Source organism: Ruegeria sp. BG5 (genome assembly GCF_056538425.1).
On record NZ_JBQFTC010000001.1, the window covers coordinates 172791 to 284077 of the forward strand.

The window sequence follows — 111287 nt, forward strand, 5'->3', positions numbered from 1 at the left end:
CAGTTTGCCGAACAGCAATTCCTCGGCCAAAGGTTTCTTGATGTGCTCCTGAATGACACGGCCCAGCGGACGCGCGCCCATCTTGTCGTCATAGCCCTTGTCGGCCAGCCACGCGGCGGCTTTGGGGGTCAGGTCGATGGTCACGCCGCGATCCAGCAATTGCGCCTCAAGCTGCAGGACGAATTTCTCGACCACTTGCAGGATGACCTCTTTCGGCAACGGCGCGAAGGAAATCACGGCGTCCAGACGGTTGCGGAATTCCGGCGTGAACATGCGTTCGATTGCGGCGGTATCCTCGCCCTCGCGGCGGTCGCGGGCAAAGCCGATGGCGGCCTTGGCCTGTTCCTGCGCGCCCGCGTTCGAGGTCATGATCAGCACCACGTTGCGGAAATTCACCGTACGACCGTTATGGTCGGTCAACTCGCCATGGTCCATCACCTGCAACAAGATGTTGAACACATCCGGGTGGGCCTTTTCGATCTCGTCCAGCAGCAGCACGCAATGCGGATGCTGATCGACACCGTCGGTAAGCAGACCGCCCTGATCGAACCCGACATAGCCCGGAGGGGCACCGATCAGACGGGAAACCGCGTGTTTCTCCATGTATTCCGACATGTCAAAGCGCAGCAATTCCACGCCCAGATTGTCGGCCAGCTGTTTCGCCACCTCGGTCTTGCCCACACCGGTCGGACCGGCGAACAGGTAGTTGCCGATTGGCTTTTCAGGTTCACGCAGACCGGCACGGGCCAGTTTGATGGCGCTGGCAAGCGCCTCGATGGCTAGGTCCTGTCCGAACACCACGCGTTTCAACGAGGCTTCGAGGTCTTTCAGAACCGCCGCATCATCCTTGGTGACGTTTTTCGGCGGGATGCGGGCGATCTTGGCGACGACCGCTTCGATCTCTTTCACACCGATGGTCTTGCGACGCTTGCTTTCGGCGACCAGATGCTGCGCGGCACCGGCTTCGTCGATCACGTCGATGGCCTTGTCCGGCAACTTGCGGTCGTTGATATAGCGCGCCGACAGTTCGACGGCTGTCTTGATGGCATCTGCGGTATATTTGATCTCGTGATGTTCTTCGAAATAGGGTTTCAGACCGCGCAGAATCTTCACGCTGTCCTCTACCGAAGGCTCATTCACGTCGATCTTCTGGAACCGGCGGCTCAGCGCGCGGTCCTTTTCGAAATGTTGACGGAATTCCTTGTAAGTGGTCGAGCCCATGGTGCGCAGCTTGCCGCCCTGCAAGGCAGGTTTCAGCAGGTTCGAGGCATCCATCGCCCCGCCTGATGTGGCACCGGCACCGATTACGGTGTGAATCTCGTCGATGAACAGAACCGCGTCGGGGTGATCTTCCAATTCGGTCACAACCGCCTTGAGCCGTTCTTCAAAGTCCCCACGATAGCGGGTTCCGGCCAGCAACGCGCCCATATCCAGCGAGTAGATGGTGGTGTTAGACAACACATCCGGGGCCTCGCCGCCCACAATCTTATGGGCCAGACCCTCGGCAATGGCGGTTTTACCCACGCCCGGATCCCCCACCAACAGCGGGTTGTTCTTGCGGCGACGGCACAGCACCTGAATGCAGCGTTCGACCTCATCCGCGCGACCAATCAGCGGGTCCACGTCTCCGGCCCGCGACTTGGCGTTCAGATCGACGCAGTATTTGCCCAGAGCGCTTTCTTTCTGCTCACCATCGCCAGCGCTGGACTGCACCTCTTCCTCGACCTGATCCGCGCCCGAGACCGAGCGGCTTTCGCCATAGGCCGGGTCCTTGGCAACGCCATGAGCGATGAAATTCACCGCGTCATAACGGGTCATGTCCTGTTCCTGCAGGAAATAGGCCGCGTTGCTTTCGCGTTCGGCAAAAATGGCGACCAGCACATTGGCCCCGGTCACTTCGGTCCGTCCCGAGCTTTGAACATGGATCGCGGCGCGCTGGATAACACGTTGGAAGGCTGCAGTGGGCACTGCTTCGGACCCATCTATGTCAGTGACCAGATTAGACAGGTCTTCGTCGATAAATTCGACCAAGGTGCTGCGCAATTCGTCCAGATCGACGCTGCAGGCCTTCATGACCCGAATGGCATCGGGTTCTTCCAGCAGCGCCAGCAGCAGATGCTCCAACGTTGCAAATTCGTGTCGCCGTTCATTCGCAGCTGCAAGGGCCGCGTGGATGGCTTGTTCCAATGTGCTCGAGAATGAAGGCACGCGGGTGCTCCTCTGTCTTGGGTCAGAAGGGGGCGGGCTTTCGGCCGGAACCCCATCCCAACCATGTCCTCATACTATTAGAGTTTGGTTGATCGACGCCCGGCTTCAAGGGTTTTCTTTCACTTGACAGTCACATTTGTTGTGACCGTGTCCGTGAAGAGGGGCAAATAGGCATCAAAACCGGTCTTTTCTACCCCTGATCTCGGCAAAAACAGCGGCTGGGTCGGCCCCCACCATGCCAAGATGCGCTTGAATCGCCGGATCAGCGGCCCGCAGGAACGGATTTGTTGCTTTCTCAAGGGCCAAAGTTGACGGAACTGTCGGTTCTCCGGCTGTGCGGGCGCGTTTGGTCTCCGCAACGCGTTGTTGCAAGGCGGCGTTATCGGGATCGACCGTGACGGCAAACTTGGCGTTCGACAGGGTATATTCATGGCCCGAACACACCAGAGTATCGTCGGGCAGCGCCGCCAGCTTGCTGAGCGAGGTCCACATCTGATCTGGCGTACCTTCGAAAAGGCGACCGCAGCCCAGGGCCATCAGGCTGTCTGCGGTAAAGACAACGGCGCTTTGGGGCAGGTAAAACGCGATATGGCCGACCGTATGGCCCGAAACATCCAGCACCTCGACCGGCTCTCCTCCGATCTCAAAGCTGTCGCTTTCGGACACTTGCAGGTCCAGTGGTGGCAGGCGATGGGCGTCTGCGGCGGCCCCGATCACCTTGGCCGGGTGCTTTTCCAGAATGCCCGGCAGGCCATCGACGTGATCCCAGTGATGGTGGGTCAGCAACACGTGGCTCAGGCTCCAGCCGCGGCGGTCCAGTTCGGCCAGAATCGGGCCGGGCTCGGGCGCATCGACCAGGGCCGTCTGGCCGGTTGCGGCATCATGCGCCAGAAATGCGTAATTATCGCTGAGACATGGGATGGTTACGATCTCAAGAGGCATGGCCTTTTGCCCTTTCATTGCTAGACTGCGCCCAGCTAAGCCGATTGACCGGGTATCCGCAATGCATCTTGATGTGCAGGATCTGAGGAACTTTTACTACCGCAGTACGCTGGGCCGTGCGGCGCAGGCGGCGATCCGTGGGCGGCTTGTCGATCTGTGGCCCGAAGCCAAGGGCCAGACGGTTGCGGGCTTTGGGTTCGCGGTGCCTTTGCTGCGCCCCTATCTGGCCGATGCGCGCCGCGTGATCGGCCTTATGCCCGGTCCGCAGGGCGTGATGCCATGGCCTGCGGGTATGCCCAATGTTTCGGTCCTGACCGAAGAGACGCTGTGGCCCATCGAAACCGGTCATGTCGACAAGCTGGTGGTCATGCACGGGCTGGAAACCTCGGAACGCCCAAGCCAGTTGCTGGACGAATGCTGGAGGGTTCTGGGGCCGGGTGGCAAGGCCCTGTTCGTCGTACCGAACCGGGCAGGGCTTTGGTCCCGGACGGATCGCACGCCTTTTGGCTTTGGGCGCCCGTATTCGGCGACGCAGTTGGAAAACCAGTTGAAGGCGCATCATTTCAAGCGTGAAAACCATTGCTCGGCGCTTTATCTGCCGCCGTCATTCCGGCGCTTCTGGCTGAAATCCGGCAGTCTGATCGAAAAGACGGGCCAGCGGATCCCGACAGTCATGGCCGGTGGCGTTTTGATGGTCGAGGTCAGCAAACATATCCGCCCACCCAGCGGCAGTGTGACGAAAGATACCGCAAAACGGCCGATCAAGGCACTGGACGGGCTGCTCAAGCCCGCGTAACCGCGAAACCTGCGGGGCGTTTTTACCGCCCGAAATTGATGAAAATCGGCCACAGGAATCGCAAAAACCTACAGTTTGGTAACATTTTTATCTCAAGCCAGCCGGTCAAAAGGGTCGCACTTTGCGTAAGTGTATGAAATTCAACGTTTTGTGGATAAGGCGCTGGCCGTGATAATATATTGCTAGCTTGGTTCGGCTCTGCTACATCCCCGGTGATTTTGATCCCCGCCCTTTATGGACGGGGTTTCTTCACGCCCCCGGGGTAGCTGCCGCAACGCGAATTCGGGGCCCAAAATATCGGAAGGGTGGACGTGTCCGAACCAGCTTCGATTTCCACAGGCATCGCTGAGCGCTATGCCACCGCGATTTTCGAGATCGCGAAAGAGAATAATGACCTCGCAGGTCTGGAAACCGGCATCAATGATCTGGCAGCAGCACTGGGCGACAGCGCCGAATTGCGCGACCTGATTGCCTCGCCTCTGGTTTCCCGCGCTGAACAAGAAGGCGCAATCACCGCAATCGCCGCGAAAATGGGTCTGAACACCATTCTGGGCAACACGCTGGGCCTGATGGCGCAGAAACGCCGCCTGTTCGTGGTGCCGCAGCTGGTGCAGGTTCTGCGCGACATGCTGGCGGACGAGCGTGGCGAAGTGACCGCCGATGTCGCCTCGGCCAAGGCGTTGACCAAGACACAACTGGAAAAACTGTCCAAGACGCTGTCCGAGCGTGTGGGCAAGACCGTGACAATCAATGCGACCGTGGATGAAAGCCTCATCGGCGGTCTTGTCGTTAAAGTGGGCTCGAAAATGATCGATAGCTCGATCCGTTCGAAGCTGAACTCCCTACAGAATGCAATGAAAGAGGTCGGATAAATGGGAATCCAAGCTGCAGAGATTTCTGCAATCCTGAAGGACCAGATCAAGAATTTTGGTCAGGAAGCCGAAGTGGCCGAGATCGGCCGCGTGCTGAGCGTCGGTGACGGGATTGCCCGTGTATACGGCCTGGACAATGTGCAAGCGGGTGAAATGGTCGAGTTTCCCGGCGGCATCATGGGCATGGCGCTGAACCTGGAAAGCGACAACGTTGGTGTTGTTATCTTCGGCTCTGACCGTGACATCAAAGAAGGTGACACCGTCAAGCGCACCAACTCGATCGTGGACGTTCCGATCGGTGACGAACTGCTGGGCCGCGTTGTTGACGGTCTGGGCAACCCGCTGGACGGCAAAGGCCCGATCAACGCGACCAAGCGTGGCGTTGCAGACGTTAAAGCCCCCGGTATCATCCCGCGTAAATCGGTGCATGAGCCGATGGCAACCGGCCTGAAATCGGTTGACGCGATGATCCCGATTGGCCGTGGCCAGCGTGAGCTGATCATTGGTGACCGTCAGACCGGTAAAACCGCCGTTGCTCTGGACGCGATCCTGAACCAGAAAACCTACAACGACGCAGCAGGCGACGACGAGTCGAAGAAACTGTACTGTGTCTACGTTGCCATCGGTCAAAAGCGTTCGACCGTTGCGCAGCTGGTGAAGAAACTGGAAGAATCCGGCGCGATTGAATACTCGATCGTTGTGGCCGCAACCGCGTCCGACCCGGCGCCGATGCAGTTCCTGGCACCTTATGCCGCGACCGCGATGGCCGAATACTTCCGTGACAATGGCCGCCACGCGCTGATCATCTATGATGACCTGTCGAAACAGGCTGTGTCCTATCGTCAGATGTCGCTGCTGCTGCGCCGCCCGCCGGGCCGTGAAGCCTATCCTGGTGACGTTTTCTACCTCCACTCGCGCCTGCTGGAGCGTTCGGCGAAGCTGAACGAAGATTTTGGCGCAGGCTCGCTGACCGCTCTGCCGGTTATCGAAACTCAGGGTGGTGACGTTTCGGCGTTTATTCCGACCAACGTGATCTCGATCACCGACGGTCAGATCTTCCTGGAAACCGAGCTGTTCTACCAAGGCATCCGTCCTGCTGTGAACACCGGTCTGTCGGTTTCGCGTGTGGGCTCGTCGGCTCAGACCAACTCGATGAAGTCGGTTGCCGGTCCGGTTAAGCTGGAACTGGCTCAGTACCGTGAAATGGCTGCGTTTGCGCAGTTTGGCTCCGACCTTGACGCCGCGACCCAGCAGCTGCTGAACCGTGGTGCGCGTCTGACCGAGCTGATGAAACAGCCGCAGTACTCGCCGCTGACCAACGCTGAAATCGTCTGCGTGATCTTCGCCGGTACCAACGGTTACCTCGACAAGATCGACGTGTCCGATGTTGGCCGTTACGAAGCTGGCCTGCTGGCGCATCTGCGTGGCAAGCACGCGGATCTGCTTCAGTGGATCACGGATGAAGATCCCAAGATCAAGGGTGACGCTTCCGACAAGATCAAGGCTGCGCTGGACGAATACGCCGCAACCTTCGCTTAAGGGAGAGGCGGGCATATGCCAAATCTTAAGGACCTTAAAAACAGGATCGAGTCGGTCAAATCGACCCGCAAGATCACCAAGGCCATGCAGATGGTCGCGGCTGCAAAACTGCGCCGCGCCCAGGAATCTGCCGAAGCCTCGCGCCCCTATGCCGAGCGGTTCAATGCCGTGATGGCGGGGCTGGCGGCGTCGGTCGGGGGCAGCGACAGCGCCCCCAAGCTGCTCCGGGGTACGGGCAGCGATGATGTCCATCTGCTGGTTGTCATGACAGCTGAACGCGGCCTGTGCGGCGGCTTCAACTCGAACATCGCCAAGCTGGCCCGCCAAAAGGCGGACGAGCTGCGGGCTAATGGCAAGACGGTCAAGGTTCTGACCGTCGGCAAGAAAGGCCGCGACGCGCTCAAGCGTGATTTTGGCGATCTGTTCGTTGGACATATCGACCTGAGCGAGGTCAAGCGTCTGGGTTACACCAATGCGCAGGACATCGCCAAGGACATCCTGTCCCGCTTTGACGGGGGTGAGTTCGATGTTGCCACGATCTTCTACTCGAAGTTCGTCAACGTTGTGACCCAGATCCCGACGGCGCAGCAGGTCATCCCCGCCTCGTTCGAGGACGAAGCGGCAGGTGACGACAGCGGTGCCATTTTCGATTACGAGCCCAGCGAAGAGGCCATTCTGGCCGACCTGCTGCCCAAGGGGGTTGCCACCGCGATCTTCTCGGCCTTGCTCGAAAACGGGGCCTCTGAACAGGGTGCACGGATGTCCGCGATGGACAACGCGACACGCAACGCGGGTGAGATGATCGACAAGCTGACGATCCAGTTCAACCGCTCGCGTCAGGCCGTGATCACCAACGAGCTGATTGAAATTATTTCCGGCGCCGAAGCGCTGTAAGAAAACCGGAGACGAAACATGGCGAATGCAAAAGGCAAAGTCACACAGATCATCGGGGCCGTCGTTGACGTGCAGTTCGATGATCAGCTGCCTGAAATTCTGAACGCGCTGGAAACCACCAACAACGGCAAGCGCCTGGTGTTGGAAGTTGCTCAGCACCTGGGTGAAAACACCGTCCGTACCATCGCGATGGACGCGACCGAAGGTCTGGTCCGCGGCGAAGCGGTTACCGACACCGGCGCACCGATCTCGGTTCCGGTTGGTAACGCCACCCTGGGCCGCATCCTGAACGTTGTCGGCGAGCCGATCGACGAAAAGGGCGAGGTTGTCGCAACCGAGACCCGCGCGATCCACCAGCCCGCACCCGAATTCGACGAACAGTCGACCGAGTCGGAAATCCTGGTCACCGGCATCAAGGTTGTTGACCTGCTGGCCCCCTACGCCAAAGGCGGTAAAATTGGCCTCTTCGGCGGCGCGGGCGTTGGCAAAACCGTTCTGATCATGGAACTGATCAACAACATCGCAAAAGTGCACTCGGGCTTTTCCGTGTTCGCGGGTGTTGGTGAACGGACCCGTGAAGGCAACGACCTGTACCACGAGATGATCGAATCGAACGTGATCAAGCCCGACAACCTGTCGGAATCGCAGGTTGCGCTGGTTTACGGTCAGATGAACGAACCTCCGGGTGCGCGTGCGCGTGTTGCTCTGACCGGTCTGACCCTGGCCGAGCAGTTCCGCGACCAGTCCGGTACCGACGTTCTGTTCTTCGTCGACAACATCTTCCGCTTCACACAGGCGGGTTCCGAGGTTTCGGCTCTGCTGGGTCGTATTCCTTCGGCGGTGGGCTACCAGCCGACACTGGCCACCGACATGGGCGCCCTGCAGGAACGCATCACCTCGACCAAGTCGGGCTCGATCACCTCGGTGCAGGCGATCTACGTGCCTGCGGACGACCTTACCGACCCTGCGCCGGCGACCTCGTTTGCGCACCTCGACGCGACAACCGTTCTGAACCGTGCGATCTCGGAAAAGGGTATCTACCCTGCGGTTGACCCGCTCGACTCGACCTCGCGTCTGCTCGACCCGGCGATTGTTGGTGAAGAGCACTACAAGGTTGCGACCGACGTTCAGCAGATCCTTCAGCGCTACAAGTCGCTGCAGGACATCATCGCCATCCTCGGCATGGACGAACTGTCGGAAGAAGACAAACTGACCGTGGCCCGTGCCCGTAAGATCGAACGCTTCCTGTCGCAGCCGTTCGACGTGGCCGAGGTTTTCACCGGTTCGCCCGGCGTTCAGGTTCCTCTGGATGTCACCATCTCGTCGTTCAAGGCCGTTGTGGCTGGCGAATACGATCACCTGCCCGAAGCGGCCTTCCTGATGGTTGGCGGTATCGAAGAAGTGATCGCCAAAGCCGAGAAGATGGCCGCAGAAGCCGCCTAAGGAGTATCCCTGATGGCAAACACGATGCAATTCGACCTCGTCAGCCCCGAGCGGAGCCTTGCTTCGCTCAGCGCTACCGCGGTCCAGATTCCCGGCGCGGACGGGGACATGACGGCGATGCCCGACCATGCCCCCAACATCACCACGCTGCGCCCCGGTCTGCTGAAGGTTGAGGCGCCCGAAGGGTCCAGTGAATACCTGGTCACCGGCGGGTTTGCCCAGATCAACGGCGACAGCCTTTCGGTTCTGGCCGAAAAGGCGATCCCGGTGGCCGAAGTGACCCGTGCACATCTGGACGAACTGATCGAAGACGCCCGCGCCTCGCACGAGGCGGCCAAAGGTGGCGACGATCAGACCATCGTCGATGATGCCGCCAAGCTGCTGGCCGACATGGAAGCGCTTGGGACGCATATGAGCCTGTAACAGGCATCACAGCTGAAATTTTGAACGGCCTCGCACCTGCGGGGCCGTTTTTTTGTCGTGCTTTTGCCGAAAAGCCGGGATAAGTTGCGGGAATTCAAGAATAATGATGACAGAATGAAGAAATTTCTTACTCATCCCATCGGCATCGATCAGGGCGAAGAGGTGCTGTTTTCCGAGTTCGCCGAGGGCGGCGATATGTGGACCGGAGAGGGCCCGCGCGAACGTCGGGCTCAGATTCGATTCAGCGAAGCCTTTCGGTCGATCCCGGTTGTGCAGGTGGGCATTTCGCTGTGGGACGTGGACACGTCTTCGGCATTACGGGCAGAGGTGAAGGCGCAGGATGTGACGCCCCAGGGGTTCACGGCTGTATTCCGCACCTGGTCGGACACCCGTATCGCCCGCATCCGGGTTGCATGGACGGCAATTGGTGAAGTCGCCCATGCAGATGATTGGAATATCTCCTGATCGGAGCAGGGCGCGGATTAGCTGTCCTGCGCCTCAATCATGTCCACCCGTGTCGCGTGGCGGCCGCCTTCGAACTCGGCGGATAGAAACGCATCCACGATGTCCATCGCCTGACCTTCACCAACGACGCGCGCGCCGATGGACAGCATGTTGGCGTCGTTGTGTTGGCGGATCATCCGGGCCGAGAAGGCGTCAGAGCACACACCGCAGCGGATGCCGGGCACCTTGTTCGCCGCCATCATGATCCCTTGCCCGGTGCCGCAAAGGATGATGCCCAGCTGACAGTCACCCGACGCCACCGCCTGCGCTGCGGCTTTGCCGTGTTTGGGGTAATGCGTGCTTTCCGGGGTCGTCGGGCCAATATCGACCACCTCCCAGCCTTGCTGGGCGATGTGGTTGGCCACAGCCTGACGCAGATCGATCGCTGCGTGGTCGCTGGACAGGACGATACGTTTGTTGGCAGTCATCACATTCAGTCCATCTGGTACATGGATTCGTAGATCGGCGTCAGCGTTTTGTCTTCGAACAGAGATGACACGCTGGTTCCGTTCCAGATGTTCAGGATGGCCTGAGTGAAGATCGGTGCGGTCGGAACGATGCGGATATTCTTGGCCTTCAGGATCTCCTTGGTTGGCTGGATCGTATCCGTCAGGACCAGAGATTTCATGACCGAATTGGTCACACGCTCGACCGCGGGGCCGCTCATGACGCCATGGGTGATGTAGGAATGAACCTCTTTCGCGCCGTTATCCAGCAGGACCTGAGCCGCCTTGCACAGCGTTCCGGCGGTGTCGCACATATCGTCCACGATAAGGCAGATTTTGTCTTTGACGTCACCGATCACCGTCATTTCAGCCACTTCACCCGCTTTTTCGCGGCGTTTGTCGACAATCGACAGCGGGGCGTTGATGCGCTTGGCCAACTCGCGGGCACGGGCCACGCCGCCGACATCGGGCGAGACCACCATGATCTCGTCCAGATTGTCCTTGAACTGATGCTTCACATCCAGCGCAAAAATCGGCGAGGCATAGAGGTTGTCCACCGGGATATCAAAGAACCCCTGAATCTGGGCTGCGTGCAGGTCCATGGTCAGAACCCGCTCGATCCCTGCACCGGTCAGCATGTTGGCCACCAGCTTGGCGCTGATCGGCGTACGGGCCTTGGTGCGGCGGTCCTGACGGGCATAGCCAAAATATGGGATCACGGCGGTGATCCGCTGGGCCGACGACCGGCGCAGCGCGTCGGCGATGATCAGCAGTTCCATCAGATTGTCATTGGCCGGGTTCGAGGTTGGCTGGATGATGAACATATCCTCGCCGCGTACGTTCTCGAAGACTTCGACGAAGATCTCGCCGTCATTGAACCGCTCGACCCGCGCATCGACCAGACCCTGGTCAACGCCGCGATACAGGCTCATGCGGCGAGCGATGGTTTCGGCAAGCGGAAGGTTTGCGTTCCCAGCAATAAGCTTGGGTTCGTGGAGTGTCGGCATTGGCTGAGATCCCCGGGCAGCGTTGGCAATGTGACAGATTCGTGATGTTGACACCGCTTAGCATGGCCTTACCGTCCCGCAAAGATAACGCTGCGGAGAAAGTGCACATGACCCAGATTGACTACTTTTTTGCGACAATTTCGCCCTACACCTATCTGGCCGGTTCCCGGCTGGAAGAGATCGCGGCGAAGCACGGCGCGACGATCAATTACAAACCGCTGGATATCATGGCCTTGTTCGCGCGCACCGGGGGAACGCCGCCAAAAGACCGCCATATCTCGCGCACCGAATACCGCGCGCAGGAGTTGCTGCGGCAATCCAGGGATCTGGGGATGGAGTTCAATCTGCAGCCCGCACACTGGCCGACCAATATGGCCCCGTCGTCCTATGCGGTGATCGCCGCGATCAAGGATGGCTCGGGCGATGTGGGCAAGCTGTGCCAGTCCATCCTGCGCGCCTGCTGGGCCGAGGAAAAGGATGTGGCACAGGATGATGTGATCCGCGACTGTCTGTCGAATGCCGGGTTTGACCCCGATCTGGCCAATAGTGGCTTGCTGGTCGGGGCCGAGACCTATGCCGCCAATCTGGAAGAGGCCGTGGATCGCGGCGTGTTTGGCGCGCCGTTCTACCTCACGCCCGATGGCCAGCGGTTCTGGGGTCAGGACCGGCTGGACGATCTGGATCGGCATCTGGCAGGGATGAACGGGTGACAGCCTTGGCTGCAGCGTCACACGCGGCCTTCGTCCGGCATTTGGGGAAGGGGGAGCGCAAATTGCTCGCCCTTCACTGCACCATTGCGCATTCCGGCGCGTGGTCCGGTTTGGCCAAGGTTCTGGAGGGCAGCGCGTCTCTGATCGCCCCAGATATGCCGTCGCACGGGCGCAGTCCGGATTGGGACGGGCAGAGCGATTTCTTCGATGCGGTGACTGGGCAGGCGACGCAGGAGTTGACCGAACCCATGGATCTGATCGGTCATTCCTTTGGGGCGATCGCCGCGCTGCGGCTGGCAATGGTAAACCCGCAATACGTGCGCAGCCTGACCCTGATCGAACCCGTATTCTTTGCCGTGGCAAAACAGGATGCGCCCCAATTGTTCGACCAGCACATCCACGCGTCCCAACCGATCAATGCAGCCTTCGCGGCGGGCGATGCGGCATTGGCCGCGCGGCTGTTCAACCGGATGTGGAGCAACGGCATCAGCCCGAAATGGCCTGACCTGCCCGAACGAACGCGGGCCAGCATGGTGCGGGGGATACATGTTGTTCCTGCGTCCCATCCTGTGCTGTACGAGGACAGCGCCGGACTTCTGGACCCGGAGAACTGCAAGCGCGTCACGATGCCGACCCTGTTGCTAAGCGGGTCTGAAACCGACCCGACACTGCCCGTGATCTGCACAGGTTTGCAGCAGCGCCTGCCAAATGCGCGGCACGAGGTGGTGCGCGGCGCGGGGCATATGCTGCCCATATCACACCCCCATGAGACCGGCGCGCTGCTTCAGGAGTTCTGGAAAGCCAACCCCGCGACAGGCGTTACAGCAGGCTGAGGAACCGGTCGATTTCAGCCGCCCCAATCGACCAGTCGCAAACCAGCCTGCAGGCGAGGTTTTCGTCGTCATCGTCCCCCTCAAGCTCGGCACCCCAGAGGTGATAGACCGCCCCGGCCTCGTGCAATTGCTTGTGCTTGGCGCGCGGGAATGAGGCGAAGATCATATTGGCCTGCGGCTCGTGCAGGAACGTGGCCCCTTTGGCGCGTAATCCATCGGCCAGCAGGGTGCAGTTGTCGTTGGCCAGACGGGCCATTTTCAACCACAGATCATCTTCCAGATACGCCGCCATCTGGGCGGACAGGTAGCGATGTTTGGAAAACAGATGCGCCCCGCGTTTGCGGCGCAACTCGAATTCCCACGCTTTGCTTTCGTCAAAGAACACCACGGCCTCGACGCCCATCAGGCCGTTCTTTGTGCCGCCAAAGCTGACCGCATCGACACCCGATTTCCACGTCATATCCGCCGGGGAACAATTCAGGGCAACAAGCGCGTTTGTGAACCGCGCCCCGTCCAGATGGACGGGTAGGCCGTATTCCTTGGCCACACCGCACAGGGCCTGCAACTCTTCCAGCGAATAAACCGACCCGCGCTCGGTGACCTGAGTGATCGATACAGGCCCGCGCTGTGGCCCGTGCACCCCACGGGTTTCTTCGCCCAGGATCGAGCCGCGCAATGCATCCGGGGTCATCTTGTCGCCACCGGGAACCAAGGTCAGCTTCGCCCCGCTGTAGAATTCAGGCGCGTTGCACTCATCCTCATGGATATGCGCGACCGGAGAACAGAAGACCGTTTCCCAGGGGTTGGACAGCGTCGCAAGGGCCAGCGAATTTGCCGCCGTCCCCGTCGCCACCAGATAAACCGCCGCGCCCGGCGCCTCGAAAATGCTGCGAATGCGGTCGCGCACCTCGTTCATCATCGTGTCCGCGCCATAGGCCATCTGGTACCCCTGATTGGCCTCGGCCAGCTTGGCCATGACCTGCGGGTGAACCGGGCCGGAATTGTCAGACGCGAAATACATCAGGTTGGCTCCTCGATAATGTAATCTTCCCACTCTTCCATGGGGGTTTCGAACTCGGACACCGTGCGGCCCTGAACCGAGACGCCCGCCGCGTGCACGCTGTCCGGCGTACCAGATATCAAAGGATGCCAGTCGTAAAGAGGTTTGCCTTCCCACAGCAATCGATACGCACAGGTTTGCGGCAACCAATAGGCGTGGTCGTCGATATTGTCGGGGGTCATGACGATGCATTCGGGTACGAATTGGTGCCGGATGTCATATTGTGTGCAGCGGCAGCTTTCATCGTCCAGCAGGCGGCAGGCAACGCAGGTCAGGGCCACCTCGCCCGTGTCCTCATCCTCAAGCTTGTTCAGGCAACATTTGCCGCAGCCGTCGCACAGGGCCTCCCACTCGCGCTGGTTCATCTTGCGCAAGGGCTTGCGTTCCCAGAACCGGGCAGGCAGGCCCGTGCGTTCAATCGGATCGGTGGTCATAGGGCGGCCAGAATGCCACGGGCCTTTTCGCAATCGGCATCCATCTGCGCGATCAGGCCGTCCAGCCCATCGAATGTCAGCTCTGGTCGCAGGAAGTCGATCAGACCGACGGACAGGGTCGAGCCGTAAAGATCACCGGAAAAATCGAACAGGAAGGTTTCGATGTTGGGGGCTTCGCCATGGAACATGGGGCGCACACCGATCGAGGCCGCCCCGTGATAGCTGCCCTGTTGCGGGCCGTCCAACACATCGACCAGCACGGCATACACCCCAAATTTGGGCGGGTGCAGCCCTTCGATGGACATGTTCGCGGTAGGAAAGCCCAACTCGCGCCCGCGCTGCTCGCCCCCGATCACGACACCTTCGATCCGGTGCCAATGGCCCAGCATGGCGGCCGCATCACGCGGACGCCCGTCGCTGAGCGCGGTGCGAATGGCGGTCGAGGAAACAACGTTTTCTGATCGCTCCATCAGTGGTGCAATGGTGACGCCAAATCCCATCTGCTTGCCAAAGCGGACCATATCCTGCGCGGTGCCGACACGACCTTTGCCAAAACAGAAATCGGCCCCCACAACGATATGGGACAGGCCCAGCCCATCGCAAATGACGTTTCTGGCGAACTCTTCGGGGGACAACCCGGCAAGCGCCGCATTGAACGGCAGTTCGTACAGCATCTGCACGCCCAGCTTTTCAAGCCGGTGCGCCCGCGCAGTGCCCCGCATCAACCGGAAGGGCGGCGCGTCCGGCGCGAAATACTCGCGCGGATGCGGCTCGAACGTCAGAACGCCCAGCGGCGCGTCCGGGGCAGCGCTGCGCGCCAGTTCGATCACCGACTGGTGCCCCAAATGAACGCCATCAAAGTTCCCGATCGCCACACTGGCGCCGCGGTCCTGAGGCTCGATGAACTGAAAATCCCGGATGATGTGCATATGGCTTGCCTAGCTGGACTGTCAGGCGGGTTCAAGCACCTGATTGGTCTTGCGTGCGCTGCGTCTCAGCCCCGTATTGCTGAACCCAGTCGCTGTTCGTGGCATCCGAGAGTTTGGCCGTCGGCGTTTCGACACCCTGCGCCAGATCCGGATCAAGACCCAGGGTTTGTAGCACCTCGACCAATCCGACATGGATGGCGCGTGAAAATAAGAGTCAGGCCAACCTGCACAACCGGTTTCACGTAACAATCGACATAGCAGGGAACTGCCACTGCGGGGGCTGGCGCAGATAAAATAAGAATTGAAGTGGGGCGTTAATCGACCCATCGGCCTGATGAAAAACTATCCCGCCATGGTCCCGTGATCTTGCATGGTGACAACAAAAAAGGCGCCGGTTTGGGCGCCTTTGCTGTGACGTGATGTGATCAAGACTCAGTCGAACTTGCGCGACGGGGCCAGAACCATAGCCTCACCAATCAGGACCTTCTTGCCGTCGACCGAGCAATGGCAATCCAGCTTGACGCGGCGCTTGGCAAAGTCGATGTCGATGACTTTCACCTCGGCATAGACCATGTCGCCGGGGCGCACGGGGGCCAGGAATTTCAGCGACTGACCCATGTATACGGTGCCATGGCCAGGCAGCTGCTCTCCGATCACGGCCGAGATCAGGCCCGCCGTCAGCATCCCGTGGGCGATGCGCCCTTCAAAGATCGTGTCACGCGCATAATCGTCATCCAGATGCACCGGATTCCGGTCGGTCGAAACCTGCGCGAACATCTCGATATCCTCATCCGTCACCACTTTGCGCAGGTGGCGGGACATGCCCATCTCGATGTCTTCGATACAGATCGTTCCGCGTGGAAGATTGTCCAACATGTTGCCCTCACTCGAAGTCGGCCGTGAAAGAAAAATCCACCATCAGGCCTAGGTTGGCAACTTTATTACTTCGCAACTGCAGAAAATCAAGTCAAAAATGACTATCGCAAGCGACCGATTGTATATGTCGGGTTGATCTTTTCCCTTTGGATATAGTCAGTTAGAGAATCAGCGTGCGGATGGTGCGACGTTTTTGTTTCCGCTGCCGCCAATCCGCCCGAGATGAACAGGGTATCGATTCCCTCTCCCATCCCGCCAAGGATGTCGGTGTGGGGGCCATCTCCAATGGCAAGGATGTCAGAGTCGGCAACATCCGCGCCCAATTCCTGAAGGCGGCGGCGGGCCAGATCGTAGATGGGCGGGTGGGGCTTGCCGAAATACAGGCTCTCGCCACCCATCTCGGTGTAAAGCTTTGCCAGAGCCCCCGCGCACCACTCACGCACCTCGCCCCGGTCAACAACGATGTCGGGATTCGCACAGAGCAGCTTCATGCCCATCTGCTTGGCGTACAGGAAATCGGGCCGGTTCACATCGGGGTCCGCCATCGGATCGAAGGGGCCGCAGCAGACGATGCCCTCAGCCTCTTTCAGCGGAACACGTTCGATGTGGATGGGGTGGTGCAGCAGCTTCAGCGGCTCAAAGAACCCCGCATCGCGCTGCCATTCTCCCATGAAATACACTTTGTGCCCGACCGCGCCGCGGAACATGGCGGACCGCGCGGAATCTCCGCTGGTTGCGATCGTGTCATAGGCATCAGCAGGCACGTTGAACTGGGTCAGCTGCGATGCAACCCCGGCGCGCGGTTTGGGAGAGTTTGTTACTAGCACGACCACCCCGCCAGCGGCGCGGTAGGCCTGCAACGCTGCCACCGCTTCGGGATAGGCGGTGATACCGTTGTGAACGCAGCCCCAGAGATCGACAAAAAGCGCCTTATACCGGTCGGAAATCTCGGTCAGAGAGGAGATAATCTGGGTCATTGGGTCTCTTTCGGCGATAAACTGCGTCTGCCAAGCCTATGGCAGAGCTTGACGGGTTTTGCCAGAGGGGGCTCTGCCCCCGCCGCCCGTGCCGGGCGTCTCCCCCGGGATATTTCGGGCCAGATGAAGCAAGGAATCCGTTCTTCATCTGGCCAAAAATATCCCGGAGCGCGAGGCAGAGCCTTGCAAAAAGAAAAAGGCGCCCGGTTCGGACGCCTTTCACACGGGAATGACAGAAGATCAGACCTTCAGGTTCGGGATGATCTGTTTCTTGCGGCTCATGATGCCGGGCAGGACAACGGCGTCGCCCTCGACCGATGCGCCAAAGCTTTTCTCGGCAACGGTTTTGACCAGATCGTTCGGGACCAGCAGGGTGGCTTCTTCGTTCAGGATGTCCACGACGAACAGCAGAACCTGATCAACGCTGTCTTCCTTTGCCACATCGACCATGGATGCAGCCAAGCTGTCTTTTCGGTCCAGCACAACGCCCGGCGCGGTGGTTTCCAGAACAGAAACGCGGAACTTGGTGCCGTCGACCTCGTATTCCTTGCTGTCCATGCGGATCAGTTCGGCGTCCGAGAACGAGGACACATCCGACTTCGCTGCAAACATGTCAGCCGCATAGGCCGAGACGTCCAGACCCAGTTCAGCCGCCAGCTTCTCGGCCACGGCGCGGTCATGCGCGGTGGTGGTGGGCGAGCGGAATTCCAGCGTGTCCGACAAGATGCAGGTCAGCGCCGCGCCTTTGACGGCTTCGGGCATCTTGGCGGCATAGTCGCCCATCAGGTCAACCATGATGGTTGCCGTGCAGGCCAGCGGGCGCACGGTGATGTCGATCGGGCCCTTGGTTTCCAGCCCGCCGACCAGCTTGTGGTGGTCGATGATCGCGCGGATATCGGCGCTGTTGACACTCGCGGGCAGTTCCGCCGGGTTGTTGGTGTCCACGATTACAACCGGCGCGTCGGCCTCGACATCGTCGATGATGCGCGGCTTGGGCAGGTCCCAGCGTTGCAGCATAAAGGCCGCTTCGGTGTTGGGTTCGCCCAGCAGAACGGGCTCGGCCTGTTCGCCTTTCACTTCGTTCAGGTACCACGACCACAGGATCGGAGAACCGGTCGAGTCTGTGTCGGGAGATTTGTGGCCAAATACGAGGGTTGTCATGTCAGCTATCCTGAGGATTGGAAATTTGCGCGCCTTATAGGGTGCAAGGCACCGCTTGTCACCCGGTTGCGGCCTGCTGCGACTGTTGGTCTGCTATGCGCCTGGGTCAGAACGGCGCGCGGGTCAGCGTATACCCTTCCTGTTCCAGCAAGGCGAGAAGACCGAAATCATGGCTGAGATGCCCGGCACCCACGGCGATGACGGCGGTTTGATTCTGAATGGCGAGAATATGCCTCATCCAATTCGCGTTGCGGGTCACCAGCAGTTTCTGTTCGAACTGGTCCCATTCCGCGTTGTATTCGGTTTCGGACAGGCCCGAGGCCTCAAGCCCCTGCAACCGCGCCAGTTGCAGGATCTGGGCGTGCTGTTCCTCCAGATAGGCATTGGCCATGGTGGTCAGATGATTGGCGTCGCTTTGCATCGCCCCGGCCAGTCGCACCAACGAGTCCACCTGCTGATCCAGCGGCAGATCGTCGAACATGGTCATCAGGTCTTCGATCCGTTCCAGCGAGTGCTGGGGGATGCCGTTGGCCTCGGCCAGATCTGTCAGACGCGCGTCCATGCCGTATTTCGCGTCGGGGTTCTGCATCAGGCAGGGCGGAATGCCCAGCATCATGCTCAGAAACCAGGGCCGCATCTTGGCGGCCATCCAGCTTGGAATGCCCCGTTCCGTCAGCGACCCTGACAGGGCGGCCCAATCCTCGGCACTCATCAGCTCAATCAATGTGGGCCCCGAAGTGATCATTACCGGGCTCAGGTCCTTGGCCAAGCCCTGCTCAAACGTGTTCATCTCGGCCTGAGTGACCTCGAAATAAAAGGCGTCGGCCCGGCTCAAGGTTGGCGCCAACCGTTCGACCACCGCATCCATGCGCGCGTCGTTTGTGTGCAATGTGCCGATCAGATGCAGCGTGGTGTCGCCCTTGCGGGCGATCCAGTGGTTTCCTTCCGGATAGGGGATGTCAGCCAGTGCCTGATGCAGTTCCGAGCGGTCCGCTTCGGACATAAGCGGGCGCAGATCATGCCCCTCACACGCGGCGTTGGCCGTCATGGGGAGTAGCAGAAAACCGAACAGGGCCAACAGACGCATGGATGAACCTCAGAGATTTGTCAGGCGGGACGACCAAGGATGTAGTCATGCAAATGCAGCATATTCAAGGCAACCCGTCTGGCATTTCAGCCCAAAACGCATAGCATGGGCGCATGGAGCGCGAGCAGGATCTTTACCCCCCGATCAAGGCATTGTTGGAGGGGCAGGGCTATACCGTCAAAGGTGAGGTCGGCGCAGCCGATATTGTCGCCATGCGCGACGGGTCCGAGCCGGTGATCGTCGAGTTGAAACTGCGGTTCTCACTGGCCTTGTTCCATCAGGCTGTCGCGCGGCTGCGGATTAGCGATCAGGTGTATCTGGGGGTCAGCAAACCGACCGGACGCACGGCCCGGCGTGCCTTGCGGGACAATCTGGCCCTGTGCCGCAGATTGGGGCTGGGCCTGATCACTGTTCGCAAGGATGGGGTTGTCGAGGTTCAGTGCGATCCCGGCCCGTATGCGCCGCGCAAGAACAAAGCCAAGGCCGCGCGGATGTTGCGCGAATTTGACCGGTTGGAAGGGGACCCAAACGCGGGCGGCGCAACCCGCCACGGGATCGTTACGGCCTATCGGCAGGATGCGCTGAAATGCGCCACCCACCTGGCGGAACATGGTGCCACCAAGGGGGCCGAGGTCGCATCGGCCACTGGCGTGCCCGCCGCCACCCGTTTGATGCGGGAAAACCATTACGGCTGGTTCGACAAGGTCGAAAAAGGCATCTATGCATTGTCGGATGCAGGGTCCGAGGGCCTGAAACACTGGGCTTACAGTTGGGAACAGGCTGACTGATCCTTTGTGGCAAAAAAATCCGTATCGGCTTGTTGACTCAAGGTTTCAGACCCCCTAGCTATGCGTCGTTATCACTCACACACCCCGAGTGCTAACGCCTCACCAGCCGGTGAGGGGAGGATAGATAAACTTTGAGCCCAAGGAGCTGCAAAGATGGCATTGAAACCGCTTCATGACCGTGTGCTGGTTCGCCGTACAGAAAGCGAAGAGAAAACCGCAGGCGGCCTGATCATTCCTGACAGCGCAAAAGAAAAGCCCAGCGAAGGCGAAGTCGTCGCAACCGGCGAAGGCGCGCGTAAGGACAGCGGCGAGCTGATCGCAATGGCTGTGAAAGCTGGCGACAAGATCCTGTTCGGCAAATGGTCGGGCACCGAGGTTCAGGTCGACGGCGAAGAGCTGCTGATGATGAAAGAAAGCGACATCATGGGGATCATCGAGTAAGCCCAAACGCTTTCTCTGATCTTCATTTCCAACTTATTTCTCAAGGAGAAACGACATGGCTGCAAAGGACGTCAAGTTCGACACCGATGCCCGTAACCGCATGCTGGCAGGCGTGAACATCCTGGCCGACGCTGTCAAAGTGACCCTGGGCCCCAAAGGCCGCAACGTGGTTCTGGACAAATCCTTCGGCGCACCGCGCATCACCAAAGACGGTGTTTCGGTTGCCAAGGAAATCGAACTGGAAGACAAGTTCGAAAACATGGGCGCGCAGATGGTGAAAGAAGTCGCCAGCCGCACCAATGACGAAGCCGGCGACGGCACCACCACCGCAACTGTTCTGGCACAGGCCATCGTTCGCGAAGGTCTCAAGCAGGTTGCAGCTGGCCTGAACCCGATGGACCTGAAGCGCGGCATCGACCTGGCAACTGCCAAGGTTGTTGCGGGCATCAAAGACGCATCGCGTGAAGTCAAAGACTCGGCCGAAGTTGCTCAGGTTGGCACCATCTCGGCCAACGGCGAAGCCGAGATTGGCCAGCAGATCGCGGATGCGATGCAGAAGGTTGGCAACGAAGGCGTTATCACCGTCGAAGAAAACAAAGGTCTGGAAACCGAGACCGATGTTGTCGAAGGTATGCAGTTCGACCGTGGCTACCTGTCGCCCTACTTCGTCACCAACGCAGACAAGATGATCGCAGAGCTCGACGACTGCATGATCCTGCTGCACGAAAAGAAACTGTCCTCGCTGCAGCCGATGGTTCCGTTGCTGGAGCAGGTAATCCAGTCGCAGAAGCCGCTGCTGATCATCGCAGAAGACGTTGAAGGCGAAGCGCTGGCAACTCTGGTTGTCAACAAACTGCGCGGCGGCCTGAAAATTGCTGCTGTCAAGGCACCGGGCTTCGGCGATCGCCGCAAAGCCATGCTGCAGGACATCGCGATCCTGACCGGCGGTCAGGTCATCAGCGAAGATCTGGGCATGAAGCTCGAGTCCGTCACCATGGACATGCTGGGCACCGCCAAGAAAATCGAAATCACCAAAGACGAAACCACCATCGTCGACGGTGCAGGCGAGAAAGCCGAGATCGAAGCCCGCGTTGGCCAGATCCGCACTCAGATCGAAGAAACCACCAGCGACTACGACCGTGAGAAGCTGCAAGAGCGTGTTGCCAAACTGGCAGGCGGTGTTGCCGTGATCCGCGTCGGCGGCATGACCGAAGTCGAAGTGAAAGAGCGTAAGGACCGTGTGGACGATGCTCTGAACGCGACCCGCGCTGCTGTGCAGGAAGGCGTTGTCGTGGGCGGTGGTGTTGCGCTGGTTCAGGCCGGTAAAGCACTGGAAGCTTTGGAAGGTGCAAACGCTGACCAGAACGCGGGTATCAACATCGTTCGCAAGGCCATCGAAGCGCCGCTGCGCCAGATTGCTGAAAACGCAGGTGTTGACGGTGCGGTTGTTGCTGGCAAGGTCCGTGAATCGTCGGACGCTGCATTTGGCTTCAACGCTCAGACCGAAGAATATGGCGACATGTTCTCGTTCGGCGTGATCGACCCGGCCAAAGTTGTCCGCACCGCTCTGGAAGATGCGGCATCGGTTGCTGGCCTGCTGGTCACCACCGAAGCAATGGTTGCCGACAAGCCTGCCAAAGAAGGCGCAGCACCCGGTGGCGGCATGCCCGACATGGGCGGCATGGGCGGCATGATGTAAGACGTCGTCTTTTTGGAAGACTGAGTTATGGGGTCGCCTTCGGGCGGCCCCGTTTCGTTTTGAATAGCCGCTGCGCGGCTATGCCTCCGGCGGAGGTATTTTTGAACAGAAGAAGATTTGGGTCGGCTGAGGCAATGTGAGTGTGCAAACCCAGCGGAACCGGCTATGCGGTTGGAATGAGATTGCTTCTGCTGACCGCCCTGACCATGTGCGCCTTTGCGGCGAACTCGATCCTGAACCGGCTGGCGATTGACAGCGGCGCCAGTGACCCGGCCAGCTTCGCAGTGTTTCGGGTGATGTCCGGTGCGGCGGTTCTGTGGGCGTTGGTACTGCTGCGCGGCGTCGCACTACCGCTGCGTTCGCGCAGGCGGATTGTGGGGGCTGGATCGTTGTCCCTCTATATGATCGGGTTTTCGCTGGCCTATTTGACCCTCGACGCGGGTCTGGGCGCGTTGATCCTGTTTGCGGTTGTGCAGATTACCATGTTTGCCGTCGGCGCAATCATGGGGGCGACGCCGACCATGCGGCAGGTCGCAGGGGCCGGGATTGCGTTGGCGGGTCTGACCTATGTGCTGTGGCCCAGCGGTTCGGTTCGCGTCGATGCGCTGGGCGCGGGGCTGATGGTTGCGGCCGGGTTGGGCTGGGCGGTGTATTCCTTGGCAGGACGGTCCGAACCGGACGCGCTGGCAGGCACGGCTGCGAACTTTGTGGTTGCCTTGCCGATCACAGGGCTGGTGCTGGTCGGTATGGGTGGCAATTGGCAAATGACCGGTTTGGGGTATCTGCTGGCCGCGTTGTCTGGGGGCGTGACATCGGGCCTGGGCTATGCGCTTTGGTACCGTGTGCTGCCGCAGCTTTCCCCGTCGGTTGCGGCGGTGGTTCAACTCAGCGTGCCGGTGATCGCCATCGTCGGAGGTGTTGTCTTGTTGGGCGAGGTTGCTGGCCCGCGCCTGGTGGCAGGGACAGCTTTGGTTCTGGGCGGAATCGCCCTGGCCGTTCTGCGCCGGACCCGAGGGTAGGTCTTTCCACAGCTTCAGATCGGCGCTATTGGGCGGGTATGAGACTTCTGTGCGCCCTGATTTTCCTGTGTCTGCCTGCCGCGGCAAGTGCGAAATGCGTGATCCTGCTGCATGGGCTGGCACGGACCGAGGCGTCATTTTCGGTGATGGAGCAGCTGTTCAAGGCCCATGATTATACGGTCGTTCGGCCCGGATACCCGTCGACCGACATGGGCATACCCGAACTGGCCGAACAAACCCTGCCGGACGCGTTTGCGGCCTGTGGTGAGGACGAGGCCAACGTTGTGGCGCATTCGATGGGCGGCATCCTGTTGCGCTATTGGTTGCAGGACAACCATCCCGAAAACATGGGTCGCGCAGTCATGCTGGGCCCGCCCAATCAGGGCAGCCAACTGGTCGACGAACTCAGTGCGTGGGAAGTGTTCGGCTATCTGAACGGCCCCGCCGGATTGCAACTGGGAACGGGTCCGGAAGGCATCCCGCGCAAACTGCCTGCCGTGGATTTCGATCTGGGCGTGATCGCGGGCGAGAATTCTCTGAACCCTTTGTTCTCATCGCTGATCGACGGTCCCGATGATGGCAAAGTGTCGGTTGAGACAACGAAGGTCGACGGCATGGCAGATCACATCGTTTTGCCGGTCACGCATACCTTCATGATGAACAACCCACGCGTCATGGCGCAGGCGCTGCATTTCATCGAATTCGGACAGTTTGATCCGCAAATCACGTGGCTCGACAGCGTGCTCGACGTCATCGAAGAAATCTGTATCGGCGAAGATTGTTCCGAGCCTGACTCGGAACCGACGCGATGACCCGCCTAAACCTTACGCTGACCGGCGCAGAGGTGCTGTTGCCGCAAGAGGGTCTGTCTCGCGCGCCGCTTTCGATCGCCGACGGGCAGGTGCAGGAAACGCAGGTCGGGCGCGAGGTTGACCTGTCCGGCTATCTCGTTCTGCCGGGGATCATCGACCTTCACGGCGACGGATTCGAACGCCACATCGCCCCGCGTCGTGGTGCGATGAAGCAGATGAACGAAGGCATCCTGTCCGTCGAGGCCGAACTGGCCGCAAACGGGATCACGACCGCCGTGCTGGCCCAGTTCTACAGCTGGGAAGGCGGTGTGCGGGGCCCGGAGTTCGCGGGGCAGGTGTTTGAGGCGATCCGGGCCGTCAAAACCGACACAGTCACCGATCTGATCCCGCAATTGCGGTTCGAGACCAATATGCTCGACGATTACGCTGGTATGGCCCGGCGCATCGCCGATTGGCAGGTCCCTTACGTGGTGTTCAACGACCACTTGCCACATGACCGGCTGGCCCAGGGCAAAAAGCCGCCGCGCCTGACCGGGCAGGCGTTGAAAGCCGGACGCAATCCTGACGCGCATTTCGAACTGCTTCTCGACATGCACGCGCGCCGGGGTGACGTTCCCGCAGCGGTTGAGGCGCTCAGCGCCGAGCTCTCGGAAATGGGTGTTCGTCTGGGCAGCCATGACGACGCAACCGCCGAGACCCGTGCCTGGTGGCGGGATCAGGGTGCCCTGATCGCCGAGTTTCCGGAAACGCTGGAGGCGGCCGAGGCCGCGCGCCTGGCCGGTGATCACGTCATACTCGGGTCGCCGAACGTTGTGCGCGGTGGGTCGCACAAAGGGAATGCAAGCGCGGTCGAACTTGTCGCGATGGGCCTTTGCGACGCTCTGGCGTCGGACTACCACTATCCCAGCCCCCGCCGTGCCGCGCTGATGCTGGCCAAGTCCGGCGTTCTGGATTTGGCAGGCGCGTGGGGCCTGATCTCGTCCGGTCCCGCAAGTGTTCTTGGCCTGACGGATCGCGGCACGCTTGAACCGGGCAAACGCGCCGATCTGGTCATTCTGGACGCGCAAACCTACCGTGTCGCCGCGACGCTGGCGGCAGGGCGCGTCAGCTACATGTCCGGAGATATCGCGGCTCGGTTCATCACCTGATCCCGGCCCGCCTTCTTCTGTTCAAAAATACCTCCGCCGGAGGCATCGCGCGTCAGCGCGATTTTCAGCCCCGAACGATCCGGTTGAAATGACCCATCTTGCGGCCCGGCTTGACCTCGGCCTTGCCATACAGATGCAGGGCGACATCCCGTTCCTGCGCCAATTCAGGTACGCGGTCCATGTCGTCACCAATCAGGTTCTCCATCACCACGTCCGAATGACGTTGGCCATCACCCAGAGGCCAGCCAGCTACTGCCCGGATATGCTGTTCGAACTGATCCACGGCGCAGCCATTCTGCGTCCAGTGGCCCGAGTTGTGGACGCGCGGGGCGATTTCATTCACGATCAGGCCCTCTGGCGTCACAAACAGCTCGACACCCATCACGCCGACATAGTCCAACGCGTTCAGAATATTGGCCGCCAGCAGGATCGCGTCGCTGCGTTGCGCAGGCCGCAGTCGGGCAGGGATGGTCGTTGTACGCAAAATGCCATCGCGATGGACATTTTCGCCGGGATCGAAACAGGCCACCTGACCGTCCAGACCGCGCGCCGCGATGATTGATACCTCGTGGCTGAAATTGACGAAGCCTTCCAGAATCGCAGGTGCTCCGGCCATGTCGGCCAAAGCCGTCTCGGCATCCTCGGGCGTGCTCAGGCGCGCCTGTCCTTTGCCGTCATAGCCAAAGCGGCGGGTTTTCAGGATGGCAGGCGCGCCGATCTGGTCAATCGCGGCCTCAAGGCTGGCCATATCGGTGATGTCCGCAAAGGGCGCAGTGTTCAGTCCCAGATCCTGAAGAAATGTCTTTTCGGTCAGGCGGTCCTGACTGACCCGCAGTGCCTCGCGTCCGGGGCGAATGGGGCGGTGGGCTTCCAGAATGTCCAGCGCCTCGGTGGGGATGTTTTCGAATTCATAGGTGATGACATCGACCGATTCCGCGAAGGCTTTCAGCGCCTCGGCATCGTCATAGGCCGCCGTTGTCACCCGATCTGCGACCTGTCCCGCAGGCGGGTTTGCGCCGGGCTCATAGATATGGCTGACAAAGCCCAGCCGTGCCGCCGCAACCGATAGCATCCGGCCCAATTGACCACCGCCCAGAATTCCAATCGTTGCGCCGGGGGCGAGCATCTTTGTCATCATCAGGTCTCCAACCGTTTGCCAATCGCCGCCAGGGCCGCGTTCAGCGCGTCATGTGCTTTGCCCGAACGTAAACTCTCGGTCATTTGCAGGCTCAGCGTTCCATCGGTGGCCAGCGCATCTCGTTCGGCCGCCAGTCGCCCCGCTTTGCCTTTTTCCATCGCGGAAAGAAAGCCCGAGAACAGCTGTGTTGTATAAAATTCCGCACTGTCTGCGTCGCCTGTCTGCCCGGCCAGCCATTCCGAACCGGTTGCCATCAGATCCAGCAGGCCCGGCACCATGGCGCAAATCGCGAAATGGGCATTCAGGGCGGCCTCACTCTCGACCCTGATCACGGGGTTTTCCGGCTCGAACAGATCGGCCAGAAGGCGATCATTGCCCAATGCGGCCAGAGGGCACCCGCCGGTTTCCAGAAAGCCCAGAGGAATGGTTTGAACAAAATCCTTCGCAGGTGCGCAAAGCTCGGCCAGTTGATCCGAAGGGACTGCAGCCATGACCGACACGATTTGCTGATCGGCGCGGAACGTCAGCGGGGTCAGAATGTCGGCGGCCACATGAGGGCGCAGGCACAGAAAGACGATCTCAGAGGCGTCAATCACGGTTTGCGGGTCCGTGACTGTCACGCCGAGTTCCGATTTCAGTTGCGAGGACACCTCGGCGTTGCGCTGGGTGACGCAGATGTCATGCCCCTTGGCCGCCAGAAAACGCACCATCGGCGCTGCGATGTGCCCGGTTCCGACAAAGCCGATGCGGCTCATCCCTCGGGCTCTTGAGCGATTGAGGCTGACAGGGCCGCGCGCCACGCATCCAGCCGTTCGGCCAAAGCGCCATCCTGCAGGGCCAGAATACCGGCAGCCATCAGCCCGGCATTTGCGCCGCCCGCCGATCCGATCGCCATGGTAGCAACAGGAAACCCCTTGGGCATCTGTACGATGGAATACAGCGAATCGACGCCCGACAAGGCCCGCGTCTGCACCGGAACACCGATCACCGGCACGCGGGTTTTCGACGCCATCATGCCCGGCAGATGTGCCGCACCGCCTGCACCGGCAATAATCACGCTCAGACCACGTTCAACGGCGGTTTTGCCATAGTCCCAAAGACGGTCCGGTGTGCGATGGGCCGATACAATGCGCTTTTCATAAGCCACACCCAGCTCGTCCAGAATATCGGCAGCTTCTTTCATCGTGGGCCAGTCCGACTGGCTGCCCATGATGATCCCGACCTTGACGTTACCCATCCGCTAAATCCCCGCCCGTTTGCAGAGCGCGCACTATATCCAAATCCGCCTTCGTGGCAATGCGTTAGGCGATGATGTCCGGGGTCAGGCGATCCTCGATCAGACGGATGATATCTTTCAGCCGCAATTTCTGCTTTTTCAACCGTTTGATCGTCAGTTGATCCGCCGTTCCGGTGGATTGCAGCGCCTCGATGGCTTCGTCCAGATCGCGGTGCTGTCGTCGGAAAACCTCAAGCTCAACCCGCAGAACGTCATCTGTTTTCATCGAAAGGTCGGTGGGCGCGTTCATTGGCGACTCGGGCTGGTTGTGGTGCGTCATCAACAAGATAGTGTGTCAGACGTTATCGCGCCAGACCTTGTGGACATCCTGGTTTCTTCCCATATTCTATTATGCGCGGTTGCCGGAACGGGGCCGCACAACACGTCGCTTTGGCAAAAAAGGACGAGAAAACGTGTCAAAACTTACTCTTGGCTCTTACCCGCATCTTTTGGGGTTCGAGCAGTTGGAACGCCTTCTGGAACGGTCTGCAAAGGCTGGTAATGAAGGGTATCCGCCCTACAACATCGAACAGACCTCGGACTTTTCGTACCGCATCACTCTGGCGGTGGCCGGGTTCGCGGAAGAGGATCTGTCGATCACGATCGAGGATCGCCAATTGGTGATCCGGGGCCGTCAACGCGACGACAGCGAGGGGCGCATATTCCTGCACCGTGGCATCGCGGCGCGTCAGTTTCAGCGCATGTTCGTGCTGGCGGACGGTGTCGAGGTCGGTGAGGCGATTATGGAAAACGGTCTGCTGCATGTGGATCTGACCCGCGCCGTGCCGGAAACCGTGGTTCAGACAATCAACATACGGAAGGGGTAAGAGCAATGAATACACCGATTGAGATCAACACCGAAGGCGACCGTATCGTTTATGTCAAAACGGTCGAGGTGGCCGATCTGCCGCGTGATCTGCGCGATCAGGCAGGCGATCTGGATCAGCTTTATGCGGTACACGACTCGGATGGCCAGCAATTGGCGCTGGTGGCCGACCGCAAGCTGGCCTTTGTGCTGGCCCGACAGCATGACCTGTCCCCGGTGGCCGTTCACTGAACGGCCCCTTCACGCCGGATAGGGCGTGACATTCCCAGCGACACGCGCGACACATGACCACAGGCGGACGCCGCCGCATCATCTGTGTCAGGGAGTTTTCGCATGAGCTGGTTTGACTTCGATTGGGTAGACGCGTTCAGCGACCGGGCCTTTGGCGGCAACGGCTGTGCCGTGGTGCACGAAGGCGCGGGGCTGTCCGAGGAAGTGTGCATGGCCTATGTTCGCGAAACCTCGCTGGTAGAATGCACCTTTACCGGCCCGTCCGAGGTTGCCGATATTCGCGTCCGGTACTTTCTGGCCAGCCGTGAGATTCCCTTTGCCGGGCATCCGACAATTGCGACAGTTGCCGCGATGCGGTCGCGCGGGATGATTTCGGGCGATGCACTGACCCTGGAAACCGGGGCCGGGATTGTGTCGATCCGGTTGATCGGGGACCAGATCGAGATGTCTCAGGTCGCGCCGCAGTTCGGCGTGCATGTTCCAGCGGAATTGGTGGCCTCGGCCATCAGCCTGCCGGAAAGCGCCATTATCTCGCCGCCGCAACTGGTTTCCACCGGGTTGCCGTTCTGCATCACGGTTCTGCGAGACCACGATGCCCTGCGCGCTGCACGGCTGGATGAAGGGCCATTGCGGGAAGTGGCCGCCGCCGCTGGCTATTCGGGCTCGGATATGGCGGAACCGTTTCTGGTGACGCTGCAAGGCGCGACATTTGAGGGGGACACGTTCTCGCGCCTGTTGCTGGCACCGCCCAGCCCGCCCGAGGATCCGTTCACCGGATCAGCAACCGGCGCGATGGCGGCGTACCTGTGGAAATACGGCTTGATGGGCAAGGACAGTTTCATTGCCGAACAAGGCCACGATATGGGCCGTCCCGGACAGGCGACTGTAACCTGTGTTGGACCACCTGACGCCATGACCGGGATTAAGGTCGCAGGGTGCGGCCATATCCTGATGCGCGGGCAGGTCGATTTGGGCTAAGGCTCAACGAAACTTGGCTCGGTGACAGTTTGGAAACAAAAAAGCCCCCGGCGAACCGGGGGCTTTTCATTCAGTATGCCTTTAGATCAGGTCGCGGCGATCAGACCCATGCTTTCCAGCTTCAACAAAACCTGATGGGCGCAGTTGTCCACATCCACATTCTCGGTCTCGACCGTCAGCTCGGGGTTCTGGGGCACGTCGTAGGGGTCTGAAATGCCGGTGAATTCCTTGATCTTGCCCTCACGCGCCAGTTTATACAGGCCCTTGCGGTCGCGCCGTTCGCATTCCTCGATGCTGGTGGCCACGTGAACCTCGCAGAAAGCACCGAACTGCTCGACATCTTCGCGCACCGCGCGACGGGTGGTGGCGTAGGGCGCAATCGGAGCACAAATGGCGATACCACCGTTCTTGGTGATCTCGGACGCGACATAGCCGATGCGGCGGATGTTCAGGTCGCGATGCTCTTTCGAGAAACCAAGCTCGGATGACAGGTTCTTACGAACGATGTCCCCATCCAGCAGCGTGACCGGGCGGCCACCCATCTCCATCAGCTTGACCATAAGCGCGTTGGCGATGGTGGATTTGCCCGAGCCCGAAAAGCCGGTGAAGAACACGGTAAAGCCCTGCTGGCTGCGCGGCGGCTTGGTCTTGCGCAGCTCGGCCACAACCTCAGGGAAGCTGAACCATTCCGGAATTTCCAGCCCTTCAGCCAGACGGCGGCGCAGTTCGGTGCCCGAGATGTTCAGGATCGTGACGTTATCCTTGTCGGCGATCTCGTCATTCGGTTCGTACTGGGCGCGTTCCTGCACATAGACCATGTGTTTGAAGTCGACCATTTCGACGCCGATTTCATCCTGGAACTGACGGAACAGGTCCTGTGCATCATAGGGACCATAGAAATCCTCACCGGCGGAATTCTTGCCGGGGCCAGCATGGTCGCGGCCGACGATGAAATGGGTGCAGCCGTGGTTGGCGCGGATCAGGCCGTGCCAGACCGCCTCGCGCGGGCCAGCCATGCGCATCGCCAGATTCAGCAGCGACATCGAGGTGGTGGATGCGGGGTATTTGTCCAGCACCGCCTCATAGCAGCGGACGCGGGTAAAGTGGTCCACATCGCCCGGTTTGGTCATGCCGACAACCGGGTGAATCAACAGGTTGGCCTGCGCTTCCTTGGCGGCGCGGAAGGTCAGTTCCTGATGTGCACGGTGCAGCGGGTTGCGGGTTTGGAACGCAACGATGCGACGCCAGCCCAGCTTGCGGAAATAGGCGCGCAGCTCGTTCGGGGTGTCGCGGCGGGCGCGGAAATCATAGTGCACCGGTTGCTGGATGCCGACAACGGGACCACCCAGATAGACCTTACCGGCGACGTTGTGCAGATAGTTCACCGCAGGGTGCGCGTCGTCATCGGCGCCAAACACCTTTTCAGCCTCGCGTGCCTTGTCCGGCGTCCAGCGGTCGGTCACGGTCATGGTGCCCAGAATAACGCCTTCCTGATCGCGCAGGGCAATATCCTGACCCAGCTCGATGTTGTCTGCAAAATCCTCGCTGACGTCCAGCGTGATTGGCATCGGCCACAGGGTGCCATCGGCCAGACGCATATTCTCGACGACGTTGTCGTAATCGGCCTCGGACAGGAACCCTTTCAGCGGGTTGAACCCGCCGTTCATCAGCAATTCCAGATCGCAGATTTGCCGCGGGCTCAGATCCCAGCTGGTCAGGTCGGCGGCGTCGACCTTCAGTTTTTGTGCCGATTCGTAAGACACATACAATTCAGGGATCGGGGCCAGATTACTTAACATCGTCATCAGAATACTCTTGTCGCAGTGTTGGATTGCCGGTGATTCTCGGTCATTTGAGGGCGCGTTTGCCCCGACTTTTGCCCGAAGTCCACAAGCGGTCGTGAAACAAAGGACGATATGCGCTGATTTCCTCCGAAATGGAAGGATTTTCCATATGCTACGTCGGATTGCGACCGCGGTTCCGGGCCAAATGCGATTTTGGGTCAGCCAGAGTATGCCTGTTCTTGTGTCGCCGATGTCTCGCGCAGGTCGGCGGCACGGGTGACCGGCAGCGCCGGTACGGGTTGGCTGACGCCGCGCAACTGGAACAGGCGGATGCGGTCGGGGTTGATTGTCAGATCAGCCGCTTGCAGCAACTCGTCCGACACCAACAACTCGACACCCAGCGCCTTGGTTTCGCTTTCCAGGCGGCTGGCGACGTTGACAGCATCGCCGATAATCGTTTGCGAGGCATGGCCCGCTGCGCCGATCTCACCCAACACCAGATCGCCCAGATGCAAGCCCATGCCGATGCGGATGCCGGGGCTGCCTTCAGCCTTTAGCCGTTGATTGAAACTGTCCAGCGCTAGGCCGATCTCTATCGCCGCCCGCAACCCGGCCTTCGCTGACGCCGCCGCGTCGGGCTTGTTGAACACCGCAAGCAAGCCATCGCCCATGTATTTGTCGACAATGCCGCCTGCGTCAGTAATGGCTGGAACGATTGCATCGAAAAACCGGTTCAACAGAAAGACGATGTCATAGGGCAATTGGCCGGTCGTGCGGGCCGTGAACCCGCGCATGTCCAAAAACAGAACGGCCAGTTGCCGTTCCTGCCCTTGGCTTGCATGGCCCCGATTGCGCCCACCATCGGGGCGAAACACGCGAAAGACGGTCAGCGGCTCGGTCGGGCGAATCTGGCACGCCAGCCGCGTTTGCGCAGAGGCCCCTACCGCTGCCAGACTGCGGGCCTCGACATCGCTGGGGGCCTCAAGCTGGGTGCCGCCCTCTTCGACAATGATGCGGCAGGTGGTGCACCGCCCCTTGCCGCCACACAGCGCGGTGTGGGGAATGCCATTGGCTTGCGAGATTTCCAGCAAGGTCATGCCCTTTTCTGCGACGACCTCGGGTCCACGTGCATATTTGATGCGAACCGAATGCCTGCGACGCCAAAGCTTGCGCCCGACAAAGATGGCCCCGCAAGCGCCCAGAGTGATCAGAAAGGCCAGAACCGCGTTATCCTTGACCGTGAACATGGTCTGGAAGGCTTCGGGTGAGGGCCAGTTGTAATGCTCGATATATTGCTGTCGCAGAAACTCATCCGCGAAATCGGCCCAGATGCGCCGGCCCTCGGTCAGAACGCCCGCCAGCGCGAACGACGGAACAAAGACCGCAACGCCGATCAGGTAGGGCACGGTCTTCGACCACCACGACGTCAGGCGCAGCCACATGTGCAGCCCGATGCAACCATGGACCCATACAATCAACAGCAGCAGGCTTTGCATCCAGACTGCCGAGCTGGGCCACATCAGGATGATGATATAGCCCATCTCATCATTGACGCCGTAAATCTCGTGGGCGACGCGCGTGTGAATGATGTGGGAAATCAGTTGCAGCGGGATCAGCAGGCCCAGCACGATCTGCAACGCGGTGCTGAGCGGCATCCTGAGCGTTCTGCGCTGGGCGATCGAGGCCAGCGACAACCCCGCATGCACGATCAGCGCCGCATAGAGCAAGACGCTGACGACATCATGCCGTGTGACCGCTTTTCGGCCATCCTGCATCCCGTGCAGATAGTCGGTGTGAAACAGGCCCAGACCGATATTGATGAAGTGGAAGAAGGCAAAGACGAACAGAACCAGACCGCTGCCGATCCTGAGCCGGGTTGCCCACCCGCCGCGCCAGAGTGCGTTGTCCAATGCCAGTACCCGCAAATGCTTCGTCAGGGCCGAGTGTGCGGGGCCGCCCGGCAAGGGTCAAGCCGACCTGCATAGGTGCGGGAAAAACGGCCAAGGGTGTGGGGTTCAGCCACACCCCTGGCCCCAGACTTATTCCTGTTCCGCCAGAAAACGTTCCGCATCCAGCGCGGCCATGCAGCCCATTCCGGCGCTGGTCACGGCCTGACGATAGATGTGGTCGGTCAGGTCGCCCGCCGCAAACACGCCCGGTACGGACGTTTCGGTCGAGCCCGGCTTGGTCACGACATAGCCGCCCATATGGGTGTCCAACGTGTCCTTGACCAACTCGTTCGCGGGCGCGTGGCCGATGGCGACGAAGACGCCTTTGCAGGGGATCTCGGTGATCTCGCCGGTCTTGACGTTTTTCACGCGGACACCCTCGACGCCTAAAGGTGCATCGGTGCCAACCACTTCTTCCAGTTGGTGAAACCACAGCGGCTCGATCTTTTCGTTCTTTAACAGGCGATCCTGTAGGATCTTTTCGGCCCGCAATTCGTCACGGCGGTGGATCAGCGTCACCTTGCTGGCGAAGTTGGTCAGGAACAGCGCCTCTTCCACGGCGGTGTTGCCGCCGCCGATCACAACGATCTCTTGCCCGCGATAGAAGAACCCGTCGCAGGTGGCGCAGGCCGAAACGCCGAAGCCTTTGAATTTCTCTTCCGATGGCAGGCCCAGCCACTTGGCGCGCGCGCCTGTCGCCAGAATGACGGCATCGGCCGTGTATGTGGTCCCGCTGTCACCCTTGGCGGTGAAGGGGCGCTGGCTGAGATCCAGATCGTTGATGATATCGCCGATCACCTCGCAGCCCATCGCCTTGACGTGGTCCTGCATGCGCACCATCAGATCGGGGCCCTGAACCTCGGTATCGCCGGGCCAGTTTTCAACCTCGGTCGTGGTGGTCAACTGCCCGCCGGGCTCGATTCCCTGCACCAGAATGGGCTCCAGCATCGCCCGGCTGGCATAGACGCCTGCGGTATATCCTGCCGGTCCAGATCCGATGATCAGAACCTTGGTGTGTCGTGTGTCGGCCATTGTACCCCCGCTCGAACTGCCTGAATTGGGCCGTTTGCCCGTCGCCCCGATATAGCGACGCGGGGGCAGGGCTTAAAGCCCTTTCCTGTCCGGGCTCATTTTCCCAGGCGCGGGCAAATTCGCGACCCGTCACCGAATAATATTGCGCCCCTGCGAAACATTATTGCGCACTCGGTGGGTGCTGATATAAGAACCGAAAAAATCAGGAGCATTTTATGGTCACGACGCGGCTGGATGAGATTGATCGTAAGATTCTGGCAGAGTTGCAGGCAGACGGTCGCATGACCAATGTCGAACTGGCCAAACGCGTCGGGATTTCGGCCCCGCCCTGTTTGCGCCGTGTGCGCACGCTGGAGGAATCCGGCTATATCACCGGATACCACGCCGAAGTCAGCGCGCGCGAACTGGGGTTTGAGGTGCAGGTTTTTGCAATGGTCGGTCTGGACAGTCAGGCCGAAGCCGAGCTGCGCGCCTTTGAAGACCGGTGCCGTGAATGGCCATTGGTCCGTGAATGCCACATGCTGAATGGCGAGGTAGATTTCATTCTGAAATGCGTGGCCCCCGATCTCAGCAACTTTCAGCAGTTCTTGACCGGAGAGTTGCTGACCACGCCGAACGTGGCCAGCGTTAAAACGTCGCTTGTTATCCGCGGCGCAAAAGACGAACCAGGCGTGCCATTCGACGTTCTGGAAGAACGCATGAACCGGACGGCGTGAACCGCATCTGATTCTGATGTGTTTGACAGGGCGGCAGCATGGCTGCGACCGCCAAGGATACAATCCAACTTAGTAATATCTGCATAATGCCCCCAGGATGCAGTAATCGTTAACGTTTACGCAGTGATCGCGTCCACCTCTCCGTCTCCGGCGCGCGGCATCAGCAACGGGCCAAAATCGCTCAGCGATTCGATATGCGCGAACAGGTTCAGGTAAATCGACCGCAAGGAATGGCTGATCATCCGAACCGCGTTTACTCCTGGGTGATAGGTTTCGAACTGTAAACCATCAACCCGAATGACCGAATGTTTTCTGAGGCAAATGTGAAACAGTTCCACCGGAGTCGGCGGCATTGTTTCAATCACGCTCATCCCATCCTGAAATTCCGCAATTGGCGTCAAAACCGGCGCGTCGCCATGCAGGTGTCGCAAATGCGCAGGTGTCCCCAGCAAACGCGCCGCCGGGCCTGCGATAACGCCTGACATCGGCTTTTGCATTCCAAACGTGTCGGCCATGATTCGCGTCAGAGGTCGTGTGCGCCCCCGCGAATCCTCGCGTCCGGGGATCAGGGTGACAGACCCTTTCCAAACGATGGTTTCCGATGTGCCATCCTGCGTCAGGACCGTATCCCCCGGCAACAGATCTTCGATTGCCATCGGTCCTTGTTCTGTCTCGACCAGCGAGCCGCGCGAAAAGGCGCAAAACGCGTCTTCGAACATGGGCAGAGCTGGTGCGATGTGGCGTGTCTGCGCGATATCCCCGTTATCGAGCAGCGTGCAAACCTCGTATCGGCGCAGTTGCGCCTTGGGTTTGGCGGTTGGTCTTGGAGCCTCGCGCAATAAAGCCGACGTTTCGACGGCGTTTCTGGCTGCGCGGGCCAGTGAATTAGGAATAGTCATTAATATTCCTTCCCCTCTAATCTCCGAACAGACGGGGCGTACCCCCGTGCAGGCCCGCCTGACGGAACAGTTCTTTGCCTTGAAATGAATGAGAGACCTTTGGGCACCCGAAATCGCAGTGCACAGCGAGAAAAACGTCGCATTCCATTGGTCAACACATTGACCCCCCAGACAAACTCGTACTTTGCAGGCTGAAATTGCCCGCACACACACCCCTGAACCAAAGGCCGCATAGCGTTATGCGACCAAACACACATCAGGTCGGAGCATCCCTGACACGCGTTTCCCAAAAGGACCGGCAGCTTGGTCCCGAGGGCTTCTTTTTCAGCGACGCGCTGCCAACCGGCGGGCGACCCTGACAGAATTGCTAGAAACTCGTTTCCACGGCATTTCCAGTTTCTGGTCCTGCGCGGCCGCAACAACCGCGCTGAGAAAACGAGACTTCGATTTCATTTCTGATCCTGCTCTGATGCGGGGTCTGACGCCCCTTTTTCCTTTTGTAACCCTTATGTGACGCAAATTTGCGGCAGTGATGTGACGTATCCGGGAAAATATCAGGACAGAAGGTGAAGTTTGACAGATCCTCCGTGTTGAGGTGCCAGAATTCACATGTCTGAAAGTCAGATAACCATCTGAGTACTGGCAAAAAATTACGCTACGATTCTGCCTTCAGGTAAACACAATGAATGTGGCGGAAAGGTGGCGGGATTGCCTTAATCGAGGCTAATTCTACAATCTGATCGCAGAAATCAGACGTCCGTAATCGGCTTCTTTTGCATGCGTCGCACGGCGGTAGGAATAAAAGCGATCCGGGTCGGAATAGGTGCAGTGACGGGTCCATTCGGCGTGCCCGACACCGGCCTGTCGCAGCCGGTGCAGGCCGAACGCGGGCAGGTCGAACTGCAGCCTGTCTTCGTGACCATTGGCGAAAAACCGGCTGTTTTCGGGGGAATCGGCCAGAAAGTCGTCCAGAAACTCGGGCCCGACTTCATAGGCGCGCTGCGAGATTGACGGCCCGATGACAGCACGGGTGTTTTCGCGTGTCGCGCCGAGTGATTCCATGGCTTCCAGAGTGGCTTCGAGCACACCATCCAGCGCGCCGCGCCACCCGGCATGGGCGGCCCCGATCACATTGGCGTCAGGATCGGCAAACAGCACCGGTTGGCAATCTGCGGTCAGAATCGTCAGGGCAAGGTTTGGCGTTGCTGTGACGACCGCATCGGCCTTGGGCTTCTCGCCTTTTATCGGGGCATCGATGGTCAAAACGGTTGGGGAATGCACCTGATGAACGCCGACCAGTTCGTCGGGCGTCACCTCCATGGCTTCGGCCACACGTCTGCGATTCAGTGCGACCACTTCGGTCTGGTCCGACGATCCATGGCCGCAATTCAACCCCGAAAATATCCCGGATGAGGCGCCGCCCCGGCGGGTAAAGAAGCCGTGGCGCACGGGGGCGAGCATTTCAGAGGTCAGAATTTCCAGTGTCATGGCTCCAGTCCCGGCGGTGGCGCTGAATGTGATGGATACAGGCCCAGTACTTTGAACAGGTTTCCCATTTCATCGGGATGCGTCAACCGGCGATGTGCAGCAATCACCTGTTCTTGCGTTGAACCGTCCACGGCTTTCGTCAGGGCCTGCGCCCGGGCCGTGATTCCCAAACGTTCGAGGAAGACCCCCTGAGACGTCAGCCGCGTGTGCGCACAACCCGCCGCGCGGGTCGCAATGGCCAGAGGCTCAAAATCGACATGCGTCGTCAGATCGCACTGCCCCGGATCGGCCAGCGGGTCCGACCGTTCATGCGCTTTCAACGCTTGCAACGTGTCGCCCAGTGAATGCCAGTCGCCATAATCAATGATCAGCGCAGCCCCGCCATGGGTTGCAATACGACTGGCGAGGACTGTCATGATCGGGATTGCAGCAGCGCAGAGTTCGACAAGATCGCCGTCTTCGGTGTCTGCCAGCCTGTCCTTTAACGCGACCTGAGGCGCATTCGGGCCCAGACCAAAGGCAAGCGCGCCGTCCGCCTCTCCGATCAGCCGTTCGCGCCAGCCGTCGCCGTCACGGATGAACTGACGAACGGGAAGGGCGTCGAAAAACTCGTTGGCGATCAGGAATAAGGGCTGTTCAGGCAGGTCGGCGGTGTTTTCAATCCATTCGGGCGTGTACTGGTTCAGCATTTCGGCCTGAACCTGCCGCAATGCAGGCGATGCCTCTAGCAGACATATCTTAGCCGCTGCATGGAATCCGGGGACTTGCCGCGTGGCGCGCAGCGCATCGGCCATCAGCGTGCCGCGTCCGGGGCCAAGTTCGGCAAGGGTAAAAGGCACGGGGCGTCCCTGATCGATCCAGCATTGGGCCAGCGACAACCCGATCAGTTCGCCAAACATCTGGCTGATCTCGGGGGCGGTGATGAAATCCCCTTGCGCCCCAAGCGGGTCGCGGGTGCTGTAATAGCCCAGCTTGGGATGCAACAGGCAGTCGGTCATATATTCAGCCGTACTGATCGGGCCATCCTGACGGATGCGCGCGATCAGGTGGTCCGACAAGTTCATGCCGCGCGCCGGGCGCGCAGGATGAACCAAAGGCCCAGCGCGATCATGGGCAGGCACAGCAACTGCCCCATAGTCAGGCCATAGCCGCCGACATGCCAGGCCAGCCCCAGCGGATTGCCGGGCGAGACGAACTGTGCATCCGGTTGCCGAAAGAACTCAACGATAAAGCGAGAGGCGCCGTACCCGGCCAGAAACACCCCCATGATCCGGCCCGGTGCGTGAAAGGCCCCGCTACGGTAGACCAGCCACAGCAAGACCGCGCCCAGCAAAACGCCCTCAAGCGCGGCCTCATAAAGCTGCGAGGGGTGGCGGGCGCACATTCCCGCGGCAACGCCTGGGCAATCCTGCGCGGCCATGCCGGGGAAGATCACGGCCCATGGCAGCTCACTGGGTCGGCCCCAAAGCTCGGCATTGACGAAATTGGCCAGCCGCCCCAGCAGCAGGCCGGGCGGAACCGTGTAGGCGACCAGATCGCCCAGCGACAGGATCGGGATTTTGTGACGCCGACCGTATAGATAAGACGCAAGGATGACGCCCAGCAAACCGCCATGGAAGGCCATTCCGCCTTGCCAGACCTTCAGAATCTCGGTCGGGTGCGACAGGTAGTAAGCCGGTTGATAAAACAGCACAAACCCAAGCCGACCGCCAAGGATGACACCGACAATGATCCATGTCAGCAGGTCGTCCAGCTGTTCGGGCTTCATCGGCGGCGTGTCATTGGGCCACAGCGCAGGGCGGCGCAGCGCGACAATGGCCAGCCGCCAGGCAATCAGAATACCCGCGATATAGGCCAGCGCGTACCATCTTAAGGCGAACTCTATCCCGAAGAGTGAGATCGAGAACAATTCGGGTGACAGATCGGGGAAATTGAGAACAGCCTGCATGTGCGTCTCATTGCCCGGGGTTTACGGGGCAAGTCAACCTTGAGCCTGCGCCAATCATTCCCCATATAGGGAAAAGCCCGCAATCGGAGAATAACCATGCAGACCCGCAACAAGATCCTCGACGATGTATCCCAGCTGATGACCAACGCCATGGGTGTGGCGCAGGGCGCGCGCGAAGAGGCCGAGAATGCGATGAAGTCCATGATCGACCGCTGGCTGGCCGACCGCGACTTTGTTACCCGTGAAGAATTTGATGCCGTGCGCGCCATGGCCCAGAAAGCCCGGGAAGAGAACGCAGCACTTGAGGCGCGCATCGCCGCGCTTGAGGCGAAACTGGACAAGTAACGTCCAAATCGGAGCTTTCAGACAAAGCAAACGCCGCGCAATCCAAGTCCGGATTGGGCGGTGGTGTGTATCTTGCCGTCTTGCAGGAATTAATCAAGACAAAGCTGGCGCTAGTGCCAATATTTTGTTCGCCGTTGCTGACTGTCCACAACTTATTGCTGTTATCCCCAAGAAATAGGGTTGCCAGATTCCATCCAGCGGCGCACCATATTTAGTACAGGCCCATGGGGGAAGCCCGGCTTGTAGAGCAGGCAACTAGCGCTGGGGCGCTGCCAGCCCCGAAATGCTAGAGATTAGTGAGGTGGCATTATGGCCCTTTCTGAGCAGTTTCTCGAAGAAGACCTTCATCCGATCGATATTGTTGAACATCTGGCCGAACATCACGACTGGGATTTTGACCGCATCGGCGACGATCAGATCGCCATGGCTGTTGAGGGGCAGTGGCGGACGTATTCCATTACTCTGGCGTGGTCCAACTATGATGAAACGCTGCGCATGGTCTGCTCGTTCGAGATGGAGCCACCGTCCGAGCGTGAGAGCGAGCTTTATGAGTTGCTGAACAGGATGAACGATCAGTGCTGGGCGGGGGCGTTCACATATTGGGCGAACCAGAAGCTGATGGTTTATCGCTACGGATTGGTGCTGGCCGGTGGCCAGATGGCAAGCCCGGATCAGATCGATACCATGATCACCGCCGCCGTCATGAGCGCCGAACGCTACTACCCGGCGATCCAGCTGGTGACATGGGGCAATCGCGACCCGGAAGATGCGATGCAGGTTGCCATTGCAGAGGCTTACGGCCGGGCGTAAAGCTTTGCCCCGAACCGTTACGTCAGGGAAGGGGCAATCATGGACATGTCGCGCGTGGCCGAACACGGCCTGGTGCTGTTGGGATGCGGAAAGATGGGGTCCGCGATGTTGGCGGGTTGGCTGGAACACGGCCTGCCCGCCTCATCCGTTTGGGTGATCGATCCGTACCCGTCAGAATGGCTGAAGGCGCAGGGCGTCCATATCAATACCACATTGCCGGAAGCACCCGCCGTGGTTCTGGTGGCCGTCAAGCCGCAGATGATGGGCGACGCGCTGCCAGCCATACAGGCGCTGGGCGGGGGCGGCAGCCTGTTCGTGTCTGTCGCGGCAGGTACATCGATTGCCACGTTCGAGGATGTGCTGGGTGCAGGCACCCCGATTGTGCGGGCGATGCCAAACACGCCTGCCGCGATCCGTCAGGGTATTACGGCGATGATCGGTAACACCCATGCATCCGAAGATGATCTGGCGCTGGCAGAAAACCTGCTCTCGGCCATCGGTGAGACTGTGCGCCTGTCGGCCGAAGCGCAGATTGATGCGGTGACCGGCGTCAGCGGCTCGGGCCCGGCTTATGTCTTCCACCTGATCGAAACGCTGGCCGCCGCGGGTCAGGCGCAGGGCCTGCCGCATGATCTGGCAATGAAACTGGCCAAATCCACCGTGGCCGGGGCAGGGGCCTTGGCGATGGCGGCGGAAGAGGACCCCTCGCAACTGAGGGTCAATGTGACATCGCCCAACGGCACCACGCAGGCCGCGCTTGAGGTTCTGATGCACGAGAAGGAAGGGTTCCCCGATCTGCTGCAACGCGCGGTCAAAGCCGCGACCGACCGATCCAAGGAACTGTCCGGTGAGTGAGATTTCCTTCGACGACTTCATGAAGGTCGATATCCGCGTTGGCGAGGTCATCCGGGCCGAGCCCTACCCCGAAGCCCGCAAGCCCGCGATCAAGATGTGGATCGATTTCGGCGATGAGATTGGCGAGCGTAAGACCTCGGCCCAGATCACTGCGCATTACGATCCGGCAACTCTGGTCGGCAAGCAGGTCATGGCTGTGGTCAACTTCCCTCCGCGCCAGATTGGCAAGTTCATGTCCGAGGTGCTGGTCTTGGGCCTGCCCGACGAAAACGGCGAGATCGTGTTGATCGGGCCAGACGGAAAGGTTCCGCTGGGCGGGCGGATGCACTGATGAAACTGTGGATCACCCGCCCCATGACGCCAGCGGTCGAAGCGCGGGCAAAAGCTGAGTTTGAGGTCGACATCCGCAGTTCCACCTCGCCACTGTCACAGGATGAGATGAGGCGAGCGCTAGAGCAGTACGACGTGGTCGTGCCAACTTTGGGCGACCAATTCTCTGCCGCCGTGTTTGCGGATGTGCCTGCGCTTCGCTGCAAGCTACTGGCCAATTTCGGTGTGGGCTACAACCATATCGACGTCGAAGCGGCGAACGCGGCGGGGGTCACGGTCACGAACACGCCGGGCGCCGTCACCGATGCCACCGCAGACATCGCGATGACTCTGCTGCTGTCCACCGCACGCCGCGCGGGTGAAGGGGAACGTCTGGTCCGGTCCGACGCGTGGCAGGGCTGGCATCCCACTCAGATGCTGGGGCATCACGTCACCGGCAAGCGCGTCGGTATCGTGGGTATGGGGCGCATCGGTCAGGCCATTGCCCGACGGTGTCATTTCGGGTTCGCGATGCAGATTGCCTACCAGTCCCGCAGCGCCAAGCAGTTGGAGTTCGATGCAGAATACTTTGCGGATTTGCCTGCGCTGGCCGCGTCGGTCGATTTTCTGGTTCTGGCCGTGCCAGGTGGGGCCGAAACCCGCCATCTGATCAACGCGACGGTGCTCGAGACCATGAACCCGGCAGCCATTCTGGTGAACATCGCGCGCGGAGAGGTGGTGGACGAAGCCGCCCTGATCGCTGCCCTTCAGGCGGGTCAGATCGCCGGGGCGGGGCTGGACGTCTACGAATTCGAACCTGCGGTCCCTCAGGCCTTGCGCGATATGGAGAACGTCACCCTGTTGCCCCATCTGGGCACTGCGACCGAAGAGGTTCGGACCAACATGGGGCACATGGCGCTGGATAACGTGGCGGCGTTTGTTGCGGGCCGGGACCTGCCCAATCGCGTCTAGTCGCCGACGGCTTCGCGCCAGTGTTTGCGGCAGAGTGAAACATAGGTCTCGTTCCCGCCGATCTGAACTTGTGCGCCTTCGGTGATGGCCCTGCCGTTCTCATCCTGACGAATCACCATCGTGGCTTTGCGCCCGCATTTGCAGATGGTGCGGACTTCGCGCATCTCATCGGCCAGCGCCAGCAAAGCGGCGGATCCGGGGAACAGTTTGCCCTGAAAATCCACCCGAAGCCCGTAGGCCAGAACCGGGACGCGCAGGTCGTCAACGGCGCGCGCCAATTGCCAGACCTGATCGTCCGACAGAAACTGCGCCTCATCGACAAAAACGCAGGCGACAGAGCCTTGTTTCAGCCGCGTATCGATCATGGAAAACACATCTGTATCAGGCCGGAACGTGTCGGCCTGTTCGGAAATGCCGATACGTGACGCGATGCGACCTGTTCCCGCGCGCCCGTCAACAGCGGCAGTCATCAGGTAGGTGTCCATGCCGCGCTCGCGATAATTGTGCGAGGCCTGCAGCAACACGGTCGATTTGCCCGCGTTCATAGTAGAGTAGTTGAAATACAGCTTTGCCATGCGCCGGGTCTAAAACGCATCCGCCAAACGGACAAGGGTTCAAAATGCCTGAAAAGAATCGACGTCGCCATTGCAGTTGCGAAGGCCGAGCACATGCTCTTTGGGGATGGAACCACCACTCTCACAACAGCGACGCCGTCGGCCAACATGCGGCCTTAACGGTGTGAGGCTAAACAATCCTGCCCCACGATCACTCATTACCGGCAGGAACTGCCGCCACTCACTCACAAAATCCCTCGCATATCTGAGGGATAGCCAATGTATGACATTTCAATTATGACTCTGTTATGGGAAATTTCCCGAGGCTTTCCCCCAACAACAGGGGTGGAACAGCGCGTGCAGGTAACAAAGGTAAAACAATGGCAGAGATCGGGGCTTATCTGAAGAAACACACCGAGGCGCTTGTCAAAGACGTCGGGATCGAAGCGGCGTGCGAGATTACGGGTAAATCAAAGGCGACTCTGGGCCGGTATTATTCTGACAATGCGGAACATGCCGACAGGTTCATGCCAGTTGACGCCGTGGCCCGGCTAGAGAATGCGGCGGCCTATCCGCATGTGACCTCGGCTTTGGCCGATCTCAAGAACATCACCCTGTCCTATGACGGGCGCAACACAGACAAGCCACGAACCGGCGGCGTGAATTCGGATGTCATTGCCCTGAGCCAGCGCTTTGCGATGCTGATGACAGAATATCAGGCCGCGATTGAAGACGGCATCATCACGGTGAACGAAGCCAAGCGTTTGCTGAAAGAGACCAGCCTGCTGCAACAGGTTCTGATCGAGATGAAACTGCATCTCGAGGAAGAAAGCGTCAGCTAAGGCTCAACCAATCGGGCGTTCATCTGCGCCTTGTCTCGCGCGCTTGCCGTTGGCCAAGTTGACCTGAGGATGCGCAGCGATCCTTTGGCGTCAGCGCATCATCCCGGAGTGCAAAGGGCACACGGCGCGCTGTCAGGCCAATCAAACGTGCCGCTTCACGATCACCGATCCGACCGAATAGCCAGCCCCGAAGGAACAGATCAGCCCGACGTCTCCGTCCTGCAAGTCATCCGAATACTTGGAGAACGCGATGATCGATCCGGCGGATGAGGTGTTGGCATAGTCCTGCAGGATGTTCGGCTGCTCACCGGCTTCCGGCTCGCGGCCCAGCACTTTCTTGCCAATGAAATCATTCATCGTCTTGTTGGCCTGATGCAGCCAAAGGCGTTTCAGGTCATCGCTGCTGACGCCCTCGGCGTCCATGTGGTCGCCGATATGCTTGCTGACCATCGGCAGCACTTCTTTGAACACTTTCCGACCGTTCTGCATGAACTGCATATCGCGACGGTCCACCATGCCTGCCGGGCGCGACCGGCGCAGGAAGCCGTTATTGTTGCGGATATTGTTCGAGAAGGCGGTGGCGCAACGGGTCGACAGGACCTCGAAATGCGGGCCTTGGGCGTCTTCGATCCGTTCGATCAGCGTGGCGGTGGCAACGTCGCCGAAGATAAAGTGGCAATCGCGGTCGCGCCATTCCAAATGGCCCGAGCAGATCTCGGGGTTGACCACCAGCGCCGCCCGGACCGAGCCGGACCGCACCATGTCCGCCGCCGCCTGAATGCCGAAAGTGGCCGAGGAACAGGCCACATTCATGTCAAACCCGAACCCGTCAATGCCCAGGGCCTGCTGAATCTCGATCGCAATCGCCGGATAGGCGCGTTCGTGGTTCGACGCGGCACAGATGACCAGATCCACATCCGCGGCCGTACGACCGGCCTGCGCCAGCGCCTTGTTGCAGGCGTCCACTGCCATCTCGGTCATGATCCCCGGCTCGTCATCGCTGCGCTGACGCAGGGCAGGGAACATCATGTCCGGATCCAGAACGCCGGTCTTGTCCATCACATAGCGGTTTTGAATGCCCGAGGCCTTGACGATGAACTCTTCCGAGGAATGCTGCATCGGTTCCATCTGACCGGCGGCGATGGCCTCGGCATTTTCGGCATTCTGCTTATCGGCATAGGCGTTGAATGCTTCCACAAGCTCAGCGTTTGTGATGACGTTTTCTGGCGTGAAAACACCGGTACCGGTGATGGCGGGCGTATACATGACGGGTCCTGAAGGTTTCGAATCCGCCTAAAATGCAGTCACAGCGGCATTTGATCAAGAGTTGTTAACCTAAGGGAATACACTCTGAGGGGTCGATTTCAACTTCATATCTTGAATAGTTCAAATTTTGAAGTATATGGCCAGCAATCACGCAGGAGACGCACCGTGCAGGACGACATTAGCACAAGGTTGGGCCGCCTTAGCCCCGAGATACAGGCGATCATGGGCGTCTATGCGCTGTACTGGAAACTCGAAGAAGTCTTCGATTCGATGGAGACCGATCTGAGCCATCCGGAATGCCATATGCTGATCAAACTGGATCGGCCCAAGCGCATGGGGGTGCTGGCCACGGACATGCTGACCGTTCCCTCGACCATTACGGCGACGGCGGACGGTCTGGAAAAGGCGGGGTATCTGACACGCGAACGTGACCCGCAGGATCGGCGGGCCTGGTTGCTGGTGCTGACCCAACAGGGCGAAGATGCCCGCAATATGCTTGTGGCCGAAGCGGGGGCGCTGTTTCATCGCGCGTCTGGCCTGAACGAAGAAGAAACCGCTCAATTCGCGCATCTGGCGTGTAAGATACGTGACACCATTCTGAAAACGGGAATTCCCGAGGGATTGAAGAAATGAAACTGCTGACTTCTCTGGGCCTTGCTTTGGCTGTTCTGGCATCGCCGATGGCCGCGCAAGAGGTTGCAAAACCGGTCAAACTGATGCTTGTGCAGGAAACCACGCCGGGGTTTTCGCGCCAGTTCTTTGGCCGAGTAGCAGCGCGGCAGACGGTTGATCTGGCGTTTCAGGTGTCAGGCCAGATTATCGAAATGCCTGTCACCGAAGGCTTTGTGATCCCCAAAGGCGGGCTGATCGCCCAGCTTGATTCCGAGCCGTTCCAGCTGCGTCTGGACCGGGCGCGCCTGCAAAAGGAACAGGCAGACCGGACCGAGGCCCGACTGTCGCGCCTGCGGGGCACCACGGCAAGCCAGGTCGCCGTGGATGACGCCGAGACCGAGGCGCAACTGGCCGCAATCGCCGTACGCGATGCGGAATACGAACTGGAACACGCCACGATGACCGCCCCGTTCGATGCGCTGGTCTCCAGCCGTACGGTCGAGGCGTTTACGACCGTCTCTGCGGGCACACCAATCGTGCGCATCCACGATATGTCCGAATTGCGGATCGAAGTGGATGTTCCCGAGATTTTGTTCCAACGCACCGGCCAGCAGGACGACATTACGATCACCGCCAAGTTCCCCGCCAGTGACGAGGTCTTTCCGCTTGAAATCCGCGAATTCGATGCTGAAACCTCCAGCGTGGGTCAGACCTTCCGCATCCAGTTCGGCCTGACCCCGCCAGAAGGGCTGCAGATTCTGCCCGGATCATCCGTCACCGTGAATGTACAGGTTCAGGACCAGCGCGTTGGCATCATCGTACCCACCACCGCCATCGTCGCAGACGCGGGCGGAGAGTTGGGCGTCATGGTCTATTCACCGGTTGGCGCAGAGGAGGGCACCGTTCGCCGCGTCCCCGTGACCATCGAACCGACCCAGTTGGGTGGTGTTCGGGTGCTGACTGGCCTGTCTGGCGGGGAAGAGATTGTTGTCGCAGGTGGCGCCGCCTTGGCCGATGGTCAAACCGTGCGCCGGTTTTCCGGCTTTGGGAACTAAGGGGCTGAGATATGAACATCGCGCGCGCCTCGATCGACAGGCCACTATATACGTGGTTGATCATCCTGATTGCCTTGTTTGGCGGTATCTGGGGCTTTCTGTCTCTGGGTCGTCTCGAAGACCCTGCATTCACCATCAAGAACGCCGTCATCATCACCCAATATCCCGGCGCAACAGCAGAGCAAGTGGCGCTTGAGGCCTCGGAACCGCTTGAATCCGCCATCCAGCAAATGGGCGAGGTGGACACGATCACCTCGGTCAACCAACCCGGCCGGTCGCTGATCGAGGTCGAGATCAAGTCCACCTATGACGGTGACGAACTGCCCGCCATATGGACCCGCCTGCGCGCCCAGATCCGCGATGCGGCGCGCGGCCTGCCCTCGGGCGTCGGCCAGCCTTACGTGAATGACGGCTTCGGTGACGTCTTTGGCCTGTTCTACGCGGTGACGGCCGAGGGTTATTCGGACGCGGAAAAACACGAACTGGCTACGTTTCTTCGGCGTGAGCTGCTGACCGTCAGCGGCGTCGCCGATGTCGAGGTTCAGGGCCTGCCGCAAGAGGCGATCTTTATCGAGCCCGACCTTGCCATCTCGGTGAATCAGAACGTGCCGATTCAGGCAATTAACGAGGCGATCTCGAACGCGGATTCGGTGAATTCATCCGGCTCGCTGCGGTCTGCTGATGATCGAACCACAATCCTGACCGCCGAAGGTTCGGACAGTGTGTCCGCCATTGCCGGGCTTTCGGTCGGCTCTCAGGGGCAGGTGATCAACCTGTTCGATATGTCCAACGTCTACCGCGCGCGCCAGACCGACCCGGACATCATGATCCGCTTTGACGGGGTCGAGGCGTTCACCCTGGGCATCGCCGGATTGTCCAGCGAGAACATTGTCGAAGTCGGCAAGCGCGTGGATGCCAAGTTTGACGAGTTGGACACCGCGATTCCCTTTGGCGTCGAAATCCTGCCGATTTACCAGCAGCATGTGGTGGTCGAACAAGCCTCGACCGACTTTCTGGTCAATCTGGCCATGTCCGTGGCCATCGTGGTCGCGGTTCTGGGCCTTTTCATGGGCTGGCGTGCGGCGGTTGTCGTGGGTTCGACGCTGCTGTTGACGGTGGTCGGAACGCTGCTGTTCATGGCGATGTTTTCGATTGAGATGGAGCGGATCTCGCTTGGCGCGCTGATCATCGCCATGGGGATGCTGGTCGACAATGCCATCGTTGTGGCCGAGGGGATGCAGATCGCCATGCTGCGCGGCAAATCCTCGCGCGATGCGGCGGAAGATGTGGCCTCGAAAACGCAAATTCCGCTGCTTGGTGCTACCGTGATCGGCATCATGGCTTTTGCGGGCATCGGTCTCAGCCCCGATGCAACTGGCGAGTTTCTGTTCTCGCTGTTTGCGGTGATCGGCATCTCGCTGCTGCTGAGCTGGGTGTTGGCCATCACGGTGACGCCGATGCTGGGGCACTATTTCTTCAAACAGGGCAAGGAAGGTGAAGTGGACGCCTATAGCGGCATTCTGTTCCGCATCTACGGCTCGGTTCTGCGCGGCGCGCTGCGGTTTCGCTGGCTGGTGGTTGTGGGGCTGGCTGCGGTTACGGTGGTTTGCTACGCGGGCTTCGGGCTGATGAAGCAGCAGTTCTTCCCGGACTCGAACACGCCCCTGTTCTTTGTGCATTACAAGCTGCCTCAGGGCACCACCATCGCCCGCACCGCCCAAGATATGGCCGTGTTTGAAGAGTGGCTGAATGACCGCGACGACGTTGTGTCCGTCACCACCTTCGTGGGGCAGGGGGCCACCCGTTTCATGCTGACCTATGCCGCCGAAGATCCGAACCCCAGCTACGGCCATATGATCATCCGCACCGAAACGCTGGACGATATCCCTGCTTTGCAGGCGGATCTTGAGGCGTTCGGCTCGGTGCAGTTTCCCGAAAGCGAGTTCCGCACCAGGCGCTTGGTCTTTGGCCCCGGCGGCGGCGATCCGATCCAGGCTCGGTTCTCGGGCAGCGACCCGGAAGTTCTGCGGCGATTGGCGGATGAGGCGGTCCAGCGCATGGCCGCCGCCTCGCCCAACGCGCTGCATGTCCATCACGACTGGCGTGAAAAGGAACTGGCGGTGCAGCCAATCTATGCGACCGAACGCGCCCAGACCGCTGGCGTGTCCCGCGAAGATATTGCTGCCACGCTGCAATTCTCGACCGATGGGATCACCGGCGGGGTCCTGCGCGAGCGTGACCGCCTGATCCCGATCATCCTGCGCCGCCCGGCGGACGGGGATTATTCAATCGTCGATCAGGTCGTCTATTCGGATCAATCGCAACGTTTCGTGCCCATCGAACAGATGGTGGACGGGTTTGAATACCAGGCCCTGAACACGCTGGTCCACCGGCGCGACCGGGTTCTGACCATCACGGTCGGAGCCGACATCCCGGCGGGCTTTACCGCCGCTCAGGTCCATACCGAGGTGCGCGCCGCGATTGAGGCAATCGATCTGCCGCCCGGCTACAAGATGGAGTGGGGGGGCGAGTTCGAAAACTCGCGCGACGCGCAGGAAAGTCTGGGCAGGCAATTGCCGCTAAGCTTACTGATCATGGTGCTGATCTCGGTCCTGCTGTTCAATGCGATCCGTCAGCCGATCATCATCTGGCTGCTGGTGCCGATGTCGGTCAACGGTGTGGTGATTGGCCTGCTGGGAACCGGCTTGCCGTTCACCTTCACCGCCCTGCTGGGCCTGCTGAGCCTGTCGGGGATGTTGATCAAGAACGGCATTGTTCTGGTCGAGGAAATCGATCTGGTCCGGGCCACCGGTAAACCCCTGCAAGAGTCGATCATCGAAGCCTCGGTCTCGCGTCTGCGCCCGGTCATGCTGGCCGCGATCACCACGATCCTTGGGATGGCCCCGCTGCTGACAGACGCGTTCTTCGTCTCGATGGCCGTGACGATCATGGGCGGTCTGGCCTTTGCCACAGTCCTGACCATGGTCGCCGCGCCAGTGTTCTACCTGCTGTTCTTCAGGCGGGAGGAGGCAAGGCAAATGGCCGCGCAATCCGCTGTTTAATTGAAAAACCCCCGGTCACGGACCGGGGGTTTTGCTTTGTTCCCTTTGGGGTGAAGGATCACCCCTGCAGCGACATCACCTCAACATCCCCTTCGGCCTGCGCCTTGATGGCCAGCGCGGCGGCGTGGCTGGCGGCGGCGGTGGTGAAGTAGGGGATCTTGTCATAGAGCGCGATGGAGCGGATGACCTTGCTGTCTTCGACCGCCTGCGCGCCTTCGGTGGTGTTCATCACCAGCTGCACCTGACCGTCTTTCAGCATGTCGGCCACATCCGGGCGGCCTTCGTAGACCTTGTTGACCAGATCGCAGGCAACGCCTTGTTCGGCCAGCCAGCTTTGTGTGCCACGGGTTGCCACAAGGACAAAGCCCTGCGCGGCCAGAACCTGTGCGGCCTCAAGCATCGCGGGGGTCTTGTCGGCATCTTTGATCGAGATGAACGCACGACCCGAGGACGGCAGGACCATACCCGCGCCCATCTGCGCCTTGAGGAAGGCGCGCGGGAAGTCGCGGTCCCAGCCCATGACCTCGCCGGTCGAACGCATTTCCGGGCCCAGGATCGTGTCGACGCCGGGGAAGCGGGCAAAGGGCAGGACCGCCTCTTTCACCGAGAACCACGGCATGTTCGGGTCGGCCAGCGTCATCTGGTCGGCAATTTTTGTATCCTGACCTTCCTGATAGGGCGGGCGCATCGGGAAGTTCGACAGCTTCTCACCCGCCATGACACGCGCGGCGATGGAGGCAATCGCGCTGTCGGTCGCTTTGGCCACGAAGGGCACGGTGCGGCTGGCGCGCGGGTTCACCTCGATCAGGTAGATCTCATCATCCTTGATGGCGAACTGCACGTTCATCAGGCCGACGACGTTTAGCGCTTTGGCCAGTTTGAACGCCTGATCCTTGATCTGTTCCAGAATCTCATCCGACAGCGAATAGGGCGGCAGCGAACAGGCCGAGTCGCCCGAGTGCACGCCCGCCTCTTCGATATGCTGCATGATGCCCGCAACGTGAACATCGGTGCCATCACACAGCGCATCCACGTCCAGTTCCACCGCACCGGCCAGATAGCTGTCCAGCAGAACCGGGCTGTCGCCCGAGACCACCACGGCCTCGTTGATGTAGCGCCGCAGCTGATCCATATCGCGCACGATTTCCATCGCTCGGCCACCCAGAACGTAAGAGGGGCGGATCACCAGCGGGAAGCCGATCTCGTCGGCAATCTCCAACGCTTGCGCGTCGGTCGAGGCGATGCCGTTTTTGGGCTGTTTCAGACCCAGATCATTGACCAGCGCCTGGAACCGCTCACGGTCTTCGGCCAGGTCGATGGCGTCGGGCGTGGTGCCGAGGATCGGGATGCCTTCGGCCTCCAGCGCGTTGGCCAGTTTCAGTGGGGTTTGACCGCCGAACTGCACGATCACACCATGCAGCGTGCCGTTTTCCTGCTCTTTCGTCAGGATTTCCATGACGTGCTCAAAGGTCAGCGGCTCGAAATACAGCCGGTCCGAGGTGTCATAGTCGGTCGAGACTGTCTCGGGGTTGCAGTTGACCATAATGGTCTCATAGCCCGCTTCGGTCAGCGCGAAACAGGCGTGGCAGCAGCAATAGTCAAACTCGATGCCCTGACCGATCCGGTTCGGGCCACCGCCAAGGATGACGACCTTTTTGCGGTCGCTTGGGCGGGCTTCGCATTCGACCTCGCCCATCATCGGGGCTTCGTAGGTCGAGTACATATAGGGCGTCTGCGCCTCGAATTCGGCCGCGCAGGTGTCGATGCGTTTGAAGACAGCATTGACGCCCAAATTGCGGCGAGCGCGGCGGACGTTGTCTTCGTCGCGGCCAGTCAGATTGCCCAGACGCGCATCGGTGAAGCCCAGCATTTTCAGCTTGCGGATGCCATCCTCGGTCACGGGCAGGCCGTCTTTACGGACCTGACGTTCCGCATCGATGATCTCGCGGATGCGGGCCAGGAACCACGGGTCGAACTTGGTGACACCGAAGATTTCGTCGTCACTCAGACCGTGGCGCATGGCTTGCGCGATGGTGCGCAGGCGGTCGGGCGTTTGTTTGCTGATCGCCTTGATCACTGCGGCCTTGTCGGTGGCCTCGTCCCAGACACCGACATTCAGGCCGGGGATTTCGACCTCGTCAAAACCGGTCAGCCCGGATTCCATCGAAGCCAGCGCCTTTTGCATCGATTCGTGGATGGTGCGGCCGATGGACATGGCTTCACCCACCGACTTCATCGCGGTGGTCAGGTAAGGTTCCGAGCCCGGGAATTTCTCGAACGCGAATTTCGGGATCTTGGTGACGACGTAGTCGATGGTCGGCTCGAACGAGGCGGGCGTGACCTTGGTGATGTCGTTGTCCAGCTCGTCCAGCGTGTAGCCCACTGCCAGCTTGGCCGCGATCTTGGCAATCGGGAAACCGGTCGCCTTGGACGCCAGCGCCGAAGAGCGCGACACGCGGGGGTTCATCTCGATCACAACCATGCGACCATCGACCGGGTTGATCGCCCATTGCACGTTCGAGCCGCCAGTTTCCACGCCGATCTCGCGCAGCACGGCAATCGAGTGATTGCGCATGATCTGGTATTCTTTGTCGGTCAGCGTCAGGGCTGGGGCCACGGTGATCGAGTCGCCCGTATGTACGCCCATTGGATCGACGTTTTCGATGGAACAGACGATGATGGCGTTGTCGGCAGTGTCGCGCACCACCTCCATCTCGTATTCTTTCCAGCCCAGCAGGCTTTCGTCGATCAGGATCTGACCCACGGGGCTGGCATCCATGCCCGAGCGGCAAATATGGATATAATCCTCGCGGTTATAGGCCACGCCGCCGCCGGTGCCGCCAAGTGTAAAGGCAGGGCGGATGATCGCGGGCAGACCCACCGTTTCCAGGGTTTCCAGCGCCAAGGCGACACCGGCATCCAGGTCTTTCTTGCCGTCTTCGTCCTTGGGGGCGGTCACGATCTCGGCCTTGGGGTTTTCGATGCCCAGCCGGTCCATCGCCTCGCGGAACAGGGCGCGGTCCTCGGCCATTTCGATGGCGTCGCGCTTGGCGCCGATCATCTCGACGCCGAACTTCTCAAGCACGCCCATCTCTTCCAGCGCCAGCGAGGTGTTCAGGCCGGTCTGTCCGCCCATCGTGGGCAGCAGCGCGTCGGGGCGTTCTTTCTCGATGATCTTGGCGACAACCTCGGGCGTGATCGGCTCGATATAGGTGGCATCCGCCAGACCGGGGTCGGTCATGATCGTCGCGGGGTTCGAGTTCACCAGAATGACCCGATAACCTTCCTCGCGCAGCGCCTTGCAGGCCTGAGCGCCGGAATAGTCGAACTCACACGCCTGCCCGATGACAATGGGGCCCGCCCCGATGATCATGATCGACTGGATGTCGGTTCTTCTCGGCATGGCCTTGTTCCTTCGATTGTCCGCGAGTCAGGGCACCGCCCCAGCGCCCAAATTGTCCTGCGTTATAGGGACCGCGCGAAAAGGTGCAAGAGGTATCGGAAACAGGTGCGAAATTGCCGCTTTCCCCTCTTTCCCTTGGCGGCGTATTCTCTATATCGCGCAGCACGGGTTATGAGGATGCACTTGCGTATTCGTTTCGATCAGGGGCCAGCCGGTCCGGGAACCCGGTTCGACCGGCCATCCCACATCATCCGCGCGGACACGGCGGACGAGGTGCCCCAGGCGCTGGCGGCATTGGATGAGGCGCGCGCGGCGGGTGGCTGGCTGGCGGGGTACGCCTGTTACGAGCTTGGTTATGCATTGGAGCCGCGCCTGTTGTCCCGTCTGCCGGGCGACCGGACACTGCCGTTGCTGTGTTTCGGGGTCTATGACCAACCGGATCATAGCGATCTGCCCAAAGCGTCGGGCGGCATTGCCCAGTTCCAGCCGCGCTGGGATGAGACCCGATACAGTCGGGCGTTTCAGGCCGTGCATGATGCCATCGGGGCCGGGGACATTTATCAGGCCAATCTGACCTTCCCAATCGATCTAAAGGTCGAAGGGGACAGCGTGGCGCTTTACGCGGCCCTGACCTCCGGTCAACCCGTGGGCCACGGCGCTTTGATCCAGCAAGAGGGGTTGCCCGATTTGCTCAGCCGCTCGCCCGAGCTGTTCTTCCGCACGGATGAATCCGGGCGCATCGAGACCCGACCGATGAAGGGCACCCAGCCCCGCAGTGAGGATATGGCCGAGGATGCCCGCCGCCGAAACTTCCTGTCCAGCGACGAAAAGAACCGGGCCGAGAATCTGATGATCGTCGATCTGCTGCGCAACGATATCAGCCGCGTGGCCTTGCCCGGATCGGTTCATGTGCCCGAACTGTTCAAGGTCGAAACCTATGCCACCGTGCATCAGATGGTGTCGCTGGTGCGGGCGCAGTTGCAGATCGGGGCCGGGTTGTCCGATATCCTGACCGCTTTGTTCCCCTGCGGGTCCATCACCGGCGCACCCAAGATCCGCGCGATGGAGATCCTGTCCGACCTCGAACCCTGGCCCCGCGACATCTATTGCGGCACGATCGGCTGGGCTGCGCCGGACGGGCGGTCCGAGTTCAACGTTGCCATCCGCACGCTGATGGTGGACGGTGCCGCTGCAACGCTGAATGTCGGCGGTGGGGTGGTCTGGGACAGCACGGCCCCGTCTGAATACGAGGAAGCCCTATGGAAAGCCCGCTTTGCCCACCAGTTGAGCCTGATTTCCGCCTGATTGAAACGCTGGGCTTCAGGCCCGGGCAGGGGTTTGTCCGACAGGACCGGCATCTGAACCGAATGGCGCGCACTGCCAAGACCTTGGACCTGCCCTTCGACCGATCTGCCGCTGTGGCGATGTTGTCCGAAGGGGCCAGTGAGGCCCCCTTGCGCTGTCGTCTGACCATGGATGTTGCGGGTCAGTTCGAATTGACCAGTGCGGCACTGGCCGACAGCCCGCCGATCTGGCGGTTGGGGGTGTCGGAGACCCGGTTAACCTCTGACGACATATGGCTGCGCCACAAAACCACCCGGCGTGATCTCTATGACACCGCCCGCGCTGCGATGCCTAAGGGTGTCGATGAATTATTGTTCCTGAACGAACGGGATGAGCTGTGCGAGGGCTCCATCACCAACCTGTTTATCGAAACGCGCGAAGGGCAACGGCTGACTCCGCCCCTGTCCAGCGGGCTTTTGCCTGGTATCCTGCGCGAAGAATTGCTGGAACAAGAAGAGTTTGCCGAGGCGGCTCTGACCTTGAATGATCTGAAAGAGGCCCAATCTGTTTTCATGGGAAATTCGTTACGCGGCCTGATACCGGTGGAGTTGGTGAACCTGTGAGCAAAGACAGCACGATGGTCGCCCCGCCGGTCGCGGCAGCGCGATTACGGATTGAGTTTGGCCTGTTTTTCATCATTGCCCCGCTGGTGATTGCGGTGCTTTTTCCGCCCAACTGGATGTTCCCGGCGCTGTTTGCCTTTACCGGTTTGGGCATCGTTCTGCTGCACGCAACGCCCGGCTTTCAGTGGGCGGAACTGCGATACGAATGGGCAAACTGGTCATTTCGCGAACTGGCGGTATTCACACTGGTGACTGCTGCATTCTGTACCGCGCTGATCTACCTGACCCGTCCAGATGCGGCCTTTTTTCTGCTGAGAAACCGGCCCGAGATGCTGGCCTTCATCTGGATCGGCTATCCGCTTCTGTCTGCCCTGCCACAAGAGTTGCTATTCCGCCCGCTGTTTTTCCGCCGCTACCACGCCATCCTGCCGGACGGGCGCAGGGCCGACCTGCTGAACGCGGCCATCTTCGCCTTCGCGCATCTGATGTATTGGAGCTGGATTGTCGCCATCATGACCTTTGTCGGCGGGTTGCTGTTCAGCTGGGCCTATCGCAAGCGCGGCTCGTTCTTTTACGCCGTTCTGCTGCACGCGATTGCGGGGAACATCATCTTTGCCGTGGGGCTGGGTGTTTATTTCTATTCAGGCAATGTGCAAAGGCCGTTTTGACGGCGCGACCTGCCTTGACTTTCCGGGCCTGACAGGGTGTATCGGCGCGACGAATTCTGCGCCCGAAGGGATATTCCATGCACGCCTATCGCAGCCACACCTGCGCCGCTCTGACCGCCGCCAATGTCGGTGAAACCGTTCGCCTGTCCGGTTGGGTGCATCGGGTCCGAGATCACGGCGGCGTGCTGTTCATCGATCTGCGCGACCATTTCGGAGTAACACAGGTATTGTGCGACGGCGACAGCGCGGCCTTTGCCGAGCTCGAGAAGGTGCGTTCGGAATGGTGCATCCGCATCGACGGCACCGTCAAAGCGCGTGACGCGGATCTGGTGAACCCGAAGCTGCCAACAGGCGAGATCGAGGTTTACGTGCGTGAACTGGAAGTGTTGGGTGCCGCCGACGAACTGCCGCTGATGGTGTTCGGCGATCAGGAATACCCCGAGGAAACCCGCCTGCGCTATCGCTATCTGGACCTGCGCCGCGAGGCGATGCAGCGCAACATGACACTGCGCTCGGACGTTGTGGCCTCAATGCGCAAACGCATGTGGGATCAGGGCTTTCGCGAGTATCAGACGCCGATCATCACGGCATCCTCGCCCGAAGGCGCGCGCGACTTTCTGGTGCCCTCGCGCCTGCATCCGGGCAAATTCTACGCCCTGCCGCAGGCCCCTCAGCAGTTCAAGCAGTTGATCATGGTCTCGGGCTTCGACAAATATTTCCAGATCGCGCCCTGCTTCCGCGACGAAGACCCGCGCGCCGACCGCTCGCCCACCGATTTCTACCAGCTTGACCTTGAGATGTCGTTTGTCGAGCAGCAGGACGTGTTCGACACCATCCAGCCCGTTCTGACCGGCGTGTTCGAAGAGTTCGGAGGTGGCCGGAAGGTTGACCAAGAGTGGCCGCAGATTTCCTACAAGGACGCGGCCTTGTGGTATGGCACCGACAAGCCCGACCTGCGCAATCCTATCAAAATGCAAGTGGTCTCCGACCACTTCCGCGATAGTGGCTTTGCGATTTTCGCGAAGCTGTTGGAGCAGGACGGCACCGAAATCCGCGCCATCCCTGCGCCGACCGGCGGCAGTCGCAAGTTCTGCGACCGCATGAATGCATTCGCCCAGAAAGAGGGTCTGCCCGGCATGGGCTATATCTTCTGGCGCGATCAGGGCGAAGGGATGGAGGCTGCAGGTCCGCTGGCCAAGAACATCGGCCCCGAACGTACCGAGGCGATCCGTCAGCAATTGGGTCTGGGTGTTGGTGACGCGGCGTTCTTCCTGGGCGGCAAGCCGAAAGCCTTTGAAAAGGTCGCAGGCAAGGCCCGCGACGTGATCGGAGAAGACCTCGGCCTGACCGAAAAAGACCGCTTTGCCTTTGCCTGGATCGTCGATTTCCCGATCTATGAGCAGGACGAGGAAACCGGCGCGATCGATTTCGAACACAACCCGTTTTCGATGCCGCAGGGCGGTATGGAGGCGCTGCAGGGCAATCCGCTGGACGTGCGCGGCTATCAGTACGATCTGGCCTGCAACGGGTACGAGCTGGTCTCGGGCGCGATCCGGAACCACAAGCCGGAAATCATGCTGAAAGCCTTTGAACTGGCCGGTTACGGCGCGGATGAGGTCAAATCGCGCTTTGGCGCCCTGTTCAACGCCTTCCACTACGGCGCACCGCCGCACGGGGGCTGTGCTGCGGGCATCGACCGGATCGTGATGCTGCTGGCTGATGAGGCCAATATCCGCGAAGTCATGATGTTCCCGATGAACCAGCGCGCCGAGGACCTGATGATGGACGCGCCCTCCGACCCGACCTCGGATCAGTTGATGGAACTGGGTCTGCGGATCATTCCGCAGGAGTAAGCCTGTCGGTCGCGGCCTGCCGCTTGTCTGGTGATGAGCGTACGTATTGCGCGGCGTAAACCGTATGACGACTGAACCGCCCGCCACGCGCGGGCGGTTTGCGTTTGTCACTTGTGCCTAAGGCAGACCGGTAACCGCAACGTCAAGGGAATCAATCAATCCCTTTGCCCAGCTTTTGCCGGTTCACGCGAATGGATCGGGCGCTCTGCCGGGTTTGCCGGTACATCCACCCGAACACCAGGGACGCGGTGATGAAATAGGCGGTGGCCATCTCAGATCGCCTCCCGCTGTTCCAGCCGGTTTTGAACTAGCCCGGCAACCTGCGCGGCCTGAGCGGTGATCGGACTGCCTTGCGCCCGGGAGAGTGATAGTTTTCGGGCCGCGTCCGCCAACACCGTATCGTTGGCCTCACGCGCAACGCCGTGAAGAAACTGGGCAGCATAGTCCAGCATGCGCGGATCGGTCGGCCCTGCCAGAACGTCCGCGATGTGCGCCATATCGTCCTGATAGGCCAGTGGATCGGGGTGAATGACTTCGTCCCGAACGGCGTGCAACCCGCTGGGCCGACGGTCCTCGGGGAGGCGTTCCAGAATGGCTTTTTGAAAATAAGACATGGATTTTAGGGGTTTGGGCAAAAACCCGTCAGCCCCGGCCCCAAGGGCAGCAGACTCGGTGCATGTATCACCGGACATCGCCAGAATGACACTGATCCTGGGCGAGGCCTGTGTCAGTTCAGCAATCAGATCGGCCCCGGACCCGTCCGGCAGACCCATATCCACAAGAATGACCGAGGGGCGATAGATCTGAAGGTGACGCCGCGCGGATTTCAGGCAATCGGCACGTCGGATCCTTGCCCCGCTGTGCAGGCACATCAGGCGGATCGCGTCGCAGGCATAGCGGCTGTCCTCGACAACCAGAATGGTCTGTCCCAGCAAAGGCCGCGTCGCTGTGTGCGTAGCGATAGTTGTGGCGAAAGGAACCGAATCGTCCATGTCAGATCTCCTATCCAGCAGATGCCTCACGCTAGGAACTTCTGGCTAACACAGGGTTAACGGGCGATTTGGCGCACTTGTCCTTTGCCGGAACTGCCCCCATAACCCACTCAACGTAGGACAGAGGAGTTTACTATGATCGGACGACTAAACCACGTCGCCATCGCCGTTCCGGATCTTGAGGCCGCATCCGAGCAGTATCGCAGCGCGCTGGGCGCCAAAGTGGGCGCGCCGCAGGACGAACCGGATCATGGTGTGACGGTGGTGTTCATCGAACTGCCCAACACGAAGATCGAGCTTCTGTACCCGCTGGGCGATGACAGCCCGATCAATGGCTTTCTTGAGAAAAACCCGGCCGGTGGCATCCACCATGTGTGCTATGAAGTCGAAGACATCATCGCGGCCCGCGACCACCTGAAGGAAAGTGGTGCACGTGTGCTGGGTAGCGGAGAACCCAAGATCGGCGCGCATGGCAAGCCCGTTCTGTTCCTGCACCCCAAGGATTTCAACGGCTGCCTCGTCGAACTGGAACAGGTGTAACGCCACAAGCTCGGAGGGCCCGAAATGACCATCACTGCCGCATTGGTGCTGTTTGCAGTCATCTGGTTTCTGACCCTGCTGATCGTTCTGCCCATTCGCATCAAGACGCAGGGCGATCTGGGCGAGATCGTTCCGGGCACCCATGCGGGTGCGCCGGAGGTGCATCACATGAAGAAGAAGATGTGGATCACCACGGGCATTTCGATCGTTTTATGGGCCATCATCGCCGGGATTATCCTGTCCGGGGTGATCTCGGTTCGGGATTTCGACTGGTTGAACCAGCTTGAGCCGCGCTGAGCCGTGTCAGGCCGCGCGGCCTGACACATTGTGATAGATATGGGTAAAGGTGGCGACACCGATAATCGGGATCACCAGATTTACCAGCGGAACTGAAAGCGGGATCGCCATCAGCGTCCCGGCAAGCCAGATAGTTGCCGTGTGTTTCGCACGCAGCTGGCGCGCACGCTCACGCCCCAACCTGCGCATCGCGGCCAGCGTGAAATATTCCCGGCCCAGCAGAAACCCGTTCATGCCCCAGAATATAAACAGAGCAAGGGGCGTGAAGATCGCATACAGGATCAGCGCCAGCAGGTTTGCCACGATCAGAACGCCCATAAAGCTGAGACCATCCTGAATGGACTCGCCAAGCGGGATTTTTGGGGCCGGGGGCAGGTGCGCGTAGTTTTTGTCTTCGACCGCCTGCGCGACCTCTTCCAAAAAGATCGACGTGATGGCCGAGGCGACGGGCACCATCAGGAACACCGGCAACACCAGAACCAGCAGGATGCCGGAATAGTTCAGCACATCGTTCAGCCACGACACGGTGCCAACAAAGGGCAGTGAAATCTCGTCTCCGGACAGCGCATTGATGAACCAGATCGCGGCAGCACAGGCGAGGATCAGCAACAGGATCGTCAGACCTATGCCGCGAAACAGGACTGAGCGGAACTTGGGGTCTCCGATCTGACCAAGGGCCGCGAAGAACGCGTTCAGGATGATCATTCCGTGAGCCATTCAGTCAGGGCGGCAACGTCCGGCCGGGGGCGTTCTGGCGGGGCGGTCCCTTCGGTTGCGATATGGATCACGCCGGCCAGTCGTTCGTTTTCGGCCAACCCAAAAGCGGATTTGCAGAAATCCCGGTCATGCGATTGCCAGCCAGACAGCCAGTTCGCGCCCCATCCGGCGGCGAGGGCCGCGTTCAGCAGGGCCAGACAGACGGCACCGGCAGAGTAGGTTTGTTCAATCGCCGGGATCTTTTCCGACGGTTTCTGAACCTCGATCACGGCCACAGCCAGATGTCCCATGTCGAACTGGCTGCGGGCCTTGGCAATGTCTTCCGGCGATTTGTTCAGCGCCTTGCCACAGACTTCGGTCAGGTCAGCAAGACGCGCCATCGCGCCCTTTTCGATCACGATAAACCGCCAGGGTTCCAGTTTGCCATGATCCGGGCTGCGGGCGGCGGCGGTCAGCAAAGGCAAAAGCTCGTCCCGTGTCGGGGCCGGAGCAATCAGTGTTTTGGCCGGTCTGGACCGGCGCGACTGTAAAAACTCCAGGGCGGCAGGGTTTTTCAGGGACATATGTTAACTTCCTTTACATCGGCCATCTGTATCTTGGGCGGTACGGCTGGCGATTCAAGGGCGGGCCGTTGGATTTTTGGGGATCATTTTCATTCCGGCACGCCGGGTGCAAGCGCAATGACACTGGATGGGGGGCTTGGCGACTTACGAAAATTCAATAAACCATTGGTCACGGATTTTAGACTCCGCGTCGCTTGGCCAGAACCGCCACAGCTCGAACCCTACGAGCCCTGATCCTGCGTTTCGCGAATCTGATAGACACCTTCTGGCAAATCCAGCGCCGCAGCCAGATCGCGGACCTGTTCGGGCGACAGGGTGATCTTCTGGATCTGATCCGTGCGGGGGTCCATTTGTTCCAGCGTCACGCATTCGGCGAAGCTGTTGATCACCACATCCTCTTGCAAAGGCTTGGGGCCTTCATCCACGAGGGTAATGACTGTTGAGTCGAATTCATGCTCAATCGAAAACATGGGGCCAGAGTGCAGGCCACCGCCCGCCAATGCAACCCGTCACAGGCCGAAACCGCAGTGGTACTGCCCGGTTGGTCCGGCTATGTTGGGATCAACGCCTGATCGGCTAATAGGACCTTTGATGCGCCTTCTCTTATTTCTGGTTTTTCCCCTGCTTCTGTCGGCCTGTGCAACAGACAGATTGCGCGTGATTCCTGCAGAAGACTGGCGTGGGCTCACGGCAGAAGAAGCCGCCAGCGCCGCAGCTTTTCGCAAGGTCAGCCGCGAGGTCGGGCGCGAGGCGCGGGCCCAGTGTCTGAGGTCTTCCAAACCGCAAAGCTGCGATTTCAGAATTCTGGTCGATCTGAACCCGACCGCGCCTGCAAACGCCTTTCAGACTCTGGATGACAAGAAACAGCCCGCGATCATCTTCACGCGATCCTTGATCCGCTCGACCCGGAATGCGGATGAATTGGCCTTTGTGATGGGGCACGAGGCTGCGCATCACGTTTTGGATCACATCGGACGGCAAAGCGAAAACGCCCGTGTTGGCGCAGCCAAGTTTGGAGAGGCCGAGCGGCAGCGTGGCAAAAGCGACGCCGCTGTTGAAAAGGCGCAGAAACTGGGGGCAAAGGTGGCCGTGCAAGCCTATGCGAAAGACTTTGAGCTTGAGGCGGATCAGTTGGGAACCCTCATCACACACAATGCCGGATACAACCCGCTGATCGGTGCGAAGTATTTTGCCCGCATTCCCGATCCGGGTGACCAGTTCCTGGGATCGCACCCACCCAACGCGCAGCGGGTCGAAATTGTACAGCAAACCGCGCGAAAGCTGGGTGTCACAGAATGACTGAACTGGTGCGGCTGGGCGTGATTCTGACCGATCGCGGATCGAAATACGCGGTGTCTGGGGCAACTGTGACATCGCGGGATCAGGTTGACGCGGTGCTTGCCGAGCTGAAGACGGATAAAGCCTATGCAAAGGCCACGCACAATACCTGGGCGGCGACGTTGCCAACCGGGGCGCTCAAGGCCGACGATGGAGAAAGCGGGGCGGGCATGGTCATCCTTCGCATGATGGAGCGTGAGGGGTTAGAGAACCACGTCATCATCGTTACGCGCTGGTATGGCGGCAAAAAGCTGGGCGGGGACCGTTTTCGCCGCGTTCAGGACGCAACGCGTGCTTATCTCGACCAAATTGGGGCCTCTGCTTGACCTGAATCAAGGATTCCCCCTGTCCACCAACTACGCTCTGACCAAAGCGCGACAGGGAAAGGACAGGACATGCCCAGCCGAGAGACTTTGCGATTGCACGCCGGTTTGGTCGATGACATGGCGCGGATGCTGGATATCGATTTGCAGGAATCCGCCATCGAGGGTGCCGTATCAATCGACCAGATTTCAGACGCCGTGGTCCGGTGCACAGATTGCCCGAACCCCGGACATTGCCAATCCCTGTTGAAAGAAGCGTCTGCGCTTAGCCGCGCCCCGGAATACTGCCGCAACTACACTTTGCTGGAAAAACTCAGACCGTAAACGCGAGGGGCCTATGCCACGTCTCGGAGATATCATGACCCATATGCGTCTGGTTCTGCGAATGGGTCAGGCGACGGGCGCGGATATCGTTGCAGCACATCACGCTTGCCACCTGAGCCAGGAAGACTGGGCCGAGATGGTGCAGTTCTGTCGTGGTTGCGCATGGGCAAAGGACTGTCCCGAATGGCTGGATCAGCATCAGGCTATCGCAAATGCGCCTGAAACCTGCCCGAATCGGGCGCGACTCGCGGCCCTGAAATCCGCTCAGGTCGGGGGCGGTTGATGCCACAGGTCGCCCTTGGAGAGATCGAAAAACACTTTTGGCTGACGCGTTCAGTGGCCCGTTGCCTGGGTATTTCGCTGACCGAGGCAATGGCCGAGGGGCAACTTTCCGCCGAAGGCTATGCCGAACTCGTCACCCGATGCCGGGCGTCAAATTGCTGTGGGCAATGTGCGATCTGGTTGTCCCAGCAACAACAACTTGCCGATGCTGCCCCCGAGTTTTGCGCCAATGCCCAAGCCTTGAACCGGCTTCGCCGCCCGTCAAATTCGCGCGTGTGATCCGTCGCATAACGGCGCCTTGCCGGTGTGCTTGCAGCAGCAGAAGAACACTTTTTTACTTGCTTCAGCCGTGTATTTTAAGGGTTCAAAGTCGGTGTCTTTGTGCGACCCATCACAAAACGGCTGCTTCTTGGATCGGCCGCAAGCGCACCAGAAATAACTCTTTCCTTCGACAACTTCGACCGCCATGGGCTCTTTCTGGGCGATGATGGGGGCGTCGGACATGTGGCTTCTCCGTTCTTGGCTGATGTCAGGTCACGAGTTTAGGGCAATGCGCCAAAAAAGGTAGCGCGCGTCGCTGACGGTGCTGCGATCCAGGGCGTCCCAAGCGTGGTTTCGCCTTCGTTCACAAGGATGTGATCGATTCTGTTGCCAGATTGCCGATCAACCCGTATCCTGAACCCGGCCCCGAAAAACTGGGCAATATCAGAAAAGTAATAGAGGATTGACGGACATGAAAATCAAACTCGCTGCTGTTGGAGCCTTTGCGCTGATCCTGACTGCCTGCGCGCAGCCGGAACCCACCCCTGTTTATATTTCGCCCAGCTATGACAAAGCCGGTACCCCAAGCTGTGCCGCCGGGTATGAACTGGCGACCACCGAAGCAGGCGAGACTGTCTGTAACCCGGTTGCGGGATAAACCCTTTGCAGGCGGTCCCGATTTGGGACCGCCTGCCCAAGATTTGAGAATGTGATGCCGCCCTAGGGGCGGTTTTTTTTGATTGCCGGACGCGTTGCTGCGAACCATTACATATAGGTCGGGCGTTTAGTGTTTTCTAAAGCGAAACCCGTGCCTGTATTTGAAGGCGTGATGCCTGTGCCCGCGGAAGGATCGATGCGGCTGGTACCTGTAAACCTTGCGTTTGTGACCCGCGTGGACATGCGGTTTGTGCGCCCTTTTGCGGTGTTTCTTGATGTGATGCCCGGATTTGGGCGCAAAATAGGGGCGGTGATGCGGGTGAACACCCCGGACATGGAAATTGAATTTCTTGCCGCCGACATAGACGATTTCAGCCGACGACCGGCCAAAACCCTCAGCGATAGCGGGGGTCGAAAGCATCATGGCCGACAGGGCGACCACCATGCTGCGTTTGGCAAAATGAGTTACTCGAAACATGAAAACCTCCGTTTGGCTTCATGTTCAAGGTGAGAGCGGGGGCGCCTGTTCTCCAATAAACTCGGGTCACGCTTTACCGATGGGCCGTGTTCCGACACGGCCCGAAGCGGTCAGGCAAGCTGTCCCCAGAGGTCGTAATCACCAGCCTCGTCCACGGTGACCGAGACGATATCGCCGGGTTTAAGCCCCTCGAATCCTTCGTCAATGAACAGGTTTCCGTCGATCTCGGGCGCGTCTGCCTTGGTGCGGCAGGTGGCGGCCTCATCGTCAATTTCGTCAACAATGACGTCAATCGTCTGTCCGACTTTGGCCTGCAGCTTCGCCTCGGAAATTGCCTGCGCCTTTTCCATGAAGCGATCCCAACGCTCTTGCTTGACCTCGGCGGGCACATGATCCGGCAGATCGTTCGAGCGTGCGCCATCGACGTTTTCGTACTGAAAACACCCGACGCGATCCAGTTGCGCCTCGTCCATCCAGTCCAGCAAGGTCTGGAATTCGGCCTCGGTCTCACCCGGATAACCCACGATGAAGGTCGACCGCAGGGTGATGTCCGGGCACACCGCGCGCCAGGCGCGGATTTCATCCAATGTTTTGGCGGCAGCGGCTGGCCGAGCCATGCGTTTCAGAACGTCCGGGTGCGCGTGCTGGAAGGGGATGTCGAGATAGGGCAGAATGTTGCACCCGGAATCCGCCATCAACGGGATCAGATCGCGCACATGCGGGTAGGGGTAGACATAGTGCAGGCGCACCCAGGCCTCCAACTGCCCCAACTCGCGCGCCAGATCGGTGATGTGGCTGCGCACCTTGCGGTCTTTCCACGGGTTCACATCGTATTTCCGGTCAAGCCCATAGGCCGAGGTATCCTGCGAAATCACCAGCAACTCGCGCACGCCGTTATCGACCAGCCTTTCGGCCTCGCGCAGAACTGCATGGGCCGGACGGCTGGCCAGTTTCCCGCGCATATCGGGAATGATGCAGAACTTGCACTTGTGGTTACAGCCTTCCGAGATTTTCAGGTAGCTGTAGTGGCGCGGGGTCAGTTGAACGCTGCTGGCGGGCAGCAGATCGACAAACGGGTCCGGGTCCGGTGGCACCGCTGTGTGCACCGCATCCAAGACCTGTTCGTATTGGTGTGGCCCGGTCACCGCCATGATGCGGGGGTGGTGTTCACGGATGTAGTCGGGCTCGGCCCCCAGACAGCCGGTCACGATCACCTTGCCGTTTTCAACCAGAGCTTCACCAATTGCATCCAGCGACTCGGCCTTGGCGCTGTCCAGAAACCCGCAGGTGTTCACGATTACGGCATCGGCCCCGGAATAGTCGGGCGAAATGCCGTAACCTTCTGCCCGCAGGCGAGTCAGGATACGCTCACTATCGACCAAAGCTTTCGGGCAGCCCAGCGAGACCATGCCGATGGTCGGCTGGTTTGCACGGGACGTCTCGGGCATCCGGGCGGCGGGCGCCAGGTCGGGGCGGAGATTTGGCGGGTTCGTGGTCATGGCGCGGCATATAGTGGGGAACGCTTCCCCTTGCAAATGTCACGGTGCGTTTGGATGATGATTTCAATCAAGCCAAAAAGGCGGAGAGCAGATAGATGAAATGGCTGATACGCATTCTGTTCATTGTTGTGGCCGTGGTCGGGCTGGTCATTGGGGCGTTGCTGCTGATGCCCGGGGACAAGCTGGCCGCGATCCTGTCTGAGCAGGTCAAGGCCAACACGGGGCGCGAGCTGACGCTGTCGGGGGACGTCAACCTGTCCTTCTGGCCGGTTTTGGGCATGGAAACCGGGCCCGTAACATTCGGCAACGCGCCATGGGCCGGGCCTGATCCGATGCTAAGCGCGGACAGTCTGGCTGTTGGTGTGGATGCTGCCGCAATGCTGGCGGGCGATCTGAAGATCAAGCGGGTCTTTGCGCAAAACCCGGTTCTGCGGTTGGAATTGTCAGAGGGTCGCGGAAACTGGGTCATGGGCGCGGCTGAGACCACGCCGTCAGCGGGCGCTACAGGCGGCGCGCCCTCGGGCGAAACCGGTGCCGTGACGCTGGAGCGGTTGGAACTGATGGATGCGCGGCTGATCTACGTCGAAAACGGCGTAACGCAGATGGATTTTGCGGGTGTGACCCTGTCCGCCAGTTGGCCGGACGTATCCGCGCCCATGGTGATGCAGGCCAGTATGGCAGTGCCGGGCGGTGCGGTGCAGGTGGACCTGAAACTGCCCGATTTGCCCGCCTTTTCGTCGGGCGCTGTGACGCCGCTGGATGTGGCGCTGACCGCCCCGGGCGGAGAGATCGGGTTCAACGGCAATGTCAATCTGTCCGGCGAGATGGATGGCAAGATGCAGATCATCACGCAAAGCACGGAAATGATGTTGACCGCGTTTGGGCAAGGCGGTGTGGCGGTTCCCCACGGTTTGGGCCGGACGGCAAATATCTCGGGGCAGATGACCTATACCAAGGATGGCCGTGTGTCCCTGCGCAAAATGGTGGCGCAGCTTGATGACAATCGGCTGGCCGGAGAGGCCGACATCACCATCGCCGATCCCCCTCAGATCGTGGCGCGCCTGAATACCGATGCGCTGGACCTGTCGCGCGTGACCGATGCCGAGCCCGGATCGGGGGGCGGGACAGGGGCCGCGTCATCTGCGGCGGACGGGTGGTCCAAGGCACCGATTGATGCGTCGCCGCTGTCATTGGCCAACGGCAAAATCCGCCTGACGGCCAAGTCTATTGCCGTTCCGGGGATGCAATTCGGGGCCTCTGACCTGACGCTTGGTCTGGATCGTTCGCGTGCGGTGCTGGAAATGCACCCGGCAACGCTGTTCTCCGGCCAGCTCAACGGTCAGGTGGTTGCGAATAACCGCAACGGATTGTCGGTGGGCGGCGATCTGAAAGCCAGCGGCATCAACCTGAAGCAGGCGTTATCGACACTTGCAGATGTAGACCGTCTGTCCGGCACCGCATCCGGCGCGTTTCAGTTTCTTGGCGTCGGGCAGAGTGAAGACCAGATCATGCGCTCGCTCAGCGGCAAGGGGAATGTGGATGTCGGGTCCGGGGTGATTTCGGGCTTCGATCTGGATCGGCTGATGGGCCGGGGAACCGGGTCGGGCGGTACGACGGTGTTTGACAGCCTGACCGCAAGCTTCTCGATCGACAAAGGCGTGCTGACCAACTCTGACCTGCTGATGTCCCTGAAAAACTTCCGCGCCGATGGTGAGGGCAAGGTCAATCTGGGTGCGCGTACGTTGGACTATCTGTTCACGCCAACCGCGCTACGGGCGAATGCGGGGCAGGGAATTTCGGTGCCCGTGCGCATCCATGGTCCGTGGAGCAGCCCGTCGATCACGCCTGACCTGACCAAAGTCATCGAGGTGGCGGCGGAAGGCAAAGTCAAAGAGCTTGAGGATGACGCCAAGCAGAAGGTGCTGGACAAGGTCGGCAATGAGTTGGACACGACCATAACCGACAGCGATCAAATCGAAGACGCGCTGAAGAAAAAGCTTGAGGATGAGGCGAAGAAGGGTCTGCTGAAACTGTTTGGCGGCGATTGATGAAAGGGGCGTCCAGCGACGCCCCCTGGTTCAAATCGTCTGGTCGTAATCGCCAACACTCGGTTCGGTGCGGATAACGGCGTCGATATCGGCAAAGATCGCACGCATTTCCGCCTCGCTTTCACTGCTTTCGCACACCACCACAAGGTTCGGCGTGTTCGAGGAGGCGCGCACCAGACCCCAGCTGCCATTGTCCAGAATGACCCGCGCGCCATTGACAGTGACCACCTCTTTGATGGCGCGACCGGCAAAGCTTTCTCCTGCGTCCGCCTTGGCCACCAGTTTGTCGACCAGTCGCTGGAGGATATCGTATTTCTCGGTATCAGCCGCGTAGGGCGACATGGTCGGGGTGGACCAGGTCTTAGGCAGGGCCTTACGCAGATCGGACATGCTTTGACCGGGGTTGCGGTCCATCAGCTTGCAAATCTCAACCGCGACCCGCATCCCGCAGTCATAGCCACGCCCGACCGGCTCGGCCAGGAAGTAGTGGCCCGATTTCTCGAACCCGGCCAGCGCGCCGATTTCCTTCACGCGCCGCTTCATGTGGCTGTGACCGGTTTTCCAATAGTCCGCTTTGACGCCGAGGGCTTGCAGTTCAGGGTCGCTGGCGAACAGACCGGTTGATTTGACATCTGCCACAAAGGTCGAGCCCGGGTGCAGCTTGGCCAGATCGCGGGCCATGATGACGCCAACCTTGTCGGCGAAAATCTCCTCGCCCTCATCATCGACCACACCGCAGCGGTCGCCATCCCCATCAAACCCAAGCGCCAGATCCGCGCCGCTGGATTTCACACTGTCCGACATGTCGTGCAGCATTTCCATGGCTTCGGGGTTGGGGTTGTAGTTGGGGAAAGTGTAATCCAGACGATTGTGGCTGGGTACGACTTCAACCCCGATCCGTTCGAAAATCTCGGGGGCAAAGGCCGAGGCGGTACCGTTCCCCGTGGCGCAGACCACTTTCAACGGACGGGACATTTTGAAATCCCCGACCAGATCGTCGATATAGGCCTCTTTCACGCCATCGACGAATTCATAGGACCCGCCTTGATGCGGCTGGCCTTCGCCGTTCAGGACGATATCGCGCAGTTCGGACATCTCGTCCGGGCCGTGAGTCAGCGGACGCTCAAAGCCCATTTTCACTCCGGTCCAGCCATTTGGATTATGGCTGGCCGTCACCATCGCCACGGCGGGAACGTTCAGATGAAACTGCGCGAAATAGGCCATCGGGCTAAGCGCGGGGCCGATATCCTTGACCTGAATCCCGGCCTGCATCAGCCCCAGGATCAGGGCGTTCTTGATCGACAGGGAATAGTCGCGATAGTCGTTGCCCACTGCGATGACCGGGTCAATCCCGCGCCGCCGCAGCTGAGTGCCCAAACCCAGACCAAGTGCGGTCATGCCGGGCAGGTTGATCTCGTCAGGGTACTTCCAGCGTGCATCATATTCGCGAAAGCCCGTGGGCTTGATCATCGCGTCACGCAAAAAGCTCCAGGTGTTTGGCGTCACCTCGGGGAATGGTTTGGTCATAACAAGTCTCAATCGTTAAATCTGAATAGGATTCGCTTTCGCAAGCGCATCAAAACGCATCAATGTGTCAACAAGTTGGGGCATCTGGTCCAAGTAAATCATGTTCGGGCCGTCGCACGGTGCATTGTCTGGGTCCTGATGCGTTTCCATGAAGACCGCAGCCGACCCAACGGCAACCGCAGCGCGTGCCATGACCGGTGCGAATTCGCGCTGGCCACCCGACGATCCACCTTGCCCGCCCGGCTGCTGTACGGAATGCGTGGCATCCATAACGACAGGATACCCCGTCTGCGCCATCTGTGGCAGAGACCGCATATCCGCAACGAGGGTGTTATAGCCAAAAGACGTCCCGCGTTCGGTTAGCAAGATGTTCTGATTACCCGTGCTTTCGATTTTCGAGATGATGTTCGGCATTTCCCAAGGCGCGAGAAACTGACCTTTTTTGACGTTGATGACGGCCCCTGTATTGCCTGCTGCCAACAGCATATCCGTCTGACGGCACAGGAAAGCGGGGATTTGCAGTACATCAACAGCCTCAGCCGCAATGGCGCATTGGGCCTCGGTATGCACGTCGGTCAGAACTGGAACGCCTATGGTCTTGCGAATATCGTCCAGAACCTTGAGCCCCGCATCGATTCCCATGCCGCGTTTACCGGACAGAGAGGTGCGGTTGGCCTTGTCATACGAGGCTTTGAATACATACTGCGCGCCCGCAGCATCGCAGGCTTCTTTCATGGTGCCCGCAATCATCTGGGCGTGGTCCGCTGTCTCAAGCTGGCAGGGGCCGGCAATAATGGTCAGCGGAAGATCGTTGCCGACGGTAATGTCGGAGATTTTTACATGTTTCATGGGTCTTATGAGGATACCTGTTCACGAAGGACCGACGCGGTAAGCGAGATCATCAGGTAGATACCAGCAAACAACAGGAAAGCCAAAATCGTATTTTCGAACTTGCGCGGATAGGACGGATCCTGACTGGGAACCGGGTTCACCGAGACGGTCAGATACCGCACCTGCCTGTTGGCCTCGGTGCGCGTGGTTTCCATGTATTGCATAGCGTTTTGCAGCATCATGTCCCGCGCGACCAGATCGGCCTGCGCCATCTGAATCCGCACGCTCAACCGCGCCAGCGAGTTTTCGCCTGCCGAAACATCCAGCATCTCGGCATTCAGGTTGTCCAGCACCACTTCCAGCCGTGCGATATCGGCTGTGACCCCGTCGACCTTGGCCTTGTTGGGCCGCAGATTGTCAAGAAGGGCCGCCAGTTCCAGGTTTTTGTCCTGCAACAGAATTTCGATTTCGTTGATCCGCCCGCGTAGCCCGGCGATCACATTTTCGGGGTCCAGAATCGCGCCCTGAAGCTGCAACTCGATCAGGTCTTCCTGCGCCTGACGGCGCGCCTGTTGCGCGGATTCAAAGCTTTCCAGCGCGTCACGCATCTGGTCGTCGCGCTTTTCACCGGACAGTTTGTTCACCCGACCTTCGGCGTAAGAGATCAAGCGATCGGAAAACTCGGCCGAGGTTTGCGGGTCAGGGGCAATCACCTCCATCCGGATGATCCCGTCCGTGGGGTCATAGCCGATCGTGACGATGCGGCTGTATAGCTTATAGGCTTCCTCAAGCGTGGCGTCGGCTGCCAGCCTTTGGATCGGATCAATCCAATCCTGTTGAAAGACTTCGGTAAAGCTTGCGTCATTGTCCAGCAGCAGCAACGCCTCTTTCGATTCCAGAAAATCCTGAACCGAGACCGAATCCTGTGCCGTGGCAAATTGCGTACCGGACAGCAGGCCACCGACGGCCCCACCCGCACTATCTGCCTGCAGGATCGAGAAGGACGAATTGCTGGCATACATCGGGGTCGCGATTCGATAGAAATAGAACCCCACAACAAAGGTGGGCAGCAGTACAAACGCTGCCAGCCGTGCGAACAGCGCAAACAGCTTGACGCGCCGCCTGCGCGCGATGTCCTTCTGGATTTGACCGATTTCAAGGTTTCGGCGTTCTGCCGGACTCATCTCGGGGCCCGGCGGGCTGAATTCCTTGTGCTGCACGGTTTGCGGCAGCTGTATCCTGACCTTGTCCTTGGGCTTTTTCGACGTTGTGCTGCCTTGGGAGGTTTTGGCGGCGGCAAGGTCCAGCAGGTTTGTCCGCTCGAACGGGTCGATCCCCTTTTTCCGCAACAGACGAACGGCATCATAATCGGACGAGGCCGCAAGCCCGTGTTTCTGCGCCAGCCGACGGGCAATGCGTAGCTGCCGACCGGTCAGCCCCTCACGCTTGATGTCATCCAGTTCGGTTCCGGGCTGCGGGGCGTTTGCGGCAGATGGTCCTTCGGTCGCGCTGCGAATGCGCGAGATCGCATCTGCGCGCGCCTCGGCCGAGCCTTCGACCGGCTGCTTGCGGCGCAAGTTGTATTTTCTAACCTTGGGTTTCGTAGTCATATAACTGTTTTGCCTCTTCCAAGGTTTCAAACATGTAAAGCTGCCCGTCCAAAAGAACCGCGGCTTGCTGTGCAAATTTTTCCAGCGTCGATGGACTGTGCGACACGATCACAAGGGTCGTCGTGCGCAGCCTTTCCCGCAGGATGTCACCGGCCTTCTTGTTGAATTCAACATCCGTGGACGAGGGCATCCCCTCATCAATCAGGTACATGTCGAAATCCAGCGCCAGCATCAGCGAGAAGGTGAAACGTGAGCGCATGCCGGAAGAATAGGTCGACAGGGGCTGGTTGAAATATTCGCCCAGATTGCACAGCCAGCTGCAATACGCCTCGACATAGTCAGGATCCATGCCGTAGATTTTTGCGATATAGCGCGCGTTTTCCAGCGCGGACATCTTGCTGGAAACGCCACCTGTGAAACCCATCGGGAAAGACACCCGGCAATCGCGGCGAATGACGCCTTCATCCGGTTTTTCCAGCCCGGCCATCATATTGATAAGCGTGGTTTTTCCCGTGCCATTGGGCGCAAGAATGCCAAGCGATGTACCCAGTTCGACCCGGAACGAGACCCTGTCCAGGATCACCTTGCGGCGCGTCCCGGTCCAAAAGGATTTGCTGACATTCTCGAACTCAAGCATAGGTGGCCTGCTGCTCAATCCAGTTTTCGTGTCGCTCTTGTCGGGCGATGAGGGAGAGTGTTCCCTATCGGCCCATGTTGGCTACATTATGTCGAATTATGAAACAAATCATCAATATGCGCCAGCGGCAGGAAGGCTTACGTAACATTCCATGACCAGCTTGATGGATGATATTCGGTCGTGCCGCCTGTGCGCCGATAAATTCGCGCAGACGGCGACAGCGCATGCGCCGCGCCCTGTGGTCTGGTTTCAGCCGGGCACGCCGATTCTGGTCGCGGGGCAAGCGCCGGGTGCGCGGGTTCATGCCTCGGGGCGGCCGTTTACCGATCCATCCGGGGATCGCCTGCGTGACTGGCTGGGGATTGATGAGACTGTGTTCTACGACCGGGCCAGGCTGTCCATCGTGCCCATGGCCTTTTGCTTTCCGGGTTATGACGAAAAGAACGCGGACCTGCCGCCGCCGGCCCTTTGCCGAAAGACCTGGCATGATCGCGTCATGCAGGCGTTGGGGCAGGTGCCATTGACCGTGCTGGTGGGTGGTCACGCGCATAAATACCACCTTGGTGTTCGCAGTTCCGTCACCGATACGGTCAAAGACTGGAAAACCCACGCCCCGCGCGTCTTTGCCTTGCCTCATCCGTCGTGGCGCAATACGGCATGGCTGAAGAAAAACCCGTGGTTCGAGGCCGATCTGCTGCCGGTTCTGCGCGCGCGGGTGCAAGAGGTGTTGAATGACTGAGACAACCGCGCTGGATACAGCCCATGCCGCAATGCAGGCCGCCCCGCAGGACGACACGGCCCGGCTGAGGTTTTTCGAACGTCTGGCGGATAGTGAACTGTTCCTGATGCTGACCGAAGAAGCACAGGGCGAAAACATCTCGCCCGAGGTGTTTGATGTGGCCGATGGGCAGTTCGTCCTGGCCTTTGATCGCGAGGACCGGCTGGCGCAGTTTGCGAGCCGTCCGGTGCCCTATGTGGCGCTGTCCGGTCGGGTGCTGTCATCCATGCTTGCGGGGCAGGGGATTGGCTTGGGTCTGAACCTCGAAGTTGCACCTTCGTCGATGCTGATCCCGTCCGAGGCGCTGGGGTGGTTGGCGACAACCCTGCAACATGCCCCCGAAGAAGTGCAGGAGAAGCTGGCCGAGTTCCTGCCACCTGCGGGCCTGCCCGATATTCTGTTGACCGCGCTGGACGCCAAGCTGGCCACTGCCGGTGGGCTGGCACAGGCGGCCTATCTGGTGGCGACTAGATCGCAAAGCGGTGTGTCAGGTCACTTGCTGGGATTTGTCGGGGCGGTCGAAGGCGCAGAACCTGCGCTGGCCAAGGCCGCGTCCGAGGCGCTGACCTTTTCGGGGATCGAGGCCGGTGCGATGGATGTGGGCTTTTTTGCCTTGGACGACGTGGCGGCAGGATTGCTGGCCAAAACCGGGCTGAGGTTCGATCTGCCGCAGCCCGAGATGCCCGAGACTGTCCGGCCCATACCGGGAAGCGACCCGGCCAAACCCCCGATCCTGAAATAGGCCCCGCCCAAAAGGAAAACGCGGCGCAAACCAGCGCCGCGTCGTCTTTTTCGCCGGTTATTCGGCAGCTGGCTCCAGCTTGTCCTGCGTTCGGGTCTCGAAATCGCTGGCCTCGTGCCGTTCATGAAGCTGCATATGCGGCTCGCCAAACGGGCGGTTGACCATGCGTCCCCGCAGAACAGCCGGGCGTTCGTCGATGGCCTTGGCCCAGCGCATGACGTTCTTGTAGGATTCGACATCCAGAAACTCGGCGGCGTCGTACAGACGACCCAGCACAAGCTGACCGTACCAGGGCCAAATCGCCATATCGGCAATCGTATAATCCTCACCCGCGATAAATGATTTCTCGGCCAGTTCCCGATCCAGAACGTCCAACTGGCGCTTCGCCTCCATGGCAAAGCGATTGATCGGATATTCCCATTTTTCAGGTGCATAGGCGTAGAAATGACCGAATCCGCCGCCCAGATAGGGCGCGCTGCCCATCTGCCAGAAAACCCAGTTCATCACCTCGGTCCGCTCGGCCCCCGATTTGGGCAGGAAGGCATCAAATTTCTCGGCCAGATGGAACAGGATCGAGGCGCTTTCAAAAACGCGCACAGGTTCATCCCCGGACCGGTCCCACAGCGCAGGAATTTTCGAGTTTGGATTGGCACCGACAAAGCCGGAACTGAACTGGTCGCCTTCGCCGATATTGACCAGCCAGGCATTGTACTCAGCCTCTTCATGGCCCAGGGCCAACAGCTCTTCCAGCATGATCGTGACCTTGACGCCATTGGGCGTGGCCAGCGAATACAGTTGCAGGGGATGGCGACCTACGGGCAGATCCTTGTCGTGGGTGGCACCTGCAATCGGCCGGTTGATATTGGCAAACCGCCCGCCGCTTTCGCTGTCCCAGGTCCAGACTTTCGGAGGGGTGTAAGTGGATTGATCGCTCATCTCGTGCCTTTCTGTCCAATGCCGGGGGTCCGCGCACCCAATCGTCTAACAGCTAATGTTGCAGTATCCAGAGTCCAACCCCGTGTTGTTGTAATAAATTCAGACAAACCTCTCACGTTTTCTCGTTCTTGGTCACAGCGGCGCGAGGGGGACTACGCAGCGCCAAAAAATAGCATATTGTCTCGACAGTCCCGCCAACACGGCACCCTTGGGCAGATGACTTGAAAAGGATTGACCACATGAAACGCTTTGCTTTGACCTTTGCCGCGGCCATGGCCCTGGCAGTTCCAGCTTTCGCTGGCCCGCAATATGTCGACGGCACCGGTTTTGCTGTCTCTGGGTATGACGTTGTTGCCTATCGCAGCCTGGATCAGGTTGCCATCGGTCAGTCGCAACCCGAAGGTGTGCGCGGAAATGCAGACATCACCGCCGAATATAACGGTGCCACCTGGGCCTTCGCGACCGAAGAAAACCGCGACAAGTTTCTGGAAAACCCGGCTTATTACGCGCCGCAATATGATGGCCACTGCGCGTATGGCGTGTCCAAGGGCGGTAAGGTTCCGGCCAACCCGAATCTGTGGCGCATCGTCGATGACAAGCTGTACCTGAACATCACCGATGTTGTTGTCGGTTTCTGGGAAGAAGATGTTCCGGGCAACATCAACATCGCCGAAGGCAACTGGCCGGGTATCGAAGGGGGTGACGCCTCCACCAGCGTCATTCCGAAGTTCACTTCGGAAGGCCCGATCACAAACTAAGGCCACTCACGACCCTCAGCCCGGCTCTCACCCCCTCAAGAGCCGGGCTTTCCGCGCGGTTAACTCGCCAGCCAGTATTCGTTGCGAATGGCCTGATCGGCCTCGAACCGAATGCGCACACTTTTCGCCCCCGGAAATTTGCGTTCGCAGATTGTGTCCGGGATCACGACCTCTCCGGCCCCTTTGTCATTTGACTGGAAGCTCAGAACTTCGGTCTCGGTATTGCGCGAAGCGCTGAGGACAGAGGTCGGCAAAGCGACCCGATTGGCCCCCTGGCAGACCGGCGTTGTGACGAAATACGTAAGATGACGCCCATAACATCCAACCGCATCCGGAACGTGGTCGGACGCGACATAGTTGGACTCATCCCGCTGCGACATATGCGGCAGAGCGCGACCGGGATCCAGCATCGCCTGGCAGGTTGCGATATCTTCGGGCGCAAGCTCGATGATGCGCTTTCTCAGGCGTGGCCGTTTCGGCTTGCGCGGCCCGGTATCGGCCTCTTTCGCGGTGTAGCCCTTTTTGCGCAGATAGTCATAGGCCGCCTTTGCCCGCGCGAAATTTGTTGAATCCCCCCCTGTGTGATCAGGATGGGCATGAAAGGCGATCCGCCGCCATGCGTCTCGGATGTCTTCTGAATCGGCGTCCGGGTCCAGTCCCAGATCCGCCAAAGCGTCCTTGCGCGCCTTGAACTCGTCGACGTGCTCCATACTCATTTCACTCTTTACAACCACACATCCTCAGTTTCCCGAGTGTCGTGTTTTTGTCAATTTTTACAGAGCATTGAGTTGGGTTGGGGTGACAATGCGAAGCCAGAATGCGGATTGTTCCTGATTTCGTGCGATCCTTTGGGTGCAGTGTCAGCACCAGCTTTCCGGCGGTTTGCGAACTCAAAAACGCCCGGGCCAGTTTTGGACCCGGGCGGCACGCAATGAATGGTTGAATTAGGCGACGTTCTGCAATTCGGCCTTGGGTGTGATGCCCAGCGCAAAACAGACGTCACGGGTCAGTTCCGGGCGGTTCAGCGTGTAGAAATGCAGCTTGTCCACGCCGCCTTCGATCAGGTCAGAGCACAACTCGGTGCACAGCGCCGTGGCCAGAAGATCTTCACGATCATCGCGAATGGCTTTCTCGAACGCCTGATCGATCCAATCGGGAACGTGGGTGCCGCAGCGCTGGGCAAAGCTGCGCGCGCCCTTCCAATTTTCGATCGGCAGAATGCCGGGGACGATGGGCTTGTCGATACCCGCTTTCTCACAGGCATCACGGAACCGGAAAAAGGTCTCGGCCTCGAAGAAGAACTGGGTCAGCGCCTCATCGGCACCCGCGTCCAGCTTGGCTTTCAGCCAGTCCACATCCGCTTGCGTATTGCGGGCTTCGGGATGTTTGTCTGGATAGGCTCCAACGCGGATGCTGAACATCTCGGTCTCGGCCAGTGCCTCGATCAGTTCCACAGAATGCGCAAAGCCGTCGGGGTGGGGGATGAACTTGTCCTGTCCTTTTGGCGGATCGCCACGCAGGGCAACGATGTTTTCGACACCGGCGCGGGCGAACTTGTCAGCGATCTCAAGCGTTTCCTGACGCGAGGCATCGACGCAGGTCAGATGCGCCGCAACCGGCAGGCCAGACGACTTGTGCAGCGTCGCAACCGCATCCCGCGTCAACTCGCGCGTGGTGCCGCCTGCGCCATAGGTGACCGAAACAAACCGGGGCTCTAGCGGGGCCAGTGTTTGCACCGTGTCCCAAAGGCGGAATGAGGCCTCAAGCGTTTTGGGCGGAAAGAACTCGAACGAAATTTCAGGTTTGGTCATCATGGCCTCACAGGATCAATTGAGCCTCTTGTGCCATGTGGGGCGATGTGAGACAAACTCATATTCTTCAAGAACAACATGAGGTGCGCGACATATGCACATCGAGTTCCGGCACCTGCGAACCATCAAGGCCATCCATGAATGCGGCGGGCTGGCGCGTGCGGCGGATCAGCTGAACATCACGCAATCCGCGCTGAGCCACCAGATCAAAGGGCTTGAGGATCAGGCTGGGGTCGAACTGTTCCTGCGCCGGTCGAAGCCGATGAAACTGTCCGCCGCCGGACTGCGCCTGTTGCGTCTGGCGGAACAGATTCTGCCGCAGGTCGAAGCTGCCCAGCAGGAGTTCACTTCGCTGCGTGACGGTCGCACGGGCCGGATGCATATCGCCATCGAGTGTCACGCCTGTTTCGAATGGCTGTTCCCGGTGCTGGAATCCTTCCGGAAGTCCTGGGGTGACGTGGATGTCGACATTCGCCCCGGTCTGGCTTTTGATGCTTTGCCCGCATTGCAGAAGGAAGAAGTTGATCTGGTCGTCTCATCCGACCCCGAAGATCTGCCGGGTGTCGAGTTTGTCGAACTGTTCGACTACAACGCGGTGTTTGTCGCCGCCTCATCCCATCCGCTGGCCGAGAAGGATTATATCGAGGCCGAGGATTTTCGTGGTCAGACCCTGATCACCTATCCGGTTGAGCGCACGCGTCTGGATGTCTTCAGTCAGCTGTTGATCCCGGCGCGGGTCGAACCGGCCGCCATCCGGCAGGTCGAACTGACGGCGGTGATCCTGCTGCTGGTTGCGTCGAACCGGGGCATTTCGGTCCTGCCCGACTGGGTCGTGCGCGAGGTCAAGTACAACTCGGATTACGTCACCCGGCCACTGACGAGTGAGGGGATCACGCGCCGTCTATATGCCGCCGTCCGCTCGGAAGATCTGGAAAAACCCTTTGTGCAGGAACTGGTCAAACTGGCCCGCGACGAGGCGCGCAAGCTGCAGGCCCAGTAGCGGCGTTTTGCGCGGGGCTGCTATGCGCATCATTCCTCTTGGCAAGGGCGCATTGCATCAGTATACGCGCGGTTTGACCGGACAGGAGCCTTTTCACAATGGTTGGCAGTGCAAATCTCAACATCATGATCAAAGCCGCGCGCAAGGCGGGGCGGTCTCTGGTCAAGGATTTCCGTGAAGTCGAGAACCTGCAGGTGTCGATGAAGGGCGCGGGCGACTTTGTGTCCAAGGCCGATATCGCCGCCGAGGCCATCCTGAAAGAAGAACTGCTGGGTGCGCGCCCGACCTATGGCTGGCTGGCCGAAGAGGGCGGTTCGATTGACGGCGAGGACCCGACCCGCCGCTGGATCGTCGATCCGCTGGACGGCACCACCAACTTCCTGCACGGTTTGCCGCATTGGGCGGTGTCCATCGCACTGGAACACAAGGGTAAGATCGTGTCCGGTGTGATCTACGACCCTGCCAAGGACGAGATGTTCTTTGCCGAAAAGGGCGAAGGCGCATGGATGAACGATATGCGTATCCGCGTGTCCGGTCGTCACCGCATGATTGAATCGATCTTCTCGACCGGTCTGCCCTTTGGTGGCCGTTCCGATCTACCTGCAACCCTGCAAGACCTTGCGCGCCTGATGCCCGCCTGCGCCGGTGTGCGTCGCTGGGGCGCTGCCGCCTTGGACATGGCCTATGTGGCGGCTGGCCGTTACGAAGGGTTCTGGGAACGCCGCCTGAACGCATGGGATCTGGCCGCTGGTATGATCATCGTGAAAGAAGCGGGTGGCTTTGTGCAGCCTTTGAACCCCGAAGGCAGCGTGCTGGAAGACGGCGAGGTTATCTGCGCCAACGAGCCGATCTTTGACAGTTTTGCCAAGGTAATCCGGGGCTAAGACACGCCTACTTGCGCGGCACGCGCGGGATGCGTGATTGCGATAGCTTGTATTTCGTCTCGGGGTGTGGCGGATGGCCATGGGTGCGATCCCAGAACGCTGTGCCGCCGCGTTTCAGCCATAGCGGGATACACAGGATCAGCCCGACGACGAACCCTCCGGTATGGGCCCAATAGGCCACGCCGCCTTCGTCGGGGTTGCTGTTCAGGCTGCCGTAGAACTGCATCACCAGCCAGACGCCCAGCATCACAATAGCCGGGATCGAAAAGACCCTGAAATAGACGATCAGGATCAGCAGAATATCGACGCGGGCCTTTGGGAACAGCAAAAGATAGCCGCCCATCACCCCGGCAATTGCGCCCGAGGCTCCGATTGTCGGCACCACCGAATCCGGCGCAGTAATGACGTGGATCAGCCCGGCCCCTAATCCGGCGACGAGATAGAAGAGCAGAAAGGGCAGGTGGCCCATTTCATCTTCCAGATTGTCCCCGAAGATCCAAAGAAACAGCATGTTCCCGGCCAGATGCATCCAGCCGCCATGCAGGAACATGGACGTCACGAATGTCTCGAACGCATAGCCATCCGCGATGCGCGCGGGAATGATCGCGTAGTCGAAATAGAACCGCTGGATCAATTGCGGGTTATCCATGATCCCCACATAGCTGAGGAAGATCAGGATATTCGCCGCCATCAGCGTGTAAACGACATAGGGCGTGCGCCCCGAGGGGTTATGGTCGCGGATCGGAAACATGGCGCGACGCTGGGCTTTTCAGGGCCCAGCGTCAAGGTCAGCTTATGCCGCACCGCCCAACAACGCGGCGTTACCGCCTGCGGCTGTGGTATCGACACAGACATGCCGTTCGCCCAACACGCGGGCGCGGTCCGGCAGGCCGGGGATCAGCGGCAGGATCGGACCGTCGCGACGGGCCAGATGCTGTTCGATCTGACGGGCGGTATCCTCATCGCCCCACCACAAAACGCCCGAAATGCCGGTCAGGTTCTCCAAGCGATGCAGATCAAGCGCTCCGGCAGCCTCAATCGCGGTTCCACCCAAGGCCAGAACCGCATCGGCCTGTGCATGTGATGCCGTGGAACCGGGGCCAAGGCACAGGACCGGTGGCCGTGCAAACTCGGACAACCGGTTCGATTCCCCTGTCGGTCCGGGCAGGGTTTGCGTCTGAACCGGTGCAGGTTGGCCTTTTGGCGCGGGCAACTCTGCCGATGCGCTCCAGGTCTCAGATGCCGACTGGCGATCCGGTGCGCAGAACCGGGCCATATAGTTGGGGCCCCCCGCCTTGGGCCCGGTGCCCGACAGCCCCTCGCCACCGAAGGGCTGAGAACCGACGATGGCCCCGATCTGGTTGCGGTTGACATAAACGTTGCCCGCGTGGATCGCCTCGGTCACGTGCTGGACGCGGTCGTCGATACGCGTGTGCAGGCCGAAGGTCAGGCCATATCCGGTGGCGTTGATGTCCGCGATCACCTGATCGATCTCTTGTGCTTTGAAGCGGGCCACGTGCAGAACCGGGCCAAAGATTTCACGCTCAAGATCAGCGATACCGCTGATTTCGATCAGTGTCGGGGCGATAAACACCCCCTCGGGCGGGGTGCCGAGTTCCTTGAGAACGCGCCCTTCGGCCCGCGCTTTGGCGACGTGATCCGCAATGCCCTGACGCGCGGTTTCGTCGATCACCGGGCCGCAATCGGTTGAAATCAGCCACGGGTCGCCGACGCGCAGCGCATCCATCGCGCCCTTGAGCATCGTCAGTACATCCTCGGCGATGTCCTCTTGCAGATACAGGCAACGCAGGGCCGAGCATCGCTGGCCAGCGGACTGAAACGCGCTTTCGATGATCGATTGCACGGCCTGTTCCGGCAGCGCGGTGCTGTCGACGATCATCGCATTCAGCCCGCCTGTTTCCGCGATCAACGGCGTGCCGGGCCGCATGTTCTGCGCCATGGCCGAGCGGATTTTCAGCGCCGTTGCCGTCGATCCCGTGAAGGCCACGCCCGAGATGCGCGCGTCCGAGGTCAGCGCCGCGCCCACCTCTGGCCCGCCGGGAAGCAGTTGCAGCGCATCACGGGGCACCCCGGCCTCGTGCAGCAACTGAATGGCGCGATGCGCGATCAGCGGGGTTTGCGGCGCGGGTTTTGCCAGAACCGCATTGCCGGTTGCCAGCGCTGCGGAAATCTGACCGGTGAAGATCGCCAGCGGGAAGTTCCACGGGCTGATGCAGGTGAAAATCCCGGCAGGCTTGGCCGCAGGGATGTTGGCCGCATAGTAGCGCAGGAAATCTACCGCCTCGCGCAGCTCAGCCACCGCATCAAGCAGCGATTTACCGGCCTCGCGGGCCAAAAGGGCGAACAGCTCACCGAAATGGGCCTCGTACAGATCAGCGGCCTTGTTCAGAACCTCAGTGCGTTGCGCGGCAGGGGCCTGCCATGGGCTGGCCGAGGCCAAAGCCAGTTCGACATCTGCGGTGCTGGCGGGGGCAACCGCGCCGGGCTTGTCCTGAGGGTGCGCCGGGTTGATGACAGGTTGATCTGCCGCGGGTTTGGCCCGCTCGGACAGCAGGGGCTGCGCATACCAGTGATGCGCCCGGAACCGGTCCCGCGCCGCATCGATCTTGTCGAGCGTCGGTGTATGCCGCAGGTCAAACCCCTTGGAATTCGGGCGTTCCGGCAGAAACAGTTCCGGCCCGGTCGGCAGCGGTGTTGAGGCTGACTGAACGGCGGTGAACGGGTCGGCTGCAACCTCTTCCGGCGGCACGGCCTCATCCACGATCTGGTTCACGAAGGACGAGTTCGCGCCGTTTTCCAGCAAGCGCCGGACCAGATAGGCCAGAAGGTCACGATGCGCCCCGACGGGAGCATAGATGCGGCAGCGGGTCTTGTGCTTCTCCATGACCAGTTGATGCAGCGTCTCACCCATGCCGTGCAGGCGTTGGAATTCGAACGGCTGATCCTTGGCCATATGAAGAATGGCGCTGACGGTGTGGGCGTTGTGGGTCGCGAATTGCGGGTAGATGCGGTCGGTCATGCCCAAGAGCTTGCGCGCATTGGCGATGTAGGAGATGTCGGTGGCCGCCTTGTGAGTAAAGACAGGGAACCCATCGACCCCTTCGACCTGCGCACGCTTGATCTCGGTATCCCAATAGGCGCCTTTGACCAGACGGACCATCAGCTTGCGGTCATGGCGCTGCGCCATGTCATAGAGCGTGTCCAGCACCAACCCCGCGCGCGGCCCGTAAGCCTGCACAACGATGCCAAAGCCATCCCAACCGGCCAGCGCAGGCTCGGCCATAACCTCTTCGATCACTTGCAACGACAGGGACAGGCGGTCGGCCTCTTCGGCGTCCACGTTCAGGCCCATCCCGGCGGCTTTGGCCAACAGGGCCAGTGCGCGCAGGCGCGGCACCAGCTCATCCATGACACGCTCTTCCTGTGCCAATTCATAGCGCGGGTGCAGGGCGGACAGCTTGACCGAGATGCCGGGGTTTGCGCGGATGTCGTCATGGGTGCACGCCTCGGCAATGGCGGCGATGGCGCGGGAATAGGACAGGTGATAGCGGGCGGCGTCGGCCTCGGTGCGCGCGGCCTCGCCCAGCATGTCATAGGAATAGGTGTAGCCCTTGGCCTCCATCCCGCTGGCGCGGCCCATGGCGGATTGAATGGTCTCTCCCAGAACGAATTGCCGGCCCATTTCCTTCATGGCGCGGCCAACGGCGGTGCGAATGACCGGCTCACCCAGCCGTTTGATCGCCCCGCGCAGGGCGCTGACGGGGGACGCCTTGCCTTCATCCAGCACCTTGCCGGTCAGCATCAAAGCCCAGGTCGAGGCATTGACCAGCGAGGATGAGGACTGGCCCAGATGCTTGCCCCAGTCCGAGGGCGCAATCTTGTCTTCGATCAGCGCGTCGATCGTGTCTGCATCCGGCACGCGCAACAGCGCCTCGGCCAGACACATCAAGGCCACGCCTTCGTCGGTCGACAGGCCGTATTCGGCCAGAAACACCTCCATCATCCCCGGCGAGGTGCTTGACCGGATGTCGCGGACCAGCTGGGCGGCGGCAGCGCAAATGGCGGTGCGATCTGCGTCGGTCAGGTTTGCCGTGTCGATCTGGGACTGCAGCACAGAGGACTGCTCCGCATAGGTTTGAGTGTCGATTAGGGTGCGCAGGCTGTGTGACATGAATCCTCCGGGCGTTTTTAGTAGTATATGCGTAAAAAATCAGGACAATCGCTTGAAGGTTGATGTATCATGGGCCATTCGCCTGAAATTTGGGTTTTGAACGATGCAAATGCACTTTCCTGAACTGGATCGGTTCGACCGGTCCATCCTGCAAGCCCTGGCCGAGGATGGGCGTATCTCGGTCGCGGATCTGGCCCGGCGGATCGGGTTGTCCAAATCTCCGACGCAGGCGCGGTTGAAACGGCTTGAGGCGGATGGGGTCATCAAAGGCTACCGCGCGATGCTGGATCCGATCCGGCTGGGATTGGATCACGTGGCCTTTGTCGAGGTGCGCATGACGGACACGCGGGAAAAGGCGCTGGCCGAGTTCAATGCGGCGGTCCGCAAGATTGCCGAGATCGAACAGGCGCATATGATTGCGTCGAATTTCGACTATCTGCTGAAGGTCAGGACCGGTTCCATGTCGGAATACCGGGCTGTTTTGGCCGAAAAGATCTCGTCCCTGCCGCATGTGGCCAGCACATCGACCTTTGTCGCGATGGAGGCTGTAAAGGAAACCGGAATGCTGGGCGCACTGGACGCAACTTGACAGAACCTCATCCCGCGCCATCCTTGGATTATGCGACATCTACTCCAGGCAGCGATCATTGGGTGTGCGGTAGCGTCTGCGGCGACAGCACAGTCTTGCCCGGACGCGCCAGATCATATCGACGGCGTCAGTGACCTGATTGCGCAGACCCAAAAGGCCGGGTCCGAGACCGAGGCGCGCGTATTCTCCAGCCAGATGTGGGAGCTTTGGACCGATGCGCCCGATGCCAAATCCCAGACTATGCTGGATCGGGGCATGGCGCGGCGCGAGGCTTGGGACCTGATCGGGGCTTTGGACGAGTTGAACGCGCTAGTCGACTACTGCCCGCAATATGCGGAAGGGTACAATCAGCGGGCCTTTGTCAATTACCTGCGGCAGGATTACGGATCGGCGCTGCGCGACCTCGACATCGCGATTGAGCTGTCTCCGAACCATGTTGCGGCGATCAGCGGGCGGGCCTTGTCGCTGCTTGGCCTGAACCGGCTGGACGAGGCAAGAACCGCGCTAAAAGACGCGCTGGACCTTAATCCCTGGTTGTCGGAACGGGCCCTGCTGGCACCCGGCGGACCGTTGGACCCGCCCGGACAGGACACCTAATCAGGGTGCATCGGCCGCCCACCAACGGCGCGCGTGATTTCACGTGCAGCGGCTGAGACCAGATCGCCGAACCGATCAATCGTTTCCGAATTAAACCGCGCGGTTGGCCCGGACACGGACACTCCGGCGCAGGGCAGGTTTTGTTCGTTGAATATCACCGCACCGATACAGGACATCCCAAGATAGCGTTCCTCGACATCATACGACCAGCCACGCTGCCGGATAACCTGCAAATCCGCCTCAAGAGAGGCGACATCGCTGTGCGTGTGTTCGGTGAAGGCTTCGAGCGTTGATGAAGACAGCAGTTTCCGCACGCCATCGGGCTCCATCGCGGCCAGAATCGCCTTGCCCGTGCCCGAGGCGTACATGGGCGTCCGCGCACCCGGCGGGAAAAAGGCGCGGATCGGGTTCTTCGTCTCGATCTGGCCGACAAAGACCACGTCTCCGGCGTCTGGTACGGCCAGATTTGCGGTCTCGCCGGTCTCCTGCATCAGCCTGTGCATGATGGGTCGCGAGATTTCGACCACGTTGTTGCGTTTCAAAAAGGCGGCCCCGGCGCGATACGCCTCGATCCCGACCATCCATTCCTGCCGGTCTTCGTCAAAGCGCACAAAGCCGCGATTGGCGAGCGTGGCCAGTATGCGATGGGTGGTGGCGGTCGGCACGCCGGTCTCGCGGCTCAGATCCGTCAGGGTGCAGCGTTCCAGCCGGGCAACGGCGCTGAGGGTGCCTAGGGCGCGGTCCAGAGATTGCAGCGTCCCGGCCGAGCTTTCCTTGAACAGGGATTTCGGCCTGCCGCGCGGTCGTTTCGGTGTGTCCAATCCAGCCCCCTTGTCGCGTTTCGGCAAAACCATAGGGGGTAGGCAGAATTTTTCATATAGTGGAAAATATTTTTATTTTTTGGTCGTTGAGGCGATCTTGGTCTCACTCAGTCACGTTGAGAGAATGCGCCGCTTTTCAGCCATCACCTCGCGCCGCTGTTGTTCGATGCCCAGCCGGAACGAGTCTTCCACGAAATCGATATGATCGAACGCGGCCTGTTCAGCGCGCTGCTCGTCCCCATCTATGACGGACTGACCAAGTTCCAGATGTTGGTCGAGCAGCTTCTTGCCCGAACCATCAATCGATTTCAAAAAGCTGCGGTTGTAGAAAACGCCCTGTTTGGTCAACTCGTAGATCGAGGCCATCATATGGATCAACGTGGCGTTCTGGCTGGCATCGACAATTGCGGCATGCAGCGCAAAATCAGCCTCGCGCGATGCCTTTGCGTCATTCTCCTGCCAGGCACGTTCGTTTTCGGCCAGAATCTCGGCAATGCGTTCCTTATCGGCTTTGGTCGCACGACGCGCGGCGAGACGGGCGGCAAAGCCTTCCTGCTCGCGCCGGTATTCCAGATAGTCGAAAAACGCAGGCTCGTGCCGTTCATAAAGGGCCAACAGGGCTGGCAGCATCGCTTGGCCGGTCAAAGCGGCAACAAAGGTGCCTTCTCCGTGTTGCGTGGTCACAAGGCCGCGTTCTTCCAGAACCGACAATGCCTCGCGCAGCTTCGGGCGTGACACGCGCAGCATCTCAGCCAGATCGCGTTCCGACGGCAGTTTGCGCCCCTGTTTCAGGATGCCCGAAGCAATCAGATCCTCGATCTGCGCAACCACTGCGTCAGCCAGCGATTCGTGTCCGACTGGTTCGAAAATCGCTTTGGTGGACATGGGTGTCGCCTCGCTTTGGGTGTAAAGAACGGGTCTATTGGTAAATAAATATAACCATCTGTTGGAAAAACTCAAGAAAACACGCTGCGCCTGATTTTTGGGCACAATTCATTCATTTAAATGCAATTTTCGACGTGGTGGACGCTGAGGGAATGCCCGTCGTCGATCAAATTATATTGGGAAAGCTCCTGTAATCGCCTTGGTGATCTTGCCCACTGGTAAACAAAATTGTTGACTGGTTTGTAATGGTAAAGTTAATTTACCACTGGAGAGGCGCTGGAAGAGCCTGCGCCGCTGATCGAGGCACTTGCCCGACCTACCCTGGAGGAGATTTCATGAAGAAGACCCTGACGAGCCTGGCCGTTGCTGCCAGCGTTCTGGCCGCACCAGCGATTGCCGCTGACAAGCTTTTGCTGAAAACCCCGATTGCCTTCTCGACCGAATTGCCGGGCCTGGGCTCGCCGATTCCGCGCGTGGCCGAGCAGTTGGACCTGATGTCGGGCGGTACGCTGAAAATGAAGGTGTATGAGCCGGGCAAGCTGGTTCCGCCGTTCGAAATTCTGGACGCTGTGTCCACCGGTAAGATCAACTCGGGCTACACCACTGCCGGATATTGGGCCGGTAAAATCCCCGCCGCGCCGCTGTTCTCGGCCGTGCCTTTTGGCCCCGAAGCGGGCGAATACATGGCGTGGCTGTATTACGGCAACGGCATGAGCCTGTATCAGGAGATGTACGATCAGGCCGGCTACAACGTCCACGTCATCCCTTGCGCGGTTATTGCACCCGAAACCTCGGGCTGGTTCGCGACCGAGATCAACTCGCCCGAAGACCTGAACGGCCTGAAAATGCGCTTCTTCGGTCTGGGCGGCAAAGTCATGCAGAAACTGGGCGTCGCAACCTCGCTGCTGCCGGGTGGCGAGATTTTCCCAGCACTGGAAAAAGGCGCCATCGACGCGACCGAATTCTCGATGCCCGCGATCGATGCGCGTCTGGGCTTCCACAAGCTGGTCAAATTCAACTATTTCCCCGGCTGGCACCAGCAGGCGACCGTGTTTGAGTTGATGATCAATAAGGACGTCTGGAACGAGACCAGCGATCAGCACAAGGCGATTATCGAAAACGCCTGTAAGGCCTCGATGGCGGACAGCTTTGCCGAAGGTGAAGCGATCCAGCACGCGGCGCTGATCGACAATGTCGAAAACAACGGTGTCACCATCAAGCAATGGTCGCCCGAGATGCTGGATACCTTCCGCGCGACCTGGGAAGAGGTTGCTGCTGAGGAAGCCGCAAACGACGCCTTCTTTGCCAAAGTCCTGGCCGACATGAACGAATTCCGTGACGGCTATGACCTGTGGAAGACCAACGCCTTCCTCCCGCGTCAGTAACCTTCCTGACTGACGCAACCGGGGCGGCGGCAACCGTCGCTCCGGTTCTTTGTTTCTGAATTTCGGACTTTCTAACCTTTCACCGCCCGCGCGCCGGGCTGCTGAGCGAGGAATGACCATGGCCACGCAAAAGAACCTCAACGATCCGGTCGAAGCCTATGAGGGCATCCTGGAACATCCCGAGACCGACCGCCAGAAAATCGCCGTGGCGATCGACACCAGCGTCAAGGCCGTAGGTCACGTGGTCATGTGGGCGAACGTCCTGCTGATGGCGGCGATCTTCTCTCAGGTCTCGCTGCGTTACCTGTTCAGCCAGAACTATCCCAAGCTGGATGAGATCCAGTGGCACTTTTACGGCATCGTCACGATGATCGGCATTTCCTACGCCCTGATCACCGACAGCCATGTGCGTGTGGACGTCTTGCATATGCAGCTGTCTCGCCGGGCGCAGCGGATCATCGAAGTGATCGGCATCCTGACCCTGCTGACCCCGTTCATCTATCTGATGATCGATCAGGGCTATGACTATTTCTACGAAAGCTTCCGCGTCAATGAACGGTCTGACAGCCCCACCGGTCTGCCTGCTCGTTGGGCGTTTAAGGCGGTCATTCCGATCAGTTTCATCCTGCTGGCGCTGGCCGCGCTGGCGCGGTTGATCCACGATGGACACGCGCTGCTTTATGGGCCGGCCTCGGAACGCAAAGGCGCGCCGCTGCGCCGTATCCTGCTGGTGCTGGCTGTCTTTGCCGCCGTTTGCGTGGGCCTGACGTTCCTTGTTGAGACGACCGAGGAAAAGCTGGTCATCGCGATGTTCCTGACCTTTATCGCGCTGCTGTTTACCGGCTATCCGGTGGCTTGGGTTCTGGCCGGTGTCGGTGTGGCCTACTGTGGTTTGGCCTACCTGTTCGACAATGATCTGATGTTGTGGACCGGATTGGAAAGCACGTTTACCGGGCTCGATTACCTGACCCTCGGCGCGGTGGTAAATCGTGTCTACGCGACCATGTCCAACGCGGTTCTGGTGGCGCTGCCGATGTTCATCTTCATGGGCCTGATGCTGGACGAATCCGGTGTGGCCGAGCGTCTGATGTCTTCGATGCAGCGCCTGTTCGGCACCGTGCGCGGAGGTCTTGCGATTACCGTGACTCTGATCGGGATCATCCTTGCGGCCTCGACGGGCATCATCGGTGCGTCTGTTGTGCTGCTGGGCGTGCTGTCGCTGCCGTCGATGATGCAGCAGAAATACCAGCCGACGCTGGCGGCGGGTGTGGTGTCGGCCTCGGGCACGCTGGGCATCCTGATCCCGCCGTCGATCATGCTGGTGATCATGGCTGACCAGATGGCCTTGTCTGTCGGAGACCTGTTCATGGCCGCTGTCTTCCCCGGCGTGATCATCGGTGGCCTCTACCTGACCTATATCTTCATCCTCGCGCTGGTGAAGCGCGACGCAGCCCCGGTGCCCGAGGGCGCAAAGGCCCCCGACTGGGCCGCCGTCAAGGACGTGCTGATCGCGGTCATCCCGACGCTGATGCTGATCCTCGCGGTTCTGGGGTCGATCTTTGCTGGTCTGACCACTCCAACCGAGGCCTCAGGTATCGGTGCGTTGGGTGCGACGCTGCTGGCGCTTGGCTATCGCAAGCTGAGCTTTGCGAAACTGTGGAACGTGCTGGTCTCGACCTTCAACACCACCGCCTATATCTTCGCGATCTTCCTTGGGGCGACTGTATTCTCCTACGTCCTGCGTGAATTGGGCGGCGACGAGTTGATCGAACACGTCGTGCAATCCACCGGGTTCGGAGCCAACGGCACCATCCTCTTCATCCTGTTCATCGTCTTCCTGCTGGGCTTTGTGCTGGACTGGATCGAGATCACGCTGATCGTGCTGCCCTTGATGCGCCCCATCGTGAACGGGTTGGGCATCGACATTCCCGGTTTTGGCGTTCTGGATGAACCGGCGCTGGTGTGGTTCGTCATCCTTGTCGCGGTGACGCTGCAAACCAGCTTTCTGACACCGCCGGTTGGCTTCGCCCTGTTCTACCTGAAAGGCGTGTGCCCGCCCGAGATCAAGCTGACCCACATCTACAAAGGCATTATCCCCTTTGTCCTGTTGCAGCTGACCGGCCTGGCATTAGTCTTCCTGTGGCCAACCCTAGCCACCTGGCTACCTTCGGTCGCTTACTAAGGAGCCTGCCTGATGCGCCTGACCCAATGTCATAACTTCCACGACTTCAGGCGGCTGGCCAAACAGCGGCTGCCGGGGCCGATCTTCAACTACATCGACGGTGGCGCGGATGATGAGGTGACGTATCGCGAAAACACCAACGCGTTCGACCGTTGCGACCTGCTGCCCTCGGTCCTGCGCGGGGTGAAGGACGTGGATATGTCGGTCACGGTGATGGGGCAAAAGCTGGACATGCCGGTCTATTGTTCGCCCACCGCCCTGCAGCGCCTGTTCCACCATCAGGGCGAACGCGCGGTGGCAGCGGCGGCTGAGAAATACGGGACGATGTTCGGGGTGTCCTCGCTGGGCACGGTCTCGCTTGAGGAGTTGCGGCAAAAGCACAAGAACCCGCAGGTCTATCAGTTCTACTTCCACAAGGATCGCGGGTTGAACTCGGCCATGATGCAGCGCGCCAAAGAAGCCGGTGTCGAGGTGATGATGCTGACCGTTGACAGCATCACCGGCGGCAATCGTGAGCGTGACCTGCGCACCGGGTTTTCCATCCCGTTCCGCCTGACGCTGGGTGGCATGATCCAGTTTGCGATCAAGCCGATGTGGGGGATCAACTATGTCACGCATGAGAAATTCCGCCTGCCGCAACTGGAAGAACACGTCGACATGGGCGGCGGTGCCAGTTCCATCGGCGGCTATTTCACCGACATGCTGGACCCGTCGATGAACTGGGATGACGTGGCGCAGATGGTGCGCGACTGGGACGGTCAGTTCTGCCTCAAGGGCGTCATGACCGTCGAGGATGCCAAACGCGCCGCCGAGATCGGCTGCACCGGCATCATCCTGTCGAATCACGGCGGGCGGCAACTGGACGGGTCGCGCACGCCGTTCGATCAACTGGCCGAGATTGTCGATGCGGTGGGTGACAAGCTGGACGTGATGATGGACAGTGGCATCCAACGTGGCACGCATGTGCTGAAGGCACTGTCGATAGGGGCCAAAGCTGTGGGCGTCGGACGGCACTATCTGTACCCGCTGGCCGCTGCAGGGCAGGCGGGGGTCGAACGCTCCCTTGGCTTGATGCGGGCCGAGATTGAACGCGACATGAAACTGATGGGCGTCACCAGCATCGATCAACTGAGCCGCGAGAACATCCGTTTTCGCAACGTATAGAACGGGCCGGAGGCTGCCATGACCAATGACGCGCTGATCAAACATTTCCGTTCCATCGTCGGATCGCGCCACGTCCTGACAGGCGAACGCGCGACCGAACGGTTCCGGCGCGGCTTCCGCTCGGGCGAGGGGGAGGCGCTGTGCGTCATTCAACCCGGTTCTTTGTTGGAACAGTGGAAGGTGCTGCAAGCCTGCGTTGCCGCCGACAAGATCGTCATTATGCAGGCGGCCAATACCGGACTGACCGAGGGGTCGACCCCTTCGGGCAGTTATGATCGCGATGTGGTGCTGATCAACACGCGGCGGATGGATGCTCTGGTGCCCCTGAATGATGGCGCGCAGATCGTCAGCTTTCCGGGCGCCACCCTGTTTGCATTGGAGAAACTGCTGGCCCCGCTTGGGCGCGAGCCGCATTCGGTGATCGGATCATCCTGTATCGGCGCGTCGATTGTGGGTGGCGTCTGCAACAACTCGGGCGGTTCGCTGGTTGAACGCGGGCCGGTTTATACGGAACTGTCCGTCTATGCCCGGATCACCGAACAGGGCGAGTTGGAACTGGTCAACCATCTGGGCATCGATCTGGGCGAAACGCCCGAGGAAATCCTTGCCAATCTCGATGCAGGACAGTTCGAGCGCAATCCGGGGGCGACGAACAAGCGCGCCTCGGCCAGCGACTATGCGCAGATCGTACGGGACGTGGATGCCGAAACACCTGCGCGGTTCAACGCGGACAAGGCCAAACTGTTCGAATCCGCCGGATCCGCCGGAAAATTGGCGGTGTTTGCCGTGCGTCTTGATACCTTCCCCAAGAACAAGGCCGAACAGGTCTTCTATATCGGAACCAACGACCCCGAGGATCTGGCAGACTTGCGTCGACATATCCTGTCCGAGTTCCAGTCTCTGCCGGTATCCGCCGAATACATGCAGCGTGAGGTATTCGACATCACCGCGAAATACGGCAAGGACACGGTGGTGATGATCGACAAGCTGGGCACAGATCGGCTGCCATTCTTCTTTGCCATGAAGGGGGCCGTGGATGCCCGTTTGCGCCGCGTTCCGTTCCTCAGCAGTTTTACCGACAGGTTCATGCAAATGGCGGTGTCTTTGTGGCCCCGCGTACTGCCTAAACGAATGACGCAGTTCCGGGACAAGTACGAACACCACCTGATCCTGAAGATGAAAGAGGGTGGCATCGCCGAGGCCGCCAGTTGGTTGCCGGAATTTCTGAAAGACCGTGATGCGGATTTCTTCGAATGCGACGCGCGCGAGGCCAAGATTGCCGGTCTGCACCGGTTTGCCGCCGCGGGTGCCGCCGTGCGCTATATGGCCATCCATGCCAATGAGGTTGAAGACATCATCGCGCTGGATGTCGCCCTGCGCCGCAACGATAGGGAATGGTTGGAAAAACTGCCCCCCGAGATCGAGGATCAACTGGTCCACAAACTCTATTACGGCCACTTCATGTGCCACGTGATGCATCAGGATTACGTGGTCCGGAAGGGGGCAGATCCCAAGGCGCTCAAGGCTGCGATGCTGAAGCTGTTCGATCAGCGCGGGGCGGAATACCCGGCAGAACACAATGTTGGCCACCTGTATAAGGCCAAGCCCGATCTGGCGGCACATTACACATGCTGCGATCCGACCAACTCGTTCAATCCGGGTATCGGGAAAATGTCGAAGGCAAAACACTATCAGGATCAACGCGGTGTGAACTCTGCCGCACAATAGGACTAAGGCTCGCAGAAGTCGCGGAACGAGCGTGAACAGCATCCTGTTCGCCAGGTCGGCCTGATTGATACTGCGGGACCGTCGCAGGTATCCAAAGCAGCCTTTTGCAACTTTTTTGTTTCTCTACGGGAAACCCCCAATTTCGCCGCGAAAAGGGATTCGTTAGAACGAACCCAACCACAGGTCGCGCGCGACCAAACAGTTTTTCCCCGATGAGGGGCTGGTCACTACCCCCTCGGCCGGCCCCTCAATAATTTTTGGGCGTGGGTTTACTGTGCCTCTTCCAGCATCCGAGATACCAACGCCGGTAATTCGGTTGCACTGTCATAGGCAACGGTGTGCGGAATCTCCGCGACCGGCGATTTTCGGTAGCCTTGGGTAAACAGCAGAAATGGAATCCCCGCCCGGTCCGAGGTTTCTGCATCCACTTCGCTGTCCCCGACAAACAGGCGTGGCCCTGGGGCGCTGAGCGCGTCAAAGCTGGCGAACAGGTGGCTGGGGTCGGGTTTTCGTGTGTCCAGGCTGTCGCCACCAAGGACCGCATCGAAGAAAGGTGACAGGTTGAGCGCATCCAGAATGTGATGGGCCGGGGCCTCGGGCTTGTTGGTACAGACGCCAAGGGTACAGCCCATGCGTCTGAGGTCGTCCAACGCCTCGGGAATGCCATCATAGGGCACAGTCGTTTTGCTGGCCCCGGCATTGTAATGGGCCAGCATCACTTTGGTCAGTTCGCTGTGGCGGTCCATCGGCAGGTTACAGTGCCGGATCACGCGCTCGACCAGCTTGGGCAGACCGTTTCCGACGAATCGACCGATGACCTCTGGGGGCAGGGGCGGCAGGCCGACGTCGTCCAGCGTCCGGTTTGCGGCTGCCACGATATCGCCGAGGCTGTCGATCAGAGTTCCATCGAGGTCAAATACAACCGCTGCCATCACTGAATACCTGCCTAATTGCTGAATTTGTCAAAGACTTATCGTGGCTTGGCGCTGGTCGCAAACCGGCAAATTCCCGCGCGTGCAAACAGGGCACTTGACATACCTTACTAAAATAATCAGATTAAGCGCAGGAACAGAGAGCCAGCCCATTCTCGGGTCAGCCAGAGTAATAAACCGCGAACAAACAAGGCCGTTTGCCTGAAAACTTCTGGAGTTGACCGATGAACGCGCAGACCCCGACCCCGAACCCTACTCAATCCTATGCTGTGTCCATGCTGCCTTCGCACAAAGCCGAAGAGCTGACAAAGGGTGGCAACCTGGCCCATATCGAGCTGGGCGATCAAATGTATACCCTGCGCATCACCCGCGCGGGCAAATTGATTCTCACCAAATGAGCGCGCCGACGTCGCGGGGTGGGGCGTCCGTTGGCCGGTTGTCCGACCTCGACCCGATCGAAGCAGGTGCTGTTATGTATCTGCGGCTTTGGGGCGATGGCCCCAAGGGCCGTGCGGATGCAGCAAGTGATTTCGACATTGCGCTGGGCGCGGATCAGGGCCGGGCGGCGATGCTGACGCTGGATCGGCTGTGCTCGCTTTGTGCCCATCACGGTCGCCGACCGCTGGTGCGGCATGGGTTGGGATGCGGATGCCTGGGCGCGGATGAAAACTGTTTCGCGCAAATGATCGGCGCGGCAGCCGAAGGCGCGCGCGAGGATGCGATGATGATGGCATCCCTGATCGTGCGTCCGGATTTTGCCCCGGCTCTGGCATCACTGTCCGAGGAACTGGGCCTGACCCTGCGGCGAATGATGACGGCCATTCCGATGCAGACCACCGGCCACCAGACCCCCTCGACCGTGTTGCACTAAACGACGCGGTAAACCCCGGCTTAACGGCCGGGGTTACTTTGTCAGCAGCAGCCACATCCCGCGTGATGGTGGTCGTGATCGCAAACCTGCGCCGGAGTGAAATCACCGACCTCTGACAACACATCCCTAAGCGCGAACAGGATCATATCCACATCCTCGGCTTCGATGGTCAGGGGCGGGCGGATTTTCAGGATATTGTCCTTTGGCCCCTCACTGCCGATCAGGATGCGGTGGTCGCGCATCCGGTTCTTGACGTATTTGCAGATTTCAGTGCCTTCCGAGCCGTCGGGGTTGATCAACTCCACCCCCAGAAACAGCCCCATCCCGCGAACATCTCCGACACATCCGAAATCAGATTCGATCTGGCGCAACCCGTCGATCAGCCGCGCACCCATCAGGCGCGCATTCTCCTGCAGGCCTTCGTCATCGACGATATCCAGCACCTCTTTGCCGATCCGGCAAGACAGGGTCGAGCCGCCAAAGGTCGAGAAAAACTCGATCCCGTTGTCAAAGCTTTGGGCGATCTCTTTGGTGGTGACCACAACGCCCAGAGGGTGGCCGTTACCGATGGGCTTGCCCATCACCACGATGTCCGGCAACGCGCCCTGATGCTCAAAACCGAAATAGTAGTCACCCAGACGACCCAGCCCGGTTTGCACCTCATCCGCGATGCAAACACCCCCAGCAGCGCGAATTTTCTCATAAACGGCAGGCAGATAGCCCTTGGGCGGAATGATCTGCCCCCCGACCGAGGGGAAGGTTTCTGCGATGAACCCGGCAAGCCCATGGCCTTTGCTTTGCAACGCGGTGATCGCCGGATCGACGAAATCGGCGAACTTCTGGGCGCGGTCCGGATCATCGCGCCGGAACGATCCGCGATAATCATCCGCGACCTCGACCAGTTCAACCCAATCCGCCTGACCAACCCCGCCGGGTTTGTTGAACTTATAGGCCGAGATTGCCACCGCCGCGTTGGTATTGCCGTGATAACCATGATCCGGCGTCACGATCCCCTTGGCCCCGGTATGGGCGCGGGCCAGCCGCAGGGCCAGTTCGTTGGCCTCGGTGCCGGAATTGACGAAGAAACAGACCTCAAGGTGATCGGGCAGTTTCGACAAGACCTTATCGGCAAACGCCGTCTGTGCCGGATGCAGATACCGCGTGTTCGAGTTCATGCGCTTCAACTGATCCGCCGCAACGGCCTGAATGCGAGGATGCGCATGGCCCACATGGGGGACGTTGTTATACGCGTCCAAATAGGGGCGACCCCATTCGTCGAACAGATGGTGCTTCCACCCGCGCACCAGCATGACCGGATCATCATAGGTCAGCGACAGGTTGCCGCCGAAATGCTCATGGCGGCCTTGCAGAATGGCCTGCTTGTCGGTCGGTTGATAGAGCACCTTGTCATCCGGCAAGTTCAACAACGCGGCGGGGTTCGGGCAGACCGCATGCCACAGGAACATCTCGTCCGGGTCGCCCACGCCGGGCCAGTCGGCCTCCATCCCAACCGTCGTCAGCGCCAATTGGAAATGCACATGCGGGGACCAGCTGCCATTCTGGCTGGCATCGCCAAGCTGTGCGAAGGCTGCGCCCTGCGCCACCGGATCGCCCGGTTTCAGCCGATCACAGACCTCGGGGTCCAGATGGCCGTAGAGGGTGTAGAACGGATCGCCTTGGGGCGTTTCATGGCGCAGGATCACCACGCCGCCATAATCCAGATGGCTGTCCCGGTTTTCGACCACTTCGACCCGCCCACTGACAGGCGCGTGCAATGCGGTGCCTGCCGGGGCAAAGACATCCACCGCCAGATGCACTGTCCGCCGGTCCGACGCCTTCCACGGACCTTTGCGAAACCCCGGTTCTGCATAAATCAGGCGCGGTTCGTCGTAATATCCAAGCCAAAGCCCGTCTCCGAACTCTTCCCCGACCCGCGCGGCCTCTTCCAAAGGCATGTGGAACGGGTTTTGCGGCCAGGTCGAGTTTTCCACCGACAGCGAGCCCATGGGAACCTCGCCAAGGTCTTGTCCGAACATCTGGGCAAAGTGACCGCGATGTGCCGCCAGATAGGCGTGAACACGCTCGGCCCCGTCGGTGACCGGCAGGTGACATGCGGCGCGCAGACGCGCTGGCATCAAGCCGCCATTGACCGCAGCGTTTTCCAGAAACCGCCACGCCGGAGCCTGTGAAATCGTCACATAGGGATCATCCGGGTTCTCCGCTGCCATCAGGGTCGAGTTCACCACGGACACAGCCAACCGCATCCGCAGAAGTGGCCAGATCAGATCAAGCTCTTGCGGGCGCAGGCGGTTCGCGGCGTGATAGCCGCGTACCAACGCAGTCAGCGCGCGTTCGGGTTTCGGGTGATCCAGCACGATATAGGCACCGGCAATGGCCAGGTCGCACACGCGGGGCGCCGCGCACATATCGCCCAGATCGATCAGGCCCGTGACGGTCTGGCCCTGACCCAGCGCGCCATCGACCAGAACATTGTAATCGTTGGCGTCGTTGTGAATGGCCTGTCTCGGCAGGCTCGCAAGCGTGTCCGAAATGGCGTCGAACCCGGCGACTATTTCGCCCAGCAATCTGCGTCGGTCTTCATCCTCAATTACATCCAGTTGATCCGCAATCCAACCGGCCTGCGTCAGATCCCACTTGAAACCTGCCCGATCCAACCCGTCATGCGCGAAGCCTTCCAGCGCCCGATCCGTCGCGCCAAGAACGCGCCCCAACCTCAGGATCAATTCCTCGCTTTTGGGCGCGGCTTGCGCGTAACTCTCGCCGGGCAAACACTCGAGCAGCCAGACCAAACGGGACGCACTGGTTTTGTCCTGAATCTCCGGCAAAACGTCGCCATTCAAATCCGCAAAGACCGTTGGGAAGGGCAGGCCCGGGGCCGACGCGCCGATATGCTCCAACGCCTTGATCTGCAGATCCACCAAACCGCGCGCGCAGCCGGGGCGCATGACCTTGAGAATGTAATCCTGCCCGTTTTTCGCCTGCACCAGAAAGTTCAGATCATACTCACCATCCAGCCGCGTCAAACGCGCCTCAAGCCCCCAGTGCAGCCGCAGCGCAGTTGCCCAGAACACAGTCATATCGCTCATACCCTGTTCGTCCGACACCAGGATCCCCTTCATCTGGCTGAAAATATCTTCGGGGGGAGACGCGCCCTCAGGCGCGGCGGGGGGCAGACAGCCCCCCTGACCTCAGTCCAGCGCGCGCAAACGTTTGAACAGCGAGGACGTGTCCCACCGACCGCCACCCAGCTTTTGCACATCCTTGTAGAACTGGTCGACCAAAGCCGTCACTGGCAAGGAGGCCCCGGTTTCATTCGCCGTCTCCAGACAGATCCCCAGATCCTTGCGCATCCAGTCCACCGCAAATCCATGATCGAAATGATCGTCCAGCATGGTTTCATAGCGGTTCGCCATCTGCCAGCTGCCCGCAGCACCCTGGCTGATCACCTCAACGACCGAGCGCCCATCCAGCCCGGCCTTTTCGGCAAAATGCAACGCTTCGCTCAGGCCCTGAACCAGACCGGCAATGGCAATCTGGTTGCACATCTTGGTCATTTGCCCCGCGCCGCTGTCACCGATCCTGCGGCAGATCTTGGAATAGACCTGCATGATCGGCTCTGCCGCATCGTAAGCCACCTGATCGCCGCCGCACATGATCGACAATGCGCCATTCTCGGCACCCGCCTGACCGCCCGAGATTGGGGCGTCCACAAAGGCAATTCCCTTGCTATGCGCCGCGGCATACAGCTCGCGTGTGACCTTGGCGGACACGGTGGTGTGATCGACGAATGTTGCCCCTTCGGCCATGCCTTGAAAGGCGCCGTCCTCGCCGGTGCAGACCATGCGCAAATCGTCGTCATTGCCGACGCAGGCCATCACGAAATCTGCGCCCTGAGCAGCCTCTTGCGGGGTGATCGCCATCGCGCCGCCATGTTGGGCAACCCAGGCTTCGGCCTTTGCGGCTGTCCGATTGAAAACGGTCACCTCATGACCCGCCGCCTGCAAATGTCCGGCCATTGGATAGCCCATGACGCCCAAACCCAGAAACGCAACTTTTGCCATTTGGTGATCCTCTCTGCTGACCGGCCCCGTATCATTCAGCGGGCCGGAGTGTTGGTCAGAGACAAAGCAAAGCTGCGCCCAAAGGGCAACCCCGCGTCACGCCTTGCCGCCCAGATCCTGAAGGATCGGGCAGTCGGGGCGATCATCCCCTGCACAGGCGTCGATCAGGTGACTCAGCGTGTCGCGCATGGCCTTCAGGTCCGCGATCTTGGCATCGATTTGCGCCAGATGATCGCGGGCCACCCGTTTGACATCCGCACTGGCCCGCGTTTCGTCTTCGTAAAGCGCCAGCAGGGTGCGGCAATCTTCGATGGTGAACCCCAAAGCGCGGGCGCGGCCCAGAAAGGTCAGCTTGTGCAGGTCCTGAGGGCGGAAGACCCGGTACCCATTGTCGTCGCGCAGGGGTTTGATCAGAGCGATCTCTTCGTAGTAGCGGATGGTTTTGGCGGGCAGGCCGGTTTGTGCAGCGACATCTCCGATATTCATGCGCGGACCTCCTTGGATGTCGCCTTTGCGTTATCAGGCAGATCCGCGCGTACCCGCCGCAGGCGCAGCGCGTTCGAGACGACAAAGACACTGGACAAGGCCATCGCCCCTGCGGCCAAGGCCGGGGACAGCAAGTGACCTCCAAACGGATAGAGAACCCCCGCCGCAACCGGGATCAGAAGGATGTTATATCCAAAGGCCCAGCCCAGGTTCTGCCGAATGTTACGCATTGTGCGGCGGCTTATTTCAACCGCATTTGCAACGCCGCGCAAATCGCCGGACATCAGAACGACGTCCGCAGTCTCAATCGCTACGTCTGTGCCGGTCCCTATGGCGACACCTATGTCGGCCGCAGCAAGGGCAAGGGCGTCGTTGATGCCGTCGCCAACGAAAGCCAGGGAGCCAAACCGGTCCTGCAAGGATTGTATCGCGTCCCGTTTTCCGTCCGGCAGGACTTCGGCTGTGACATGATCGATACCCAAACGGTTGGCCAATGCCCTCGCCGTACGGGTGTTGTCGCCGGTGACCATCGCCAACGTCAAACCGGCCTCGCGCAGGCGCGCTAAAGCCTCGGGCGTGCCGGGTTTGATTGGGTCGGAAACATACAGCGCCGCCGCCAGCCGCCCATCAATCGCCACGAATAGCGGCGTTGCGCCTTCGGTGGCGCGGGCGTCGGACTCGGCTTGCAGCTCACCAAGGTCAAGGCCCTGTTGCTGCATCAGGGTCTTGGATCCGATCAGAACGCGCCGACCTTCGACCACGCCCTGCACCCCGAGGCCCGTCAGGGATTGAACCTCGGACGCATCGGGCAAATCTTTGGGACCGGCCCGCGTGACTGCCGATGCGATCGGATGCTCTGAACGTGCTTCCAGCGCCGCAGCTAAACGAAGCACCTCGGTCGGGTCGAACCCGGTTGTCGTTGTGATGTTGTCGAATTCGGGACGGCCCAGTGTCAACGTACCGGTCTTGTCCAATGCGATCACCTTTGCCTGTTGCAATTGCTGCAACGCATCACCCTTGCGGAACAGCACGCCCAGTTCGGCTGCCCGGCCCGTGCCCACCATGATCGAGGTCGGCGTTGCCAGACCCATGGCGCAGGGGCAGGCGATGATCAGGACCGAGACCCCGGCCACCAGCGCCAGCGGCAATGAGGGCGCAGGCCCGAATAGCAACCACGCGAGGACGGTCAGAACAGCGACAGTGATGACTGCCGGAACAAAGCGATAGGTGATCCGGTCCACCAGCCCCTGGATTGGCAGTTTGGCCACCTGCGCCTGTTCCACCAATCGAATGACCTGCGCCAGGACTGTATCGGCCCCGACACGTGTGGCCTGCACCCGCAGAGCACCGGTTCCGTTTATGGTGCCCCCAACAACCGGATCGCCGGGTGATTTGCCGACCGGAACGGGTTCGCCTGTGATCATGCTTTCATCCACAAACGTAGAGCCCTCCAACACCTGCCCATCGACCGCGATGCGCTCGCCGGGCCGAATTTGCAGGATGTCGCCCACAGTGATGTCGGCAATGGGGCGGTCGATAGCAGCGCCGCCCTGTTCAACTCGCGCGGTTTTGGGCTGCAGCCCGATCAGCTTGCGAATGGCTACGCCGGTTTTGCCTTTGGCGCGCGCCTCCATCCAGCGGCCCAGAAGGATCAGAACCACGATGACAGCGGCGGCTTCGAAATACACATTTGCTGTGCCCTGCGGCAGCACGCCGGGCGCAAAGGTCGCGGTCACCGAATAGAGGTAGGCGGCACCGGTTCCTAACGCGACCAGCGCGTTCATATCCGGCGTTCCGCGCAGCAGGGACGGGATGCCTTTTCGATAGAACACCCGCCCAGGACCGATCAGCAAAACTGTCGTCAGCGCGAATTGAATCAACTGACTGGTTTGCGCGCCAATGGTGCCGTGCACCCAGTGGTGGAAGGCGGGGATCATGTGGCCGCCCATCTCAAGAATGAACACCGGTGCCGCAAGTAGCGCGGCCAGCAACGTGGTCTGCTTCAGCTTTTGCGCCTCATCATCCTGCGTCGCGGGGGCAGTGCCATTCTGCCCCTCGATCCGGGCCGGATAACCAAGATCGGCCGCGACCCGAGCCAGTGTCGCGGGCGTGGTGGCATCCTCAAGATAAGTCACCCGAGCCGCCCCGGTCGCCAGATTGACATCAGCAGTCAAAACACCTGTGGTCGCGGCAAGCGCACGTTCGATCTTCGCCACGCAAGAGGCGCAGTTCATCCCGGTGAGCGCAAGGACAGTCTGTTCGATCGCCGCAGGATAACCGGCATCGTCCAGCGCTTCGGTCAGCGCCGTAACCGGACCCGTGGTTACGACCTGCGCAGTGTGGGTTGCCAAGTTGACCGAGGCGGACTCGACGCCTGCAACACCGTTCAACGCAGCTTCGGCCCGCGCAACGCAAGAGGCGCAGTTCAGTCCGGTGATCTTGATCTGTATTGGTTGAGGCTGTGCCATACGACTCGTCTCGGAACTATCTTTGCCCTCCACATGAGGGTTCCAGTGACGGGAAGGTCAAGGGGCGCGCCATGGATTTTCGCGGAAATCAGGCGTTAATGCAGTTGGGGCATTCGGAAGTGCGTCTGACGAGGTACACCGTCAGTTTTGCAGCAAACGGTCCAGCAACAATGTCTGTTCACCCGTCGCGGGCTGTGTCCGGACCGCATTCGGGGAGGCAAAAAAACCATAGAGGACAACAAGAAAGGCGCAACCGGCACCTGCAAGCGCGATCAGGGCGATATTCATCGTTGAACGTAGCATGGTAGTCCGTCCTCCGTCCGCGAAGGTGATTTGAAGGGTCTCTGCGACCTAATTCGATTGGGCCAGTGCTTGTTTCAGCCGTTCATTTTCAGCCTGCAACTGCGCCAGTTGCTGTCCCAGGGCGTTCAGATGCGGGCGCAGTTCAGCCTCGGTATAACGGGGCGTGATATGGCTGGGGCAATTCCAGTCCAGCGCCTCGACCCGGATGATCACGGCGCGTTCGGCGCGTGTGGTGGCCCCGTCGGGATACAGGCTGGTTGTGGCCGCCTCGCCTTCGGTAAACTCCACACGCCCCAGAATCTTGAGACGGCGCTGATTGGCGTAATCCATCAGGATCATCGCAATTCGATCGTTCCCGTCCAGATTCCCGCGCGAGATATACTGTTTGTTGCCGGAAAAATCGGCATAGCCGATGGTCTGTGTCCCCAGCACCTTCAAGAACCCGACAGGGCCGCCGCGATACTGAACATAAGGCCATCCAGTCTCGGACACGGTGGCCTGATAGAACCCGTCCCGCGCTGTGATAAACGCTTTTTCCGCATCGCCGATCAGGTGGCCTTGCTGTGGGCCACCTTCGATAAACTTGGCATAGGTTTTTGCCGATCCCATCCGTTCCTGATGGGCGCGAACGGCTGGGGTGAAGGTCAGTTCGGAAAAGGCGCGCGGCATGGTTTGTCCTTTCACAGACCCAAGTCTGACAGCCCCGGATGGTCTTCCGGGCGTTCGCCCTGCGGCCAGTGAAACAGGCGGTCATCCTCGGTGATCGGCAAATCGTTTAACGAGGCGTGACGATGCGACATGCGCCCGTCCTCGGCAAATTCCCAATTCTCATTGCCATAAGACCGGAACCACTGACCGCTGTCATCGTGCCATTCATAGGCATAGCGCACCGCAATGCGATTGTCGGAAAAGGCCCAAAGCTCTTTTATCAGGCGATAGTCCAGTTCCTTGCGCCACTTGCGGGTCAGGAAGGCGTGGATGTCGGCGTGGCCGGACAGAAATTCGGCCCGGTTCCGCCATTGGCTGTGTTCGGTATAGGCCGGGGTCACGACATCTGCATCACGGGAATTCCAGGCGTTTTCTGCCATACGAACCTTTTGCGTGGCGGTTTCGACGGTGAAGGGCGGCAGCGGTGGTCGGGACATTTTCGGGTGCTCTTTCAGACGAGTGCAGCGGCGATCATCGCCAGGGTCAACAGGACCGGCAGATATTGTGGTGGAACAAGGTTGGCGTGTCGTTTCATCGGTCAAATCCTTGGGTGAACTGATCGGTAAGAATACCTCTAAAGTGTACCGATCTGTCAATAAACTCAAGCATTATTTTGCGACTTGATGTAATTCCTTAAGAAACGGGGCGAAAAGCTATGTATTTCAACGGGGTAGGCAAGGTGGATTGAACCGCGCGGCCAAGTTTAATATGTACAGGTCAGTACATGCAGGAGCGGGATCATGCGCCCAAACAAACGAGATGAGCTTGTTCGCAAGGCGATGCAGGTGTTCTATCGCGACGGGTTTCACGCGACTGGCATGGACAAGCTGGTGGTGGAAACGGGCGTGTCGAAAACCTCGATGTACAAGCATTTCCGCACCAAGGAAGAGTTGATCCTGGCCGTCCTGCGCCTGCGGGACGAAAGCTTTCGCGAGTGGGTTCTGGGGCGTATGTCAGACAGGGCCGACACGCCGGCGGGGCAAATCCTGGCCAGTTTCGACGCCCTCAAGGAATGGTTCGAACAGGACGAGTTTCGCGGCTGCATGTTCATCAAGGCGGGGGCCGAGTATCAGGAAGCCGATCATCCGATCCATGTTCAGGCCGCCAGACACAAGCAGGTGATGCTGGATCATTTCACGCACCTTGCACAAAAGGCGGGCGCCCCTGCACCTGAAACGCTGGCACGACAGATTGTCTTGCTGCAGGAAGGTGCAATAGTCTCTGCCGTGCTGTTGAAAAGCGGCGACCCTGCCGAAGACGCCAAAGAGGCTGCCGCATTACTGCTGAAAACCGCCCTGGCCTAACCCTCCGGGAAAGAACGTTGCGTTGTTCAGGGGCCCAACGCCACGTCACATGGATTGGCGGGAAGCGCTGGGCTAGGTAGCCTATAACAAACGCTTATCCGGAGATCTGAAGATGTCGCTTTTCACCTCGTCCGCCGCCTGGGTTACAGATGAACACCGCATGTTTGCCGATATGGCAGGCCGGTTCATGGATGATGAACTTTCCCCGAATGTTGAAACATGGGCCGACAACGGCGTTGTCGACCGCGCGTTTTGGCACAAGGTCGGCGAAGCAGGGCTGATGGCGGGCTCGGTCGCCGAAGAATATGGCGGCGTTGGTGGCGGCATGGGGTTCGATGCCGTGACAATCTATGAACAAGCCGCGCGTGGTGATGCGGGTTGGGGGTATGGAATTCAGTCCATCGTGACCCACTACATCGCGACATATGGCAGCGAAGACCAAAAGCAAAAATGGCTGCCCAAGCTGATCTCGGGCGAAATGGTCGGCGCGCTTGCAATGACAGAACCGGGCACCGGGTCCGACGTTCAGGCCGTGCGGACGACGGCCGAGAAGGATGGCAACTCTTACAAGCTCAACGGGTCCAAGATTTTCATCACCAACGGTCAGTCGGCGGACCTGATCGTTGTTGCGGCGAAAACGGATAAGTCCCTTGGGGCAAAGGGTGTCTCCCTGATCGCGGTCGAAACCGAAGGCGCGGATGGGTTTCGCCGGGGGCGTAACCTCAAAAAGCTGGGCATGAAGGGCAACGACACCGCCGAGCTGTTCTTTGAGGATGTCAAAGTGCCGTTGACGAACTTGCTGGGCCCGGATGAGGGGCAGGGGTTTTATCAGTTGATGAAGCAATTGCCCTGGGAACGTCTGACCATCGGTCTGATGGCCCTTGGGGCAATCGATTTCGCCATCGCCGAGACGGTGAAATACGTGCAAGAGCGTAAGGCCTTCGGTCAGCGTGTCATGGACTTCCAGAACACGCGTTTCAAACTGGCCGAGTGCAAGACCAAGGCCGAAGTGCTGCGCAGCTTTGTGAACGACTGTATCGCCAAGCTGGAGGCTGGAGAACTGGACGCCGCGACAGCCTCGATGGTCAAATACTGGGGGTCCGAGGTGCAGAACGAAATCATGCACGAATGCCTGCAACTGTTTGGCGGCTATGGGTTCATGATGGAATACCCGATTGCCCGTCTTTACGCGGATGCACGAGTGCAGATGATCTATGGCGGCACTAACGAAGTTATGAAAGAACTGATCGCGCGGTCACTCGACGTCTAAGGGGCTCCCGCCCATCTTTGTCGTTTCTGTCGAAACGACTGTGCTGGTTGGGCCGGGCAGTTTGCAGAGGGCGTTTGTTCAGGCCCGAAGGGTCATATTCACCGCTGCCATCGAAATTTGCGCCGACACGACCCCGACAGGCCGTTCCTCTTTCCTCATCTTGAGTTGCTGCCACCTTGCGCGCTAATGCTGCGGACAAGGATGAAAGGTGACCCGTGACCAACCCCGAACACTCTCTGTGGCGCGAGACATGCCGTGAAGACCTGAACGCCGAGCCCCTCTCAGCCGATGTGACGGTGGATCTGGCCATTATCGGTGGCGGATACACCGGGTGTTCCGCTGCGCTTTACGCTGCGAAATCCGGCGCGTCGGTCTGTCTGTTGGAGGCGCAGGACATCGGCCATGGCGGCTCGGGGCGGAATGTCGGGTTGGTCAATGCGGGCCTTTGGTTGCCCCCCGACGACATTCGCAAGCACTTGGGTCAGGCAACTGGTGACCGCCTGATTGACCTTCTGTCCCAAGCTCCGTCCGAGGTCTTTGCCCTGATCGAAAAGCACCAGATCGATTGCGAGCCGGTGCGGAACGGAACACTTCACTGCGCGCACTCACCTGCCGGGTTGCGCGATCTGCAAACCCGCCACGCGCAGCTTAGCACGGCGGGCGCTCCGGTCGAGCTGTTGTCGGCCCGGACCGCAGCGCAAAGAACCGGTAGCGAGGCGTTTCATGGGGCGCTGTTTGATCCTCGGGCCGGTACGATCCAGCCACTGTCCTATGTGCAGGGTATGGCGCGAGTGGCGCGTGAGTTCGGCACGCAGATCTACACCAACAGTCCGGTTCGCAACCTGCGCCGGGAAGGTGAGGTTTGGGTTCTGGAAACCCCCGGCGGATCGGTGCGCGCAAGGGCGGTCATTCAAGCCACAAACGCCTATCATCAAGGTATTGAGGACACCGCGCCCGCCTATGTGCCGGTCTACTACTTTCAATATGCGACCGCGCCTTTGTCCCACAATCTGCGCAACAGCATTCTGCCGCAGGGCGAAGGATGCTGGGATACCGGCCTGATCATGACATCGTTCCGGCTGGATCAGGACGGACGCATGATCATTGGCGGGATGGGGGATCTAAGCCATGCTGGCCGCGCGGCCCATACAGGATGGGTCAGTCGCAAATTGGCCGAACTGTTTCCGCACCTATCGGATCAACCATTGGTTCAGGGCTGGCACGGGCGGATAGCCATGACGTCGGATCATATTCCCAAGATCACTCAGCTTGGCCCAAACGCCCTGTCCGCCCATGGGTTTTCCGGGCGCGGCATCGGGCCCGGCACGATGTTCGGGCGGTTGATGGCTGAAAGCCTTTTGACAGGGGATTTCTCATGCCTGCCGGTGCCAGTCGTATCCGAGCACCGCGAAAGCTGGACGCGCCTGCGCCGTGCTTATTTCGAAACCGGCGCGGCGCTGACGCATCTGATCAAGGCGCGGCTCTGATACGTCAGACCGAGCGGGTGATACCACCATCGACCCGGATGTTTTGTCCGGTGATGTATCCGCCTCCCTCAGAAGCCAGCAGAGAAATCACCGGCGCGATTTCGTCGCGACTGCGCCCATAGCGGCCCATCGGAATCCTGTCGCGGAAGTCCTGTTTCTCGGGCAGGCTGTCGATGAAGCCGGGCAGCACATTGTTCATGCGGATGTTGTCTGCCGCGTATTTGTCGGCATAGAGCTTGGTGAAAGCCGCGAGGCCAGAGCGAAATACGCCCGAGGTCGGAAAGGCCGGGTCCGGTTCGAATGCGGCGAAGGTTGAGATATTGATGATCGATCCACCGCCTTGGGCCTGCATGATCGGGGTCACCAGCCGGGTCGGGCGGACGGCGTTTAGAAAATACACCTCCATCCCCAGATGCCAGTCGTCATCCGACAGATCCAGCACCGCGCCTTTTGGGCCATGCCCGGCTGAATTGACCAGAACGTCGATCCGCCCCCAATGGGACATGGCCGCATCCACCAGCCGTTGCAGATCGTCGTTGGATTGGTTGGACCCGGTTATACCGACGCCACCCAGTTCCCGGGCCAATGCCTCGCCTTTGCCGGATGAGGACAGGATACCGGTTTTGAACCCGTCAGCGGCCAGCCGACGGGCCGCGTCAGCGCCCATCCCGCTGCCGCCGGCTGTGATCAGGGCAACTTTTTCGGTCATTTTCGCGCTCCAATTTGCATCTTTCCTGAGAATGAGCCGCGGCGCTGCGTTTGACCAATCAGTTCTTCTGCTCTAAGCCTGTAGAAAATCTACTGTGTGCGGATATGCCAGCCCTTCCACCTCTGAACGCTTTGCGTGCTTTTGAAGCTGCGGCCCGACATCTGAATTTTCGCCTTGCGGCGGAAGAACTGGGCGTTACGCAAGGGGCTGTGGCGCAGCAGGTTCGAGGGCTTGAGGCGCGCTTGGGCATTGCCCTGTTCGATCGGATGCCGCGCGGTCTGCACCTGACGGAAGAGGGCCGCAAACTCAGCGCGCCTCTAAAACGCGCGTTTCGCCTGATCGAAAACGCGGTGGAAGAGGCGGCAGACCAGCGTCGGATCACGATATCCGTGACACCCAGTTTTGCGTCGAAATGGCTGGTGCCCAGGCTGTCGGATTTCACGGCGAAGCACCCGGAAATTCAGGTTCAGATCGATGCGCAGGAACATCTTGCCGAATTTGGAAAAGACGGTGCCGACATCGCTGTGCGCCACGGTCAATCGCATCTGACATCCGATCTGCGGGCCGAGCCCTTGTTTTCGACCGAGCTTATTGTCGTCTGCGCGCCAGATCTGGCCGGGCGCGTGTCTGATGTGCGGGATTTGATGGGGCAGACGTTGCTTAGCGATTCACATGGTCTTTGGCCGCTGTTTCTGGAACATGCCGGGGTGGACGGAAGGCCGCGCATGATGACGTTCAACCACACCAGCCTTGCAATTGACGCGGCTGTGGCGGGGCAGGGGTTTGCCCTGGCAGATGCGGCGCTTGTCGGGTCCGAACTGACCTTAGGCCAGTTGGTCAAACCCTTCGAACAGGTGCTAAGCGGTGATCCGGGGTTTTACATCGTGACCCCGAGGAAGCCGCGCCAGCCCAAACTGGTCGACGCGATGCGGCGTTGGTTGCTGTCACAGGTCTAAGCGCCCATAGCACGCTCGGCGGACCAAGCGTTTGCTGTTCCCCCGACCGTGCAAAATGGGACCGCGAAAATTTACCATTCCAGCCATAGACGCGGGCATTAGGCTCCTCTAACGTCGCCCCGATCCCCAGTGAACCCTGACAAACAGGCGCGAGGTAAATTCATGGATTATCACAGTCCTGCCAGCTTTGCCGAAGCATCGGCCCTGGCGGCAAACGCAACGGGCATAACACGATTTCTGGCAGGCGGCACCGATGTTTTGGTGCAGTTGCGCGCCGAGCTGGTGACGCCCGACACGCTGATCGATGTCAAGAAAATCAACGGTGTGCATGACATCACCCGCAACGCGGATGGCAGTTGGACGCTGGGCGTGGCAACCACCGGCGCGGAAATGAGCGAGCATGCCGAACTCGGCCGCGACTGGCCCGGCGTGGTCGAGGCGATGGATTTGATCGGCTCGACTCAGGTTCAGGGGCGCGCGACGCTGACCGGCAATCTGTGCAACGGGTCGCCTGCGGCGGACTCGGTGCCTGCCATGGTGGCTGCGGGTGTGACGGTCACGGTCACCGGACCGGATGGCACCCGAGAGGTCGCGGTTGAGGATATTCCGACCGGACCGGGCAAAACCTCGCTGGCGAAGGGAGAGTTGGTTTCAGCGGTTAACATCCCTGCCCGTGGTGACAACGCAGGCGACGCCTATCTGCGGTTCATTCCGCGGACCGAGATGGATATTGCGGTTGTCGGCGTCGGTGTCAGTCTGCGTCTGGACGGCGATACCATCACCGAAGCGCGTGTGTCTTTGGGTGCTGTGGCACCGACTGTTCTGCTGGTGGAAGACTGCGCCACGGCGATCATTGGCAGCACGCTGGACGATGCAGCGCTGGACGCGCTGGCCGCTGCGGCCTCTGCCGCCTGCAACCCGATTGACGACAAGCGCGGCACAATTGAATTCCGCACCGAGGTCGCAGGCGTTCTGGCCAAGCGCGCCGCGAAAATCGCCTATGCCCGTGCGAAGGGAGAAAATGTATGAGCAAGCTCCACGTATCCACATCCGTGAATGGGGACACGGTCGAATACCTGTGCGACCCGCGCGAAACACTGCTGGACTGTCTGCGCGACAAACTGAACCTGACCGGCGCGAAAGAGGGCTGCGGCACCGGAGACTGCGGGGCCTGTTCGGTGACCGTTGACGGTCGTCTGGTCTGTTCCTGCCTTGTGCTGGGGGTCGAAGCGGACGGCAAACAGATCGAAACCGTCGAGGGGATTGCAGACGGTGACGTACTGCATCCATTGCAGCAGAAGTTCATCGAGCACGCTGCCCTGCAATGCGGCATCTGCACGCCCGGCATTCTGGTGGCGGCCAAATCGCTGCTGGAAAAGAACCCGGACCCGACCGAGGAAGAGGCGCGGTATTGGCTGGCAGGCAACCTCTGCCGCTGCACCGGGTACGACAAGATCATTCGCGCCGTGATGGAAACGGCAGCAGACCTGCGGGAGGCGTCATAATGGCTCTGGACGATCGCAAATCTGATTTCACCTTTGTTGGCACCCGCCCGAACCGCCCCGATGGTTTGGACAAGGTCACGGGCCGCGCCAAGTTCGGCGCGGATATGTCGGCACCTGGCATGTTGCACGGCGCGGTTCTGCGCTCGCCCCATGCCCATGCGCGGATCGTGAAGATCGACACCTCAAAGGCCGAGGCGCACAAGGACGTCAAAGCCGTCGTGACACGCGCCGATTTCGCCGACGTGCCCTTTGCCCCCGGTCTGGCGGGCGAGTTCTGGAACGTGCTGGAAAACGTCATGGCCGGTGAAAAGGCGCTGTATGACGGTCATGCCGTGGCGGCAGTCGCCGCAAGTTCGGCTTTGGCGGCCCGCGATGCGCTCAAGCTGATCGAGGTTGAATACGAGGTCCTGCCCCATGTCACCGATGTAGACAAAGCGATGGCAGCGGACGCGCCGGTGATCCGCGAAGGGGCTGCGGATTACTCGGTGCCGCAAGGCATGCATACGAACGTTGTCCGCTATCACGAAAGCGGCCATGGCGATGTCGAGGCTGGCTTTGCCGAGGCTGATCTGGTCATCGAGGACAGCTTTGTGACCGAGGCGACCCATCAGGGCTATATCGAACCACATGCCTGTCTGGGTATGTTGGGCAATGACGGCAAGGGTGAGTTGTGGTGCACCACCCAAGGCCACTGGATCGCACAGAAAACCTGCGCCGCGCTGTTGGGCATAGAGACCTCGCAATTGCGCGTAACCGCGTCGGAAATCGGCGGAGGGTTCGGCGGCAAAACCACCGTTTTCATCGAGCCCGTCGCGCTGGCGCTGAGCCGCAAGGCCAACCGCCCGGTCAAGATCGTGATGTCCCGGTCCGAGGTGTTCCGGGCCACCGGCCCGACCTCATCCGCGTCGATGGATGTGAAAATCGGGATGAAGAAGGACGGCACCATTTCGGCGGCGCAGGGCGTGTTCCGTTTGCAAGGCGGGGCCTTCCCCGGTGCGCCGGGC

Annotated in this window: 114 protein-coding genes and 1 pseudogene (2 of these 115 cut by a window edge); 61 read left to right on the forward strand and 54 right to left on the reverse strand. The window is 60.0% G+C overall.

What is annotated here, in order from left to right; translation table 11 throughout:
* Both clpA and gloB read right to left on the reverse strand, forming a co-directional pair.
* Positions 1 to 2208, reverse strand: the 5' portion of a protein-coding gene (gene clpA / locus ACR0KX_RS00745) for an ATP-dependent Clp protease ATP-binding subunit ClpA (protein ID WP_170452709.1). It extends 117 nt beyond the left edge of the window; the window shows 2208 of its 2325 coding nt (coding positions 1-2208); the start codon lies at positions 2206 to 2208; its stop codon lies off the left edge, out of view.
* A 174-nt stretch (positions 2209 to 2382) separates the two neighbouring features.
* On the reverse strand, positions 2383 to 3150 hold the full coding sequence (gloB, locus tag ACR0KX_RS00750) for a hydroxyacylglutathione hydrolase (RefSeq protein WP_170622836.1): 768 nt from the start codon (positions 3148 to 3150) through the stop codon (positions 2383 to 2385).
* 61 nt (positions 3151 to 3211) lie between these two features.
* Between gloB and ACR0KX_RS00755 the strand changes: the two genes are divergently transcribed.
* The 7 genes from ACR0KX_RS00755 (at position 3212) to ACR0KX_RS00785 (ending at position 9582) form a co-directional block, all read left to right on the forward strand.
* A complete protein-coding gene (locus tag ACR0KX_RS00755; protein WP_170622838.1) occupies positions 3212 to 3946 on the forward strand; it encodes a methyltransferase domain-containing protein in 735 nt (244 codons plus the stop codon).
* Between the two features lie 311 nt (positions 3947 to 4257).
* Entirely contained in the window at positions 4258 to 4818 is a 561-nt protein-coding gene (locus ACR0KX_RS00760; protein WP_170452705.1) for a F0F1 ATP synthase subunit delta, read from the forward strand.
* Positions 4819 to 6357, forward strand: coding sequence for a F0F1 ATP synthase subunit alpha (atpA, locus tag ACR0KX_RS00765; RefSeq protein ID WP_152459013.1), 1539 nt, complete (start codon positions 4819 to 4821; stop codon positions 6355 to 6357).
* Between the two features lie 15 nt (positions 6358 to 6372).
* Positions 6373 to 7251 carry a F0F1 ATP synthase subunit gamma gene (locus ACR0KX_RS00770; RefSeq protein WP_170622840.1) on the forward strand — a complete coding sequence of 293 codons (879 nt, stop codon included), beginning with the start codon at positions 6373 to 6375 and terminating at the stop codon, positions 7249 to 7251.
* 18 nt (positions 7252 to 7269) lie between these two features.
* Entirely contained in the window at positions 7270 to 8694 is a 1425-nt protein-coding gene (atpD, locus tag ACR0KX_RS00775; protein WP_170521672.1) for a F0F1 ATP synthase subunit beta, read from the forward strand.
* A 12-nt stretch (positions 8695 to 8706) separates the two neighbouring features.
* Positions 8707 to 9117 carry a F0F1 ATP synthase subunit epsilon gene (locus ACR0KX_RS00780; RefSeq protein WP_170622842.1) on the forward strand — a complete coding sequence of 137 codons (411 nt, stop codon included), beginning with the start codon at positions 8707 to 8709 and terminating at the stop codon, positions 9115 to 9117.
* Positions 9118 to 9231: 114 nt separating this feature from the next.
* A complete protein-coding gene (locus tag ACR0KX_RS00785; protein ID WP_170452701.1) occupies positions 9232 to 9582 on the forward strand; it encodes an H-type lectin domain-containing protein in 351 nt (116 codons plus the stop codon).
* Between the two features lie 17 nt (positions 9583 to 9599).
* On the opposite strand, the gene rpiB is transcribed toward ACR0KX_RS00785, so the two are convergent.
* Positions 9600 to 10049, reverse strand: coding sequence for a ribose 5-phosphate isomerase B (gene rpiB / locus ACR0KX_RS00790; RefSeq protein WP_170622844.1), 450 nt, complete (start codon positions 10047 to 10049; stop codon positions 9600 to 9602).
* Positions 10050 to 10054: 5 nt separating this feature from the next.
* Positions 10055 to 11074, reverse strand: a complete 1020-nt coding sequence (locus tag ACR0KX_RS00795; protein ID WP_170452698.1) for a ribose-phosphate pyrophosphokinase — start codon at positions 11072 to 11074, stop codon at positions 10055 to 10057.
* A gap of 107 nt (positions 11075 to 11181) precedes the next feature.
* On the opposite strand from ACR0KX_RS00795, the gene ACR0KX_RS00800 reads away from it, so the two are divergent.
* Together ACR0KX_RS00800 and ACR0KX_RS00805 are read left to right on the forward strand one after the other, a co-directional pair.
* Positions 11182 to 11784 carry a 2-hydroxychromene-2-carboxylate isomerase gene (locus ACR0KX_RS00800; protein WP_170452697.1) on the forward strand — a complete coding sequence of 201 codons (603 nt, stop codon included), beginning with the start codon at positions 11182 to 11184 and terminating at the stop codon, positions 11782 to 11784.
* A gap of 62 nt (positions 11785 to 11846) precedes the next feature.
* On the forward strand, positions 11847 to 12617 hold the full coding sequence (locus tag ACR0KX_RS00805; RefSeq protein ID WP_480707741.1) for an alpha/beta fold hydrolase: 771 nt from the start codon (positions 11847 to 11849) through the stop codon (positions 12615 to 12617).
* On the opposite strand, the gene ACR0KX_RS00810 is transcribed toward ACR0KX_RS00805, so the two are convergent.
* From ACR0KX_RS00810 to ACR0KX_RS00850, 9 genes and pseudogenes are all read right to left on the reverse strand, one after another.
* The gene (locus tag ACR0KX_RS00810; RefSeq protein WP_480707743.1) at positions 12604 to 13638 is read right to left on the reverse strand and encodes a threonine aldolase family protein; all 1035 of its coding nucleotides are present in this window, start codon (positions 13636 to 13638) and stop codon (positions 12604 to 12606) included. The genes ACR0KX_RS00805 and ACR0KX_RS00810 overlap by 14 nt on opposite strands.
* Positions 13638 to 14111: a YcgN family cysteine cluster protein gene (locus ACR0KX_RS00815; protein ID WP_170622851.1), complete on the reverse strand. Its 474-nt coding sequence runs from the start codon at positions 14109 to 14111 to the stop codon at positions 13638 to 13640. Before ACR0KX_RS00815 ends, ACR0KX_RS00810 begins: the two co-directional genes overlap by 1 nt.
* On the reverse strand, positions 14108 to 15040 hold the full coding sequence (locus ACR0KX_RS00820) for a bifunctional riboflavin kinase/FAD synthetase (RefSeq protein WP_480707745.1): 933 nt from the start codon (positions 15038 to 15040) through the stop codon (positions 14108 to 14110). The genes ACR0KX_RS00815 and ACR0KX_RS00820 overlap by 4 nt, the downstream gene beginning before the upstream one ends.
* A gap of 31 nt (positions 15041 to 15071) precedes the next feature.
* A complete protein-coding gene (locus ACR0KX_RS00825; RefSeq protein ID WP_480707747.1) occupies positions 15072 to 15215 on the reverse strand; it encodes a Stf0 family sulfotransferase in 144 nt (47 codons plus the stop codon).
* A 20-nt stretch (positions 15216 to 15235) separates the two neighbouring features.
* Positions 15236 to 15367: pseudogene (locus tag ACR0KX_RS00830) on the reverse strand (Stf0 family sulfotransferase); the annotation flags it as partial.
* Between the two features lie 105 nt (positions 15368 to 15472).
* Positions 15473 to 15916, reverse strand: coding sequence for a MaoC family dehydratase (locus ACR0KX_RS00835; RefSeq protein WP_170452686.1), 444 nt, complete (start codon positions 15914 to 15916; stop codon positions 15473 to 15475).
* A gap of 101 nt (positions 15917 to 16017) precedes the next feature.
* The gene (locus tag ACR0KX_RS00840) at positions 16018 to 16893 is read right to left on the reverse strand and encodes a TIGR01459 family HAD-type hydrolase (protein WP_480707749.1); all 876 of its coding nucleotides are present in this window, start codon (positions 16891 to 16893) and stop codon (positions 16018 to 16020) included.
* Positions 16894 to 17133: 240 nt separating this feature from the next.
* A complete protein-coding gene (locus tag ACR0KX_RS00845; protein WP_170452681.1) occupies positions 17134 to 18054 on the reverse strand; it encodes a manganese-dependent inorganic pyrophosphatase in 921 nt (306 codons plus the stop codon).
* A 106-nt stretch (positions 18055 to 18160) separates the two neighbouring features.
* Positions 18161 to 19141 carry a TraB/GumN family protein gene (locus ACR0KX_RS00850; RefSeq protein WP_170452679.1) on the reverse strand — a complete coding sequence of 327 codons (981 nt, stop codon included), beginning with the start codon at positions 19139 to 19141 and terminating at the stop codon, positions 18161 to 18163.
* A gap of 113 nt (positions 19142 to 19254) precedes the next feature.
* Between ACR0KX_RS00850 and ACR0KX_RS00855 the strand changes: the two genes are divergently transcribed.
* From ACR0KX_RS00855 to ACR0KX_RS00880, 6 genes are all read left to right on the forward strand, one after another.
* On the forward strand, positions 19255 to 19929 hold the full coding sequence (locus tag ACR0KX_RS00855; protein ID WP_170622857.1) for a DUF2161 family putative PD-(D/E)XK-type phosphodiesterase: 675 nt from the start codon (positions 19255 to 19257) through the stop codon (positions 19927 to 19929).
* Positions 19930 to 20082: 153 nt separating this feature from the next.
* Positions 20083 to 20370 (forward strand): co-chaperone GroES, encoded by a 288-nt coding sequence (gene groES / locus ACR0KX_RS00860; RefSeq protein WP_170352338.1) that lies wholly within the window; start codon positions 20083 to 20085, stop codon positions 20368 to 20370.
* A gap of 55 nt (positions 20371 to 20425) precedes the next feature.
* Complete coding sequence (gene groL / locus ACR0KX_RS00865; RefSeq protein WP_170452676.1) at positions 20426 to 22069, forward strand: chaperonin GroEL; 1644 nt, start codon at positions 20426 to 20428, stop codon at positions 22067 to 22069.
* Between the two features lie 176 nt (positions 22070 to 22245).
* On the forward strand, positions 22246 to 23088 hold the full coding sequence (locus tag ACR0KX_RS00870; RefSeq protein ID WP_170622859.1) for a DMT family transporter: 843 nt from the start codon (positions 22246 to 22248) through the stop codon (positions 23086 to 23088).
* A gap of 38 nt (positions 23089 to 23126) precedes the next feature.
* On the forward strand, positions 23127 to 23900 hold the full coding sequence (locus tag ACR0KX_RS00875; protein WP_170452672.1) for an alpha/beta fold hydrolase: 774 nt from the start codon (positions 23127 to 23129) through the stop codon (positions 23898 to 23900).
* On the forward strand, positions 23897 to 25048 hold the full coding sequence (locus ACR0KX_RS00880) for an alpha-D-ribose 1-methylphosphonate 5-triphosphate diphosphatase (RefSeq protein ID WP_170452670.1): 1152 nt from the start codon (positions 23897 to 23899) through the stop codon (positions 25046 to 25048). The genes ACR0KX_RS00875 and ACR0KX_RS00880 overlap by 4 nt, the downstream gene beginning before the upstream one ends.
* Before the next feature lie 64 nt (positions 25049 to 25112).
* On the opposite strand, the gene ACR0KX_RS00885 is transcribed toward ACR0KX_RS00880, so the two are convergent.
* The 4 genes from ACR0KX_RS00885 to ACR0KX_RS00900 all read right to left on the reverse strand — a co-directional run bounded on the left by ACR0KX_RS00885 (position 25113) and on the right by ACR0KX_RS00900 (position 27712).
* Positions 25113 to 26183 (reverse strand): 5-(carboxyamino)imidazole ribonucleotide synthase, encoded by a 1071-nt coding sequence (locus ACR0KX_RS00885; protein WP_170736465.1) that lies wholly within the window; start codon positions 26181 to 26183, stop codon positions 25113 to 25115.
* Positions 26184 to 26185: 2 nt separating this feature from the next.
* Complete coding sequence (locus tag ACR0KX_RS00890) at positions 26186 to 26941, reverse strand: NAD(P)-binding domain-containing protein (protein WP_170622863.1); 756 nt, start codon at positions 26939 to 26941, stop codon at positions 26186 to 26188.
* On the reverse strand, positions 26938 to 27423 hold the full coding sequence (gene purE, locus ACR0KX_RS00895) for a 5-(carboxyamino)imidazole ribonucleotide mutase (RefSeq protein WP_170622865.1): 486 nt from the start codon (positions 27421 to 27423) through the stop codon (positions 26938 to 26940). Before purE ends, ACR0KX_RS00890 begins: the two co-directional genes overlap by 4 nt.
* Before the next feature lie 64 nt (positions 27424 to 27487).
* Positions 27488 to 27712: a DUF465 domain-containing protein gene (locus ACR0KX_RS00900; RefSeq protein ID WP_170453145.1), complete on the reverse strand. Its 225-nt coding sequence runs from the start codon at positions 27710 to 27712 to the stop codon at positions 27488 to 27490.
* A gap of 163 nt (positions 27713 to 27875) precedes the next feature.
* Between ACR0KX_RS00900 and ACR0KX_RS00905 the strand changes: the two genes are divergently transcribed.
* From ACR0KX_RS00905 to ACR0KX_RS00915, 3 genes are all read left to right on the forward strand, one after another.
* The gene (locus ACR0KX_RS00905) at positions 27876 to 28289 is read left to right on the forward strand and encodes an Hsp20 family protein (protein WP_058275530.1); all 414 of its coding nucleotides are present in this window, start codon (positions 27876 to 27878) and stop codon (positions 28287 to 28289) included.
* A 5-nt stretch (positions 28290 to 28294) separates the two neighbouring features.
* Positions 28295 to 28519 (forward strand): DUF1150 family protein, encoded by a 225-nt coding sequence (locus ACR0KX_RS00910; RefSeq protein ID WP_050604806.1) that lies wholly within the window; start codon positions 28295 to 28297, stop codon positions 28517 to 28519.
* Positions 28520 to 28621: 102 nt separating this feature from the next.
* Positions 28622 to 29497: a PhzF family phenazine biosynthesis protein gene (locus ACR0KX_RS00915; protein WP_170622867.1), complete on the forward strand. Its 876-nt coding sequence runs from the start codon at positions 28622 to 28624 to the stop codon at positions 29495 to 29497.
* Between the two features lie 86 nt (positions 29498 to 29583).
* On the opposite strand, the gene ACR0KX_RS00920 is transcribed toward ACR0KX_RS00915, so the two are convergent.
* The 3 genes from ACR0KX_RS00920 to trxB all read right to left on the reverse strand — a co-directional run bounded on the left by ACR0KX_RS00920 (position 29584) and on the right by trxB (position 34262).
* A complete protein-coding gene (locus ACR0KX_RS00920; protein ID WP_170452661.1) occupies positions 29584 to 31302 on the reverse strand; it encodes a bifunctional sulfate adenylyltransferase/adenylylsulfate kinase in 1719 nt (572 codons plus the stop codon).
* Positions 31303 to 31499: 197 nt separating this feature from the next.
* Positions 31500 to 33191, reverse strand: coding sequence for an adenylate/guanylate cyclase domain-containing protein (locus ACR0KX_RS00925; RefSeq protein ID WP_170622870.1), 1692 nt, complete (start codon positions 33189 to 33191; stop codon positions 31500 to 31502).
* A 129-nt stretch (positions 33192 to 33320) separates the two neighbouring features.
* Positions 33321 to 34262, reverse strand: coding sequence for a thioredoxin-disulfide reductase (gene trxB / locus ACR0KX_RS00930; RefSeq protein WP_170452657.1), 942 nt, complete (start codon positions 34260 to 34262; stop codon positions 33321 to 33323).
* A gap of 215 nt (positions 34263 to 34477) precedes the next feature.
* On the opposite strand from trxB, the gene ACR0KX_RS00935 reads away from it, so the two are divergent.
* The gene (locus ACR0KX_RS00935) at positions 34478 to 34978 is read left to right on the forward strand and encodes an Lrp/AsnC family transcriptional regulator (RefSeq protein ID WP_170452655.1); all 501 of its coding nucleotides are present in this window, start codon (positions 34478 to 34480) and stop codon (positions 34976 to 34978) included.
* A 116-nt stretch (positions 34979 to 35094) separates the two neighbouring features.
* On the opposite strand, the gene ACR0KX_RS00940 is transcribed toward ACR0KX_RS00935, so the two are convergent.
* The 4 genes from ACR0KX_RS00940 to lgt all read right to left on the reverse strand — a co-directional run bounded on the left by ACR0KX_RS00940 (position 35095) and on the right by lgt (position 39313).
* Positions 35095 to 35877 (reverse strand): Hint domain-containing protein, encoded by a 783-nt coding sequence (locus ACR0KX_RS00940; protein WP_170452653.1) that lies wholly within the window; start codon positions 35875 to 35877, stop codon positions 35095 to 35097.
* Positions 35878 to 36606: 729 nt separating this feature from the next.
* Positions 36607 to 37365 (reverse strand): peptidoglycan editing factor PgeF, encoded by a 759-nt coding sequence (gene pgeF, locus ACR0KX_RS00945; protein ID WP_170452652.1) that lies wholly within the window; start codon positions 37363 to 37365, stop codon positions 36607 to 36609.
* Positions 37362 to 38429, reverse strand: a complete 1068-nt coding sequence (locus ACR0KX_RS00950; protein WP_170622872.1) for an SAM-dependent methyltransferase — start codon at positions 38427 to 38429, stop codon at positions 37362 to 37364. Before ACR0KX_RS00950 ends, pgeF begins: the two co-directional genes overlap by 4 nt.
* On the reverse strand, positions 38426 to 39313 hold the full coding sequence (gene lgt, locus ACR0KX_RS00955) for a prolipoprotein diacylglyceryl transferase (protein ID WP_170622874.1): 888 nt from the start codon (positions 39311 to 39313) through the stop codon (positions 38426 to 38428). The genes ACR0KX_RS00950 and lgt overlap by 4 nt, the downstream gene beginning before the upstream one ends.
* A gap of 96 nt (positions 39314 to 39409) precedes the next feature.
* On the opposite strand from lgt, the gene ACR0KX_RS00960 reads away from it, so the two are divergent.
* The 5 genes from ACR0KX_RS00960 (at position 39410) to ACR0KX_RS00980 (ending at position 42604) form a co-directional block, all read left to right on the forward strand.
* The gene (locus ACR0KX_RS00960; RefSeq protein ID WP_050604795.1) at positions 39410 to 39658 is read left to right on the forward strand and encodes an accessory factor UbiK family protein; all 249 of its coding nucleotides are present in this window, start codon (positions 39410 to 39412) and stop codon (positions 39656 to 39658) included.
* A 309-nt stretch (positions 39659 to 39967) separates the two neighbouring features.
* A complete protein-coding gene (locus ACR0KX_RS00965; protein WP_170452647.1) occupies positions 39968 to 40468 on the forward strand; it encodes a YbjN domain-containing protein in 501 nt (166 codons plus the stop codon).
* Positions 40469 to 40507: 39 nt separating this feature from the next.
* A complete protein-coding gene (gene proC / locus ACR0KX_RS00970; RefSeq protein WP_170452645.1) occupies positions 40508 to 41323 on the forward strand; it encodes a pyrroline-5-carboxylate reductase in 816 nt (271 codons plus the stop codon).
* Positions 41316 to 41654, forward strand: coding sequence for a tRNA-binding protein (locus tag ACR0KX_RS00975; RefSeq protein ID WP_170521714.1), 339 nt, complete (start codon positions 41316 to 41318; stop codon positions 41652 to 41654). Before proC ends, ACR0KX_RS00975 begins: the two co-directional genes overlap by 8 nt.
* Entirely contained in the window at positions 41654 to 42604 is a 951-nt protein-coding gene (locus tag ACR0KX_RS00980; RefSeq protein WP_170622876.1) for a 2-hydroxyacid dehydrogenase, read from the forward strand. The genes ACR0KX_RS00975 and ACR0KX_RS00980 overlap by 1 nt, the downstream gene beginning before the upstream one ends.
* Here the strand turns inward: ACR0KX_RS00980 and ACR0KX_RS00985 are convergent.
* A complete protein-coding gene (locus tag ACR0KX_RS00985; protein ID WP_170622878.1) occupies positions 42601 to 43179 on the reverse strand; it encodes a thymidine kinase in 579 nt (192 codons plus the stop codon). The two genes, ACR0KX_RS00980 and ACR0KX_RS00985, sit on opposite strands and share 4 nt — an antisense overlap.
* 359 nt (positions 43180 to 43538) lie before the next feature.
* On the opposite strand from ACR0KX_RS00985, the gene ACR0KX_RS00990 reads away from it, so the two are divergent.
* The gene (locus tag ACR0KX_RS00990) at positions 43539 to 44000 is read left to right on the forward strand and encodes a hypothetical protein (RefSeq protein WP_170452637.1); all 462 of its coding nucleotides are present in this window, start codon (positions 43539 to 43541) and stop codon (positions 43998 to 44000) included.
* 141 nt (positions 44001 to 44141) lie between these two features.
* On the opposite strand, the gene ACR0KX_RS00995 is transcribed toward ACR0KX_RS00990, so the two are convergent.
* Positions 44142 to 45266, reverse strand: a complete 1125-nt coding sequence (locus ACR0KX_RS00995) for a beta-ketoacyl-ACP synthase III (protein ID WP_170452635.1) — start codon at positions 45264 to 45266, stop codon at positions 44142 to 44144.
* Positions 45267 to 45431: 165 nt separating this feature from the next.
* On the opposite strand from ACR0KX_RS00995, the gene ACR0KX_RS01000 reads away from it, so the two are divergent.
* The 3 genes from ACR0KX_RS01000 to ACR0KX_RS01010 are packed head-to-tail and all read left to right on the forward strand — an operon-like array spanning position 45432 to position 49995.
* Entirely contained in the window at positions 45432 to 45899 is a 468-nt protein-coding gene (locus ACR0KX_RS01000; RefSeq protein WP_480707756.1) for a MarR family winged helix-turn-helix transcriptional regulator, read from the forward strand.
* Complete coding sequence (locus ACR0KX_RS01005; RefSeq protein ID WP_480707758.1) at positions 45896 to 46933, forward strand: efflux RND transporter periplasmic adaptor subunit; 1038 nt, start codon at positions 45896 to 45898, stop codon at positions 46931 to 46933. Before ACR0KX_RS01000 ends, ACR0KX_RS01005 begins: the two co-directional genes overlap by 4 nt.
* Before the next feature lie 11 nt (positions 46934 to 46944).
* Positions 46945 to 49995, forward strand: coding sequence for an efflux RND transporter permease subunit (locus ACR0KX_RS01010; protein ID WP_170622880.1), 3051 nt, complete (start codon positions 46945 to 46947; stop codon positions 49993 to 49995).
* A 58-nt stretch (positions 49996 to 50053) separates the two neighbouring features.
* On the opposite strand, the gene carB is transcribed toward ACR0KX_RS01010, so the two are convergent.
* On the reverse strand, positions 50054 to 53398 hold the full coding sequence (gene carB / locus ACR0KX_RS01015; RefSeq protein WP_170452629.1) for a carbamoyl-phosphate synthase large subunit: 3345 nt from the start codon (positions 53396 to 53398) through the stop codon (positions 50054 to 50056).
* Between the two features lie 177 nt (positions 53399 to 53575).
* On the opposite strand from carB, the gene ACR0KX_RS01020 reads away from it, so the two are divergent.
* The 4 genes from ACR0KX_RS01020 to aspS all read left to right on the forward strand — a co-directional run bounded on the left by ACR0KX_RS01020 (position 53576) and on the right by aspS (position 57826).
* The gene (locus tag ACR0KX_RS01020; protein ID WP_170453143.1) at positions 53576 to 54703 is read left to right on the forward strand and encodes an aminodeoxychorismate synthase component I; all 1128 of its coding nucleotides are present in this window, start codon (positions 53576 to 53578) and stop codon (positions 54701 to 54703) included.
* A complete protein-coding gene (locus ACR0KX_RS01025) occupies positions 54658 to 55305 on the forward strand; it encodes an aminotransferase class IV family protein (RefSeq protein ID WP_170452619.1) in 648 nt (215 codons plus the stop codon). Before ACR0KX_RS01020 ends, ACR0KX_RS01025 begins: the two co-directional genes overlap by 46 nt.
* Positions 55302 to 55973, forward strand: a complete 672-nt coding sequence (locus ACR0KX_RS01030) for a CPBP family intramembrane glutamic endopeptidase (RefSeq protein WP_480707760.1) — start codon at positions 55302 to 55304, stop codon at positions 55971 to 55973. The genes ACR0KX_RS01025 and ACR0KX_RS01030 overlap by 4 nt, the downstream gene beginning before the upstream one ends.
* Before the next feature lie 77 nt (positions 55974 to 56050).
* Positions 56051 to 57826: an aspartate--tRNA ligase gene (gene aspS / locus ACR0KX_RS01035; protein ID WP_170622881.1), complete on the forward strand. Its 1776-nt coding sequence runs from the start codon at positions 56051 to 56053 to the stop codon at positions 57824 to 57826.
* Between the two features lie 272 nt (positions 57827 to 58098).
* On the opposite strand, the gene ACR0KX_RS01040 is transcribed toward aspS, so the two are convergent.
* The gene (locus ACR0KX_RS01040) at positions 58099 to 58818 is read right to left on the reverse strand and encodes a response regulator (RefSeq protein WP_170622883.1); all 720 of its coding nucleotides are present in this window, start codon (positions 58816 to 58818) and stop codon (positions 58099 to 58101) included.
* Positions 58819 to 58953: 135 nt separating this feature from the next.
* Here ACR0KX_RS01040 and mce point away from each other — a divergent pair, with 135 nt between their 5' ends.
* Positions 58954 to 59358 (forward strand): methylmalonyl-CoA epimerase, encoded by a 405-nt coding sequence (mce, locus tag ACR0KX_RS01045; protein ID WP_170452613.1) that lies wholly within the window; start codon positions 58954 to 58956, stop codon positions 59356 to 59358.
* A gap of 24 nt (positions 59359 to 59382) precedes the next feature.
* Positions 59383 to 59655, forward strand: coding sequence for a DUF1467 family protein (locus ACR0KX_RS01050; RefSeq protein WP_170452611.1), 273 nt, complete (start codon positions 59383 to 59385; stop codon positions 59653 to 59655).
* Between the two features lie 6 nt (positions 59656 to 59661).
* Here the strand turns inward: ACR0KX_RS01050 and ACR0KX_RS01055 are convergent, their stop codons facing one another.
* From ACR0KX_RS01055 to ACR0KX_RS01065, 3 genes are all read right to left on the reverse strand, one after another.
* Positions 59662 to 60372, reverse strand: a complete 711-nt coding sequence (locus ACR0KX_RS01055; protein WP_480707762.1) for an EI24 domain-containing protein — start codon at positions 60370 to 60372, stop codon at positions 59662 to 59664.
* Positions 60357 to 60935 (reverse strand): nitroreductase family protein, encoded by a 579-nt coding sequence (locus ACR0KX_RS01060; RefSeq protein ID WP_170452610.1) that lies wholly within the window; start codon positions 60933 to 60935, stop codon positions 60357 to 60359. The genes ACR0KX_RS01055 and ACR0KX_RS01060 overlap by 16 nt, the downstream gene beginning before the upstream one ends.
* A 221-nt stretch (positions 60936 to 61156) precedes the next feature.
* Positions 61157 to 61405, reverse strand: coding sequence for a hypothetical protein (locus tag ACR0KX_RS01065; protein WP_170452608.1), 249 nt, complete (start codon positions 61403 to 61405; stop codon positions 61157 to 61159).
* 187 nt (positions 61406 to 61592) lie between these two features.
* Here ACR0KX_RS01065 and ACR0KX_RS01070 point away from each other — a divergent pair, with 187 nt between their 5' ends.
* The 5 genes from ACR0KX_RS01070 (at position 61593) to ACR0KX_RS01090 (ending at position 63481) form a co-directional block, all read left to right on the forward strand.
* The gene (locus ACR0KX_RS01070) at positions 61593 to 62234 is read left to right on the forward strand and encodes a M48 family metallopeptidase (protein WP_480707764.1); all 642 of its coding nucleotides are present in this window, start codon (positions 61593 to 61595) and stop codon (positions 62232 to 62234) included.
* Positions 62231 to 62599 (forward strand): YigZ family protein, encoded by a 369-nt coding sequence (locus tag ACR0KX_RS01075; protein WP_170622887.1) that lies wholly within the window; start codon positions 62231 to 62233, stop codon positions 62597 to 62599. Before ACR0KX_RS01070 ends, ACR0KX_RS01075 begins: the two co-directional genes overlap by 4 nt.
* Before the next feature lie 69 nt (positions 62600 to 62668).
* Positions 62669 to 62920 (forward strand): DUF6455 family protein, encoded by a 252-nt coding sequence (locus ACR0KX_RS01080; RefSeq protein ID WP_170452601.1) that lies wholly within the window; start codon positions 62669 to 62671, stop codon positions 62918 to 62920.
* 13 nt (positions 62921 to 62933) lie between these two features.
* The gene (locus tag ACR0KX_RS01085) at positions 62934 to 63203 is read left to right on the forward strand and encodes a DUF6455 family protein (RefSeq protein ID WP_170622889.1); all 270 of its coding nucleotides are present in this window, start codon (positions 62934 to 62936) and stop codon (positions 63201 to 63203) included.
* Positions 63203 to 63481 (forward strand): DUF6455 family protein, encoded by a 279-nt coding sequence (locus ACR0KX_RS01090; protein WP_170521744.1) that lies wholly within the window; start codon positions 63203 to 63205, stop codon positions 63479 to 63481. The genes ACR0KX_RS01085 and ACR0KX_RS01090 overlap by 1 nt, the downstream gene beginning before the upstream one ends.
* On the opposite strand, the gene ACR0KX_RS01095 is transcribed toward ACR0KX_RS01090, so the two are convergent.
* Positions 63464 to 63706, reverse strand: coding sequence for a CDGSH iron-sulfur domain-containing protein (locus tag ACR0KX_RS01095; RefSeq protein ID WP_170622891.1), 243 nt, complete (start codon positions 63704 to 63706; stop codon positions 63464 to 63466). The two genes, ACR0KX_RS01090 and ACR0KX_RS01095, sit on opposite strands and share 18 nt — an antisense overlap.
* A gap of 229 nt (positions 63707 to 63935) precedes the next feature.
* Here ACR0KX_RS01095 and ACR0KX_RS01100 point away from each other — a divergent pair, with 229 nt between their 5' ends.
* A complete protein-coding gene (locus ACR0KX_RS01100; RefSeq protein ID WP_170452593.1) occupies positions 63936 to 64121 on the forward strand; it encodes a hypothetical protein in 186 nt (61 codons plus the stop codon).
* A gap of 126 nt (positions 64122 to 64247) precedes the next feature.
* Here ACR0KX_RS01100 and ACR0KX_RS01105 read toward each other — a convergent pair whose 3' ends face one another.
* Positions 64248 to 64598, reverse strand: a complete 351-nt coding sequence (locus tag ACR0KX_RS01105) for a hypothetical protein (protein ID WP_170622894.1) — start codon at positions 64596 to 64598, stop codon at positions 64248 to 64250.
* 110 nt (positions 64599 to 64708) lie between these two features.
* The gene (rimO, locus tag ACR0KX_RS01110; RefSeq protein WP_170622896.1) at positions 64709 to 66097 is read right to left on the reverse strand and encodes a 30S ribosomal protein S12 methylthiotransferase RimO; all 1389 of its coding nucleotides are present in this window, start codon (positions 66095 to 66097) and stop codon (positions 64709 to 64711) included.
* Between the two features lie 95 nt (positions 66098 to 66192).
* On the opposite strand from rimO, the gene ACR0KX_RS01115 reads away from it, so the two are divergent.
* Entirely contained in the window at positions 66193 to 68145 is a 1953-nt protein-coding gene (locus tag ACR0KX_RS01115; protein ID WP_170622897.1) for an AsmA family protein, read from the forward strand.
* Positions 68146 to 68175: 30 nt separating this feature from the next.
* Here the strand turns inward: ACR0KX_RS01115 and ACR0KX_RS01120 are convergent, their stop codons facing one another.
* The 4 genes from ACR0KX_RS01120 to ACR0KX_RS01135 are packed head-to-tail and all read right to left on the reverse strand — an operon-like array spanning position 68176 to position 72750.
* Positions 68176 to 69672, reverse strand: coding sequence for a phosphomannomutase/phosphoglucomutase (locus tag ACR0KX_RS01120; RefSeq protein ID WP_170622899.1), 1497 nt, complete (start codon positions 69670 to 69672; stop codon positions 68176 to 68178).
* A 15-nt stretch (positions 69673 to 69687) separates the two neighbouring features.
* Positions 69688 to 70521, reverse strand: coding sequence for a 3-deoxy-8-phosphooctulonate synthase (kdsA, locus tag ACR0KX_RS01125; RefSeq protein WP_170622901.1), 834 nt, complete (start codon positions 70519 to 70521; stop codon positions 69688 to 69690).
* Between the two features lie 5 nt (positions 70522 to 70526).
* Positions 70527 to 72113 (reverse strand): capsule biosynthesis protein, encoded by a 1587-nt coding sequence (locus ACR0KX_RS01130; RefSeq protein ID WP_170521756.1) that lies wholly within the window; start codon positions 72111 to 72113, stop codon positions 70527 to 70529.
* Positions 72091 to 72750 carry an ATP-binding cassette domain-containing protein gene (locus ACR0KX_RS01135; protein ID WP_170452578.1) on the reverse strand — a complete coding sequence of 220 codons (660 nt, stop codon included), beginning with the start codon at positions 72748 to 72750 and terminating at the stop codon, positions 72091 to 72093. Before ACR0KX_RS01135 ends, ACR0KX_RS01130 begins: the two co-directional genes overlap by 23 nt.
* 151 nt (positions 72751 to 72901) lie before the next feature.
* On the opposite strand from ACR0KX_RS01135, the gene ACR0KX_RS01140 reads away from it, so the two are divergent.
* Together ACR0KX_RS01140 and ACR0KX_RS01145 are read left to right on the forward strand one after the other, a co-directional pair.
* Entirely contained in the window at positions 72902 to 73489 is a 588-nt protein-coding gene (locus ACR0KX_RS01140; RefSeq protein ID WP_170521758.1) for a uracil-DNA glycosylase family protein, read from the forward strand.
* Positions 73482 to 74270 (forward strand): SseB family protein, encoded by a 789-nt coding sequence (locus ACR0KX_RS01145; protein ID WP_170521760.1) that lies wholly within the window; start codon positions 73482 to 73484, stop codon positions 74268 to 74270. Before ACR0KX_RS01140 ends, ACR0KX_RS01145 begins: the two co-directional genes overlap by 8 nt.
* A 57-nt stretch (positions 74271 to 74327) precedes the next feature.
* On the opposite strand, the gene yghU is transcribed toward ACR0KX_RS01145, so the two are convergent.
* Positions 74328 to 75206 carry a glutathione-dependent disulfide-bond oxidoreductase gene (gene yghU, locus ACR0KX_RS01150; protein WP_170622903.1) on the reverse strand — a complete coding sequence of 293 codons (879 nt, stop codon included), beginning with the start codon at positions 75204 to 75206 and terminating at the stop codon, positions 74328 to 74330.
* A 239-nt stretch (positions 75207 to 75445) separates the two neighbouring features.
* On the opposite strand from yghU, the gene ACR0KX_RS01155 reads away from it, so the two are divergent.
* Positions 75446 to 75964, forward strand: a complete 519-nt coding sequence (locus ACR0KX_RS01155) for a YHS domain-containing (seleno)protein (protein ID WP_170622905.1) — start codon at positions 75446 to 75448, stop codon at positions 75962 to 75964.
* 59 nt (positions 75965 to 76023) lie between these two features.
* Here the strand turns inward: ACR0KX_RS01155 and ACR0KX_RS01160 are convergent, their stop codons facing one another.
* Together ACR0KX_RS01160 and metF are read right to left on the reverse strand one after the other, a co-directional pair.
* Positions 76024 to 76674, reverse strand: coding sequence for a J domain-containing protein (locus ACR0KX_RS01160; protein ID WP_170453140.1), 651 nt, complete (start codon positions 76672 to 76674; stop codon positions 76024 to 76026).
* A 234-nt stretch (positions 76675 to 76908) separates the two neighbouring features.
* Positions 76909 to 77775, reverse strand: coding sequence for a methylenetetrahydrofolate reductase [NAD(P)H] (gene metF / locus ACR0KX_RS01165; protein ID WP_170622907.1), 867 nt, complete (start codon positions 77773 to 77775; stop codon positions 76909 to 76911).
* Between the two features lie 94 nt (positions 77776 to 77869).
* On the opposite strand from metF, the gene ACR0KX_RS01170 reads away from it, so the two are divergent.
* Entirely contained in the window at positions 77870 to 78775 is a 906-nt protein-coding gene (locus tag ACR0KX_RS01170; RefSeq protein ID WP_170452567.1) for a LysR family transcriptional regulator, read from the forward strand.
* 98 nt (positions 78776 to 78873) lie between these two features.
* Complete coding sequence (locus ACR0KX_RS01175) at positions 78874 to 79659, forward strand: inositol monophosphatase family protein (RefSeq protein ID WP_170622909.1); 786 nt, start codon at positions 78874 to 78876, stop codon at positions 79657 to 79659.
* Positions 79660 to 79666: 7 nt separating this feature from the next.
* Here the strand turns inward: ACR0KX_RS01175 and ACR0KX_RS01180 are convergent, their stop codons facing one another.
* Entirely contained in the window at positions 79667 to 80410 is a 744-nt protein-coding gene (locus ACR0KX_RS01180; protein WP_170622911.1) for a rhomboid family intramembrane serine protease, read from the reverse strand.
* Positions 80411 to 80452: 42 nt separating this feature from the next.
* Positions 80453 to 83851 (reverse strand): bifunctional proline dehydrogenase/L-glutamate gamma-semialdehyde dehydrogenase PutA, encoded by a 3399-nt coding sequence (gene putA, locus ACR0KX_RS01185; protein ID WP_170622913.1) that lies wholly within the window; start codon positions 83849 to 83851, stop codon positions 80453 to 80455.
* A 103-nt stretch (positions 83852 to 83954) separates the two neighbouring features.
* On the opposite strand from putA, the gene ACR0KX_RS01190 reads away from it, so the two are divergent.
* Together ACR0KX_RS01190 and ACR0KX_RS01195 are read left to right on the forward strand one after the other, a co-directional pair.
* A complete protein-coding gene (locus tag ACR0KX_RS01190; RefSeq protein ID WP_170622915.1) occupies positions 83955 to 84440 on the forward strand; it encodes a winged helix-turn-helix transcriptional regulator in 486 nt (161 codons plus the stop codon).
* A 30-nt stretch (positions 84441 to 84470) separates the two neighbouring features.
* Positions 84471 to 85037 (forward strand): tetratricopeptide repeat protein, encoded by a 567-nt coding sequence (locus ACR0KX_RS01195; protein ID WP_170622917.1) that lies wholly within the window; start codon positions 84471 to 84473, stop codon positions 85035 to 85037.
* Here ACR0KX_RS01195 and ACR0KX_RS01200 read toward each other — a convergent pair.
* Both ACR0KX_RS01200 and ACR0KX_RS01205 read right to left on the reverse strand, forming a co-directional pair.
* Positions 85034 to 85858 carry an IclR family transcriptional regulator gene (locus ACR0KX_RS01200; RefSeq protein WP_480707766.1) on the reverse strand — a complete coding sequence of 275 codons (825 nt, stop codon included), beginning with the start codon at positions 85856 to 85858 and terminating at the stop codon, positions 85034 to 85036. The two genes, ACR0KX_RS01195 and ACR0KX_RS01200, sit on opposite strands and share 4 nt — an antisense overlap.
* Positions 85859 to 85969: 111 nt before the next feature.
* Positions 85970 to 86743 (reverse strand): FadR/GntR family transcriptional regulator, encoded by a 774-nt coding sequence (locus ACR0KX_RS01205; RefSeq protein ID WP_170452553.1) that lies wholly within the window; start codon positions 86741 to 86743, stop codon positions 85970 to 85972.
* A gap of 335 nt (positions 86744 to 87078) precedes the next feature.
* On the opposite strand from ACR0KX_RS01205, the gene ACR0KX_RS01210 reads away from it, so the two are divergent.
* The 4 genes from ACR0KX_RS01210 (at position 87079) to dld (ending at position 93202) form a co-directional block, all read left to right on the forward strand.
* Complete coding sequence (locus ACR0KX_RS01210) at positions 87079 to 88128, forward strand: TRAP transporter substrate-binding protein (protein ID WP_170521774.1); 1050 nt, start codon at positions 87079 to 87081, stop codon at positions 88126 to 88128.
* Positions 88129 to 88246: 118 nt separating this feature from the next.
* Positions 88247 to 90310, forward strand: coding sequence for a TRAP transporter large permease subunit (locus ACR0KX_RS01215; protein ID WP_170622923.1), 2064 nt, complete (start codon positions 88247 to 88249; stop codon positions 90308 to 90310).
* Positions 90311 to 90322: 12 nt separating this feature from the next.
* Complete coding sequence (locus tag ACR0KX_RS01220) at positions 90323 to 91474, forward strand: alpha-hydroxy acid oxidase (protein ID WP_170452549.1); 1152 nt, start codon at positions 90323 to 90325, stop codon at positions 91472 to 91474.
* A gap of 18 nt (positions 91475 to 91492) precedes the next feature.
* A complete protein-coding gene (dld, locus tag ACR0KX_RS01225) occupies positions 91493 to 93202 on the forward strand; it encodes a D-lactate dehydrogenase (RefSeq protein WP_170452547.1) in 1710 nt (569 codons plus the stop codon).
* Positions 93203 to 93471: 269 nt separating this feature from the next.
* Here the strand turns inward: dld and gph are convergent, their stop codons facing one another.
* The gene (gph, locus tag ACR0KX_RS01230; RefSeq protein WP_480626333.1) at positions 93472 to 94134 is read right to left on the reverse strand and encodes a phosphoglycolate phosphatase; all 663 of its coding nucleotides are present in this window, start codon (positions 94132 to 94134) and stop codon (positions 93472 to 93474) included.
* A gap of 224 nt (positions 94135 to 94358) precedes the next feature.
* Here gph and hemP point away from each other — a divergent pair, with 224 nt between their 5' ends.
* Both hemP and ACR0KX_RS01240 read left to right on the forward strand, forming a co-directional pair.
* Positions 94359 to 94532, forward strand: a complete 174-nt coding sequence (gene hemP, locus ACR0KX_RS01235; protein WP_170452542.1) for a hemin uptake protein HemP — start codon at positions 94359 to 94361, stop codon at positions 94530 to 94532.
* Positions 94529 to 95005, forward strand: coding sequence for a hypothetical protein (locus ACR0KX_RS01240; RefSeq protein ID WP_170452540.1), 477 nt, complete (start codon positions 94529 to 94531; stop codon positions 95003 to 95005). The genes hemP and ACR0KX_RS01240 overlap by 4 nt, the downstream gene beginning before the upstream one ends.
* 41 nt (positions 95006 to 95046) lie before the next feature.
* On the opposite strand, the gene ACR0KX_RS01245 is transcribed toward ACR0KX_RS01240, so the two are convergent.
* The 7 genes from ACR0KX_RS01245 to ACR0KX_RS01275 all read right to left on the reverse strand — a co-directional run bounded on the left by ACR0KX_RS01245 (position 95047) and on the right by ACR0KX_RS01275 (position 103489).
* Positions 95047 to 98145 (reverse strand): aminotransferase class III-fold pyridoxal phosphate-dependent enzyme, encoded by a 3099-nt coding sequence (locus tag ACR0KX_RS01245; protein WP_480707767.1) that lies wholly within the window; start codon positions 98143 to 98145, stop codon positions 95047 to 95049.
* A 69-nt stretch (positions 98146 to 98214) separates the two neighbouring features.
* Positions 98215 to 99087: an NAD(P)-dependent oxidoreductase gene (locus tag ACR0KX_RS01250; protein ID WP_170622925.1), complete on the reverse strand. Its 873-nt coding sequence runs from the start codon at positions 99085 to 99087 to the stop codon at positions 98215 to 98217.
* A 96-nt stretch (positions 99088 to 99183) separates the two neighbouring features.
* On the reverse strand, positions 99184 to 99573 hold the full coding sequence (gene cueR / locus ACR0KX_RS01255) for a Cu(I)-responsive transcriptional regulator (RefSeq protein ID WP_170452536.1): 390 nt from the start codon (positions 99571 to 99573) through the stop codon (positions 99184 to 99186).
* Positions 99570 to 102041 (reverse strand): heavy metal translocating P-type ATPase, encoded by a 2472-nt coding sequence (locus tag ACR0KX_RS01260; RefSeq protein ID WP_170622926.1) that lies wholly within the window; start codon positions 102039 to 102041, stop codon positions 99570 to 99572. Before ACR0KX_RS01260 ends, cueR begins: the two co-directional genes overlap by 4 nt.
* A 141-nt stretch (positions 102042 to 102182) precedes the next feature.
* Positions 102183 to 102344: a hypothetical protein gene (locus tag ACR0KX_RS01265; protein WP_170452532.1), complete on the reverse strand. Its 162-nt coding sequence runs from the start codon at positions 102342 to 102344 to the stop codon at positions 102183 to 102185.
* Positions 102345 to 102392: 48 nt separating this feature from the next.
* Positions 102393 to 103013, reverse strand: coding sequence for a pyridoxamine 5'-phosphate oxidase family protein (locus ACR0KX_RS01270; RefSeq protein ID WP_170622929.1), 621 nt, complete (start codon positions 103011 to 103013; stop codon positions 102393 to 102395).
* Between the two features lie 11 nt (positions 103014 to 103024).
* On the reverse strand, positions 103025 to 103489 hold the full coding sequence (locus tag ACR0KX_RS01275; RefSeq protein WP_170452529.1) for a nuclear transport factor 2 family protein: 465 nt from the start codon (positions 103487 to 103489) through the stop codon (positions 103025 to 103027).
* A gap of 303 nt (positions 103490 to 103792) precedes the next feature.
* Between ACR0KX_RS01275 and ACR0KX_RS01280 the strand changes: the two genes are divergently transcribed.
* From ACR0KX_RS01280 to ACR0KX_RS01290, 3 genes are all read left to right on the forward strand, one after another.
* On the forward strand, positions 103793 to 104356 hold the full coding sequence (locus ACR0KX_RS01280; protein ID WP_170452525.1) for a TetR family transcriptional regulator: 564 nt from the start codon (positions 103793 to 103795) through the stop codon (positions 104354 to 104356).
* Between the two features lie 112 nt (positions 104357 to 104468).
* Positions 104469 to 105626, forward strand: a complete 1158-nt coding sequence (locus tag ACR0KX_RS01285; protein WP_170452523.1) for an acyl-CoA dehydrogenase family protein — start codon at positions 104469 to 104471, stop codon at positions 105624 to 105626.
* A 215-nt stretch (positions 105627 to 105841) separates the two neighbouring features.
* Positions 105842 to 107113: an NAD(P)/FAD-dependent oxidoreductase gene (locus ACR0KX_RS01290; RefSeq protein ID WP_170452513.1), complete on the forward strand. Its 1272-nt coding sequence runs from the start codon at positions 105842 to 105844 to the stop codon at positions 107111 to 107113.
* Positions 107114 to 107117: 4 nt separating this feature from the next.
* On the opposite strand, the gene ACR0KX_RS01295 is transcribed toward ACR0KX_RS01290, so the two are convergent.
* Complete coding sequence (locus tag ACR0KX_RS01295; protein WP_170622931.1) at positions 107118 to 107822, reverse strand: SDR family oxidoreductase; 705 nt, start codon at positions 107820 to 107822, stop codon at positions 107118 to 107120.
* Between the two features lie 104 nt (positions 107823 to 107926).
* Here ACR0KX_RS01295 and ACR0KX_RS01300 point away from each other — a divergent pair, with 104 nt between their 5' ends.
* The 4 genes from ACR0KX_RS01300 to ACR0KX_RS01315 all read left to right on the forward strand — a co-directional run.
* On the forward strand, positions 107927 to 108778 hold the full coding sequence (locus ACR0KX_RS01300; protein ID WP_170622933.1) for a LysR substrate-binding domain-containing protein: 852 nt from the start codon (positions 107927 to 107929) through the stop codon (positions 108776 to 108778).
* Positions 108779 to 108940: 162 nt separating this feature from the next.
* Complete coding sequence (locus ACR0KX_RS01305; protein WP_170622934.1) at positions 108941 to 109807, forward strand: FAD binding domain-containing protein; 867 nt, start codon at positions 108941 to 108943, stop codon at positions 109805 to 109807.
* The gene (locus tag ACR0KX_RS01310) at positions 109804 to 110283 is read left to right on the forward strand and encodes a (2Fe-2S)-binding protein (protein WP_170622937.1); all 480 of its coding nucleotides are present in this window, start codon (positions 109804 to 109806) and stop codon (positions 110281 to 110283) included. Before ACR0KX_RS01305 ends, ACR0KX_RS01310 begins: the two co-directional genes overlap by 4 nt.
* Positions 110283 to 111287: the start of a xanthine dehydrogenase family protein molybdopterin-binding subunit gene (locus ACR0KX_RS01315; RefSeq protein ID WP_170622938.1), read on the forward strand. It continues 1251 nt past the right edge of the window; the window shows 1005 of its 2256 coding nt (coding positions 1-1005); its start codon is at positions 110283 to 110285; its stop codon lies beyond the right edge, outside the window. The genes ACR0KX_RS01310 and ACR0KX_RS01315 overlap by 1 nt, the downstream gene beginning before the upstream one ends.

Excerpts from the sequence above, each read along its gene's own strand:
- gloB (WP_170622836.1), bottom strand. The coding sequence starts at position 3,150 with ATGCCTCTTGAGATCGTAACCATCCCATGTCTCAGCGATAATTACGCA.
- ACR0KX_RS00755 (WP_170622838.1), top strand. The coding sequence starts at position 3,212 with ATGCATCTTGATGTGCAGGATCTGAGGAACTTTTACTACCGCAGTACG.
- atpA (WP_152459013.1), top strand. The coding sequence starts at position 4,819 with ATGGGAATCCAAGCTGCAGAGATTTCTGCAATCCTGAAGGACCAGATC.
- ACR0KX_RS00770 (WP_170622840.1), top strand. The coding sequence starts at position 6,373 with ATGCCAAATCTTAAGGACCTTAAAAACAGGATCGAGTCGGTCAAATCG.
- atpD (WP_170521672.1), top strand. The coding sequence starts at position 7,270 with ATGGCGAATGCAAAAGGCAAAGTCACACAGATCATCGGGGCCGTCGTT.
- ACR0KX_RS00780 (WP_170622842.1), top strand. The coding sequence starts at position 8,707 with ATGGCAAACACGATGCAATTCGACCTCGTCAGCCCCGAGCGGAGCCTT.
- ACR0KX_RS00785 (WP_170452701.1), top strand. The coding sequence starts at position 9,232 with ATGAAGAAATTTCTTACTCATCCCATCGGCATCGATCAGGGCGAAGAG.
- rpiB (WP_170622844.1), bottom strand. The coding sequence starts at position 10,049 with ATGACTGCCAACAAACGTATCGTCCTGTCCAGCGACCACGCAGCGATC.
- ACR0KX_RS00795 (WP_170452698.1), bottom strand. The coding sequence starts at position 11,074 with ATGCCGACACTCCACGAACCCAAGCTTATTGCTGGGAACGCAAACCTT.
- ACR0KX_RS00800 (WP_170452697.1), top strand. The coding sequence starts at position 11,182 with ATGACCCAGATTGACTACTTTTTTGCGACAATTTCGCCCTACACCTAT.
- ACR0KX_RS00810 (WP_480707743.1), bottom strand. The coding sequence starts at position 13,638 with ATGTATTTCGCGTCTGACAATTCCGGCCCGGTTCACCCGCAGGTCATG.
- ACR0KX_RS00815 (WP_170622851.1), bottom strand. The coding sequence starts at position 14,111 with ATGACCACCGATCCGATTGAACGCACGGGCCTGCCTGCCCGGTTCTGG.
- ACR0KX_RS00820 (WP_480707745.1), bottom strand. The coding sequence starts at position 15,040 with ATGCACATCATCCGGGATTTTCAGTTCATCGAGCCTCAGGACCGCGGC.
- ACR0KX_RS00835 (WP_170452686.1), bottom strand. The coding sequence starts at position 15,916 with ATGTTGGACAATCTTCCACGCGGAACGATCTGTATCGAAGACATCGAG.
- ACR0KX_RS00840 (WP_480707749.1), bottom strand. The coding sequence starts at position 16,893 with ATGACCCAGATTATCTCCTCTCTGACCGAGATTTCCGACCGGTATAAG.
- ACR0KX_RS00845 (WP_170452681.1), bottom strand. The coding sequence starts at position 18,054 with ATGACAACCCTCGTATTTGGCCACAAATCTCCCGACACAGACTCGACC.
- ACR0KX_RS00850 (WP_170452679.1), bottom strand. The coding sequence starts at position 19,141 with ATGCGTCTGTTGGCCCTGTTCGGTTTTCTGCTACTCCCCATGACGGCC.
- ACR0KX_RS00855 (WP_170622857.1), top strand. The coding sequence starts at position 19,255 with ATGGAGCGCGAGCAGGATCTTTACCCCCCGATCAAGGCATTGTTGGAG.
- groES (WP_170352338.1), top strand. The coding sequence starts at position 20,083 with ATGGCATTGAAACCGCTTCATGACCGTGTGCTGGTTCGCCGTACAGAA.
- groL (WP_170452676.1), top strand. The coding sequence starts at position 20,426 with ATGGCTGCAAAGGACGTCAAGTTCGACACCGATGCCCGTAACCGCATG.
- ACR0KX_RS00870 (WP_170622859.1), top strand. The coding sequence starts at position 22,246 with ATGAGATTGCTTCTGCTGACCGCCCTGACCATGTGCGCCTTTGCGGCG.
- ACR0KX_RS00875 (WP_170452672.1), top strand. The coding sequence starts at position 23,127 with ATGAGACTTCTGTGCGCCCTGATTTTCCTGTGTCTGCCTGCCGCGGCA.
- ACR0KX_RS00880 (WP_170452670.1), top strand. The coding sequence starts at position 23,897 with ATGACCCGCCTAAACCTTACGCTGACCGGCGCAGAGGTGCTGTTGCCG.
- ACR0KX_RS00885 (WP_170736465.1), bottom strand. The coding sequence starts at position 26,183 with ATGACAAAGATGCTCGCCCCCGGCGCAACGATTGGAATTCTGGGCGGT.
- ACR0KX_RS00890 (WP_170622863.1), bottom strand. The coding sequence starts at position 26,941 with ATGAGCCGCATCGGCTTTGTCGGAACCGGGCACATCGCAGCGCCGATG.
- purE (WP_170622865.1), bottom strand. The coding sequence starts at position 27,423 with ATGGGTAACGTCAAGGTCGGGATCATCATGGGCAGCCAGTCGGACTGG.
- ACR0KX_RS00900 (WP_170453145.1), bottom strand. The coding sequence starts at position 27,712 with ATGAACGCGCCCACCGACCTTTCGATGAAAACAGATGACGTTCTGCGG.
- ACR0KX_RS00910 (WP_050604806.1), top strand. The coding sequence starts at position 28,295 with ATGAATACACCGATTGAGATCAACACCGAAGGCGACCGTATCGTTTAT.
- ACR0KX_RS00915 (WP_170622867.1), top strand. The coding sequence starts at position 28,622 with ATGAGCTGGTTTGACTTCGATTGGGTAGACGCGTTCAGCGACCGGGCC.
- ACR0KX_RS00920 (WP_170452661.1), bottom strand. The coding sequence starts at position 31,302 with ATGACGATGTTAAGTAATCTGGCCCCGATCCCTGAATTGTATGTGTCT.
- trxB (WP_170452657.1), bottom strand. The coding sequence starts at position 34,262 with ATGGCCGACACACGACACACCAAGGTTCTGATCATCGGATCTGGACCG.
- ACR0KX_RS00935 (WP_170452655.1), top strand. The coding sequence starts at position 34,478 with ATGGTCACGACGCGGCTGGATGAGATTGATCGTAAGATTCTGGCAGAG.
- ACR0KX_RS00940 (WP_170452653.1), bottom strand. The coding sequence starts at position 35,877 with ATGACTATTCCTAATTCACTGGCCCGCGCAGCCAGAAACGCCGTCGAA.
- pgeF (WP_170452652.1), bottom strand. The coding sequence starts at position 37,365 with ATGACACTGGAAATTCTGACCTCTGAAATGCTCGCCCCCGTGCGCCAC.
- ACR0KX_RS00950 (WP_170622872.1), bottom strand. The coding sequence starts at position 38,429 with ATGAACTTGTCGGACCACCTGATCGCGCGCATCCGTCAGGATGGCCCG.
- lgt (WP_170622874.1), bottom strand. The coding sequence starts at position 39,313 with ATGCAGGCTGTTCTCAATTTCCCCGATCTGTCACCCGAATTGTTCTCG.
- ACR0KX_RS00960 (WP_050604795.1), top strand. The coding sequence starts at position 39,410 with ATGCAGACCCGCAACAAGATCCTCGACGATGTATCCCAGCTGATGACC.
- ACR0KX_RS00965 (WP_170452647.1), top strand. The coding sequence starts at position 39,968 with ATGGCCCTTTCTGAGCAGTTTCTCGAAGAAGACCTTCATCCGATCGAT.
- proC (WP_170452645.1), top strand. The coding sequence starts at position 40,508 with ATGGACATGTCGCGCGTGGCCGAACACGGCCTGGTGCTGTTGGGATGC.
- ACR0KX_RS00980 (WP_170622876.1), top strand. The coding sequence starts at position 41,654 with ATGAAACTGTGGATCACCCGCCCCATGACGCCAGCGGTCGAAGCGCGG.
- ACR0KX_RS00985 (WP_170622878.1), bottom strand. The coding sequence starts at position 43,179 with ATGGCAAAGCTGTATTTCAACTACTCTACTATGAACGCGGGCAAATCG.
- ACR0KX_RS00990 (WP_170452637.1), top strand. The coding sequence starts at position 43,539 with ATGGCAGAGATCGGGGCTTATCTGAAGAAACACACCGAGGCGCTTGTC.
- ACR0KX_RS00995 (WP_170452635.1), bottom strand. The coding sequence starts at position 45,266 with ATGTATACGCCCGCCATCACCGGTACCGGTGTTTTCACGCCAGAAAAC.
- ACR0KX_RS01005 (WP_480707758.1), top strand. The coding sequence starts at position 45,896 with ATGAAACTGCTGACTTCTCTGGGCCTTGCTTTGGCTGTTCTGGCATCG.
- ACR0KX_RS01010 (WP_170622880.1), top strand. The coding sequence starts at position 46,945 with ATGAACATCGCGCGCGCCTCGATCGACAGGCCACTATATACGTGGTTG.
- carB (WP_170452629.1), bottom strand. The coding sequence starts at position 53,398 with ATGCCGAGAAGAACCGACATCCAGTCGATCATGATCATCGGGGCGGGC.
- ACR0KX_RS01020 (WP_170453143.1), top strand. The coding sequence starts at position 53,576 with ATGCACTTGCGTATTCGTTTCGATCAGGGGCCAGCCGGTCCGGGAACC.
- ACR0KX_RS01025 (WP_170452619.1), top strand. The coding sequence starts at position 54,658 with ATGGAAAGCCCGCTTTGCCCACCAGTTGAGCCTGATTTCCGCCTGATT.
- aspS (WP_170622881.1), top strand. The coding sequence starts at position 56,051 with ATGCACGCCTATCGCAGCCACACCTGCGCCGCTCTGACCGCCGCCAAT.
- ACR0KX_RS01040 (WP_170622883.1), bottom strand. The coding sequence starts at position 58,818 with ATGGACGATTCGGTTCCTTTCGCCACAACTATCGCTACGCACACAGCG.
- mce (WP_170452613.1), top strand. The coding sequence starts at position 58,954 with ATGATCGGACGACTAAACCACGTCGCCATCGCCGTTCCGGATCTTGAG.
- ACR0KX_RS01050 (WP_170452611.1), top strand. The coding sequence starts at position 59,383 with ATGACCATCACTGCCGCATTGGTGCTGTTTGCAGTCATCTGGTTTCTG.
- ACR0KX_RS01055 (WP_480707762.1), bottom strand. The coding sequence starts at position 60,372 with ATGGCTCACGGAATGATCATCCTGAACGCGTTCTTCGCGGCCCTTGGT.
- ACR0KX_RS01060 (WP_170452610.1), bottom strand. The coding sequence starts at position 60,935 with ATGTCCCTGAAAAACCCTGCCGCCCTGGAGTTTTTACAGTCGCGCCGG.
- ACR0KX_RS01065 (WP_170452608.1), bottom strand. The coding sequence starts at position 61,405 with ATGTTTTCGATTGAGCATGAATTCGACTCAACAGTCATTACCCTCGTG.
- ACR0KX_RS01075 (WP_170622887.1), top strand. The coding sequence starts at position 62,231 with ATGACTGAACTGGTGCGGCTGGGCGTGATTCTGACCGATCGCGGATCG.
- ACR0KX_RS01080 (WP_170452601.1), top strand. The coding sequence starts at position 62,669 with ATGCCCAGCCGAGAGACTTTGCGATTGCACGCCGGTTTGGTCGATGAC.
- ACR0KX_RS01085 (WP_170622889.1), top strand. The coding sequence starts at position 62,934 with ATGCCACGTCTCGGAGATATCATGACCCATATGCGTCTGGTTCTGCGA.
- ACR0KX_RS01090 (WP_170521744.1), top strand. The coding sequence starts at position 63,203 with ATGCCACAGGTCGCCCTTGGAGAGATCGAAAAACACTTTTGGCTGACG.
- ACR0KX_RS01095 (WP_170622891.1), bottom strand. The coding sequence starts at position 63,706 with ATGTCCGACGCCCCCATCATCGCCCAGAAAGAGCCCATGGCGGTCGAA.
- ACR0KX_RS01100 (WP_170452593.1), top strand. The coding sequence starts at position 63,936 with ATGAAAATCAAACTCGCTGCTGTTGGAGCCTTTGCGCTGATCCTGACT.
- ACR0KX_RS01105 (WP_170622894.1), bottom strand. The coding sequence starts at position 64,598 with ATGTTTCGAGTAACTCATTTTGCCAAACGCAGCATGGTGGTCGCCCTG.
- rimO (WP_170622896.1), bottom strand. The coding sequence starts at position 66,097 with ATGACCACGAACCCGCCAAATCTCCGCCCCGACCTGGCGCCCGCCGCC.
- ACR0KX_RS01115 (WP_170622897.1), top strand. The coding sequence starts at position 66,193 with ATGAAATGGCTGATACGCATTCTGTTCATTGTTGTGGCCGTGGTCGGG.
- ACR0KX_RS01120 (WP_170622899.1), bottom strand. The coding sequence starts at position 69,672 with ATGACCAAACCATTCCCCGAGGTGACGCCAAACACCTGGAGCTTTTTG.
- kdsA (WP_170622901.1), bottom strand. The coding sequence starts at position 70,521 with ATGAAACATGTAAAAATCTCCGACATTACCGTCGGCAACGATCTTCCG.
- ACR0KX_RS01130 (WP_170521756.1), bottom strand. The coding sequence starts at position 72,113 with ATGACTACGAAACCCAAGGTTAGAAAATACAACTTGCGCCGCAAGCAG.
- ACR0KX_RS01135 (WP_170452578.1), bottom strand. The coding sequence starts at position 72,750 with ATGCTTGAGTTCGAGAATGTCAGCAAATCCTTTTGGACCGGGACGCGC.
- ACR0KX_RS01140 (WP_170521758.1), top strand. The coding sequence starts at position 72,902 with ATGACCAGCTTGATGGATGATATTCGGTCGTGCCGCCTGTGCGCCGAT.
- ACR0KX_RS01145 (WP_170521760.1), top strand. The coding sequence starts at position 73,482 with ATGACTGAGACAACCGCGCTGGATACAGCCCATGCCGCAATGCAGGCC.
- yghU (WP_170622903.1), bottom strand. The coding sequence starts at position 75,206 with ATGAGCGATCAATCCACTTACACCCCTCCGAAAGTCTGGACCTGGGAC.
- ACR0KX_RS01155 (WP_170622905.1), top strand. The coding sequence starts at position 75,446 with ATGAAACGCTTTGCTTTGACCTTTGCCGCGGCCATGGCCCTGGCAGTT.
- ACR0KX_RS01160 (WP_170453140.1), bottom strand. The coding sequence starts at position 76,674 with ATGGAGCACGTCGACGAGTTCAAGGCGCGCAAGGACGCTTTGGCGGAT.
- metF (WP_170622907.1), bottom strand. The coding sequence starts at position 77,775 with ATGACCAAACCTGAAATTTCGTTCGAGTTCTTTCCGCCCAAAACGCTT.
- ACR0KX_RS01170 (WP_170452567.1), top strand. The coding sequence starts at position 77,870 with ATGCACATCGAGTTCCGGCACCTGCGAACCATCAAGGCCATCCATGAA.
- ACR0KX_RS01175 (WP_170622909.1), top strand. The coding sequence starts at position 78,874 with ATGGTTGGCAGTGCAAATCTCAACATCATGATCAAAGCCGCGCGCAAG.
- ACR0KX_RS01180 (WP_170622911.1), bottom strand. The coding sequence starts at position 80,410 with ATGTTTCCGATCCGCGACCATAACCCCTCGGGGCGCACGCCCTATGTC.
- putA (WP_170622913.1), bottom strand. The coding sequence starts at position 83,851 with ATGTCACACAGCCTGCGCACCCTAATCGACACTCAAACCTATGCGGAG.
- ACR0KX_RS01190 (WP_170622915.1), top strand. The coding sequence starts at position 83,955 with ATGCAAATGCACTTTCCTGAACTGGATCGGTTCGACCGGTCCATCCTG.
- ACR0KX_RS01195 (WP_170622917.1), top strand. The coding sequence starts at position 84,471 with ATGCGACATCTACTCCAGGCAGCGATCATTGGGTGTGCGGTAGCGTCT.
- ACR0KX_RS01205 (WP_170452553.1), bottom strand. The coding sequence starts at position 86,743 with ATGTCCACCAAAGCGATTTTCGAACCAGTCGGACACGAATCGCTGGCT.
- ACR0KX_RS01210 (WP_170521774.1), top strand. The coding sequence starts at position 87,079 with ATGAAGAAGACCCTGACGAGCCTGGCCGTTGCTGCCAGCGTTCTGGCC.
- ACR0KX_RS01215 (WP_170622923.1), top strand. The coding sequence starts at position 88,247 with ATGGCCACGCAAAAGAACCTCAACGATCCGGTCGAAGCCTATGAGGGC.
- ACR0KX_RS01220 (WP_170452549.1), top strand. The coding sequence starts at position 90,323 with ATGCGCCTGACCCAATGTCATAACTTCCACGACTTCAGGCGGCTGGCC.
- dld (WP_170452547.1), top strand. The coding sequence starts at position 91,493 with ATGACCAATGACGCGCTGATCAAACATTTCCGTTCCATCGTCGGATCG.
- gph (WP_480626333.1), bottom strand. The coding sequence starts at position 94,134 with ATGGCAGCGGTTGTATTTGACCTCGATGGAACTCTGATCGACAGCCTC.
- hemP (WP_170452542.1), top strand. The coding sequence starts at position 94,359 with ATGAACGCGCAGACCCCGACCCCGAACCCTACTCAATCCTATGCTGTG.
- ACR0KX_RS01240 (WP_170452540.1), top strand. The coding sequence starts at position 94,529 with ATGAGCGCGCCGACGTCGCGGGGTGGGGCGTCCGTTGGCCGGTTGTCC.
- ACR0KX_RS01245 (WP_480707767.1), bottom strand. The coding sequence starts at position 98,145 with ATGAAGGGGATCCTGGTGTCGGACGAACAGGGTATGAGCGATATGACT.
- ACR0KX_RS01250 (WP_170622925.1), bottom strand. The coding sequence starts at position 99,087 with ATGGCAAAAGTTGCGTTTCTGGGTTTGGGCGTCATGGGCTATCCAATG.
- cueR (WP_170452536.1), bottom strand. The coding sequence starts at position 99,573 with ATGAATATCGGAGATGTCGCTGCACAAACCGGCCTGCCCGCCAAAACC.
- ACR0KX_RS01260 (WP_170622926.1), bottom strand. The coding sequence starts at position 102,041 with ATGGCACAGCCTCAACCAATACAGATCAAGATCACCGGACTGAACTGC.
- ACR0KX_RS01265 (WP_170452532.1), bottom strand. The coding sequence starts at position 102,344 with ATGCTACGTTCAACGATGAATATCGCCCTGATCGCGCTTGCAGGTGCC.
- ACR0KX_RS01270 (WP_170622929.1), bottom strand. The coding sequence starts at position 103,013 with ATGCCGCGCGCCTTTTCCGAACTGACCTTCACCCCAGCCGTTCGCGCC.
- ACR0KX_RS01275 (WP_170452529.1), bottom strand. The coding sequence starts at position 103,489 with ATGTCCCGACCACCGCTGCCGCCCTTCACCGTCGAAACCGCCACGCAA.
- ACR0KX_RS01280 (WP_170452525.1), top strand. The coding sequence starts at position 103,793 with ATGCGCCCAAACAAACGAGATGAGCTTGTTCGCAAGGCGATGCAGGTG.
- ACR0KX_RS01285 (WP_170452523.1), top strand. The coding sequence starts at position 104,469 with ATGTCGCTTTTCACCTCGTCCGCCGCCTGGGTTACAGATGAACACCGC.
- ACR0KX_RS01295 (WP_170622931.1), bottom strand. The coding sequence starts at position 107,822 with ATGACCGAAAAAGTTGCCCTGATCACAGCCGGCGGCAGCGGGATGGGC.
- ACR0KX_RS01300 (WP_170622933.1), top strand. The coding sequence starts at position 107,927 with ATGCCAGCCCTTCCACCTCTGAACGCTTTGCGTGCTTTTGAAGCTGCG.
- ACR0KX_RS01305 (WP_170622934.1), top strand. The coding sequence starts at position 108,941 with ATGGATTATCACAGTCCTGCCAGCTTTGCCGAAGCATCGGCCCTGGCG.
- ACR0KX_RS01310 (WP_170622937.1), top strand. The coding sequence starts at position 109,804 with ATGAGCAAGCTCCACGTATCCACATCCGTGAATGGGGACACGGTCGAA.